This is a genomic window from Terrabacter sp. Soil810, assembly GCF_001429645.1.
Lineage (GTDB): Bacteria > Actinomycetota > Actinomycetes > Actinomycetales > Dermatophilaceae > Terrabacter.
The window spans coordinates 115,343-228,240 of record NZ_LMSW01000003.1; the positions used below are offsets into that span (position 1 = coordinate 115,343).

The window sequence follows — 112,898 nt, forward strand, 5'->3', positions numbered from 1 at the left end:
ACGCGCCGTGAGGGTGCTCGTGGCGCTGGGCGGCAACGCCATGACCGGACCGGACGGCAGCGCCGCGCCCCAGGCCCAGCGCGAGGCCATCGCCACCGCGAGCCACCACCTCGCCGAGCTCGTCGCCGCCGGGCACGAGGTCGTCATCACCCACGGCAACGGACCCCAGGTCGGCAACCTCCTCGTCAAGAACGAGCTCGCCGCGAGCGTCGTGCCGCCGGTGCCGCTCGACTGGTGCGGCGCGCAGACGCAGGGGACGATCGGCTTCACGCTGCTCGACACCCTCGAGGCCGCCCTCGCGCAGCGCGGCGTCGAGCGCCCTGTCGCCGCCATCATCACCCGAACGCTCGTCGACGCCGACGACCCCGGCTTCACGCACCCGACGAAGCCGATCGGGCGTTTCCTCCCCCGTGAGCAGGCGCAGACGCTCATCGACCACGGCGAGCGCTGGGAGGACCGCGGCGAGAAGGGCTGGCGGCGCGTCGTCGCGTCACCCGAGCCGGTCGAGGTCCTCGAGACGCACACGCTCCACACGCTCCTCGCCGCCGGATACGTCGTCGTCACGGCCGGCGGCGGGGGCATCCCCGTCGTGCGTGGCGCCGACGGCAGCGTCCACGGCGTCGAGGCGGTCATCGACAAGGACCTCACCGCGGCCCTGCTGGCGCGCGCCGTCGACGCCGACGTCCTCGTCATCGCGACCGACGTCGCCCACGCCGTCGCCGCCTGGGGCACGCCCCGTGCCCACGACATCGGCCGGGTCACCCTCGGCGAGATGGAGGCGTATGCCGCCGAGGGCCACTTCGCGTCGGGCTCGATGGGCCCGAAGGTCGAGGCCGCCCTTCGCTTCGTCCGCTCCGGCGGCTCCCGATCGATCATCACGGCCCTCGACCAGCTCTCCGCCGCCATCGACGGCCATGTCGGAACCGTCATCGAAAACCCTGAAAGAGAAAGGTGATTCACGTGCCCGAAGCCATTGAGGTGCGCAAGGTCCCCATCCACTCGGTCGCCGACGCGTCGGAGCTCGCGAAGCTCATCGACGACGGCGTCATGGAGGCGAGCCGCGTCGTCGCCATCATCGGCAAGACCGAGGGCAACGGCGGTGTCAACGACTACACGCGGATCATCGCCGACCGCGCCTTCCGCGAGGTCCTCGTCGAGAAGGGCGCGCCCGCCGACCAGGTCAAGCAGGTCCCGATCGTGTGGTCCGGTGGCACCGACGGCATCATCAGCCCGCACGCCACGATCTTCGCCACGGTGCCGGCCGAGAAGGCCGAGCAGTCCGACGAGCCGCGGCTCACGGTCGGCTTCGCGATGAGCGAGCCGATCAAGCCCGAGGAGATCGGCTACGTCGCCATGGTGCAGAAGGTCGCCGACGCCGTGAAGGTCGCCATGGAGCGGGCCGGCATCACCGACCCGGCCGACGTGCACTACGTGCAGACCAAGACGCCGCTGCTGACGATCCACACCATCCGCGACGCGAAGTCGCGCGGGCACCAGGTCTGGACCGAGCACACGCACGAGTCGATGGACCTCTCCAACGGCACGACCGGCCTCGGCATCGCCGTCGCCCTCGGCGAGATCGAGATGCCGACGGACGCCGACATCATGCACGACCGCTCGCTCTTCTCGTCGGTGGCGTCGTGCAGCTCGGGTGTCGAGCTCGACCAGGCGCAGGTCGTCGTCGTCGGCAACACGACGGGCATCGGCGGCCGCTACCGCATCGGCCACTCGGTCATGGAGGACGCGCTCGACGCCGACGGCGTGTGGGGCGCGATCAAGGACGCCGGACTGGACCTGCCGGAGCGTCCGCACAGCAGCGACATCCAGGGCCGGCTCGTCAACGTCTTCCTCAAGTGCGAGGTGAGCCAGGACGGCACCGTGCACGGTCGGCGCAACGCGATGCTCGACGACTCCGACGTGCACTGGCACCGCCAGATCAAGTCCGCGGTGGGTGGCGTGACGGCATCGGTGACGGGCGACCCGGCGGTCTTCGTGTCCGTGTCGGCAGCGCACCAGGGCCCCGACGGCGGCGGGCCCGTCGCCGCGATCGTCGACCTCGGCGAGGGCGAGCCCACCGGCTACCGCTGGACCCGCTGACCGCTCGGGTCCACCAACCCTTCACCGTCGAAAGGCCACGTGTGGCCCCCCTCGGTCGGTCGAGAGGCCAGTTCTCGGTGACGAGGGCTGGCCTCTCGTCATGGTGGAGCCGGCCCGACGTGGCCTCTCGACGGTGGCGGGATGTCCTTGCCGACCGGCGTCTGCGCCACTACCTTGTGTCGCATGGTACCGGGCGACGAACGCATCCTGACGCACCTCCGTCGCGGTGCGGTCGAGTACTGCGTGCTCGCGATGGTCGCCGACGAGCCCACCTACGGGCTCGACATCGCGCGCCGGCTCGCCCGCGACGGCATCCTCATGACCGGCGAGGGCACCCTCTACCCCCTGCTGTCGCGGCTGCGGACCGCCGGGTTCGTCGAGACGAGGTGGGAGGAGTCGACCGAGGGCCCGCCCCGCCGCTACTACGCGATCACCGCCTCGGGACGGGGGACGCTCGACGCCTTCCGCCGCACGTGGGCACCATTCCGCGACGCCGTGGACGCGGCCGTCGACCCGCAGACAGGGAGCAGACCGTGAACCAGACCCACCCCCGCGTCGACGCCTATCTCCAGCGCCTCGACACCCTCCTCGAGGGCGCGCCGCCGGCGACCCGGACCGAGGTCGTCGCCGGCGTGCGCGAGCACCTCCACGACAGCCTCCCGGCCGACGCCGACGACGAGCAGGTGCGCAGCGCGCTCGCCGGGCTGGGCACGCCCGAGCAGATCGCCGACGAGGCGTATGCCGTGGGGCCGGGCTCCCGCACCGGCGCAGCGACGCTCGCCCAGGACCGGCGTTGGCTGCCGGTGGTCGTCATGGTGCTCGGCCTCCTCGTCCTGCTCCTGCTGACGTTCTTCGCCGTCACGGGCCCCCACCCGGTCGAGCTGCTCTTCGCCCTCTTCTACCCGCCGCTGTGGCCGGTGCTCGCCGTCCTCGTCGTGATCGCCCGCGGATGGACGACGCGCGAGAAGGTCGTGCTCATCGGCGTCTTCCCGGCGGCCTGCGCCCTGGTCGCGATCGTCGCCGCGGTCGCCTGGAGCGTCAACGAGGCGGTCGGGGCAGCGGCTTCGGTCACGGCCCTGCTCCTGTCCGTGGTGGTCGCCGCCACCGTGGTCGTCGTCCTCGGTCGGAGAGGGCTGCGCCGCGCCCGCTGAGCCGCCCACCACACAGCCCACCCCCGACCAGACCGCCCACTCCGCTCCACGGAGAGGGCGCGGGGCTCTCGCTGCGGCACACGGCATACGCCCCCTGAGACGACGGCCACGCCCCGGAGTGGGGCGTGGCCGTCGGCCTGACGTCGACTCAGTGCGCGAAGTGGCGCGTCCCGGTGAAGTACATCGTGACCCCGGCGGCCTTGGCCGCCTCGATGATCTCCTCGTCGCGGATCGAGCCGCCGGGTGCGACGACGGCGCGGACGCCGGCGTCGAGCAGGATCTGCAGGCCGTCGGCGAACGGGAAGAACGCATCCGACGCGGCGACCGAGCCGCGGGCTCGCTCCTCCCCCGCGCGACGCACGGCGAGGTAGCACGAGTCGACGCGGTTGACCTGGCCCATGCCGACGCCGACGGCGGCGCCGTCCTTGGCGAGCAGGATCGCGTTGGACTTCACGGCGCGGATCGCGCGCCAGGCGAACTGCAGGTCGGCCAGGGTCGCGTCGTCCGCGGCGTCGCCGGAGACGAGCCGCCAGTTCGCGGCGTCGTCGCCCCCGGTCACGGCGTCACCCTCGCCGCGCACGACGGCGTCGACCTTGTCGACGGTCTGCACGAGCAGGCCACCGCTGATGGCACGCGTCTCGATCGGGTCCGCCGCCTCGGCCATGCCGGCGGGCAGGCGCAGGACGCGGAGGTTCTTCTTGGCCGTGAGGATCTCGAGGGCCTCCGGCTCGTAGTCGGGGGCGATGACGACCTCGGTGAAGACCGGCTTGGCCGCCGCCGCCATGGCCGCCGTGACGGTCCGGTTGGCCGCGATGATGCCGCCGTAGGCGCTCACCGGGTCGGTGGCGTGGGCGCGCTCGTAGGCCTCCTCGATGGTCCCGCCGACGGCGATGCCGCACGGGTTGGCGTGCTTGATGATCGCGACGGTCGGCTGGTCGCCGTGGTCGTGCGCGGCACGCACGGCGGCGTCGGTGTCGACGTAGTTGTTGTAGGACATCTCCTTGCCGTGCAGCTGCTCCGCACTGGCCACGCCCGGGCGCCAGTGGCGGTAGAGGGCCGCGCTCTGGTGCGGGTTCTCGCCGTAGCGCAGGGCCGCCGCGCGGTCGAAGGTCGCGCCCGTCCACGCCGGGAAGCCGGTGCCGTCGCTCGTGTCGGCGACGACGTTGCCCATCCAGTTCGCGACCGCGTTGTCGTAGCTCGCCGTGTGGACGAACGCCTCGGCCGCGAGGCGGCGACGCTCGGTCAGCGTGAAGCCGCCGGCCCCGAGGGCCTCGGTGACGTGGGCGTATGCCGCCGGGCTCGTCACGATGGCGACGCTCGCGTGGTTCTTGGCGGAGGCACGCACCATCGACGGGCCGCCGATGTCGATCTGCTCGACGCACTCGTCCTCGCTCGCGCCGGACGCGACGGTCTCGCGGAAGGGGTAGAGGTTGACGACGACGAGGTCGAAGGCCTCGACGCCGAGGTCGGCGAGCTGCCGGACGTGGTCGGGGTTCCGCGTGTCGGCGAGGATGCCGGCGTGCACCTTCGGGTGCAGTGTCTTGACCCGGCCGTCGAGGCACTCGGGGAAGCCGGTGATCTCCTCGACCTGCGTGACGGGCACCCCTGCGGCGGCGATGGTCTTCGCCGTCGAGCCCGTCGAGACGATGGCGACACCGGCGGCGTCGAGGGCGCGGGCCAGCTCGTCGAGGCCTGACTTGTCGTAGACGGAGACGAGGGCCCGCTTGATCGGGCGGCGGCCGTCGGTGAGGTCGGACGCGTGGGACAGAGCGGCGGTCATGGGTGCACTCCTGGTTCGGTGACATCGGTCGCGGCGTGCCCGGGTCGTGTCGTCAGGGGACCCGATGGCTTCCGTTCTCGCGAGGCACCCAGGCGGTCGATGCTCCCGACGTCACTCCCCGGTGGTGTCCCACCCGCGCCAGTCGTGTGCGACCAGCGTAGCGGTCAGTCCTGCCCGATCCGAACTCGTCGCCCCTCGACCACGAAGCCCTCGCGGGCGAGCCGGCTCACGACGTCGACGAGCAGGTCGCGCTCCTGGACCTTGATCCGCTCGTGCAGGCTCTCCTCGGTGTCGTCGTCCTCCACGGCGACGACCCGCTGCTCGATGATCGGCCCGGTGTCGACGCCGGCATCGACGACGTGGCACGTCGTGCCGGTCACCTTGACGCCGTAGGCGAGGGCGTCGCGCACGCCGTGCGCCCCGGGGAAGCTCGGCAGCAGGGCGGGGTGGGTGTTGACGACGGGCTGGGCGCCCAGCGTCGCCGGACCGAGGATCCGCATGAAGCCGGCCGTGACGACGAAGCGCGGGTCCGCGGCAGCCACCTGCTCGGCCAGGGCGACGTCCCACGCCGCGCGGTCCGCGAAGTCCGCAGGTCGCACGACGAACGTCGGTATGCCGCCCCGTTCGGCCCGGTCGAGCCCGGTGCACGGCCGGTCGGCCCCCACCGCGGCGATGCGGACGCCGTAGACCGGGTCGGCCGCCGCGTCGAGCAGCGCCTGGAGCAACGTGCCGGACCCGGACACCAGCACGACGACCGGCACCTGACGATCGGTCGGCTCGGACGTGCTGGCGAGGGCGTCGGTCGTCACGAGCCGGAGTTTAGCGCCGCCGCCCGATGCGGGCCCGGCCCCATCCATGGGCGAGGATGGACCGCATGACCGAGCCCCAGCTGGAGCAGGAGATCGCGTTCGCCCGCGAGAAGGCCAAGCGCACCCTGCCCGTCGCGCTCCTCGTGCTGCTCGGTCTGGTCGCCATGTACCTCCCGCTGCCGAAGCGCTTCGTCGCCTTCCTGCCGCTCGTGCTCGCGGTCGTCCTCACCGTGCGCCTGCTCCGCTTCCTGTCGATGCGGACCGGCAAGGAGAAGATCTGGCCGGTCATCACCCTCGTCATCTCCGGGATGCTGCTGTCGAGCCTGGCCCTCCAGGTCGCGTTCTACGACTCCGTCAGCGCCTACGAGAAGTGTGTCGCCGGGGCCCAGACCAGCATCGCCGAGGGCGACTGCGCGAAGCTGCGCGACGCCGGGATGGTCGGCGTCGTCGTGCGCTGACCCGGTGACACGGACCGAGGGTCGAGCGGCGTCCGAGGACCTCAGTCCTCGTCGGTGACCGGAGTCTCCTGGTCCTGGTCCTGGTCCTGGTCCTGGTCCTGGTCCTGGTCCTGGTCCTGGTCCTGGTCCTCGTCGGGCGTCGGGTCGAGGGCCTCGCCCTCCCGGCGACGCTCGAGCAGCACGAGCACGCCGGTCAGGAGCAGCGCGCCACCGACGACCTCGGCGGTCAGGGCCGCGGCGAACGACCAGAGGTGCGGTCCGACGGCCGAGAGCCGGTCGACACCGACCGCGCCGTTGCCGAGCGCCGTGAGGGCGATGACGACCACGACCGCGATGAGGGCCGCGACGGCCGTCGCCGAGAGCCGGGCCCGCACGTTGCCGAAGAACTCAAGCTCGGCGTCGACCCGGCGACCGAGCCAGACGCCGACGAGCACGGGGGCCAGCACGACGGCATACATCATCGCCGGGTAGTCGCTGCCCTCGGGCAGCGCGCCGAGGACGGGCACGAGCGGCAGCAGGCCGGGCTGGGCGGCGCCGGCGGAGACCGTCGAGCCGAGCGCGACCTGGAAGCCCGGGCCGGCGAGGAACGACAGCGCCCACGTGGCCGCGTTGCCGAGGAGGGCGAGCTGGGCGAGCGCGATGATGACGACCGCGCCGACGTTGGCGCCGTACTGGTCCTGGATGTCGGCGACGGCCGACCACGACACGACGAGCCGCAGGACGACGACGACGAGACCGAGGGCGAGCAGCATCCCCGCCCCGCGCCAGCCGGTGCGCCACACCGTCGGCAGCCACGTCGGGCCGCGCCGGAACCACGTGCGCACGAACGCCGGCGCCGTCTCGTCGTCGGGGCGGAGCATGACGAAGCCGAGCGCCGCGAGGGGCACGAGCAGGGACCCGACGACCGCGGCGACCCCGGGTGTCGCGGGGCCCCCGAGGGTGAAGAGCGCGAAGACCGACGACACGAGCCCGTAGCCGATGACGAAGCCCGGCACGACGCCCCACTGGGCGACCCGGCTCCAGTCGGCCGCACCGACGCGCAGCCGCTCGGTCGCGGCGAGACGGCGGGCCCAGCGGTAGGCGATGTGGACGAAGACGAGCAGGAGCAGCAGCGGCGTCATCGAGATGGCCACGTTGCCGGCACCGACGGACTGGCCGTGGCCGAGGAACCAGATGGCGCTGGCGACCGACACCGCCGAGAACCACCCGACGGAGCTCTCGGGCGCGGCCACCCAGCCGATGAGCGCCGGCAGCACGACGACCGACCACGTGCCGACGGCAGCGAGCGCGCCGGCGCGCAGGGCGGCCGGCATCGCCGTCGAGGGGCTGGTCGACGAGGTCGCCGGCGTGGTCGTCGACGTCGTGGTCGTGCTCGACGGTGCCAGTGGTCTCACTCCTGCGCTGCGGGTCGAAGGGGTCGCCCCCATGGTCACAAGATCCCCGCCACGGAGCGAGCGCCCACGCCGATGGGACCTCAGGGCGTATGCCGTCCGGCCCGGGGCTGCCGCGGGGTTGGCCGGGGCACGCTGGGGCGCCGCGCTCGGGGACGGACCCGGTGACACGGCATACACCCTCGGTGGGTCATAGCGAAGCGGACGGCCACCCGGAGGTGACCGTCCGCTCGGAACTGCTTGTGGCGCAGACTACTTCGCGATGCCCTGCATGATCTCGCGCATGAGGTCGGCGGTCTCGGACGGCGTCTTGCCGACCTTGACGCCGGCGGCCTCGAGGGCCTCCTTCTTGGCCTGCGCGGTGCCGGAGGAGCCCGAGACGATGGCGCCGGCGTGGCCCATCGTCTTGCCCTCGGGGGCGGTGAAGCCGGCGACGTAGCCGACGACGGGCTTCGTCACGTGCTCCTTGATGTAGGCGGCCGCGCGCTCCTCGGCGTCGCCACCGATCTCGCCGATCATGACGATGGCGTCGGTGTCGGGGTCGTTCTGGAACGCCTCGAGGCAGTCGATGTGGGTCGTGCCGATGATCGGGTCGCCACCGATCCCGACGGCCGAGCTGAAGCCGAAGTCACGCAGCTCGTACATCATCTGGTAGGTCAGCGTGCCCGACTTGGAGACGAGGCCGATGCGACCCGTGCCCGAGATGTCGGCCGGGATAATGCCGGCGTTGCTGACACCCGGCGTGATGAGTCCGGGGCAGTTCGGGCCGACGATGCGGGTCGTGCCCTTGTCCTTGGCGTAGTTGTAGAGCTCGGCGGTGTCCTTGACCGCGACGCCCTCGGTGATGACCACCGCGAGCGGGATCCCGGCGTCGATCGCCTCGACCGCGGCGGCCTTGGTGAACTGCGCGGGCACGAAGATCACGGACACGTTGGCGCCGGTGGCCTCGATGGCCTCCTTGACCGTGCCGTAGACGGGGACGGAGACGCCGCCCTCGAAGTCGACCGTGGTGCCGGCCTTGCGCGGGTTGACGCCGCCGACGATGTCGGTGCCCGACTTGAGCATGCGCTGCGTGTGCTTCATGCCCTCGGACCCGGTCATGCCCTGGACGATGACCTTCGAGTCGGCGTTGAGGAAGATAGCCATGGTTCGTCGTTCTCTCTTCTTGGCTCGGGGTCAGTTGGCGGCGGGACCGGCGGCGAGCTCGGCGGCGCGGCGCGCGGCGCCGTCCATCGTCGGCTCGATCGTCACCAGCGGGTGGTTGCGCTCCTGGAGGATGCGGCGACCCTCTTCGACGTTGTTGCCGTCGAGGCGCACGACGAGCGGTCGGTCCTCCTCGTCGCCGAGCGCGTCGAGCGCGCCCACGATGCCGTTGGCGACGGCGTCGCAGGAGGTGATGCCACCGAAGACGTTGACGAAGACGCTCTTGACCTGCGGGTCCGACAGGATGATGTGCAAGCCGTTGGCCATGACCTCGGCGCTGGCGCCGCCACCGATGTCGAGGAAGTTGGCCGGCTTCTGGCCGCCGAACTCCTCGCCGGCGTACGCGACGACGTCGAGGGTGCTCATGACGAGCCCCGCGCCGTTGCCGATGATGCCGACGGACCCGTCGAGCTTGACGTAGTTGAGGTCCTTCTCCTTGGCCGCTGCCTCGAGCGGGTCCGCGTGGGCCGTGTCCTCGAGCGCCTCGTGGTCGGCGTGGCGGAAGCCGGCGTTCTCGTCGAGCGTCACCTTGCCGTCGAGGGCGATGATCTCGCCGTCCTCGGTCTTGACGAGGGGGTTGACCTCGACGAGCGTGGCGTCCTCCTCGCGGTAGACCGTCCACAGCTTCTGGATGACGTCGGTGATGGCGGCCTTGTCGGCCTCGTCGAAGCCCGCGGCGTCGACGATCTCCTGCGCCTTCGCGGCGTCGATGCCCGTGTTGGGGTCGACCGCGACGCGAGCGAGGGCCTCGGGGCGCTCGACGGCGAGCTGCTCGATCTCCATGCCGCCCTCCTTGGAGCACATGGCGAGGTAGGTGCGGTTCGCACGGTCGAGCAGCACCGAGAAGTAGTACTCCTCGGCGATGCGGGCGCCCTGGGCGATCATCACGGTGCCCACGGTGTGGCCCTTGATGTCCATCCCGAGAATCGCCTCGGCGGCGGCCTGCGCCTCGTCGGGGCTCTTGGTGACCTTGACGCCACCGGCCTTGCCGCGGCCGCCGGTCTTCACCTGCGCCTTGACGACGGTGACACCGCCCGACTTCGGCCCGATCTGCTCAGCGGCCGCTCGGGCCTCCTCCGGGGTGGTGGCGATGGCGCCGGCCAGCACGGGCACCCCGTGCTTCTCGAACATGTCGCGGGCTTGGTACTCGAAGAGATCCACGGGTGGGGTCCGTCCTCGTCGTCGATTCGTATCGTCGTCGATCGCGTCGCTGCGGCGTCCCGGGGCTCTCGTGCTCGCGCTCTCGCGCTCGGACGGGCCCTGCGCCGAGGCGCAACCGAATCAGGCTGTCCCTCGGACTCTAGTGGCTCTGACCTGTGGCGACGCCATCGGGTCCGCCCGACCGGACGAAGATCACATCCGGCCGGGCGGAGCCCGACGCCTCCCACCGCTCACCCCATGTCGTATGCCGCGTGGCGCGGCGCAGCGCGCCTCCGGCCCCTCGTCGGGGTGGCACCTCCCGGCACGGCCCATCGGCGCCACCACGCGTGGAGGCCGAACCCGAGCCAGATCGTCGCCACCACGACGAGCGCGAGACCCAGCCACGCGCCGGGAGCGACCTCCCCGGCCCCCTCGCTGTCGGGGCCGAGGACGGGGTACAGCGTGACCGCCAGCCCGAGGAGCAGGGGCAGCACCCGGATCACCACCGACCGGCCGTGGAGCGCGAGCGCCACGGCCGTCCCGACGGCACCGGGCACGAGGAGCGACCCCGGGCCGGCGAACAGGACGAGCCCGGCGACCGGCGCCAGACGCCACCACCGCGACCTCTGCGCCCGGCGCGCGCCGGTCACCAGACCGATCCCGCCCCAGAGGACGGCGCTCATCGCGAGGATGGCCGAGGTCCCGACCCAGGTGAACTCGGGGCTCGTCGAGAGCAGGCGCATGAAGATGCGGGCCAGTCCGCCCCACGCCAGTCCGACGAGTACCCCACGACCAGCGGCCCGCAGCATCACCACTCCACCGGCAGGCAGGCCAGGCGAGCTCCGGCGAGGCCGGTCGCGGGGTCGGTCGGCGCAGCGTGCACGACGACGGAGTGGGCGCCTGGTTGGACGGGGAAGCGCACGGCCGTGCTGGAGTCGCCCGCCCCCGTCGCGTCGACCGTGAAGTCGAGCCAGACCTCCGTCTGCGCCGAGACCACGACGGGGACGTGGCCCGCGTGCGCGTCGGCGTTGTAGTGGCCGAGAGCGGCGGCCGGCGCGTCGGTGCCGCACGCACCGTTGTGCACGTGAGCCCCGAACGTCCGGCCGGCAGCAGACGCGTCGATCCCCCGCACGTGCAGGACGGCCGTCGTACCGTCCGGACGCTCCACGAGCTGCAGCCGGGCGGTTGCGTGGTCGAACGGTCCTGCCGCCGCCGTGTCGTAGTCCCGCAGCCCGTCGGCGAACCGCAGGACGGCCGCCCCCGCGACCGCCGTGGCGGCGAGCGCCACCGTTGCCGACAGACCGACCACGGCTGCCGCTCCCCCACGAAGTCCCTTGCGTTCCATGGCTTCTGCCCCTTCCAGAGTCGAGTGAACCTACACTTGGGAGACGCTCGCCATCGGGGGCGCGGGCGACACGGTCCGCCAAAAAAGATTCGTTGAATCTGCTTGTCACCCAGACGCATTCATCGCTCGTCTGTCCTAGTGATGGACGGGCTGACGGCAGGGGTCTCGGCCACGCGAGATCAGGTCCCTGACTTCGAGAGACAGGCCGCCGCACTCTTCAACGCGGAGGCTCCCTCGTTGCTGCACCTCGCGCGGTTCTACGTGGAGGACAAGACGGCAGCGGAGGATCTCGTGCAGGAGGCGTTCATCCGGCTCAGCCGCAACATGGCGCGGGTGCGGGACCCTGCTCGAGGCGCCGCGTACCTCCGGTCGATCGTCATCAACCTGGCGCGCGACCACAACCGCCGGGGGCTCGTGTCGCTGCACCACCGCCCACCCCCGGCGGACGACGAGCCGTCGGCCGAGGAGGCGGTCCTGGGCCGCAGCGCCCGCCAGGAGGTCGTCGACGCACTCCGCGGCCTGCCCGGGCGGCAGCGCGAGTGCCTCACGCTCCGCTACTACTACGACATGTCGCCGGCGGACATCGCCGACGGGCTGGGGATGTCGGTCAACTCCGTCAAGACGCACCTGCAGCGCGGCCTGCGCGCCCTGTCCCTCGCCCTCAGGGAGAACCCATGAGCGACCTCGAGCACCTCATCGAGGAGGCCCTGCGCCCGATCGGCTCCGGACCGCCGCCGCCGTCACGCGACCTCTTCGCGCGCGTGCTCGACTCGGTCGCCGACGACCGCGCCCGACGACGTCGTGCACGTCGCACCGTGGCCCTCTGGGTCGCGGCCGTGGCGCTCGTCGCCACCCTCGTCCTCACCCTGACCCCGCAGTCGAACGGAGACCTGCTCATGCCCTGGTGGATCCTCGAGCTCGCGACGAACCTCGTCCTCGTCGCCACGGCCGTCTGGCTCGGCCCGTTCATCAAGCGGTTCGGCCGGGCCTATGCGGCCGACGTCTTCCACGACAACCCGATGACCGGCAAGAGCTACATCGTGCTCACCGACATCGTCTACTACCTGATCTTCACCGCGTACATCTGCTTCACGGTGACGTTCGCCCCCACCCCGGAGTGGGACAACGACATCAGCGCCCTCGTGACGCCGCAGCAGCTCCAGTCGGAGGTCTTCCGCATCGGTGGGATCCTCCTCGTCATCGGCATCCTGCACGGCCTCAACATCGTGCTCATGCCCGTCCTCGGCCGGCTCTTCTCGCTCAACCGACGGGTGACCAACACCCACGGGACGGCGCCTGGGCCGCCGGCCTGAGCTCAGGCGGCGTGGACGTGCTCGCGGACCCAGCCGACGATCTCCATCGTCGTGGCACCCGGGGTGAAGACCTTGGCCACCCCGAGCTTCTCGAGCTCGGTGATGTCGTCCTCGGGGATGATGCCGCCGCCGAAGACGACGATGTCGCTGGCGTCGCGCTCGGCGAGGAGCTCGACGACGCGGGCGAAGAGCGTCATGTGGGCCCCCGAGAGGACCGAGAGCCCGACGACGTCGGCATCCTCCTGGATGGCCGCCTCGACGATCTGCTCGGGCGTCTGGTGCAACCCGGTGTAGATGACCTCCATGCCGGCGTCGCGCAGCGCCCGCGCGACCACCTTGGCGCCGCGGTCGTGCCCGTCGAGGCCCGGCTTGGCCACGACCACACGGATGACGTCGGTCGACAGGGGGCCGGTGCCGGCTGCGCCTGCGGTCTCGTCGTCGGTCACGGCAACGGCGTCGGCGCCCAGGGACTCGCTCATGCCGGGCACTCTAGCCAGCCCGGTGAGACGCGACGCGCAATAGTGATCCATCGCCCACCCGTCGGGGTACGTTCGACGCGTGGCAGTGGCAGCACGTGCGGCGATGACGCCGCGACAGTCCGGCACCCCGAGGGGTCGCGCGAAGGGCCCTCGAGGCTTCCTCGCGGCCGTCGGGGAGGTGGCCGGTGCGCTGCTGACGCCCACCGGGATCGCCGGTGCGGCCCTCGAGGCGTCGTGGATGGGCCTGCACCTCGGGCTCTACCCGCTCGGGCTGCTCGGATCGCGCGCCAGCGACCGCCGCCAGGGCTACCGCCTCGGGCACCTCCCGCCGAGCCAGCGTGGGCTCGCGATCCAGAACGTCGAGGCCGCCGAGACCCCGATCCTGCTCGTGCACGGCATGGTCGACAACCGTTCGATCTTCACCGTCCTCCGACGGGGTCTCGTCCGGCGCGGCTTCGGGCGCATCGAGACGATCAACTACTCGATCTTCACGGGCGACGTGCGGTCCGCTGCGGCCGCCCTCGGCGCCGAGGTCGAGCGCATCGTCGAGGAGACCGGCTACGAGCGGATCCACGTCATCGGCCACTCGATGGGCGGCCTCATCGCGCGCTACTACGTGACCCGCCTCGGTGGCGACCAGCACGTGCACACGCTCGTGACCCTCGGCACGCCCCACCAGGGCAGCTACCTCGCCTACACGTGGAACAACGGACTGACCCGTCAGCTGCGACCCGGCAGCGCCCTGATGGACGAGCTCGCCGGACCGGTCAAGGAGTGCCAGACCCGGTTCCTCGTCTACTGGTCCGACCTCGACCAGGTCGTCGTCCCCCAGCGCAACGCCGCCCTGCACCACGACGACCTCAACGTCCACAACATCGCCTTGCGCGGGGTCGGCCACACGAGCCTGCCCATCACGAGCAGCGTCGTGCACGGCATCTCGACGGCCCTGGCCCACCTCGACACCTCGGGCGCGACGGTCACCCCCGGCGTCAGCGCGCTGGGCAGCCGGCGCACTAGCACGTCGACGGCCCGCCGTGGTGGCACCGCGGGGCGTGTCGCCCCCACCCGCTGACCGTGCCACACCCGGGTCACGCCGTTCTGACAATGTGCGCAGATCGGCCTGTGCAAATCCTCCTTCAGGCCCTCTGGATGCCCTAGTGTCGACCGGAGTCGCGACCCTCCACCGCGACGCCGGGACGTCCAGAAACGTGGCGTGATTTTGGATAACGAAATGGTCACGTTAGGCTGGCGGCTCGCAATCTGTGATCGATAGGTATCTCTTTCGTGCCCAAAACCAGCTACACCGGCCGGCACAGGCCGGCAGCCAAGCCTTCGCGGGGTCGACAGTTCGTCGTCCCCGTTGCTCTGCTCTCCTCGACCGTCGCCGGTGGCCTCGTCATCCGCGACGCCGGCGCGAGCGCGCTCAGTCCCGAAGCGGCTGCCATGAAGAACGTCTCCAACTCGGTCGCCGGTCTCGGGCTCGCCGCAGACCCGGACGCCGTGGCCGCGGCCGCCGCCAACCGGTCCGGCGCACGCTCGTCCCGCGACATGGCCCGCGACGCCAAGACGCTCATCATCAGCGCGACCACGTCCGCCGAGGAGACCGCGGCCCAGGCCCGGGCCGCAGCGGAGAAGGCGGCTGCCGACAAGGCGGCCGCGGCCAAGGCGAAGGCCGCGGCCGCCGCCAAGGCCAAGGCAGCGGCCCGCGAGCGCGCCATCGCCAAGGCGCACCGCTGGGTCTCCCCCGTCTCCGGCTACACGCTCACGTCCGGCTTCGGCTTCCGCTGGGGCAAGATGCACCCCGCCCAGGACCTCGCGTGCCCCACGGGCAGCGCGGTCCACGCCCTCTCGAGCGGCACCGTCGTCTTCGCCGGCTGGTCCAACGAGGGCTACGGCAACATGGTCAAGATCCGCTACTGGGACGGCACCGTCTCGTGGATGGCGCACAACAGCCGCCTGCTCGTCTCCGTCGGTGAAGAGGTCTCGCCCGGCCAGCTCGTCGCCTACAGCGGCAGCACCGGCAACTCGACCGGCCCCCACGTGCACCTCGAGATCCACCCCGACGACGGCGCCGCCGTCGCCCCTCGCACCTGGCTCGCCAAGCGCGGCGTCTACCTCTGACCGAGGTCCCCTCGCGACACGAGGCCCGTCCCTCCCGGGACGGGCGTCGTCGCATCTGCGGGTCCGACCAGCGTGGTCGAGCCGTCGGCCTTGGTGCGCGTATGCCGTTGCGCCACAAGGGCGCTCACGCGGGCACGCCACCGCGCCACACGGCATACGCCATCGGCGGGCAGACAGGGAGGCCGACCGGGAGCGACCGGACGGCGCCGCGTCAGAGCTTGACGAGGGGGGCGTAGCGCAGCAGCAGGCGCTTCGTGCCGGTGTCGGCGCCGAAGTCGACGTGGGCCATCGACTTGTCGCCGTCGCCCTCGACCCGCACGACCGTGCCGAGACCGAAGGAGTCGTGGCTGACCCGGTCGCCCGACTGGAGGGCGATGACGGGTCGCTTGCCGGCGCTGCGGACGCCGGGCCGGGCCGCGAGCGTGGCCACTGCCGGCCGGTCGGAGCCGCGGGCACCGCTGAACGACGGGCCGAGCCGCTGCCAGTCGAGCAGGTCGCCCGGGATCTCGTCGAGGAAGCGCGACGGAGGGTTGTACTGCGGCGCACCCCAGGCCGACCGGACGGCCGCGCGCGAGAGGTAGAGACGCTCGCGGGCCCGGGTGATGCCGACGTAGGCGAGGCGGCGCTCCTCCTCGAGCTCCTTGGGATCACCGAGGGCGCGCAGGTGCGGGAAGGTGCCGTCCTCCATGCCGGTGAGGAAGACGACGGGGAACTCGAGTCCCTTGGCCGTGTGGAGCGTCATCAGGGTGACGACGCCCTGCGCCTTGGCCTCGGGCTCGTCGGGGATCTCGTCGGCGTCGGCGACGAGCGAGACCTGCTCGAGGAACTCCTCGAGCGCCCCCGCCGGGCCGACGTCCTCGGGCTCGACACCGGGCGCCAGCTCGCCGCCGGACTCCTGGAGCTCGGTGGCGCGGCGGTCGTCGTACTCCTGCGCAACCGCGACGAGCTCGGCGAGGTTCTCGACGCGGGTCTCGTCCTGCGGGTCGTGGCTCGCGCGGAGCTCGGCGAGGTAGCCGCTCTCCTCGAGCGTCATCTCGAGCAGGGCCGCGATGCTGTCGTCGGCCTCGTATGAGGTCCGGAGCTTCTCGAGCAGTGCCGTGAAGCCGTGGATCGCCGCGACCGACCGGGTGGCGATGCCCGGGGCGTCCTCGGCGCGACCGAGCGCCGCGACGAACGGGATGCGCTCGCGCTCCGCGAGGGCCGCGACGCACGCCTCGGCACGGTCGCCGATGCCCCGCTTGGGGGTGTTGAGGATGCGGCGGAGGTTGACCGTGTCGGTCGGGTTGGAGACGACCCGCAGGTAGGCCAGCGCGTCCTTGACCTCGCGCCGCTCGTAGAAGCGCGTGCCGCCGACCACCTTGTAGGGCAGGCCGACCCGCACGAGCACCTCCTCGATGGCGCGGCTCTGGGCGTTGGTGCGGTAGAAGACGGCGACGTCGCCGGGCTTGACCCCGTGGTCGGCGAGGTCGTCGATCTCCTTGGCGACGAAGGCGGCCTCGTCGTGCTCGTTGTCGCCGACGTAGCCGGTGATCATCGCCCCGTCGCCGGAGTCGGTCCAGAGGTTCTTGGCCCGACGCCCCTCGTTGCGGGCGATGACGGCGTTGGCGGCCCGGAGGATGCGCGAGGTCGAGCGGTAGTTCTGCTCGAGCAGGATGGTGCGCGCGTCGGGGTAGTCGTTCTCGAACTCGAGGATGTTGCGGATCGTCGCGCCGCGGAAGGCGTAGATCGACTGGTCGGAGTCGCCGACGACGCACAGCTCGGCCGGCGGCACGGCGTAGGCGCCCTCGGGGCCCCTGACCTCGCCGACGAGCTCCTTGATGAGCTGGTACTGCGCCTGGTTGGTGTCCTGGTACTCGTCGACGAGCACGTGGCGGAAGCGGCGGCGGTAGTACTCGGCGACGTCGGGGAAGGCCTGCAGGACGTTGACCGTCATCATGATGATGTCGTCGAAGTCGAGGGCGTTGGCCTGGCGCAGCCGCCGTTGGTACTGGGTGTAGGCGTCGGAGACGGTGCGCTCGTAGTGGTTGCCCTCGGTGACCTGCGAGGCGTAGGTCTCCTCGTCGATGAGCTCGTTCTTGAGGTTGCTGACCTGGGCCGAGAAGCCGCGCGGCGGGTAGCGCTTCGGGTCGAGGTCGAGGTCGCGCAGCACGAGGCTCATGAGTCGCTGGCTGTCGGCGGCGTCGTAGATCGAGAAGGTCGACTTCATGCCGACCTTGGCTGCCTCGCGGCGCAGGATGCGCACGCACGCCGAGTGGAAGGTCATGACCCACATGGCCCGGGCCCGGGGGCCGACGAGCGCCTCGACGCGCTCGCGCATCTCGGCCGCGGCCTTGTTGGTGAAGGTGATGGCGAGGATCTGGCCCGGCTGCGCGCCGCGTTCGCCGAGCAGCCACGCGATGCGGTGGGTCAGCACGCGGGTCTTGCCGGAACCGGCGCCGGCGACGATGAGCAGGGGCGTGCCCTCGTGGACGACCGCCTCGCGCTGCTCGGGGTTGAGGCCCTCGAGCAGGACCGCGGGGTCGAGGTCGGCGCGACCCTGCTGGGCGGTCTCGACGCCGCCGCGGGCTGCGGCCTCGGCCCACGTGGGGACGCCCTGCTCGGTGACGTCTGCGCCACGCCCGGGGCGCCCGGACCCGCCGGAGGGCGCGCCCTGACCGTGCTCGAAACCGGGGATGGGGAGGTCGTCGAAGAGCGTGCTCATGATCGACCAAGCCTACGTCGAACCACCCACAGCACCCGACCACGACGCACAGCCCCGCGCGCCGGGAGAGGATGGCGGCGTGAGCGACTTCCAGATCCGTGAGGCGTCGGCTGCCGACGTCCCCGACCTCATCCGCCTCGTCCGGGGGCTCGCCGCCTACGAGAAGGAGCCGGAGTCGGCGACGGCGACGCCCGAGCAGTTCCGCGAGGCGCTCTTCCCCGACCGGGGCGACCCCACGGCATACGCCCTCGTGGGGGTGCGGGAGGGCGCGGTCGTCGCCATGGCGATCTGGTTCCGGAGCTTCTCGACGTGGACCGGCCGGGCCGGCATCTGGCTCGAGGACCTCTTCGTCGACCCCGAGCAGCGCGGCCACGGCCTCGGCAAGGCGTTGCTGGCCCGGCTCGCCGCGACGTGCGTCGAGCGCGGCTGGACCCGGCTCGAGTGGTCGGTGCTCGACTGGAACACACCCTCGATCGACTTCTACCGCGCCCACGGCGCCCGCTCCCTCGACGACTGGACGACCTTCCGCCTCGACGGCGACGCGCTCTCGCGACTGGCGGGCCCGTAGGTGACGCGCCCTCCGCGGCGGATGGGTCCGGCCGACGTCCTCTGGCTCAACATGGACCGCCCGACCAACCTCATGGTCATCGTGTCGGTCGTCCTGCTCGAGTCGGTGCCGGACTGGGACCGCGTGCTCGACGTGGTCCGGGAGCGGATCATCGAGCCCTACCCCGTCTTCAGCCAGCGTGCGCGACTCCCTCGGGGCCTCACCGGGCACCGGTGGGAGGACGACCCGGACTTCGACCTCGAACGCCACGTGCGCCGGGCGACACTCTCGGGGGCGGCGACCACCGCTGCCGCGGACGCCGAGCTGCAGGCCTACGTCGAGGACCACCTGCCGCGCCCCTTCGACCGCTCGCGGCCGCTCTGGGAGGTCCACCTCGTCGACGGCCACGGGTCCGGTGCCGCCCTCGTCTTCCGCATCCACCACGCCCTCGCCGACGGCATCGCCCTGACCCGGGTGCTGCTCGGACTGACCGAGGACGCCGACGGGCTCCCCGGAGACCTCGTCGGGCCCCAGGCCACCACCGACCTCGCGACCTCGCCCCTCGCGACGGCCGCCTCGTCCGACGCCGTCGCCTCGGGCCTCCGACTCGCTGGGAACGCCACGCGCGCGGGATGGGATCGCCTGCGCTCCAAGGGCGCCCGAGCCGCGCTGACGGAGGCCGCGGGACTCACCCTGCGCACCGGCCAGGTCGTCTCCGACCTCCTGCTGACCACGAACCCGACCAGTGCCGTCGGAGGCGTCCCCGGCCACCGCAAGCGTCTCGTGTGGACCGAACCGCTGCCGCTCCCGGGGCTCAAGCAGGCGGGGCGGCTCGTCGGGGCGACGCTCAACGACGTGCTCCTGAGTGCCGTGGCCGGCGCCCTGCACGACTACCAGGACGAGCGGGGCCGCGAGCCCGTCGACCTCGTGACCATGGTCCCGGTCAACGTCCGCCCCCTCGACCAGCCGCTGCCCCAAGAGCTCGGCAACCGCTTCGCCCTCGTGTTCCTGCGCTTCCCGAGCCGCGACGCGACGCCCCTCGGGCGCCTCGCGCTGTCGAAGGCGCGGATGGACTGGCTCAAGGCGTCGCCCGAGGCAGCCCTCACCTTCGCCCTCATCTCCGTCATCGGCCGTGTCCCCGCGGCGGTGGAGCGCCGGGTCGTGGACTTCTTCGCGGACAAGGCGATCGGCGTGACGACCAACGTCGCCGGCCCGCGGGACGTCCGCTACCTCGCCGGAGTCGCGGTCACCGGCGTGCTCGGCTGGGTGCCCGGCTCCGGCCGGCACACGCTCGGCTTCTGCATCGTCACCTACGACGACGCCGTGCGGATCGGCATCATGGCCGACGAGTCCGTCGTCCCCGACCCCGAGTCGCTGCTCGCGGCGCTCGAGGACGAGGTGGCGCTCCTCGTGCGCATCGGTGATGCCGGGTCCGGTGGGCCGACCGCCCCGAGACGGAGACGACCACGGTCGTAGGGTGGCGAGCATGAACCGAGCGACCAGCGTCTTCGTCTCCGAGCCCGGCGACCGCAGCGTCCTGCAGGTCCGCGACCACGACCTCCCCGACCCCGCCGAGGGCGAGGTCCAGGTCGAGGTGGCCGCCGCCGGCGTCAACTTCATCGACGTCTACAAGCGCCAGGGCGTCTACCCCGTGACGACGCCGTTCGTCCTCGGGGAGGAGGGCGCCGGCACCGTCACCGCCGTCGGCGCGGGCGTCACCGACGTCTCCGTCGGTGACCGGGTCGCGTGGTGCCAGTCGAGCGGCAGCGAGTCCACGCTCGTCAACAAGCCTGCGCACCTCGTCGTCCCCGTCCCCGACGGCGTCGACCTCGAGGTCGCGGCGGCCGCCATGCTCCAGGGGCTCACCGCCCACTACCTCGTCACGAGCACGTATGCCGTGGGGCCGGGTGACGTCGCCCTCGTGCACGCCGCGGCCGGTGGCGTCGGGCAGCTCCTCGTGCAGATGGTCACCGCCCGGGGTGGAGTCGTCGTCGCCACGGCCGGTTCCGACGAGAAGCTCGAGATCGCCAAGACGCTGGGCGCCCAGCACCTCGTCAACTACTCGGCGGTCGACGACCTGGCGGGCGCGGTCCGGGACGCCGCCGGACGCGGCGTCGACGTCGCCTATGACGGCGTCGGGAGGTCGACGTTCGACGCGTCCCTCGCCTCGCTGCGGCCGCGCGGCATGATGGTCCTCTTCGGCGGCGCGAGCGGCCAGGTGCCACCCTTCGACATCCAGCGACTCAACAGCAGCGGGTCACTCTTCCTCACGCGGCCGACGCTCGCGCACTACGTCGCCGAGCGCGCGGAGTACGAGTGGCGCGCCGGCGAGGTGCTCGGGGCCGTGGCGGACGGGTCGCTCGCGATCGACATCGGCGGACGCTACCCGCTGACCGAGGCGGCGTCGGCCTACGAGGCGCTCGAGGGGCGCCGCACGACGGGCAAGCTCATCCTGGTGCCCGGCGCATGAGCCGCACGCTCTTCCGGCACGACCGCATCTGGACCGGCGCCAGCGAGAACCCTTGGACCGAGGCGCTGCTCGTCGAGGACGGCCGCATCGTGGCGACGGGTGCCGAGGCCGTGGAGACGGCGTCCGGGGCCGAGACCGTGCACCTGCCGGGCGCCCTCGTCATGCCGGGACTGCACGACGCCCACATCCACACCGAGTGGCTCTCGCGAGACCTGTCGTCCGTCGACCTGCGCGAGGCGCGGTCGCTCGAGGAGACGCTCGAGCTGGTGCGTGCGCACGCCGAGGGGCTCCCCGATGGCGAGGCGCTGCACAGCGGTCGGTGGAACCACAACCGCTGGGCCGTCCCCGAGCAGCCCGACCGGCATGCCCTCGACACCGTCTCGGGCGACCGGGTGGCCGCACTGTCGAGCGTCGACGGCCACACCATCTGGGCCAACTCCCTTGCGCTGCAACAGGCCGGGATCACCCGCGACACTCCCGACCCGGTCGGCGGCGAGATCGTGCGCGACGCCTCGGGCGAGCCGACGGGCATCCTCCGCGAGTCGGCCCAGCAGCTGCTCGACGTCATCCCGCGCGAGGAGTCACCGCTGCGGCCCTGGCTCGAGCGCTGCCAGGACTGGCTGCTCTCCGTCGGCCTCACGAGCATCACCGACATCGACGGCGAGGACGCTCGCGCGGCCTACGCCGAGCTGCACGCCGACGGAGCGCTCCGGCTGCGCGTCACGAAGTGCACGCGCGACCCCGACCTCGAGCTCGCGATCTCGGAGGGACGCCGCTCGGGACAGGGTGACGACGTCTTCCGTGTCGGCCCGGTCAAGTTCTTCAGCGACGGCGCCCTCGGCTCGCACACGGCCCACATGACCGAGCCGTTCATCGGACACGAGGGCTGCGGCATCGCCGCGATGCCCTACGACGTGCTCCTCGAGCGCACCATGCTGGCGGCCCGCAACGGCCTCGACGTCGTGACCCACGCCATCGGCGACGAGGCCAACCGGCTCGTCCTCGGCACCTTCGAGGCCGTCCGCGCGGAGGGCCTCGACACGCTGCTGCGCATCGAGCACGCCCAGCACGTGCTGCCGGTCGACGTCCCCCGCTTCCGGGCCCTCGACGTCGTCGCCTCGATGCAGCCGACCCACTGCACGGCCGATCTCGACCTCGCCGACGAGATCATCGGCCCGCGCCGGCTCGCGTCGTACGCGTGGCGCACCTTCCTCGACGCCGGCGTGCGCGTGGCGTTCGGCTCGGACGCGCCGGTCGAGGACCCGAACCCCTTCTACGGCCTCCACGCCGCGGTCACGCGGCAGCGGGCCGACGGCCAGCCGCTGGGCGGTTGGCGCCCGGAGGAGCGGGTCACGCTCACCGAGGCCGTGCACGCCTTCACGGTCGCCGCGCACGAGTCGGTCGGACGCACCGACGTGGGGCGCCTCGTGCCCGGCCAGCTCGCCGACCTCGTCGCGGTCGACCGCGACCTGTGGGCGCTCGAGGAGTCGTCACCGTCCGACATCCGCGACACCGTGGTGCTCCAGACCTGGGTCGGCGGCGAGATCGCCTACCAGCGCTCCTGACGACACGGCATACGCCCGGCTCCTTCCGAGGGCCACCAGGGGGCCGACCGACGACCGTTGGTCTCCGACACCCCGCGACACGCCGGCACGACACGCGGCTGGCGCGGTCAGGCACGACCAACGGTCGTCGGTCGGCGGCGTCGGCGTCGGCGGCCGACCGCTCGATCAGCCGGGGACGACGGCGAGCAGGAGCGTGGCGAACCACGTGAGCCCGCCGACGACGAGCAGGAAGACACCGATCACCGCCATGTTGCCGGCGCCGTCGGCGCGCGACATCCGGCCCCGACGCCGACCGGCCACGACGAGCGCAAGCCCGACGACGACCCAGACAAGACCGATCAGCAGACCGGCGAGAACGCCTGCGTTCCAGCGCATCTCAGCGTCTCCGGGCCCGGTCGAAGACGTTCACCAGAGGACGGCGACGAGCACGTTGACCACCGCGGCACCACCGGCGATGTCGAGCAGGTTGCCGGTGTCCTGCCCCTTGCGACCGCGCGCGGCACCGATCTCTGCGGCGACGAGGACGACGAGCGCGATGACGAGCTTGACCGCGATCTTCGTGTTGTCGACCGTGTGGTCGTCGTCCTTGATCGCCGACGCGATGCCGACGAGGGCGAGACCCGTGACGAGCTGTGCCCGGGCGCCCCAGACGATCGGCGCGATGACGGTGCGGCCGCTGCGGACGGCGATCCAGCCTCCTACGACCGCGGCCATGCCGAGCAGGTGGAGGGCGACGAGGAGGTTGTAGACGAGGTCCATGGCCGACATCCTACGGAGCGTCGTACTTCACGCGACCCGGCCCCTCCCCCTCACGACCCGGGCGGGACCGCGAGCTCCTGGAGGGCGGCCAGGCGCCGCCATGACGACGTCAGCGGGTAGTCGCCGATCCGGTCGAACGGCACCCAGCGCGCGTCGGACGTCGTGCCGCCGACGTCGTGGATGACGACCGCCCCGGGCTCGGGACACGTTGCGGCATAGACGATCCGGACCGCATGGAAGTCCTCGAGCCCTCCGGACGGGGCACGCCCCACCCAGTGCTGCGACTGGACCGTGAGCAGCTCGCCGAGCTCGATGCGCTGGCCCGTCTCCTCCCACACCTCGCGATGGACGCCGTCGACGGGCGACTCGCCGTCGTCGAGGCCGCCGCCGGGGAGCCCCCAGTCCCCCGGCACGTGGGTCCGGGCGTTGAACTGCGTCAGGAGCACCCCGCGCTCGCTCGTCACCACCGCGTAGGCAGCGACCCGCTGGAAGGGGTCGCCCACCTCGTCGTCGCCGACGCCGGCGTCGCGACGCACCGCCTCGGCCCGAGGGCGTATGCCGTCCAGCTCGCGCACGCGGTAGCCGAGCTCGAGCGCCCCGTCGGCCACCACGGTCGCGAAGACCGGCGTCTCGACGAGCCAGCCCGCGGCGCCGAGGACGACGTCCGGGTGCTCGCCGTGCCCCAGCCGCGACTCGGCCACACGGGAGCCGTCCGGCCGGACGGCGACGACACGGAGCCCACCGGGCACGTTCGTCCTCATCGCCGAACCAGCCCGACGGCCCGTTCGTACTCCGCCACGGTGAGCGCCGCGACACGCGACCACTCCTGGTCGGGCGGGTGCTCGACGTTGAACCGGCGGAGCCGGGCGACCTCCCCGGGGTCCGCGGCAAGGCGTGCAATCGCGTCGGTCATCTCCGAGTCGCTCGACACGACAAGGCCGTTCACACCATCGGTGACGAACTCCCCGACGCCGGAGCCAGACCGGCCGATGACCGGGAGCCCAACGGTCCGGGCCTCGAGGGCTGCGATCCCGAACGACTCGAGGCGGGCAGGTGACAGGTAGACGTCGGCGACGGCATACCGCCCGCGCAGCTCGTCGCGCGACACGCGTCCCGGGAGGGACACCCAGTCGAGGCCGCGCTCGCGCACGAGGGTCTCCACCTTGCGCCGGTCGGGCCCCTCGCCCAGCACCGTCAGCGAGACCGACCCCGGCCCGGCCCTGCGCTCGGCCTCGGCGACGAGCCCGACGAGAGCAGCCGGCCTCTTGCGGGCCGCGAGCCGCATGGCGGTCACGAGCCGCAGCGGCCCGGGCTCGCGCACGAGAGGACCGACGGCCCAGCGCGCGACGTCGATGCCGTTGGGTAGCACGCCCACGGATGCGTCCGGCCCGACGAGCCGACGCAGCGGTTCGGCGGCGACGTCGGAGACGGCCGACATCGCGACGCCCAGCGACGCCCAGCGCCGGACGAAGCGGGCCGCGTCGAACACCGGCGCCATCCCGGCGAGCATGCAGTGCCACGTCATCGCGGTCGGCAGACCGAGGCCCACCGTGACCCGCGTGGCGTCCCACGCGAACGGCGAGACGACACCGGTCTGTACGTGGGCGACGTCGAAGCCACCGGCGGTCAGCCGTCGACGCAGCTCGGCCGGGGCGAACGGGTTGATCGGCAGCTCCCACGGCATCCGGGCCGCCATCCGGTGCACGGGCACGCCGTCGACGACCGTGACCGCACCGTGCATCTCACCGTTGGCGCCTCGGGTGGCGGTGAACACCTCGACCTCGTGGCCGGCCGCCTGCAGGTGCTGCGCGAGGTCGTGCGTCTGGACCTCGATCCCGCCCAGTCGGGGCAGGTAACAGTCGGAGAGGAGCGCCACCTTCACGGAAGACACTGTGCCATGGGCCAAGATGGGTGACTGTGCCGCACACCCTCCTCGCCTTCCACGCGCACCCCGACGACGAGGCCCTGCTGACCGCGGGGACGATGGCGCGCGCCGCCGCCGAGGGCCACCGGGTCGTCGTCGTCGTCGCGACGGACGGTGAGCTCGGTCTCGCCGCCACGGAGTTCACGGGCGACGGAGCCCTCGCAGCGACCCGCATGGACGAGCTCCGGGCGAGCGCGAAGGCCCTCGGCGTCGCCCGCGTCGAGCACCTCGGCTACGCCGACAGCGGCCTCGGTCCCGAGGTGGCCCCCGACCCGCCCGGCACGACGCGCTTCGTCCGCGCCGACGTCGAGGAGGCCGCCCGGCGACTCGCCGCGATCCTGCGCGAGGAGCACGTCGACGTGCTCCTCCACTACGAGCCCAACGGCGGCTACGGGCACCCTGACCACAAGCAGGTCCATCTCGTCGGCAGCCGTGCCGCAGAGCTCGCGGGCACGCCGAAGGTGCTCGAGGCGACGGTCCCGCGGGACACCATCTGCCGGGCCATCGACCTGGCCGCCAAGGTGTACCGCTTCCCGCCCGAGTTCGACCGCTCGAGCTTCGACCGCGCGTTCTCGGCCCGCAGCGAGATCACCCACCGCATCAGCGTCCGCCGCCACATCGCCGCCAAGCGCGCCTCGATGCGCGCCCATGCCTCGCAGGCCAGCGCCGACGGCGGCGCCGACCGCACCCTGGCAGCCTTCCTGCGGATCCCCCGCCCGCTGTACGACCTCGTCTTCGGCCGGGAGTGGTTCGTCGACCGGTCGGCCCGACCGGGGGACCCCATCCGTCGCGACGTCTTCGACGGGCTCGACTGACGCGACACGTGGCCTCTCGACGGTGGGAGGCGGCGCGACGTCTTCGACGGTGGGAGGCGGCGACACGTGGCCTCTCGACGGTGGGAGGCGGCGACACGTGGCCTCTCGAGGGTGTGACGCCCGTCCCCAACGCGTTCCGCGCCCTCACGAGCGGCGGATCATGGAGGGGTGACCTGGTGGCGCGGCCGCTCACCTGCGGTCTTCTTCGTCACGTCGGCCATGCTGCTGGCCGGCGGTGGGATCGCCGCCGTGGTCGGGTCCGACGAGGTGGCACGGGCCCTGTGGGTCGCCGCCACCGTGCTCGGGCTCGCACTCTCCCTGGTCTGGACGGTGCGCTCGGTCGCCGAGCGACGCCCCACGGTCGACGTCATCGCCGTCCTGGCGCTGGCGGGCGCGCTCTGGGTGGGTGAGGAGTTCGCGGGCGCCATGGTCACCCTCATGCTCGCGAGCGGTCGCCTGCTCGAGGCCCGTGCTGCGGCGCGCGCGGACCGGGAGCTGCGCCTGCTCGTCGAGCGGACGCCGCGGACAGCCCGGCGGCGCACCGGCGACCGCGTGGACGGCATACCGGTGGAGGAGGTCGTCCCGGGTGACGTGCTCGTCGTCGGCACGGGCGAGGTCGTGCCGGTCGACGCTCGACTGCTCTCGAGTGGCACGTTCGACGAGTCGGCCCTGACGGGCGAGCCGATGCCTGTCGAGCGCCCGAACGGCGACGACGTCCGCAGCGGGGTGGTCGCCGTCGGTCCTCCGGTCGACGTCGTGGCCACGTCGTCGGCCTCGGACTCGACCTACGCCAACGTCGTCCGGCTCGTCGAGCAGGCGCAGGCGACGTCGGCCCCCTTCGTGCGCACGGCCGACCGTTTCGCCGTCCTCTTCGTCCCGCTGACGCTGGCGCTTGCCGGGGCCGCTTGGGCCGTCTCCGGCTCCCCGCTGCGCGCCGTCGCCGTCCTCGTCGTCGCGACCCCGTGCCCGCTCCTGCTCGCCGCCCCGGTGGCGATCATGTCGGGCCTGTCCCGTGCATCGCGCATCGGCGTCGTCGTCAAGGGTGGCGCGGCGCTGGAGGCCCTCGCGGCCGGCGAGGTCGTGCTCTTCGACAAGACGGGCACGCTCACCCACGGCCGGCCGGAGCTGGCATCCGTCGTCGTCGCCCCCGGCGCCCCGCCCGCCCCGGAGGTCCTGCGCCTCGCGGCCTCCCTCGACCAGGTCTCCCCCCACCCGCTCGCGAGCGCCCTCGTCGGGGCCGCCCGCGGCCGCGGGCTCGACCTCGTGCTCCCCACGGACGTCCAGGAGGTGCACGGCTACGGCCTCGAGGGCGTCGTCGGTGGGACACGGGTCCGGCTCGGCAAGGCTCGGTGGATCGTCGGCGACAGCGACCCGGCGTGGCTGCGGCAGGTGCGCCGCCGGGCCGCCCTCGACGGGTGCCTCACGGTCTTCGTCGCCGTCGACGGCACTCCGGCCGGCGCCTTCCTGCTCGAGGACCCGGTGCGCGCGGACGCACCGCGCATGGTGTCGGCCCTTCGCGAGGTGGGGATCCGCCGGACCGTCCTGCTCACCGGCGACCGCGCCGACATCGCCGAGACCGTCGGCCGGATCGTCGGAGTCGACGCCGTCCTCGCCGACCGCGACCCTGCCGACAAGCTGGCCGCCATCCGCGACGAGTCGGCAGCGGCGCGGACCGTCATGGTCGGCGACGGCGTCAACGACGCACCCGCCCTGGCCGCAGCCGGAGTGGGCGTCGCCCTCGCCGCCCGTGGCGCCACCGCGTCGTCCGAGGCCGCCGACGTCGTGCTGACGGTGGACCGGGTCGACGCCGTCGCCGACGCGATCCTCATCGCCCGGCGGTCCCACCGGATCGCGATGGAGGCGGTGGTCGTCGGGATGGGTCTCTCGCTCGTGGCGATGGTCGCGGCCGCGGCCGGCCTCCTTCCGCCGGCAGCGGGTGCCGTGCTCCAGGAGGGCATCGACGTGCTCGCGATCGGCATCGCCCTGCGCGCGCTGCTCCCGAGCCGCCTGCACACCGTGCCGATGTCGGCCGAGGACGTGGCGACGGCCCGCCGTCTGCGCGTCGGGCACGACGCCGCGATCGCGGCCGTCGAGCAGGTCCGCGCCGTCGCCGACGGGCTGCACACGCGTGACTGCGACCTCCGCCCGGCGCGCGCGCTCCTCGACCGCCTGGAGGTCGAGCTGATCCCGCACGAGCGCGCCGACGAGGCGGAGCTCATGCCACTCGTGGCCCGGGCGCTCGGCGGGCCGGCGACGACGACCATGCGTCGGACGCACGCCGAGATCGAGCACCAGGTCTCGCGGCTGCGGCGCCTGCTCGACGAGCTCGAGCCCGGGGCCGTCGCACCTGAGGACGTCACCGAGCTGCGCCGGCTGCTCTACGGCCTCTATGCCGTGTGCCGCCTGCACAACAGCCAGGAGGAGGAGGGTGCCTTCGCGCTCGTCCCCGCGGGTCCGGTCACGACCGCTCCTGCCCGCCGCGGCGGTCGGCACCGTGCGCCGCGCTGATGCCTCGCGAGCACGGTGGGCGTATGCCGTGTGGCTGGGACGCGCGCCCACCCGTCAGCCCGCTCCCCGCCATACTGGTCGTGCCGCGCCGCGCGGCGGCAGGCGTGGAGCGGAGGCTCGGATGACGGCGGGACTGGAGCACACGTGGGTGGCCCACTACGCCGAAGGGGTTCCTGCCGAGATCGACCCACCCGTCTCCTCGCTCGTCGACCTGCTCGCCGACGCCGTGGCGACGTACGCCGACCGACCGGCGCTGGAGTTCTTCGGCGCCGAGCTGACCTACACCGAGCTCGGGCGCCGAGTCGACCTGGCGGCCGAGGGTCTGCGGCGACTCGGGGTCGACGCGGGCGACCGGGTGGCACTCGTGCTGCCGAACTGCCCCGAGCACATCGTCGCGTTCTACGGGGTGCTCCGGCTCGGCGCCGTCGTCGTCGAGCACAACCCGCTCTACACCCCGACGGAGATGGCCCACCAGTTCGCCGACCACGGCGCGACCGTCGCGATCGCCTGGGACCGGATGGCTGCGTCCATCACCTCGCTCCCCGGTGTCACGCACGTCGTCGCCGTCGACATCACGGCGTCCATGCCCTGGACGAAGCGCATCGCCCTGCGACTGCCCGTCGCCCGGGCCCGGGCCCTGCGCGCCCAGCTCACCGGGCCGGCGCCGGGCACCACAGCGTGGTCCGACCTCGTCGGCCACGGCCCCGTCGACCCCTCGACTCCGCTGCCGTCCGTGGGCGACCTCGCCGCGATCCAGTACACGAGCGGCACGACCGGTGTCCCCAAGGGCGCGATGCTCAGTCATCGCAACCTCATGGCCAACGCCGCCCAGGGCCGCGCGTGGGTGCCCGGCCTGACGCCGGGGCAGGAGGTGGTCTACGCCGTGCTGCCGATGTTCCACGCCTACGGCCTCACGCTGTGCCTGACCTTCGCGATGAGCATGGGTGCACGCCTCGTCCTCTTCCCGCGGTTCGACGTCGAGCTCGTGCTCGAAGCAGCGAAGAGACACCCACCGACGTTCCTGCCCGCCGTGCCGCCGATCTACGAGCGCCTCGCGACCGCCGCACGCGAGCGCGGGATCGACCTGACGGCAACGCGGTTCGCGATCTCCGGCGCCATGGCGCTACCGCGGGAGACGCTCGAGCTCTGGGAGGACGTGACGGGCGGCCTGCTCGTCGAGGGCTACGGCCTCACCGAGACGTCGCCCGTGGCGATCGGCAACCCCATCGGCAGCGAGCGTCGGCCGGGCGCGGTCGGCGTTCCCTTCCCGAGCACCGACATCCGCGTCGTCGACCCCGAGGACCCGACCCGGGACCGCGCCCCCGGCGAGCGGGGCGAGCTGCTCATCCGCGGACCGCAGGTCTTCGGCGGCTACTGGGGCAGGCCCGACGAGACCGCCGCCGCCCTGCTCGACGGTGGCTGGTTCCGCACCGGCGACATCGTCGTCGTCGACCCCGAGGGCTTCGTCTCGATCGTCGACCGCATCAAGGAGATCATCATCACCGGCGGCTTCAACGTCATGCCGTCGGAGGTCGAGGCCGTGCTGCGCACCGTGCCGGGCATCACCGACGCCGCGGTCGTCGGCCTGCCCAGGCACGACGGCAGCGAGGACGTCGTGGCGGCGGTGACGACCGAGCCGGGGGTCGAGCTCGACGTCGAGGCCGTCCGGGCCCGCTGCCGGTCGGACCTCGCCGCCTACAAGGTGCCGCGACGTGTCGTCGTCGTCGACGAGCTGCCGCGCTCGCAGATCGGCAAGGTCCTGCGCAAGCAGGTGCGCGACTCCCTCATCGAGAGCTGACGCGCCGCCGCCTCGACGCCGGACGGCATACGAAAAGCCTTCAGGCAGAAGGTGTCTCGAAGACGATCGCCATGGGCGTCTGCTCGGACCCCTGGCCGAGCGGGTTGTCCGCGAACATCGCCTCGTAACGCTCCTTGGGACCCGGCGCGTCCTTGCCGAGGACGTTGCGACCGATGTCGTTGGCGTCCATGACGACCGTGCCACCGAACGTGTCTCGGTAGGCCTCGGGCACCCGCGCACGGATCGCCGCCGAGAGGTGCGCGGCGACGTCGTCGGGATCCTTGGGACCGAGCTTCGCCGACACGTTGGCCGGGTAGACGGAGTACTCGGTGGGGCCGTCGATGGCACGGATGTCGCCGCCGACGAGGTCGTAGAAGAGGCCTCGCCTGCCGAGCACCTTGCCGACCGCACCGCCGGCCGAGGCGAAGAGCACGCGCGGCAGGCCGGCCTCCTCGATGGCGAGCTGCATCGTGAAGGGTGACCCGAGACCGATGCCGGCGGGGGTGCGCGTGACGTAACGGCTCAGCAGCCGCGCCGGGCGACCGACCTTGATGTCCCAGATGAAGTAGGACCGGCCCTGCGTGATGGCGACGATCTTCTCGGAGATGAAGAAGTACCAGCGGCCCCCCGTCGCGGCGGCATGGTCGGGGACCGCCGTGGGCAGGCCTGCGAAGAAGCGCTCGATGTAGCCGAGCGTCCTGGCCTCGAGGTCGTCCTCGCGGGAGTAGAGGTCGGTGCGCAACGGGTAGCGGCGCACGGCCGTGCCGTCGGCGGTCACGAGGTCGAGCTGCTTGCGGGCGTTCGGCTCGTAGTCGGTCTTGACGTGCGGGGTCTGCCCGGCGTGCTCGGGCTCGCGCTCGTCGAAGAACTCCTGGAGCCACAGCTCGAGGTTGAGCATGCGCCAGACCGTCATCGAGTCGATCGAGTTCGTGCCCTTGATCCAGCCCTCGAAGGCGTGCAGCACGGCCGTCTGGTCGAAGTAGGGCCGGTTGGCGAACGACTCGGAGAGGAACTCTCCGTAGATGTGGTTCTTGAGGCGCATGAACCACTCGCCCTGCGGGGTCGTCGCGCCGACCTTGTCGCGGCGGTCGACGACGGAGGCGGGCAGCAGCCCACGCATCGCGTCACGGAGCACCCGCTTGCCGACGCCGTCCTTGACGAGGGCGTCGTCGCTCAGACCGAAGACGAAGCGCACGAGGTCACGGTCGACGAACGGCATGCGCACGGCGACGCCGAAGCGGCGGGCGTTCTTGTCGGTGTAGCGAAGACGCGCCGGCAGCGAGCCGGCGAAGACGTCGTCTGCGAGTCGGGCCCGGAGGTCGGCCCGCTCGACGTCGTAGCCCTCGGAGGCGTGGGTGCGCGCGAAGTCGGCGTCGAGCAGCGACGTCACCGGCACGTCCTTGCGACCGTGCAGCCGGTCGCCGATGAGCGGTCGCCCACGTCGGTAGAGCACGTCGATCGAGTGGCCGAGCTCGGTCGCGGCGCTCGCCACACTGTGGCTGCGCAGCCCGCGAAGGTGGATGAGGTGGTGTGGGCCGAAGCCCGCCAGCGTCTCGTCGCCGCCATGACCGTCGAGCACGACCGTGTCGCGCTGAGCCGCGTCCCGCAGCACGCGGTACTGCGTGTAGGCGCCGGTCGAGACGAGCGGCTCCTCCTGGGTGCGCACGAGGTCGCGCAGGTCCTTCTTGAACTCCGTCGGTGTCGGCTCGATGCGGTGCTCCTGCACGCGGTCGCCGAGGACAGCCACAACGGCGTCGATGTGTGCGCGCTCGTCGTTGCGCGAGCCCGGGTAGATCGCGGACCACGTGTCCTGCGCCTCATGGGCCGACCGACCCGGCTCGTGCTCGACGACGTCGAGGAGTGCCGCGATGGCAGCCGAGTCGAGCCCGCCGGACAGGGAGGTGCCGACGCGCCCCGACGAGGTCGCGCGACGGCGTACGGCCGCGGTCAGGAGCGTGCGGAACTCGTCGGCGACCGCCGGGGAGTAGGCCCGGGGCGAGCGCGAGAGGGCCGTCAGCTCCTCCCGCAGCCTCGTATAGGGACGTCGCTCGAGATCGCCCGGCACGTCGGCGCCGAGAGTCACGACCTCGCCTGCGCCGACGCGCTCGATGCCGGCGAAGAAGGTCGACCGGCCGTCGTCGTGCACGCGGAAGCGTAGGTAGCGGTAGATGGTCCGGTCGTCCGGCTGCCGCTCGTGCAGGCCGCTGTCGAGGATGCCGCCGATCTCGCTCGCGACGAGCCAGCCCTCACCGGCCCGTGCCACGTAGAGGGGGCGCACGCCGAAGTGGTCGCGCGCGAGCGTCATCCGCCGCGTGTCGCGGTCCCAGACCGCGAGGGCGAACGCACCGTCGAGCCGGTCGAGGCCGTCGGTGCCCCATTCGGTGAAGGCGGCCAGGACGACCTCGGCGTCGCTGCCAACCCCGAAGTCGTGGCCGAGGGTCTCCAGGTCGGCGCGCAGCTCGGCGCGGTTGTAGAGCTCGCCGTCGAGGGCGAGCGTGAACCGCCCACCGCGGGCCACGGCGAGCCGGGCGACTCCGTCGGTCTCGGAGTCCCCGACGGCCCGGAGCGGACGCGCCTGCCGGACCCCGAGGCCTGCGTCACCGTCCCGTGCGGTCGCCGCGGCGCCCGAGCCCGGGTGCGTGGCAAGCAGTCGGTCGAGCAGGGCCTCGTCGGCGTGGACACCAAGGTGTCCGGCGATTCCGCACATGAGTTCCACCCTAGTTGGACCCGCGGGGAGACCCGACCCCGCTCCGGTCGGCGGACCCCACCCCGACCCACCTGACCAACCGTCGCCGCCGGTGAACCGATCGACGGCCGACCGTCGTCCTCGCAAGGGGGTTCTCTCTCCCGTCCACCCAGCCAGGAGTCCGACATGCACGCGATCTCTCGTACCGCAGCCTTCCTCGCCGGTGCCGTCATCGGCGTCTCAGCCCTTGCCGCCACCTCGAGCGCCTCGGCCGACGCCGGCGGCGTCCCGCGCAGCGACATCCTCCGGGCCCCGCTCCAGGGCAGCCAGCTCACCGACCCGCCGCTCTTCGGGCTCGTCCGGGGTGGCGCACCATGGGTCATCTCGGAGGGCACGGCCCGCCTGCGCGCCGACGGCGACCTCTCGGTGGACGTCGAGGGACTCATCATCCCGACCCGGGGTGACAACCCGCTCGCGACCCTGTCGGCCACCGTCGTGTGCAACGGCAAGGACCTGCGCATGACGGATCCAGTGCCCTTCAGCAGCGCGGGTGACGCCGTCATCGAGACCCATGTGACCCTCCCGACACGGTGCCTGGCCCCCGCCGTCCTGCTCAACCCGCTGAGCAACGGCGGGACGTACATCGCTGCCACCGGCCGCTGACCGTCGAGAGGCCACTACGGCCCGCCCCACTTCAGTCGAAAGGTCACCCCTCGCGGCGAGACGTGACCTTTCGACGGTGCCGAGGCGGCCAGACGTGGCCCCTCGACGGTTGAGCGTGGGTCAGGCGGTCACTCCCACTCGATGGTGCCCGGCGGCTTGCTCGTGACGTCGAGGACGACGCGGTTGACCTCTTCGACCTCGTTGGTGATGCGGGTCGAGATCGTCGCGAGCACGTCGTAGGGCACCCGGGCCCAGTCGGCGGTCATGGCGTCCTCGGACGCGACGGGCCGCAGCACGACGGGGTGACCGTAGGTGCGGCCGTCGCCCTGGACACCGACCGAGCGGACGTCGGCGAGCAGCACCACGGGGCACTGCCAGATGTCGCGGTCGAGGGCCGCCCTCGTCAGCTCCTCGCGGGCGATCGCGTCGGCGCGACGCAGGATCGCGAGGCGCTCGGCGTCGACGGCACCGATGATGCGGATGCCGAGGCCGGGACCCGGGAACGGCTGGCGCCACACGATGACCTCGGGCACGCCGAGCTCGAGACCGACCTGGCGCACCTCGTCCTTGAAGAGGGTGCGCAGCGGCTCGATGAGGGAGAACTGGAGGTCGTCGGGCAGGCCACCGACGTTGTGGTGGCTCTTGATGTTGGCCGCGCCCTCGCCGCCGCCGGACTCGACGACGTCGGGGTAGAGCGTGCCCTGCACGAGCCACTTGACGGGGTGCTCCTCGTCGCCGCGGTCGTGGACGACGTCACGGGCCGCCTGCTCGAAGACGCGGATGAACTGCTCGCCGATGATCTTGCGCTTGGACTCGGGGTCGGTGACGCCGGCGAGCGCGTCGAGGAAGCGCTCGCGTGCGTCGACGACGACGAGGTCGACACCGGTGGCCTGCACGAAGTCCTGCTCGACCTGCTCGGCCTCACCCTCGCGGAGCAGTCCGTGGTCGACGAACACACAGGTCAGCTGGTCGCCGACCGCCTTCTGCACCAAGGCGGCTGCAACGGACGAGTCGACGCCGCCGGAGAGGGCGCAGAGGACGCGGTCCTCGCCCACCTGCTCGCGGATCGTCGTCACGAGGTCGTCGACGACGTGCCCGGGGGTCCAGTCCGGCGTGATGCCCGCGCCCTTCCAGAGGAAGTTCTCGAGGACGCGCTGGCCCTGCTCGGAGTGGAGCACCTCGGGGTGCCACTGGACGCCGTACAGGCGTCGGTCGTCGTCCTCGAAGGCCGCGACCGGCGTGCCGGCCGTCGTGGCCGTGACGGCGAAGCCCTCAGGCGCTGCGCTGACGGAGTCGCCGTGCGACATCCAGACGGTCTGGCTGGGAGGCTGGCCGTCGAAGAGGGTCGACGCGACGTCGCTGATGGCGGCGTCGGTCTTGCCGTACTCGCGGGCGCCGGTGCGGGCGACGGTGCCACCGAGGGCCTGCGCCATCGACTGGAAGCCGTAGCACATGCCGAAGACGGGGACGCCCGCCTCGAGCAGCGCCGGGTCGAGCCGCGGGGCGCCGTCCTCGTAGACGGAGCTGGGCCCACCGGACAGGATGATCGCGGCCGGCTCCTTGGCGAGCAAGTCGGCCACGGCCATCGAGTGGGGCACGACCTCGCTGTAGACCTGCGCCTCACGCACCCGCCGGGCGATCAGCTGGGCGTACTGGGCGCCGAAGTCGACGACGAGGACGGGGTGGCTCTGCAGGTCGGTCGGCTGCGCGTCGGTCACGCGCCAAGCCTAACGGCCCTGCGAGGGCCCCTCCGACGCCGTCCCGTCGCCGGCGACGTAGGCGCGGGAGAGCAGCGCCTCCGTCTGGACGGTGTTGCGCCGCTCGGCGATCCACGGGAGGACGGGCACGAAGCCGGCCAGGAGGTTCTTGACGATCCGCACCGGACCCCATGCGGCCTTGAGGCCCAGGTTGGCGACGGACACGGCATACGCGAAGTAGATGAGCCCGTGGATCGGGCTCCAGTACTCCGTGAGGACGTTGGTCTGCTTGAAGACGTACTTCATGACCATCTCGAGGATGAGCACGAACAGGGCGATGCCCGCGACGGTCGCGAGGACGCGGTAGATCGCCAGCGCCGACCGGATCTGCTGCGGCTTGGCCAGGGTCTGGGGGTACGTGCTCACGTCGTGGCGCCTTCTCTCGGTGCAGCGACGGGCTCGTCCGCCTGCTGCTCTGCTCGGAACATCTTCCACCACATCCAGATCGCGAAGATCCCGAAGACCCACCACTGGACGGCGTACGCCGCGTTGCGCAGGTTGAGCGGGGCGTCGAGCGGGGGTGGTGGCACACGGGTGAGGCCGGCGGCGGCGAGCGGGGTGCCGTCGGCGGGCCCTGCGGACTCGGCCGAGGCCAGGACGACGACGTTGTAGAGGTCACCGGGCCACTCGTTGACGAGGGAGGCGAGGTCGACCGAGCGCACCTGCGGCGCGGCCAGCGGGGCACCGTCGCGGGGCGACTCCCCCGGCCCGAGGGTGCCCGTCACCGTGACCACGCCGGTCGGCGGCGCCGGGACGGCCGCCGGCGTGCCGTCGACGAAGCCGCGCAGCACCGGCACCGTGCCACCCTCGGTCTCGAGCGGTGTCACGACCCAGGAGCCCACCCGACCGTCGAGCCGACGGTCGACGACGAGCAGGCTGCGCCCGGCGGCATACGTCCCCGTGACGGTGACGGCCCGGTTGGAGTAGTCGCCCTTGAAGTCGCTGTGCGGCGCGGTCACCTGCTGGAGCGGCGCGCGCTCGAGTGTCGACGCAGCGGCCACGGCGTCCTTGCGGCCCGAGTCGCGCGCCACGCCCAGCTGCCACATCCCGAGCAGGACGCAGGCGGCGACGACCACGGCGAGGGCGGCGAGCAGGCCGACCCAGCGAGGGGTGAGCAGGCGCCGGAACACGACCCAAGGGTAGGTCACCGTCCCGGCACCGACCTGACCCGGGGCGGCCATCCGTGCCAGACTCCTGCGCCATGTCCACGTTGCGCCGACACCGAGCACGTATGCCGGGTCGCATCGTCGTCGTCCTGGCCTCCCTCGCCGTGTCGTCCCTCCTCGCCTCGTGCGGCGCGATGGACATCCCGCCGCCCCGCCGCACCGTGACGGTCACGGTCGACGCGCCGAGCACGGCGCCGGCCGAGACGCCCGAGCCCACGCAGACCGAGGTCCCGACCAGTGCGCCGACGGCCACCCCGGTGCCGACGGCCTTGGCCGCCGGCCGGCTGCGCGGCGCCCCGAGGTCGTTCGCGGAGGCCCAGGGGCGCATCGACGCCGCCCCACCGGCGGCATCGGTGACCGACCGCTTCCGGAGCCCGAGCGGCAACATCGTGTGCCGGCGGAGCACCGACGCAGGAACGGCCGCGTGCGAGGTCGCGAAGGGGCGCGTCGACCCGCCCCTGCCGTCGATCTGCCCGGCCGGCGGCCCCCAGGACATCGGTCGCATCGAGCTCGGCCCGGGCGGAGCCCTGCCCGTCTGCAACTCCGACACGATCCGCACCGGCGGCGAGCCGGAGCTCGGCTACGGCAAGCGCACGCAGCCCTCGGGCACCACGGCGTGCCTGAGCGAGAGCTTCGGCGTGACGTGCATCGACACGGCGAGCCGCCACGGCTTCTTCCTCGCGCGGGACACCTTCGTCACCTTCTGACCCCAGAGGGCTCAACCGGGCGCAGATGCGGACAAACGCAGGCCGACCCGACGAAGCGGGAGAACCGTCAGATCTCGAATTGGTAACGACGATGGATCGAAACGGCCACAACCCTCCCCGGCAGTCTTGACTGCGAAAGTCGCGCTTCGGGGGCGAAGCGGAAGATCAGCGGCGGGCACGACATCCCACAGGAAACTCACACTTCAGGGACGGTCCTCGTGAGGCAATCACAGCACACCGGGCGTCGCAGGCTCATCGGCCTGCTCGCCACGGGAGCTCTCGTCACCGGCGCCATCGCGGCGTCTCCGGTGCAGGCAGCTCCCAACGTCGGCACGACCAAGGCCGGCGACGCGGCATCGGGCAAGGCCCGCAACGACAACCTGCGCCCGCCCCAGGCGGTGAAGCAGGACGCGATGCGCCAGAAGGCGCTCGAGAAGCGGCTCAAGGGCGACCCGAGCGCCCAGGGCAAGGTCGCCAAGGTGGGCAAGGGACAGTACGTCCAGCTCGAGCGCGAGGGAACCGACAAGATCTTCGTCGTCATCGTCGAGTTCGGCGACCAGCAGTACCCCGGGGGAACGGGTTCGTACCCGCCCGGCACGTTCACCGGCCCCCCGAAGGACGGCAGCGCCACCGACGTGACCGGTCCGCGCCACAACGAGATCCCCGCGCCCAACCGCGCCGTCGACAACTCGACCCTCTGGCAGACCGACTACAACCGTGCCCACTACCAGGACATGTACTTCAACCGGATGGCGAAGTACTACGAGACGCAGTCCTCGGGCCGCTACTCGGTCGAGGGCGACGTCACCGAGTGGGTCAAGGTCCCGTTCAACGAGGCGCTCTACGGCCGCAACTACTGCGGCAGCATCGTCTGCAACACGTCGACGGCACTCGTGCGTGACGCCCTCGCGGTCTGGGTCAAGAGCCAGCTCGACGCCGGCAAGAAGATGCCCGAGATCCAGGCGTACCTCAAGACGTTCGACCAGCAGGACCGCTACGACATCGACGGCGACGGCAACTTCAACGAGCCCGACGGCGTCATCGACCACTTCCAGATCGTCCACGCAGGTGGCGACGAGGCGTCGGGCGACCCCAACCAGGGCACCGACGCCATCTGGAGCCACCGCTCCTTCGCCGCCGTCCAGGGCGGCGGCCCTCTCGGGGCCGGCGTCAACGTCGGCAGCAACAAGGGCCTCGTCTCGAGCGCCCTCGTGCCCGACAACCCCACGGGAATCTGGGTCGGCGACTACACCATGCAGCCCGAGAACGGCGGCCTCGGCGTCTTCGCGCACGAGTTCGGCCACGACCTCGGCCTGCCCGACCTCTACGACACCTCCGGCAACACCGGTGGCGCCGAGAACAACACCGCCTTCTGGACCCTCATGAGCTCCGGTGCCAACATCGGCGACGGCGGCCCCGACGGCATCGGCGACGACCCGACCGACCTGGGCGCCTACGAGCTCTTCCAGCTCGGCTGGCTCCAGCCGCAGGGCAAGCAGGGGCCGTTCTACGACGTCGCGTACGCCGGCAAGCGCTCCTCGCACACCATCGGCTCCAACGTGCCGGCGACGAAGCAGGCCCAGGCCCTCTTCACCGTCCTGCCGGACAAGATGGTCCCGCTCGAGCTCGGCGACCCCTACGAGGGCACGAAGATGTACTACAGCGGCGCCGCCGACGACCTCGACACGACGATGACGAAGTCGGTGACCCTGCCGGCCGGCACGGTCGGACTCGCGGCCAAGGCGCGCTACAACATCGAGGAGGACTGGGACTACACGTACCTCCGCGTCTCGGCCGACAACGGCGCCACGTGGACCAACGTCGCGACGAGCCTGTCGCGGACGACCGACCCGAACGGCAACAACCTCGGGCAGGGCATCACCGGCGTCAAGGCGTCGTGGACGGACCTCACGGCCGACCTCACGCCCTGGGCCGGCAAGACGGTGCAGCTGCAGTTCCGCTACAAGGCGGACGGCGCGCAGGTCGGGCAGCCCGGTGTGGACACCCCGCCGCCGGGCTTCCAGGTCGACGCGATCGCCGTCACGGGTCAGCCCCTCGACGGCGCCGAGTCCGACGCCGGCTGGACGTTCAGCCCGGCTGACGGCAGCGGCTTCCGGGCCACAGCCGGCTCGGTCGAGCGGGCCTTCTTCAACGCGTACATCGCCGAGAACCGTCAGTACGACGGCTACGACACCTCGCTGAAGACGGCCTACAACTTCGGGTTCCCGACGAAGCCGGACATGGTCGAGAGCTACCCGTACCAGAACGGGCTGCTCATCAACTACTGGGACGGCTCGCAGAACGACAACAACGTCGGCGAGCACCCGGGGTCCGGTCTCGTCCTCCCGGTCGACGCGCACCCGGAGTTCACCCACTGGGCGGACAACACGCTGATGCGCAACCGGATCCTGTCCTACGACTCGACCTTCGGACTCGAGAAGACCGACGCGATCACGCTGCACAACCCCGCCACCGGCGTCGCCGGTACGGTTGCCTCGAAGCCGGCCCAGCCGGTCTTCGACGACACGAAGACGTGGTGGGTGAACGCCGACCAGCACGGTGCGACCGGTGCCCACCCGGGCCGTTACCAGCCCGGCTGGTACGGCGTCGACGTGCCGAAGACCGGCACGACGATCCGCGTCGTGGGCTCGTCGAAGCAGGGCAGCTCGCTCAACGTCCTCGTCGCCCCGAAGTGACCGGACGGCACGACACGCACCACACGCACGACACGTACGACACGTACGACGCAGCGCCTTCCGGAGCCGTCCGGCACCGGCGCTGACGAGGAGGGCCCCGCCGACCCGTGGTCGGCGGGGCCCTTCGCTGCACCTAGGATTGGGGCACGACCTGAACCCGATGTGACCGAGCCCGTACACCCGACGACCGAGGGGCCGCCGTGGCGCAACTGTTGCTCCTGCACCTGCTCGCCGCCGCCCTCGCGCCGTGGCTGGCGAAGGTCCTGCGCACGAAGGTCTTCCCGGTCCTGGCCGTCGCTCCGGCCGTCTCGTTCGGCTGGCTCCTCTCCGTCTCGGACGACGTTCGCGCCGGGAACCTTCCGACACAACGGATCTCGTGGGTACCCGGTCTCGGCATCGACCTCGACTTCCGCGTCACGACACTCTCGTGGGTGCTCGGTCTGCTCGTCACCGGCGTCGGCGCGCTCGTCCTGCTCTACTGCACGTGGTACTTCACCGACAGCGACCCGACGCTGTGGCGCTTCACGTCGGTGTTCACGGCGTTCGCCGGCGCCATGCTCGGCCTCGTCCTGACCGACAACCTCCTCGTCCTCTACGTCTTCTGGGAGCTGACGACGGTCTTCTCCTACCTGCTCATCGGGCACAACCCGGCGAGCTCGACGAACCGCCGCGCGGCGATGCAGGCGCTCATCGTCACGACGTTCGGTGGCCTGGCGATGCTCGTCGGCATCATCACCCTCGGGGTCCACCACACGTACTCCATCTCCGCGCTGCTCGCCGATCCGCCACCGCTCGACACCCTGACCGTGGTCGCGGTCGTGCTGCTGCTCGTCGGCGCCCTGTCGAAGTCGGCGCTCGTGCCCTTCCACTTCTGGCTGCCGGGTGCCATGGCCGCCCCGACGCCGGTCAGCGCCTACCTCCATGCGGCCGCGATGGTGAAGGCCGGCATCTACCTCGTCGCACTGCTCGCCCCGGCGTTCGCGGGCGCTCCGGCCTGGTACGCCCTGACGGTGGGCCTCGGACTCCTCACGATGCTCGTGGGCGGGTGGCGCGCCCTGCGCCAGCACGACATCAAGCTGCTCCTCGCGTACGGCACCGTCAGCCAGCTCGGCTTCATCGTCGCCATCGCCGGCCTCGGGACCAAGGCGTCGGCGCTCTCGGCGCTGGCCCTCGTCATCGCGCACGCGCTCTTCAAGTCGACGCTCTTCCTCACCGTCGGCGTCGTCGACAAGTGCACCGGCACCCGCGACCTGCGCGAGCTGTCCGGCGTCGGTCGACGCCTGCTCCCGGTCGCGGTGCCGGCGACCCTCGCCGGTCTCTCGATGGCCGGGATCGTGCCGCTCGCGGGGTTCGTGTCCAAGGAGAGCGCCCTCGAGTCGCTGTGGGAGGACGTCCAGACCTCGGCGCCCCTGCCCGCGCCGTGGAGCTGGCTCGCGATCACGGCAGTCGTGGCCGGCTCGGCCCTCACGGTCGCCTACACGGCGCGCTTCCTCTGGGGCGCCTTCGCCACCAAGCCCGGCGTCGCCCCCACGCCGGTCAAGGCAGCCCACCCCGGCTTCGTGCTCGCCCCGCTGCTGCTGGGCGTGGCCTGCCTGCTCGTCGGCCTGCTGTCGCCGCTCGAGTCCCCGTGGCTGCTGCCGTACGCCGAGACCTTCCCCCTCGGTGGCGAGCCGCAGACCCTGGCCCTCTGGCACGGGGTCACCGTGCCGCTGGTGCTGTCGCTCGTGTCGGTCGCCGTCGGGCTCGTCCTCTTCGTCCAGCGTGACCTCGTCGCCCGCGTCCAGTCCGGGGTGCCGTCGCTCGTCGACGGCGAGCGCGGGTTCGCCCGCACGCTGCGGTGGGTCGACCGCGGGGCGGTCGAGACGACTGCCGTCACGCAGCGCGGCTCGCTCCCGATCTACCTCGCGGGCATCCTCATCGTCTTCGTCGCCCTCCCGGGCCTCGCCGCCGTCACGCGCGGCACGATCCCGGAGGTGCGGCTCTGGGACAACCCCGGGCAGGCGGTCGTGGGCGTCGTCGTCGTCGCGGCGGCGGTCCTCGTGCTCGTCACCCGACGCCGGCTCACGGCAGTCATGCTCGTCGGCGCGACGGGCTACGGCGTCTCGCTGCTCTTCATCCTGCACGGCGCGCCCGACCTCGCGATCACCCAGATGCTCGTCGAGACGGTGTCGCTCGTCGTCTTCGTCCTCGCGCTGCGTCGGCTGCCGACGAAGTTCACCCGTCACCCGCACTCGCCGTCGCGCACCTGGCGCCTCGTCCTCGGCGTCGCCGTCGGTGCGTCCGTCGGGGCCATCGCCCTCGTCGCCTCGGGCGGCCGCACGGCCGAGCCGGTGTCGGCCGGGTTCCCCACGGAGGCCTACGCCTTCGGCCACGGCAAGAACATCGTCAACGTCACGCTCGTCGACATCCGCGCCTGGGACACCCTCGGTGAGGTGTCGGTGCTCGTGGCCGCAGCCACGGGCATCGCGAGCCTCATCTTCGTCCGCACCCGCAACACCCGGCTCTCGCGCGCGACCTCGAAGTCGCTGCCGTCGAGCAGTCCCGGCCGTGGCACCTGGCTGCACGGTGGCCGGACGATGCGCAAGGAGAAGCGCTCGGTCATCTTCGAGGTCGTGACGCGGCTCGTGTTCCACATCATGCTCGCCGCCTCGCTCTTCCTCCTCTTCGCCGGTCACAACCAACCCGGCGGCGGCTTCGCCGGCGGGCTCGTCGCCGGTCTCGCGCTGGTCGTGCGCTACCTCGCCGGTGGCCGCTACGAGCTCGACGAGGCGGCGCCCTTCGACGCGGGCCTCCTCGTCGGCCTCGGCCTCCTCGTCGCCGTCGGCTCGGCGCTCGCACCGCTCGCCTTCGGGGGGACGATCCTCGAGACGACGGCCATCGACTTCACCCTGCCGCCGTGGGGCGAGGTGCACCTCGTGACGTCGCTCGTCTTCGACATCGGCGTCTACCTCATCGTCGTCGGCATGATGCTCGACATCGTCCGCAGCCTCGGCACCGGCATCGACCGGCAGATCGCCGAGGAGGAGGCCGACGCCTCCGACGCGGCCGGCGAGCCGGAGGTGGCCCGCCCATGACGGCCACGGCCCCCACCCTCATCGAGTCGACGCTGCAGCCGAACATCACCCTCGTGCTGGTCACCGTGGGCCTGGTCGCCGCCGGCACCGCCCTGGCCCTCGACCGCAGCCTCGTGCGCGTCCTGCTCGGCATGGTGCTCATCGGCAACGGCATCGCGGTGCTCTACCTCGTCATCAGCGGCCGCGCCGGACGCGCCCCGTTCGTCGGTGAGGACCCGGCAGCGATCAGCGACCCACTCCCCCAGGCCATGGTGCTCACTGCCATCGTCATCTCGCTCGCGACCATCGGCTTCCTGCTCGCCCTGTCCTACCGGCTCTGGCAGATCTCCGGCACCGACGACGTCCCCGACGACACCGAGGACGCGCACATCCAGCGCCTCGCCCTCGAGGACCAGACGTCCTCGACGTACGACCCGTCCGAGGAGTCGACGACGACGTCCGACGAGCTCGCGGCAGACGACGGGAGCCCACGACGCCCATGAGCCCGACCGACTTCCCGGTGCCCGACCTCGTGCCGATGCCGGTGCTGCTCCCGCTCCTCGGGGCGGCTCTGACACTCGCCTTCCGCCGGTCGCCCCGTCTGCAGCGCGGCGTCAGCATCGCCGTGCTCGCCGCGGTGGTCGCCGTCGCGGGCGTCCTCGTCTGGCAGACGGACGTCAACGGTCCTCAGGTGCTGTGGCTCGGGGCCTGGCAGGAGCCCCTCGGCATCTCCCTCGTCGCCGACCGCCTCAGCGCCCTCATGCTGCTCGTGTCCGGCATCGTCACGCTGCTCGTCCTGGTCTTCGCGATCGGCCAGGGCCAGGCCGACAGCGACGACGAGACCGAGAGCGAGACGCCGCTCACGATCTTCCACCCGACCTACCTCGTGCTGTCGGCCGGCGTCGCCAACGCCTTCCTCGCCGGCGACCTCTTCAACCTCTTCGTCGGTTTCGAGATCCTCCTCTTCAGCTCCTACGTCCTCATCACGCTCGGCGGGTCGGCTGCACGCATCCATGCCGGCACGACGTACGTCGTCGTCAGCCTGCTCAGCTCGGCGCTCTTCCTCGTCGCCATCGCCGCCGCGTATGCCGCCACGGGCACCGTCAACCTCGCCCAGCTGGCGATCCGGATCGGGGACCTCGCGCCCGGAGTCGCGCTCGTCCTGCAGCTCTCGCTGCTCACCGCCTTCGCGATCAAGGCCGCCGTCTTCCCGATGTCGGCGTGGCTGCCCGACAGCTACCCGACCGCCCCGGCGCCGGTGACGGCGGTCTTCGCCGGACTGCTGACGAAGGTCGGGGTCTACGCGATCATCCGCACCCAGACGCTGCTCTTCCCCGACTCGCCCCTGCAGGGCCTGCTCATGTGGGCCGCCCTGCTGACGATGGTGATCGGCATCCTCGGCGCCGTCTCGCAGTCCGGCCTCAAGAGGATCCTGTCGTTCACGCTCGTCAGCCACATCGGCTACATGATCTTCGGCATCGCGCTCGCCACGCCCGAGGGCACCGCCGGCGCCATCTTCTACGTCGCCCACCACATCACGATCCAGACCGCGCTCTTCCTCATCACCGGCCTCGTCGAACGCCTCGCGGGCACGACGTCGCTCGACCGGCTCGGTGGGCTCGCCGTCGCCTCCCCCGTGCTCGCGACCCTCTTCTTCGTCTCGGCGATGAACCTCTCGGGCATCCCGCCGCTCTCGGGCTTCCTCGCCAAGGTCGGGCTGCTCGACGCCGGCATCGAGCTCGGCACCCCGCTGGCGTGGCTGCTCGTCGTCGGCGGCATCGTGACGAGCCTGCTCACGCTCTATGCCCTGACCAAGGTGTGGAGCCAGGCCTTCTGGCGCACCCTGGCCGACGCCCCACGCTCGACCGGGTCGGCAGACGCACCCCGTGACCACACCCGCGACGGCGAACCGGACACCGACCCCGCCACCGAGTCGGCCGGCGCCCTGCTGCTCGACACGCGCCCCCGGGCGCTGCCCCGCACGATGCTCGGCGCCACGGCCGCGATGACGCTCGTCGGGCTGCTCATCACCGTCGTCGCCGGACCGCTCTTCGCCTACACCCAGCGTGCGGCCACCGACCTCATGAGCCGCGACCCCTACGTCACGAGCGTCCTGCCCGTGGAGGTGCGCCGATGACCGACCTCCGCATGGCGACCGCCCCGCGCGGACCCGAGACACCCCGACGTCGGCGCCGGGTGCTCCAGCCCCGCGCCGTCGCGACGATCGCCCTCGCGTGGGTGCTGCTCTGGGACCGCCTGTCATGGGGCAACGTCGTCAACGGCGTCCTCGTCGGGCTCCTCGTCACCTACGCCTTCCCGCTGCCGTCGATCGAGTTCCACGGGCGTCTGCGACCGCACCGCGTGCTGCTCCTCATCGGCCAGTTCCTCGTCGACCTCGTCGGCGCGTCGTGGCAGGTCATGCGGCTCGCCTTCGGCCGGCGCAGCCCGCGCAACGCCGTCATCGAGGTGCAGCTGCGCTCGCGCTCCGACTTCTACCTCACCCTGACCGCCGAGCTCGTGGCGCTCCTGCCCGGATCGGTCGTCATCGACGCGCGGCGCTCTACGTCGGTCCTCTACCTGCACCTGCTCGACGTCGAGCGCGAGGGCGCCATCGAGGCGCAGCGTGCCCACGTCCTCGCCGTCGAGCGGCGCGTCGTGCGCGCCCTCGGTTCGCGCCAGGAGATCGCCGCCCTCGAGACCGACGGGCCGTGGCCCACGGCTTCGGGTGACACCGGCGACGCCCCCGATGCCCCCGACGCCTCCGACGCCCCCGACGCCCCCGACGCCCCCGAACACCCGGAGCCGACCGATCCCACCGACGGGAAGGACCGCCCGTGACCATCGTCCTCGGCATCTCGCTCGCCATGCTCGGCGCCGCGGCGGCGCTCGTCCTCGTCCGTCTGTTCCGCGGCCCGAGCAACCTCGACCGCATCGTCGCCGCCGAGATCCTCCTCGTCGTCGTCATCGCCGGGGTCGCGCTCGAGTCGGCGCGCCAGCGCACGACGACCTACCTCCCCCTGCTCATGATCCTCGGGCTCGTGGGCTTCGTCGGCGGAGTGGCCGTCACCCGCTTCCTCTCCCGGGACTCCGACGAGCCGGACGAGCCGGAGGGCGTCGTGCGCGAGCACCCCGAGCCGCGAGAGGAGCGTGAGCAGTCATGACGTGGTCATCGGTGCTCGATGTCGCCGGGGCCGTGTGCCTCCTGCTCGGGTCGTTCCTCTGCCTCGCCGGCGCCGTCGGCCTGATCCGCTTCCCCGACACGCTGTCGCGGCTGCACGCGGCCACGAAGCCGCAGACCCTCGGGCTCATCCTCATCCTGACCGGTCTCGCCCTGACCCTGCGCACGTGGGCCGCCGTCACGACCCTCGTCCTGCTCGCGGCGACCCAGTTCTTCACCTCGCCCGTCTCGGCGCACCTCGTCGGGCGTGCGGCCTACCGCAACCGCTGCGTCGACACCGACACCCTCGAGGTCGACGAGCTCTCCGACGCGCTCGACCGCTCCGGCTGGGACCCGACGCGCTGACGCCGGCCCAGCGGCATACGCCCTCGGTTTGACCTCAAGCCTGCTTGAGTTCCTACGGTCGGGCGGTGAGCCCGACGGAAAATGGCATGAGGCACACCCTCGCCGAACGTAAAATGAACCAAGTGATCTCGCTGCCCCATGCCGACCCAGGCACTCCAGACCTGACCAGCCCGACGGCATACCTCCGGTGGGTCGGCAAGGGCCAGTGGCGCACCCTCGTGGTCGCCATCGCCTTCGGCATCGTGTGGCTCGTCAGCCAGGCCCTCTTCCCCGCCGCGATGGGCAAGGCCATCGACGATGGCATCATCGGCGGCGACGCCGGGTCGCTCGTCCTCTGGTGCGGCATCCTCTTGGGCCTCGTGACCATCAGCGCCCTGTCTGGTGCCATGCGGCACAAGTACGCCGTGGCCAACTGGATGCAGGGCGCCTTCCGCTCGGCCCAGCTCATCGGCCACAAGGCCGCGGACACCGGTGAGGCCCTGACGCGCTCAGTCCCGACCGGCGACGTGGTCGCGACCGTCAGCTCCGACGCGATGCGCATCGGCGGGCTCTACGACGTGTCAGCGCGATTCGCCGGTGCGGTCGTGTCCTACGTCGTCGTCGCGCTCATCCTCCTCGGCGCCTCGACGCCGCTCGGCCTCGTCGTGCTCATCGGGGTGCCGGTGCTCGTCGCGTGCCTCACCTTTATCGTCCGCCCGCTCCAGGCCCGCCAGCTCGCCCAGCGCGAGGAGTCCGGCAAGCTCATCGGGCTCGGCGCCGACACCGTCGCCGGCCTGCGCGTGCTGCGCGGCATCGGCGGCGAGCACACGTTCCTGCGCAGGTATGCCGTCCAGTCGCAGTCCGTGCGCCAGGTGGGCAACCGGGTGGCCGGCTACCAGGCGGCCCTCGACGCGGCCCAGGTGCTCCTCCCGGGCCTCTTCGTCCTCGTCGTCGTGTGGCTGGGCGCGCGCTTCGCCATCGACGGCGAGATCACGGCGGGCCAGCTCGTCGCGTTCTACGGCTACACGGCCTTCCTCGTCATCCCCCTGCGCACGGCGACGGAGATGGTCGACCGGGCCACGCGGGCCCACATCGGCGCCCGCAAGCTGACGAAGATCCTGCGTGTCGAGCCCGACGACGTCGAGACGCCGGACGCCCAGCCGCTGCCGAGCGGACCCGCCCGCCTCTACGACCCCCGCAGTGGCGTCACCATCGAGCCGGGCCGGTTCACCGTCGTGGTGTCGGCACGTCCTGAGGAGTCCGCGGCCCTCGCCGACCGGCTCGGCCGCTTCGGCGCCGCCGAGACCGACGTGCGGCTCGACGGCACGCGCCTGGCCGACGCCTCCCTGGCCGAGGTGCGGCGGCGCGTCGTCGTCTCGGAGACCGACCCGCGCCTCTTCACCGGCACGCTGCGCGACGAGCTCGACCCGTGGGGCGACCACGACGACGCCTCCATCCTCGATGCCCTCTCCGTCGCGAGCGGCGACGACGTGCTCGAGGCCCTGCCGGGTGGCCTCGACAACGAGGTCGAGGAGCGCGGCCGCGCCTTCTCCGGCGGCCAGCGCCAGCGCCTCGCGCTGACCCGCGCGCTGCTGACCGGCGCCGACACCCTCGTGCTCGTCGAGCCGACGAGCGCCGTCGACGCCCACACCGAGGCCCGCATCGCCGGGCGCCTCACCGCGGCTCGGGCCGGCCGCACGACGGTCGTCATGTCCGCGAGCCCGCTCATCCTCGACCAGGCCGACCACGTCGTCTTCCTGCGCGGGGGCACGGTCGCCGCGACCGGCACCCACAGTCGGCTCATGGCCGACGAACCCGACTACCGACGCACCGTCGTCCGAGGAGAGGAGGACTGATGTCGCTGACACCAGCGCCGACCACGCGCACCCTTCCCGTGGCCGACATGGTCTCGGTCAAGGACCACACCCGTGGGCTGCTCCGCCGGCACCGGGGCAGCCTGCTCATGGTCATCGGCCTGCACGCCGTCGCCGCCTGCGCGGCGCTCGTGGCCCCCCGCGTCATCGGCCTGCTCGTCGACGAGATCAGCCACGGGCGGTCGCTCGACGTCGTCAACCGGCTCGCGCTGTGGATCGCGGGTGCCGTGGTCGTGCAGACGGTCGTCACGTGGTTCGCCCGCCGGGCCTCGTTCGTCATGGGCGAGACGATCTTCGCCGAGCTGCGCGAGCAGTTCATGGGTCGGGTCGTCGAGCTTCCCCTGTCGACCGTCGAGCGCGCCGGCACCGGCGACCTCGTCTCGCGGACGACGAACGACGTCGAGGCCCTCTCGCACGTCATCCGCTTCGGCATCCCGTCGATCTTCGTCGGCGCCGTCACGACGGCGATCACCGTCGTCGCCGCCTTCCTCACCGGCTGGCAGGTGGCGCTGGCGATCGTCGTCGGCGTGCCGATCCTCGTGATCTCCACGCGGCGCTACCTGCGGTACGCGCCCGACGGCTACCTGCGCGAGCGGGCGACGTACGCCGTCCTCAACGGCGTCGTCACCGAGTCGGCCGACGGTGCCCGGACCGTCGACGCCCTCGGCCTGCGGGGCCGCCGCCGACGCCGAATGGACGACGCCCTGCACGACTGCTACGACGCCGAGCTCTACACGCTGAAGCTGCGCATGCGGTGGTTCCCGTCCGTCGAGTTCGCCTTCTTCGCGCCTGTCGCGGTGACCCTGCTCTGGGGCGGCTTCCTCATCTCCAAGGACGTCGCGACGGCCGGGACGGTCACGGCCGTGGCGCTCTACGTCCAGCAGATGGCCGGTCCGCTCGACGAGCTCATCTCGTGGCTCGACGAGATCCAGGTCGGTGCGACGTCGCTCGCCCGCGTCATCGGGATCGCCGACGTCCCGGCCGACCGCGCCGCGACCGGCGAGGTGCCCGAGGACGACCACCTCGAGGTCGAGGACGTCCACTACTCCTACCGCGCGGGCCGCGACGTGCTGCGCGGCGTCTCGCTCGACCTCCGACCCGGTGAGCGGCTCGCCATCGTCGGGCCGTCCGGCGCCGGCAAGTCGACGCTCGGGCGGCTCATGGCCGGCATCGACGGTCCCCGCGAGGGACGCGTCGACGTCGGCGGCGTTCGCCTCGTCGACCTCGAGCTCGCCCAGCTGCGCGGTCAGGTCGCCCTCGTGACGCAGGAGCACCACGTCTTCGTCGGGTCGCTCGAGGACAACCTGCGCCTCGCCCGGCCGGAGGCCTCGCGCGAGCAGCTGCTCGACGCACTGGCCGCCGTCGACGCGCGCGGCTGGGCGCTCGAGCTGCCCGAGGGTCTCGACACCGTCGTCGGCTCGGGTGGGCACCGCCTCACCGAGCCGCAGGCCCAGCAGCTCGCCCTGGCGCGGCTCGTCCTCGCCGACCCGCACACGCTGGTGCTCGACGAGGCGACCTCGCTGCTCGACCCGCGCGCGGCCCGGCACCTCGAGCGCTCGCTCGCCGCGGTCGTCGAGGGGCGCACGGTCGTCGCCATCGCGCACCGCCTCATGACGGCGCACGACGCCGACCGCGTCTGCGTCGTCGAGGACGGTCGGATCAGCGAGATCGGCTCGCACGAGGAGCTGCTTGAGGCCGACGGCGCGTATGCCGCACTGTGGCGCTCGTGGCGCGACGAGCCCCAGCCCGCCCGCTGACCGCCGCCCCGGCTCCAGCCGGGACACCTGTGACGACGGGGCCACTCGACCCACCGGCCGAGTGGCTCCGTCGTCACGCCGCTCGACACGGTTTCCGAGGATCTCGGCTAATTAATGACAGATGCCGTAACCCCCTTGTGGCTGGGTCGTTGTCAGCGCGGTGCCGGGCTGTTTCTCGACCGGTTGCTAGCCCGCACCGCCGGGTGGGGCCGTCTCTGAGGGGTGACGGCCTCACCCTCCCTCATCTCCGACGCCCTGCGGGGCTCCACGCGCGCCCTCAGGCGTCGACGAGGCGGTAGGCCTCGCCCTGTGCGGGGCGCCGGTCGGCCTCACCGCGCGCCGGCCACAGGGACACGGCCCGCTCGGCCTGGGCCGTGATCGTCAGGCTCGGGTTGACCCCGAGGTTCGCCGAGACGGCCGACCCGTCGAGCACGTGCAGGCCGGGATAGCCCCACACCCGCTGGTACGGGTCGACGACCCCGCGCTCCGGCGAGTCGGAGATGACCGCGCCGCCGAGGAAGTGCGCCGTCATCGGGATGTCGAGGACCTCGCCGACCGACGACCCGGGCCAGGCCCGCTCCCCCGTCGTGCGCTCGAGGCGGGCCGCCATCGCACGCACCGCCTCGTTGCCCTCGGGGATGTAGGTCGGGTTGGGCTCGCCGTGGCCCTGCGTCGACGTCAGGTGCCACCCGAGGAGGCCACGCCGACGCCGCACCTTGATCGAGTTGTCGCTGCTCTGCATGACGAGCGCGATGACGGTGCGCTCGCTCCAGCGCCGGGTCGACAGGGACCGGGCGAAGACCCCTGGATGCCGCGTGACGGTCCCGGCGAACCGCACCCAGCGGGGTACGCGTCCACCACCGTCGACCTGCATCACCGCGAGCGCTCCCATGAGGTTGGAACCCTTGCCGTAGCGGCAGTTCTCGACGTGCGTCGTGTCGTTGACGTGGAAGCTCGACGTGATCGCGACCCCACGTGTCAGGTCGACACCCTCGGGCACACGGGCGGTCATCGCCCCACCCAGGGCCTCGGAGTTCGTGCGGGTCAGCTCGCCGAGCGCCTCGGACAGGCGCGGCAACCCCCGCCCCTCCGGCTCGGCCTTCATCGCCTGGAGCAGCTGGGCCGTGCCCCACGCCCCTGCAGCCACGACGACCTGACCGGCCGTCACGGTGTGCTCGCCGGCCCGCCGCCGACCCCACGAGCCGCTGCGGACGGTCGTGACGGCATACCCCTGGTCCGGCGCAGCCGGGTCGAGCGGCCGCACACGAGTCACCGTGCGCAGCGGCTCGATGGTGACCCCGCGCCGCTCGGCGAGCGCGAGGTAGTTCTTGACGAGGGTGTTCTTGGCGCCGACGCGGCAGCCGACCATGCAGTTGCCGCACTCGGTGCACCCGGTGCGAGACGGTCCCTTTCCGCCGAAGTACGGATCGGGGACCCGCTTGCCGGGCTCGCCGAAGAAGACCCCGACCGGCGTCTTGCGGAAGGTGTCGCCGACGCCGAGGTCGGTGGCCGTGTCACGCATCAGCTGCTCGACCGGGCCGTCGCACGGGTTGACGGTCACTCCGAGCATGCGCTGCGCGGTCGCGTAGTGCGGCGCGAGCTCGGCCTGCCAGTCGGTGATGTGACCCCACTGGCGGTCGCGGAAGAACGGCGTCGGCGGCACGTAGAGCGTGTTGGCGTAGTTGAGCGACCCACCACCGACGCCGGCGCCCGCGAGGACGAGGCAGTCGGGCAGCCGGTGGATGCGTTGGACGCCGAAGAGCCCGAGCTTCGGCGCCCAGAGGTAGCGGCGCACGTCCCAGCTCGTGCGGGCGAAGTCGTCGTCCTCGAAGCGGCGGCCCGCCTCGTAGACGTGGACGCGGTAGCCCTTCTCGGCGAGGCGCAGCGCGGCGACGGAGCCGCCGAAGCCGGACCCGATGACGACGACGTCGTGGTCGAACTCCATGCCCTCACCCTAGGCAGCGGACGAGCCCGAGGCTACTGCGAGTAACCAGCGCCACAGGCGCTCACGCCCCGGGTATGCCGTCCAGCGCCTTTCGCATGGCCCGCGAGACCTCGGGCAGGAGCGTCATCGAGAACGTCTTCGTCATGTGACCGTGGTCGAAGTAGGTGATGAGACCGCCGAGCACCGCCGGGCACGAGCCGTCGCGGCACAGCAGGTCGGTGACCTCGAGGCGGGTCACGTCGCGGCCGGCTCGACCGGCCGCCGCGTCGGCCAGCGGGTCGGGCTCGAGACCGGAGGTGCCCGCGAACTTCACGTTGGTCGCGCAGCGGCCCACGTCGTCGAGGTAGCGCGACACGCAGTCGGGCACGCTCTCGGCCGAGCCGGGGGTGTCGCGGATGGCGAGGACGCGGGAGCCCGCCTCGATGAACGTGTCCATGACGCGGTTGTACGCGGCCTCGGCCGCCGTCGTCTTCTGGGCCGCGGGCACCCCGGCGAGCGGCTGCAACGTGCGGTCGGACATGACGACGAGGTCGTAGCCACCCTTGGTGATCCGGTCGCGGGCCCAGGTGTTGAGCGCGACGCAGTTGTCCTCGAGGGCCTTCGTGCCGAACTGCACCGGGACGTCGACGGAGTAGCACTCCGACGCGATGTAGGTGTCGACGCGCCAGCCCCTCGCCTTCGCCGTCTGGAGGATCGGCGGCGCCCACTGGCCGGCGTGCGAGTTGCCGTAGAGCGCGACCTTGACCGGCGCGTTCTTCGGACCGTAGCTGCACACCTTGCGACGGGTGAAGGGACGGTTGTTCCAGCAGTCGTCGGCGTAGACCTGCGGCTTGTCCTTGGCCGCCTGGATCGGGTTGCTCAGCATCGCCATCTCGCGGCCGGCGCACGAGGCGGTGCGGTAGTAGTCGGCGCCGACGCACGGCGCGCTCGAGTCGATGACGACCGACTCGGCCGCGTCGGTCGCGCGCTGCGCCTGCCAGAGGGCCAGCCCGGCCAGGGACAGCGAGATGCCGAGGCACGCCGCGAGGAGCACGAAGGACCGCTTCGTGCTGCGCGCGATCCGCGGCGTGAAGCGCATGAGGTCCTCGATCCAGCGCTTCGAGGCTGCCGAGAGACCGAGGACGACGACGATGATGACGAGCTTCTGCCACCAGGAGACGGAGTCGACGTCGAGCACGAACGGTGCGATGACGATCGCGGGCCAGTGCCAGAGGTAGACCGAGTAGGACACGTCACCGAGCCACTGGACCGGGCGACCCGACCAGAGGCGGTGGGGACCTGCCCGGAGGTCGTCGGAGCGGGCGGCGATGACGGCCGCGGCACCGAGCGTCGGCAGCAGGGCGGCGACCCCGGGGAACGGCGTGGCACCGGTGAAGGTGAGCGACGCCCAGAGGATGGCGGCGAGGCCGCCCCAGACGAGAGCGGCCCGGACCGCCGTGGCGCGGAAGCGCAGCCCGGCGTGGACGGCGGCGGCCAGCGCGGCACCGACGCCGAGCTCCCAGACGCGCGTCGTCGAGACGAAGTACGCCTGGGCGGCGTCCTCGCCGGTGAACCAGGCCGAGTAGGCAAGGGACGCCAGGCTGACGGCGCCGATCACGATGAGCGGCGGGAAGCGGAACGAGCGCCCGAGCCGACGGGTGACGAGGAAGGCGAGGCCGATGAGCACCGGCCACACGATGTAGAACTGCTCCTCGACCGACAGCGACCAGTAGTGCTGGGTCGGCGAGTGCAGCTGGTCCGTCGCGAGGTAGTCGGTCGACGTCAGGGCCAGCAGCCAGTTCTCGACGTAGAGGGCCGAGGCGATGACCTCCTGCGCCACGCGCGCGTGCACCGTCTGCGGCAGCCAGACGAGGCTCGCCCCGAGGGTGGCGACCAGAACGACGGTGGCGGCCGGGATGAGTCGGCGGACGCGCCGCGCCCAGAAGGAGAAGAGGTCCTTGGCGTTGCGGATCGGCCGCTGGAGAAGGTGCAGCGTGATGAGGAAGCCGGAGATGACGAAGAAGACGTCGACGCCGACGTAGCCGCCGGTGAGGCGGGCCGGCCAGAAGTGGTAGAGCACGACGAGCGTGACCGCGATCGCACGAAGGGCCTGGATGTCCTTGCGCGGGCCGGCCTTGGCGGGCCTGACGGGGGTCTCCTGCGGGTGGGTCGCGACGTCCGTGGGGTCGCCGACGACCACTGCACTCGTTCCGTCGGGTGCTGCCAAGGGATCTGCTCCGAACTACTGGTACTCGTGCACGGCGCACCGGGCCACGCGAATCGACCCCGACAAACTAACGCACGAACCTGCCGAAGACCGATTCGCCACGGTCGTCGGGCGTCCCCTGAGCACAGCCTCCACTCAGGCACTGGCCCATAGGATGGGCCGTCCCTCCTCGACCGGAAGAGAACCTGCGTGCCCTCCGCCGCTCCCCAGCTGACCGTCATCTGCAACGTCCACAACGACGCCGGACGGCTCCCACGGGCCGTCGGGTCCGCCCTCGCCGCGTGGGACGGGCCGGACGTCGAGGTCCTCGTCGTCGACGACGGCTCGACCGACGACACCGGGGCGGTGGCCGACCGGCTGGCCGCCCAGGACGATCGCGTACGCGTGGTGCACCGAGGCGTGAACGACGGCGCCCCGGGCGCGCCACGCAACCTCGGCCTCGACGCGGCCCGCGGGGACTGGGTGGCCTTCGTCGACAGCGACGACACGTACGTCCCCGGCTCGCTGCGCCGGCTCGTCGAGGCCGCGGTCGCCCGCGACGCCGACGTCGCGGCCGGAGCGGTCGCCCGCTACAACGAGCGCACCGACCGGGTCACGCCGCTCCCTGCGACCGACTACACCGCAGGTCCTGTCGAGCCGCTGGCGCCCGGCTCACCGCTCTGGCAGGACACCATCGCGGTCGCGAAGGTCATGCGCCGACGCCTCCTCGACGAGCACGCGATCCGCTTTCCGGAGCGCATCCTCTACGAGGACCAGCCCTTCACCGTGGCGCTGTGGTCGACCGCGCGACGGATCGCGACGCTCGACGAGGTCGTTTACCACTGGTTCGTCAACAACGTCGCGGGGCAGGAGTCGATCACGGCGAGGCGCCACGAGATCGCGAACTTCCACGACCGCCTCGCGGCCAACCGGGCCATCGACCTCCAGCTCGCCGGACGCCCGGACCTCACTGCTGCCAAGCTCGACAAGTTCGTGCGCCACGACCTGGCGCTCTACGGCAAGGACCTCGACGCCCGCGACGACGACTACCGCGCCGCCTTCCTCACGGCGGCGCGCGACTACCTGGCCGACCAGCCCGCGGACCTGCGGGGGTCCCTGGCCCAGCCCTACCGCCTCGTCGTGCGCGAGCTCGTCGACGGCAGCGCCGAGAGCTCGGTCGCCGCCTGCCTCTTCGCCTACCGTCGGCGTCACGTGGAGCGCCCGCTCGTGCACCGCGCAGAGCGGTGGTGGTGGCCCTACCGGCCCGACGAGGAGATGTCGGACGACCACGACCTGACGACGGTCGTCGCCAAGGAGCACGCCAAGCGACGTGCTATCTGGACGACGACCTGCCGAGAGGTCGCGGTCGCGCCGGGCGCGATGCGACTGGTCGGCACGGTCGTCGACGGCGACGACGGGATCGGCGCGCGCGCGCGCCTCGTCCTCATGCTCGTCGACCGGGACCAGGGCGTCGTCCTCTCCTCGACCACCGCACGCATACGCCCGGAGGGAGCCTTCGACGCGACCCTCGAGCTGCCGTCACCCGATCCGGCGGCCCCGCCCGCGAAGGCGTGGGACGTCAAGGTCGACGTCGGGGGCGCACTGCGCGGCCGACTCCCGGGTCGGACCCGGCGCGCCCGTCCCGTCGAGGTCCCCGCCTCCGTCGCGCTTCCCGCCCTCGACGGTCTCGAGCCCTACCGCACGCGCAACGGCAACCTGTCGCTCCGGCCCGCCACGGAGGCGGACGACGACGGTGCGGGCCCGGCCGGCGACGCCGACTGAGCCCGCACGACGTCAGCGGCCCGCGGCCGCGGTCTGGGCCTGGTCCTGGGTCTGGGTCTGGGTCTGGGCCTTCTTCGCCCGCCCGGGCTCACCCTGGCGGGTCTTGTCCAGATCCTCGATGGCCGCGGTGACGCGGGCGCAGCACTGGCCGTCACGCATCGGGAAGGTCGCGTCGATGCGGCCCTGGAACTCGGGGCGGGCGGCATAGCCGTTCTCGGCGATGTCGACGACGGCCCCCACGGCCGCGTCGACGTCCTCGACGACCGGTCCGAAGCCGTCACGGGGGTACTGGAAGTAGCCCGCACGACCGACGTGGCCGCCTGCCATGACGCGCTCGGCGTCGAACTGGAAGTAGACGACCGGACGGTCCATGTAGGCCGCGTTGAACGCCATCGACGAGTAGTCGGTGACGAGCACGGCGGACCGGGCGAAGTACTCCTGCACGTCGGCACCGTCGAACGACAGGCGCAGCACGGAGTCGGGCAGGTCCATCTTGGCGAGGACGGGCTGGATGTTCGGGTGCGGCAGGAAGGCCACGGTGCGCCCGGTGCGGGCGGCGAGCTCGGTCAGCTCCGGACTGCGCAGGAACGCCGTCCACGCCTTGGCGTACTCGGTCTCGAAGAAGTGCGAGTCGATGACGCGGCGCTGGCTGCCGGGCTTGAGCGGGGGCACGAGCCAGTTGCGCCACGTCGGCGCGACGAGGATGAGGTCGCACGCGTCACCCTGGATGCGCTGCGCCTTGGCGTGCAGCCGGTCGAAGCGCGGCAGCCCGGTCAGGGCCACCTCCTTGGCCGTGAAGACGTAGGGCGAGCCGTCGCCCGCGATCGACTCGTACTCCCCCGGCGTCGACGTCACGAAGAGGTCCATCTGCTTGGGGTTGAGCCAGCGCGACAGGTCGTCCTTGATGACACCGTGCTGGAGGAAGGTGAACTTCCAGCGTGGGTCGATGTGCTTGAGGATGGCCGGCGGCTTCTGGACGGGCGCGTCGATGTGCGAGGAAATGAGGTGCGCGGCGTTGATCATCAGCAGCTTCCAGCGCAGCGTGCCGTGCGCCACGAGACGCGACCCGTAGCCCTCGGCCTTGAGCCGCTTCCAGTCCGGGGTGTCCTTCTCGAGGACGAACCACGCGTTGACGTCGGCCCGGTTGTCGCGCAGCCAGCGGAAGAGGATCTCACCGGAGTCGTTGGCGTCGTGGATGCGGTCCATGAGCACCCAGGCGCCGTCGAACTGCTTGCCCACCTGCGCGCGGGACGCGAGCACGCGCACCGGGTCGACCTTGAGGCGGTCGATGGCCTCGCGACGACGGCGCCCCGGACGACGGAACCGGTTGGCGATGGCGCGGGCTCCGAGGGCTCGCGTGCGCACGCCCTCCCACCCGCCGAGCAGCTCGACGCGGGAGCCGTCGAGACGCAGCTCGAGGGTGCCGCGCGCGTCGACCCAGAGGATGCGCTCCCACATGAGGGTGTCGCCGAAGAACTCGATGGCGCGGGTCTTCGCGTAGCGCGGCGCCTTGAGCTCGCCGCGCGAGTAGACCGACTCCTCGGGGGCCTCGCCGATGTAGCGGTAGAGCACCCGGACCATGCGCTTGGTGCGGTCGTACTTGTCCGTCACGGCGTAGGAGGTGTGCCAGTCCTGGCCCCGGAGGCCGTGCAGCAGGATGTCGCGCCAGTGCGGCTGGAGCTTGCGGATCGTGAACGAGTCGACGACGTCGGGCGAGAGCAGCTCGGCGATCTCGCCGAGGGTCTCGCGGAAGGTCGCGGCGAGATCCCCGCTGATGGCGGACGCCGAGTTGGCCATCGCGTCCTCGGACGAGAAGTACCACGACAGCTCGTAGAGGATGACGTGCTGGACCCACATCGGTACGGCGCCGTGACGCTGCCGCGCCTCGCGGAGCAGGCCGAGGTAGCCGTCGCGCGGCACGGTCGAGTAGCGACCCACGGCGGAGATGCCGGTCTGCAGCGTCGAGCTCTGGTCGGCACGCTTGCGGTAGTAGTAGCGCGCCGACCCGATGAAGCCGGTCTGGCGGCTGGGCGCGGCGAGCAGGTAGCGCACGGCGAAGTCGCCGTCCTCGAAGTTCGGCCGCAGGCCGGCGTTGAAGCGCAGGTCGCCGATGACGTCGCGGCGCATCAGCGAGGTCGTCGAGCTGCCCGGGATGTAGGAGGTTGCGACGTCGAGGTCGACGAGGCGGTCCTCGGCGTACATCTTCGAGCGCGGGTGCTTGCCGAGTTCACCGGTGCCCTCGTGGCGCAGCACGACGTTGGCCGAGAGGAACTGGACCTCGGGGTTGTCGGCGGCGAAGGCAGCCATCGAGGCGAAGAACTTCGCGTTGACCGTGTCGTCGGGGTCGATGAAGGTGACCCACTCGCCGGTGGCGCGCTCGAGGCCGGCGTTGCGGGCCGCGGCCTGTCCGGCGTTCTCCTGGTGCAGGACGACGACCTCGCAGCGCGCCCGGGTGGCCCACTCCTCGAGGACGGCACGCGAGTCGTCGGTCGAGCCGTCGTCGACGAGCACGACCTGCAGCCGCGTCAGGTCGAAGGTCTGCGCCTCGATCGCGGCGATGTACTCGTCGAGGTAGCGCGAGACGTTGTAGACCGCCGAGACGACTGAGAAGAGTGGCCTGCCCGGACTCCGCAGGGTCACGTGCTCGGGAGTCGCCTCGGTCATGTCTGGTGCCTTTCCCGCACGGGGCAGCCACGTGGCTCCCGTGCTCTGGTGGATCTGGTCTCGCGGTGGACGTCCCCTGACACCATCCCGACCGCGCCACCCCGCTCAGGGGCGATTGCCGCACAAATACTATCTGTCCCGAACCTGAGCCGTCGGGGGCGCCGTCGGCCGCACCCCCAGGAGCGCCGCCCGCCTGCTCAGTTGCCGAGGTAGGGCGACACGACGACCTCGACGCGCTGGAACTCCTTGACGTCGGAGTAGCCGGTCGTGGCCATCGCCCGCTTGAGGGCGCCGATGACGTTGGTGGCCCCGTCGGCCTGGCGTCCCGGCCCGAAGAGGATCTCCTCGAGGGAGGCCTGCGTGCCGAGGGCGATGCGCTCGCCACGCGGCAGCTGCTGGTGGTGGGCCTCCGGGCCCCAGTGGTAGCCGCCACCGGGGGCGTCGGTGGCGCGGGCGAGCGCCGCCCCGAGCATCACGGCGTCGGCGCCGCACGCGACCGCCTTGACGATGTCGCCGGACGTGCCGACCCCACCGTCGGCGATGACGTGCACGTAGCGGCCGCCGGACTCGTCGAGGTAGTCGCGCCGCGCGGCTGCGACGTCGGCGACGGCCGAGGCCATCGGGGCGTGGATGCCGAGGGCCGTGCGGGTCGTGTGCGCCGCGCCGCCGCCGAAGCCGACGAGGACGCCGGCCGCGCCGGTGCGCATGAGGTGCAGGGCCGCCGTGTAGGACGCGGCGCCGCCGACGATGACGGGCACGTCGAGCTCGTAGATGAAGCGCTTGAGGTTGAGCGGCTCGGCGCGACCGGAGACGTGCTCGGCCGAGACCGTCGTGCCGCGGATGACGAAGAGGTCGACGCCGGCGTCGACGACGGTCTTCCAGTGCTGCTGGGTGCGCTGCGGCGAGAGGGCACCGGCGACGGTGACCCCGGCCTCACGCAGCTGGCGCAGCCGCTCGGTGATGAGCTCGGGCTTGATCGGCTCGGCGTAGATCTGCTGCATCCGCGCCGTGGCGGCCTCGGGCTCGATCTCGGCGATCTCGCGCAGCGCCGCGGTCGGGTCCTCGTAGCGGGTCCAGAGGCCCTCGAGGTCGAGCACCGGCAGCGCGCCGAGCTTGCCCAGGACGATGGCGCTCTCGGGCGAGACCACGGAGTCCATCGGCGCGGCCATGACCGGGATGTCGAAGTGGTAGGCGTCGATCTGCCACGACACCGAGACCTCCTCGGGGTCGCGCGTGCGCCGGGAGGGCACGACGGCGATGTCGTCGAAGGAGTAGGCGCGCCGTCCGCGCTTGCCTCGGCCAATCTCGATCTCGGTCACCGGCCGATCCTACCGACCTGGCCACCCACGGACGTATGCCGTCCCGCGGGCTCGGCGGGACGGCATACGTCATCGTGTGGTCGGTGGGGCGGCGGCCCGGCGGCGGTCAGCCGATCGAGTAGTTGGGCGCCTCGACGATGCCCTGGATGTCGTGCGGGTGGCTCTCCTTGAGCGACGCCGACGTGATGCGCACGAACTGGCCCTTGTCCTGCAGCTCGGGGATGGTGCGGGCGCCGACGTAGAACATCGACTGGCGCAGGCCGCCGAGCATCTGGTGGGCGACGGCCGCGAGCGGGCCGCGGTAGGCGACGCGCCCCTCGATGCCCTCGGGCACGATCTTGTCGTCCGAGTCGACCTCGGCCTGGAAGTAGCGGTCCTTGGAGTAGGACTTCTTGCCGCGCGAGCTCATCGCCCCGAGCGAGCCCATGCCGCGGTAGCTCTTGAACTGCTTGCCGTTGACGAAGATCAGCTCACCCGGGCTCTCCTCGCAGCCGGCGAGGAGGGAGCCGACCATGACGGAGTCGGCGCCCGCGACGATCGCCTTGGCGATGTCGCCGGAGTACTGCAGACCACCGTCGGCGATGACCGGGACGCCGGCCGCCTTGCAGGCCTGTGCCGCCGCGTGGACGGCCGTGACCTGCGGGGCACCGACACCCGTGACGATGCGGGTCGTGCAGATGGAGCCCGGCCCGACACCGACCTTGACGGCGTCGGCGCCGGCGTCGACGAACGCCTGGGCGCCCTCGCGCGTCGCGACGTTCCCGCCGATGACCTGGACGTGACGCGTCGCCGGGTCGGTCTTGAGCCGCTGGACCATCTCGATGAGCAGGCGCACGTGGCCGTGGGCGGTGTCGGCGACGAGCACGTCGACGCCGGCCTCGATGAGGGTCGTCGCGCGCTCCCACGCGTCGCCGAAGTAGCCGATCGCCGCGCCCACCATGAGGCGACCGTCGGCGTCGTTGCTCGCGTCGGGGAACTGCTCACCCTTGACGAAGTCCTTGACGGTGATGAGACCCGCGAGGTGGCCCTCGGCGTCGACGATCGGCAGGCGCTCGCGCTTGTGCTGACGCAGCAGCGCCGTCGCGTCGTCGCGGCCGATGCCGACGGGACCGGTGATCAGCGGCATCGGCGTCATGACGTCGCTGACGAGCGTCGTGGCCCACTCGGCGACCGGCGTGAAGCGCAGGTCGCGGTTGGTCACCATGCCGATGAGCTTCTTGTCGTCGCCGATGACCGGCAGGCCCGAGACGCGGTACTCGCCGCAGATCGTGTCGAGCTCCTCGAGGGTGCGGTCCGGACCGATGGTGATCGGGTTGGAGATCATCCCGGTCTGGGTCCGCTTGACGAGGTCGACCTGGTAGGCCTGGTCCTGGATCGAGAGGTTGCGGTGCAGGACCCCGAGACCGCCCTGGCGGGCCATCGCGATCGCCATGCGCGCCTCGGTGACGGTGTCCATGGCCGCGGAGATGAGCGGCGACCGGATCGACAGCTCGCGCGTGAGGCGCGTCGTCGTGTCGATGTCGCTGGGGGCGAGGTCGCTGTAGCCCGGCAGGAGCAGGACGTCGTCGTACGTCAGCCCCATCGTGGCGAAAGCAGCGGGCACGTCAGACGATCCGAGGCTCATTGCCCGATTCTACGGGCTGCCGGGGGCGCGGCCGAACGCGCCTCAGGGCGTGGGCACCACGGGATCGGTGAGGTCGTCGACGAGGCCCGACGCGCTCGAGGTGGCGTCGTCGACAGCGCTCCCGACCGAGTCGGTGAGGCCGTCCGTGCCACTCGAGTCAGTGTTGTCGATGCTGCCGCTGGGGTCGCTGCTGCCGCTCGTGCCGTCGGAGGTGGAGGATCCCGAGCTCCCGGAGCCGTCCGAGCTCCCTGAGCTGTCCGTGCTGTCCGTGCTGTCCGTGCTGCCCGTCGGACGGGGCTTGGCGGGACCGGTGGTCCGCGCCCTCGACGTCGGGGTCGTCGGGACGAGCGTCGTCTGGGGGACGAGGGCGTCAGACGTCGCCGTCGGGGTGGAGGTCGGCGTCGGCGTGGGCGTCACGGTGGGCTTCTTGCCACCCTTGGTGCCCACCACGGGCCCCTTGCCGTTGTTCGGAGCCGGCGGGGTCCCGGTCTGGCTGCCGCCGGCCACCGTGCCGCCCTGGTCGGAGGTCGTCCCGCCGGACCCCACCGTGCCTCCGGTACCGCCCGGGCCGTTGCCCGCCTGCCCGTTGCCCGCCTGCCCGTTGCCCGCCTGCCCGTTGCCTGCCGGACCGTTGGCGCCGGGGCCACCGCCCTGAGCACCGGCCACGGCTCCGGGCATCCCGTGGGTGCCTGCCGCAGCCGCCCGCATCTGGGCGGCGACGACCCCGGCGGGCAGCAGCACGATGCTGCCGTCGTCGGCGCGAGCGAGCACGAGACCCTTGGCGTAGGTGGTGCCGGACGTCTGGGGCAGGCCGAGCCGGGAGAGCAGGGCGCTCGGGGCGTCGCTCCGGGCGCTCTCGTCCATCTTCTGGACGATGCGCGCGCGGTCGGCCTGGCTCGGACCGTTGGAGGGAAGCGTGACGGCCGCCGCGACGCCGGCGCCGGAGGCTGCCACCGCGAGGGCTGCGAACGCCCCGAGGTAGCGGTGCTTGTTGGCGATGCGCCGACGTCCGGAGCGCGACGGGAGCGGGGTGTCGGCGTGCGCGGCGAGGGCGCCGAGCAGGCCGGCGACGGGCTCGGACCCGGCGTGGACACGTCCGCCGAGCCGGTCGAGCAGGAGGTCGTCGGCGATGAGGTCGCTCATGGGGGACAGGTCGTTCATGCGACGTCACCCTCCCCGGCCTGGGCGATCATCGCGCGGAGCTTGGTCAGGGCCCGGTGCTGCGCGACGCGGATGGCGCCCGCGGACATGCCCAGGGCGGCGGCCGTCTCGTCGGTGCTCATCCCGACCGCCACGCGGAGCGTCAGGATCTCGCGCTGCTGGGTCGGGAGCTGCTGCATGAGGGCCATCGCGGTCGCGGCGTCGTCGCGCATGACGGCGACGGACTCGGGCGAGGGACCGTCGTCAGGGCCGTCGGGGACGTCGGCAACGGGTGCAGGCCCGCGCATCGCGGCACGCTGGGCGTCGGCGAGCTTGCGGGAGGTGATCGTGTAGACGAACGCCTCGAAGGGCAGCCCGCGCTCCTGGTAGGTCGGCAGGGCGGTCATGACGGCCATGCACACCTCCTGAGCGACGTCCTGGGCTGTGTCCTCGGCGCCGAAACGGCCCAGGCGGACGCGGGAGTACCGCAGGGCCATGTCCCTGACGCGCGCCAGCAGCACGTCGCGTGCGTTGTCGTCACGCACGGCGAGCGCCGCAAGCTCACGAAGCGATGGAGCGTCCATCCGCTCCATCGCACCAACGCCACCCGGCGTTACGCCGGTGTGCGTGGACCATCCAAGACCCATGTGAGCTGTCGTCCCCCCGAACTGTCGTCTGTGCTGGCGACGCCTTCGTCCGCGCCGCCGTCGGTGCGCTCCCCAGAGCGGGGCCCATGGTAGTGCCGGCGGGCCCCTCCGGACGAGTACGGACGGTCGGATCCGCCTCCTCGGACGAGCATGCCATCCAGATGGCAATTCTTGAACAAGTCCTTAAGATTCCGCTCTTTATCCGTGATCGCATGCCCGGTTAGCGTCGATTCCGCGGCTCCGCGACCCACCACACGCACCGAGCGGGCCGGTACGACACGGCGGACACAACCGCCCCACCGAGAGACGAGTTCATGGCCGAGATCACCCGCCTGCCCGGACCGGTTGCCGACCTGTGGGACTGGCAGCTGGACGGTGCCTGCCGCGGCGTCAGCCCCGAGGTCTTCTTCCACCCCGAGGGCGAGCGCGGCCCGCGCCGCCGCAACCGTGACGCCCAGGCCAAGGCCGTCTGCGCCGCCTGCCCCGTCGTGGCCCAGTGCCGCTCGCACGCCCTCGAGGTCCGCGAGCCCTACGGCGTCTGGGGCGGGCTGACCGAGGCCGAGCGCGAGGTCCTCTACGACGGCATCCAGGAGGCCTCCTGACCACCTGACGGTCGCCGGCACACGCCGTCGGCGACCACGCAGCCGCTCGACCGGCCCGCGAGATACGACGGGGTCGCGGAGGTCGAGACGCAGCGAGGGCCGCTCCCCGTCGGGGAGCGGCCCTCGCTGTCGTGTCAGGCGCCGACGCGGGGCCCGTCAGGGCCCGTGGTCGTATGCCGTGTGGCGCGGTGCGTCAGTGACCGTGGCCGTGGCCGTGACCGCCGGCCGCGGGCTCCTCGTTCTCGGGCTTCTCGACGACGAGCGTGTCGGTCGTGAGGATCATCGACGCGATGGACTCGGCGTTGCGCAGCGCGGAACGGGTGACCTTGACCGGGTCGATGACGCCGGCGGCGATGAGGTCGCCGTACTCGCCCGTGGCCGCGTTGAGGCCCTGGCCGAGCGGGAGCTCGGCGACCTTGGAGGTGACGACGTAGCCCTGGAGGCCGGCGTTCTCGGCGATCCAGCGCAGGGGCTCGGCGACGGCCTTGCGCACGATGGACGCACCCGTGGCCTCGTCACCGGTCAGCTCGAGGGCGTCGATGGCGGAGGCCGCGTGGATGAGGGCCGTGCCGCCACCGGCGACGATGCCCTCCTCGATGGCCGCGCGGGTCGCCGAGATGGCGTCCTCGATGCGGTGCTTCTTCTCCTTGAGCTCCACCTCGGTGTGGGCGCCGACCTTGATGACGCAGACGCCACCGGCGAGCTTGGCGAGGCGCTCCTGGAGCTTCTCGCGGTCCCAGTCGGAGTCGGTGCGCTCGATCTCGGCCTTGATCTGGTGGACGCGGCCGGAGACCTCGCCCTCCTCGCCGTTGCCGTCGATGATCGTCGTGTTGTCCTTGGTGAGGACGACGCGGCGGGCCTGGCCGAGGACGGTCAGGTCGGCCTGGTCGAGGCTGAGGCCGACCTCGGGCGCGATGACCTGGCCACCGGTGAGGATGGCGAGGTCCTGGAGCATGGCCTTGCGGCGGTCGCCGAAGCCGGGGGCCTTGACGGCCGCGACGTTGAACGTGCCGCGGATCTTGTTGACGACGAGCGTCGAGAGGGCCTCGCCGTCGACGTCCTCGGCGATGATGAGCAGCGGCTTGCCCGACTGCACGACCTTCTCGAGGATCGGGAGCACCTCGGCGACCGAGGAGATCTTGCCCTGGTTGATGAGCACGTAGGCGTCCTCGAGGACGGTCTCCATGCGCTCGGTGTCGGTGACGAAGTAGGCCGAGAGGTAGCCCTTGTCGAACTGCATGCCCTCGGTGAACTCGAGCTCGGTCGCCGTCGTCGAGGACTCCTCGACGGTGATGACGCCGTCCTTGCCGACCTTGTCGAACGCCTCGCCGATGAGGCCACCGAGGGTGGCGTCCTGGGCGGAGAGCGTCGCGACGGAGGCGATCTCGTCCTTGCCGTCGACCTCGCGGGCGTTCTCGAGGAGGCGGTCGTTGACCGCGGTGACGGCCTTGTCCATGCCGCGCTTGAGCGCGGCCGGGGCGGCGCCGGCGGCGACGTTGCGCAGGCCCTCCTTCACCATGGCCTGGGCGAGCACCGTCGCGGTCGTCGTGCCGTCACCGGCGACGTCGTTGGTCTTGGTCGCGACCTCCTTGGCGAGCTGGGCGCCGAGGTTCTCGTAGGCGTCCTCGAGCTCGATCTCGCGGGCGATGGTCACGCCGTCGTTCGTGATCGTGGGGGCGCCCCACTTCTTGTCGATGACGACGTTGCGGCCCTTCGGGCCGAGCGTCACCTTGACGGCGTTGGCGAGCGCGTCAACGCCGCGCTCGAGCGACTTGCGGGCGGAGTCGTCGAACTCCAGCTGCTTGGCCATGGTGTTCCTTTGGCTCGGGTTGCTTTGCGGTTGCTGTGCTTACGTGAAACGAGACGCACCCCGGGGAGACCCCAGTGGGGCTCACCGGGGTGCGTTCACGGCATACGGCTGGGTCAGCCGACGATGGCGAGGACGTCACGCGCGGAGAGGATCAGGAACTCCTCGCCGCCGTACTTGACCTCGGTGCCGCCGTACTTGCTGTAGATGACCTTGTCGCCGACCTTGACGTCGAGCGGGACGCGCTCGGTGCCGGTGTCGTTGAAGCGGCCGGGGCCGACAGCGAGGACCTCGCCCTCCTGGGGCTTCTCCTTGGCCGTGTCCGGGATGACGAGGCCGGACGCAGTGGTCTGCTCGGCCTCGAGGGACTTGACGACGATGCGGTCTTCGAGCGGCTTGATGGAAACCGACACGGTGGTGACCTTCCCTTCGGGACAGTCGGAAACTGACTACGGACTGTGGGCTCTTCGAGGCTGGCCGCCGTCGCGGGGGTCGACCTCCCTCGATGAGGGTGCTGGCACTTTCAGGTCGAGAGTGCCAACAGGATGAATCTAGGTTTGCCGTTAGCACTCGGTCAAGTCGAGTGCCAGATTCGGCGGCGCGTCGTGGTCCGCCGGGCGCTGGCAGGATGAGCCCATGGACGCCGCCATGGTCGATCGCCTCTCCGCGGGTGAGGGCTGGGCGCTGCTCCAGTCGCTGCCTCCCTACGACGAGGGCGGCTCGCTGCACCTGCAGGATCGGCTGCGTGAGGCGGGCTTCGCCGCCGACCTCGTCGCGGCGGCGATGACCCAGTCGCGGCTGCGCTCACGCGGGGTCGAGAAGTTCGGCGACTTCGCCGCCGGCATGCTCTTCACCCCCGACGGCCTCGAGCAGTCGACGCGCCTGGCGATCGCCGCGCGCCACGCGCACCGGTACGCCGCCGCCGGGGTCCGCGACGTCTACGACCTCGGGTGCGGGCTGGGGTCCGACGCGATGGCCTTCGCCGGCCTCGACCTGACGGTCCACGCCGTCGACGCCGACGACACGACCGCCCGCATCGCCGCCGTCAACCTGCGCCACTGGCCGTCCGCCCGGGTCACGCACGGGCTCGCCGAGGACGTGCGCCTCCCGGAGGGCGAGGGACGACGCCACCTCGGGCTGTGGCTCGACCCGGCCCGCCGCGTCACCGGAGTGGCCGACATCAGCGGCCGCACGAAGCGCGTCTTCTCGCTCGACGCCATCTCGCCGTCGTGGTCGCAGGTGCTGGAGTTCGCCGGGCAGGTGCCGGCGACGGGCGCCAAGCTCTCCCCCGGCTTCCCGCACGGGTCGGTCCCCCGGGGCGCCGAGGCGCAGTGGACGTCGTGGCACGGTGAGGTGCTCGAGTGCGCGGTCTGGTGGGGACCGCTCGTCGCGAGCGCCGGACGCACCGCTGCCGTGTGCACCGAGACCTCCACCTCCGTGGTCACCGAGGCCGACGCGGCCGACGGCGCACGGCGCCCGGGGCTCGGGTCGGTCACCGACATCGGCGAATGGCTCTACGAGCCCGACCGCGCCGTCATCCGGGCCGGACTCACGGGCGCGCTCGTCGCGGCCGTCGACGGCGCCGAGCTCGCCACCGGAGTCGGCTACGTCTCGAGCGGCGTGGCTCGCGAGCTGGCCTGGGCCCGGCGCTTCCGGGTCGTCGAGGCGATGCCCCTGTCGACCAAGCGCCTCGCCCGCTGGCTGCGCGACCACGGTCACGACCGCGTGACGATCAAGAAGCGCGGCGTGACCCTCGATGCCGACCTGCTGCGGCGACAGCTGAAGATGACCGGCCGGGGCAAGGGTGGCTCCGAGGCGACGCTCGTCCTGACCCGGGTCGGCGGCGGCCAGGTTGCCCTCGTCGTCACGCCTGCCTGACGCAGCCGTCCCGGGCTCCCTGTCGCCCACCCCATGGTCTGCCTGATGGTGCTGCGGATGGTGGGGTGATCGCCCCACCAACCGCAGCACCATCAGCAGGTCCACACCGAGGGCCGACCGGCTCAGGTCGCGGCGGCGGCGTACAGCTCGTGCAGGGCGCTCCACGTGATGCCCCAGTCCGGCGCCGGCGTGCCGTCGACGTGGGCGTCGAGGGCGCGGACGTAGGTGTCCCAGCCCGCGGCATACCCCGCGACCTGGCCGTCCGTGAGCCGCGCGTGCCGCAGGACGAGGCGCGACCCCTCGCCGTCGGCGCTCACCTCGACTGTGACGACGGTCGGCGCCTCGCGGATCGGCCACTCCCAGACGAGCCGGTGGGGTGGCTCGCACCTGACGACGCGACAGCGCGGGACGTCGCCGTCGTCGAAGTGGATGGCGAACTCGCCTCCGGGGCGTAGGTCCCCGGCAACGGGCGCGAACCAGCGGGCCAGACGGTCCGGGTCGGTGCACGCCTGCCAGAGGTCCTCGGGTGATGTCGCATAGTGCCGGTCGAAGACGATCGCGAGGGCGCCCGGGTCGTCACCGTCCCGCTCGATCCGCCCCAGCACCTGCGTCAGCTGCTCGCTCATCCCTGCTCCTGCCGTCGGGCCCGCACGCCGCGGGCGATCTCGGTGTCGAGGGCGTCGAGACGCTGCCCCCAGAACGAGCGGACCTCGCGGCACCACTGCTCGACCTCGTCGAGCGCACCCGGCGCGAGCCGGTAGACGCGCCGCTGGGCGACGGCCTCCGCCTCGACGACACCGGCCTCGCGCAGCACCCGCAGGTGCCGCGAGATGCCGGGGCGCGCCGCGTCGAAGAGTGCCGCGACCTCGCCCGCGGTCAGCTCCTCACGGGCGAGGTGCTCGACGATGGACCGCCTGGTCGGGTCGGTCAGCGCTTCCCAGGTGCCGCTCATGCGTTGAGGGTAACGCTTGAGTTACGTAACTCACAAGGTACGTCCTTGTCCCGCAACACACCGAGCAGGTCACAACCCACCGCGATCCGTCCCGGGTGTGTTGTGACCTGCTCGGTGAGTTGCGGGGTGGGGTGGGTCAGAGGGTGGCGTCGGGCTGGGCACCGACCCAGCGCACGGCGGCAGCACCGGCGGCGTTGGCCGCCTCGACGGCGGCCTGGCGGTCGGCACCGCCGGCCAGGGCCGCCGCGAGGGCTCCGCAGAACGCGTCCCCGGCACCGACCGTGTCACCGAGGTCGCGCCTCGCCACGGGTATGCCGTCGACGCCGTCCGTCCCCCACCGCGCCCCCGCTGCCCCGAAGGTCACGAGCAGCGACTGCGGCACGAGGTCGGAGTCCGCGAGAGCGCGCATCTCCGACTCGTTGACGACCACCGGGTCGGCCAGGGCGATGACGTCGGCCGGCAGCCCGGCATACGGCGCCAGGTTGAGCACGACCCGGGCACCCGCCGAGTGGGCCGCGCGAGCGGACTCGGCCACGGTGTCGAGGTGCACCTCGAGCGAGCACAGCAGCACGTCGCCGGGGCCGAGACGTCCGGCCTGCGCCACGAGGGAGCGGTCCCGCTCGCCGTTGGCGCCGGCCACGACGATGATCGAGTTCTCGCCCTGCTCGTCGACGGTGATGAAGGCCGTGCCGGTCGGCGCACCCTCACTCGTCGACACGGCGGAGGTGTCGACCCCCAGGGCCGCGAGCCGGTCGAGGTAGGCACGACCCGGACCGTCGTCGCCGACGCGGGCGAGCATCGCGACGTCGGCGCCGACGCGGGCTGCCGCCGCAGCCTGGTTGCCGCCCTTGCCCCCGGCGAAGGTGCCGCCCGCCTCCCCGAGCAGGGTCTCCCCCGGCAGGGGGTGACGCTCGACGAGGGTCACCACGTCGACGTTGAGCGAGCCGAGCACCGCGACACGCCCCATCAGCGCTGCCCCGCCCGGCCGAGGATCGTGTCGGCCCAGAGCCGGGTGTAGCGGGGGCCGTCGACCTCCAGGGCGACGTCGACGCGCACCGGGGCCTCGCCGTGCGGGTCGTGGGCCATGTCGCCGCTCCAGTCGCGCCGGTCGACGATCGTGCGGCCGCGCGACCACGTGCCGGCCAGCTCGACCCGCAGCGGCAGGGGCTCGGTGCGGACGCCGTCCCGGTCGATGACGACGCACACCGCGCCGGCGTCACCGATGGTCGACGCCGGACGGTCGAAGCGCGCGTTCTGGAATCTGATCAGGCTGCCCGCCAGCTCGGCCGGGCCGCGGCCTCCGACGGCGACGAGCTCGTCGGCCAGCTCGGCCGGCACGACGGGCTGGTAGAAGACGTCGAGACCGTACATCGTCACCGGGATGCCGAGGTCGGCCGCCGCGTCGAGCGTGATGGCGGCAGCCTCGGGGTCGTGGAAGACGTTGAACTCGGCCGACGCCGTCGCGTTGCCGACATTGGCGGCGCCACCCATGAAGATGATCTCCGAGATGCCTTGTGCCACATCGGGATAGGTGCGCAGGAGCAGCGCGATGTTCGTCAGCGGCGCGAGGGGCACCAGCGTGACCGGTCGGCCCTCGGCGGCCGCCTCACGGCAGACGTCGCGCAGGAGCTCGACGGCATGCCGCGGGTCGACCGTCGCTGCCGCGGCCGGCCAGCCGAGGTCGCCCATGCCGTCGTCGCCGTGCACGTGCCGCGCGTCGACCGGCGTCTCGAGCAGCGGTCGCTCGGCTCCACGCGCCACCGGGATGTCGCTGCGCCCCGCGGTCTCGAGGACGCGCAGCGTGTTGCGCACGACGTCGTCGACGGGGGCGTTGCCCCCGACGCACGAGACGGCTCGCAGGTCGAGCGCCGGGTGCAGGGCGGCGAGGAGGAGGGCGCAGGCGTCGTCGACCCCGGTGTCGACGTCGAGCATGATCGGGATGGGTTCGGTCGTCACAGCGGCAACGTACCGGTTCGGGCCGTCCCCGACCGTCCCGGCGGGGACGAGGACCACCAGCCGCCGGGGATAGGCTCGAACGATGCGCCCGAGCCACAGCCGACGCCTCCTTCAGTCCACCGCCGGATGGGCCGTTCTCGCGGCGGCCGTGACCGCTGTCGCGGCCGCCTGCTCGTCGGCGCCGCCGGCCGCCGCCCCGCCGGCCTCCGGCACGTCCACGCCCCGCTCGACCTCGGCGACGACCGTCCCCACGACGGTCCCCACGACGAGCGCGGGCCCCTCGACGAGCGCTCCCGTCCCCACGACCAGCGAACCGTCGGCGCCCGCCTCCTGCGCGCCCCGCATCGTCGCGGGCATGGACGACGACGAGCGCGCGGGCCAGCTGCTCATGGTCGGTCTCGACAACGGCGCGAGCCGCTCGAGCCTCGACGCCCTCGTCGCGCGCCGCCACCTCGGCGGGGTCATCCTGCTCGGCGGCTGGGACGGCGGCACCGAGCGCGTCCGTGCGACGACCCGGCACCTCGCCGGGCTCGCGTCCGAGGAGGACACCGCCGGCCTCGGCCTGCTCGTCGCGGCCGACCAGGAGGGCGGAGCCGTGCAGCAGCTGCGCGGCGACGGCTTCAGCCGTATGCCGTCCGCCCGCGTCCAGGACCAGGGCTCGGCGAAGGGCCTCACCGCCGACGCGACGCGCTGGGCCGGCCAGCTGCGCCGGGCGGGCATCAACGTCAACCTCGCACCCGTCGCCGACACGGTGCCGACGTCGATCGGTCGCGCCAACGGTCCGATCGGCCAGTACGACCGACAGTTCTCGAGCGACCCAGAGCGCGTGTCACGCATGGTCGGCGCCTTCATCGCCGGGATGCGCGCGGGAGGCGTCGCCTCCACCGTCAAGCACTTCCCGGGCCTCGGACGCATCACGGGCAACACCGACGTCACGGCCCGTGGCATCACCGACCGCACGACGACGGTCGACGACCCCTACCTCGAGCCGTTCCGCACCGGCATCCAGGACGGCGTCGAGCTCGTCATGGTGGGCTCCGCCATCTACAGCCGGATCGACCCGGGCACCAACGCGGTCTTCTCCCGTCCGATCGTCACCGACCTGCTCCGCGACCGGCTCTCCTACGACGGGGTCGTCATCACCGACGACGTAGGCGCCGCGAAGGCCGTGGCCGACGTGCCGGTCGGCGAGCGCGCCACCCGCTTCATCGAGGCCGGCGGCGACATCACCCTGACCGCCCGCCCGAGCACCGTCCCAGTCATGCACGACGCCATCACGACGAAGATGCACGCGAGCCCGGCCTTCGCCAAGCAGGTCCAGACCGCCGCCACCCGCGTCGTCGACCTCAAGCTCCAGATGGGCCTCGCCCGCTGCCCGTAGCCCCAGACCGCGACACCCCCAGACCGCGGCCCGACCCAGTCACCAGCCCCACCGAACCCCACCCCCCAGGCGCGAGCCGACGACCGAGGGTGGGTGCAGATTCGCTGCAGCCCGGTCACACCCAGCCAGGACGAGAGGGCGCCGGGCGGGCCCAGGAGGAGCGCGCCGGGTGCGCAGTACGACAGGCCGGGAGGTGGGCGGCCGTTCGTCCGCGCGGCATCGAAGGCGGCACCGTGCCCATGCAAGGCCACGTGCCCGCATACGCCGCCTTCGCTCCACGCCGCGCGGGCGAGCGGGTGCCCGCCGACCCCACGCCACGAGCGCCGTCGCGCGCCCGACGAGAGCCAGCCCCGCGGGCCGTGACGAGAACTAAGCCTGAACGAGCGTGACCGGCATCGAGGAGTCGGTAGGAAGCCCGAGGTCGCTCGGCTCGCGCCCCTTCGCCACCATCTGCGCCCCGAGCGCCGCGACCATGGCCCCGTTGTCGGTGCACAGCCCGGGACGCGGCACGCGCAGGGTGACGCCGGCCTTGGCACAGCGCTCCTCCGCGAGCGCCCGCAGGCGGGAGTTGGCCGCGACGCCGCCGCCGATGAGCAGGTGGTCGACCTCGTGCTCCTTGCAGGCGAGCAGGGCCTTGCGCGTGAGGACGTCGACGACGGCCTCCTGGAAGCTGGCCGCGACGTCGGCGACGGGCACGGTCTCGCCGGCACGCTGACGGGTCTCGACCCACCGCGCGACGGCCGTCTTGAGCCCCGAGAACGAGAAGTCGAAGCGGTGCCGCTCCATGTCGCGACCGGTCGTGAGCCCGCGAGGGAAGTCGATGGCGATCCGGTTGCCTTCTCGCGCAGCGCGATCCACGTGCGGACCACCCGGGAAGGGCAGACCGAGCACGCGCGCGACCTTGTCGAAGGCCTCCCCCGCGGCGTCGTCCATCGTCGAGCCGAGCGAGCGCACGTCGTGGGTGACGTCGGGGACGAGGAGCAGCGAGGAGTGACCACCCGAGACGAGCATCGCCATCGTCGGCTCGGGCAGCGGACCGTGCTCGACGATGTCGACGGCGACGTGCGAGGCGAGGTGGTTGACGCCGTAGATCGGCTTGCCGAGCGCGAGGGCGAGGGCCTTGGCCGAGGCGACCCCGACGAGGAGGGCGCCGGCCAGTCCGGGACCCGAGGTCACCGAGATGGCGTCGAGGTCGCGCAGCTGCACGCCGGCCTCGCGGCAGGCCCGCTCGATCGTCGGCACCATGGCCTCGAGGTGGGCTCGGCTCGCGACCTCGGGGACGACACCGCCGAAGCGGGCGTGCTCCTCGACGCTGCTCGCGACCGTGTCGACGAGCAGCGTCTGCCCGCGGACGATGCCGACACCCGTCTCGTCGCAGGACGTCTCGATGCCGAGGACGAGGGGCTCGTCGCTCATGCGTCTCCCTTCGTGACGAGAAGGCGCATGACGAGCGCGTCCACGTCGCCTGGTTGGTAGTAGCGGCGGCGCACCGAGATGACCTCGAAGCCGGCCCGGTCGTAGAGGCGCCGTGCCGCGTCGTTGTCGGCGCGCACCTCGAGCAGCACCGCGTCGACCCCGCGCAGCGTCGCCCGACGGACGAGCTCGGCGAGCAGGACGCGGCCCGTGCCGTGGCCCTGGTGGTCGGGGGCGGTCGCGATCGTCATGACGTCGGCGACGTCTCCTGCGACGTCGAGACCGGCATACCCGGCGATGGCGCCGTCGGCCGTCGTCGCGACGACGTAGTCGCGACGGGGGCGACCGGCGAGCTCGCTCCACCACGTGGCCGCGGACCACGCGTCGTCGGCGAAGAGCTGCTCCTCGAGCTCGGCGAGGCGGGCGAGGTCGGTCCACTCGAGGTCGCGCAGCACGACCCCCTCACCGCGGCGCACCTGCGGCTCCGTCACGGTCACCCGAGGGTCGACTTCGTCGAGGGAGGCGCTGGAGCGGCGTCGGGTCGGCGCAGGTAGAGCGGCTCGAGACCGTCGAAGCCGTGGCCGGGGTCGATCCACTGGAGCTCGGTGGCGGCCGGGTGCGCCGCCGCGGCGAGGCGGCGGACGGCGAGGTCGGCGAGCGCTCCCCCGCTGACGTCGAGGGGCTCCACGGCCCGCGGGAGGGCCTCGGCGTAGAGGCCGGGCCCGCGCCCGGCCGTGGGCAGGGCGCGCGCCTCGGTGGGGAGGTCGGACGCCCGCGACACCGCGGGCTCAGTGACGCGGTCGGCGCGAGCGTCCCCGAGGACGTACGCGGCGGCATACACCTCCTTGCGGCGGGCGTCCGTCGCGACGAGCAGGTCGCCGCGCCGCCCACCGAGCCACGCCTCGTGGGCGATCGCGTCGAGGCTCGTCAGGCCGCGCACCGGCAGACCGAGCGCGAAGGCGAACGTCCGGCCGGTGACGATGCCGACGCGGAGGCCGGTGAAGGGGCCGGGGCCGATGCCGACGACGACGTCGGTGACGTCTCCCGGCTCGGCGCCGACCTGGGCCAGGGCATCGCGGACGTTGGGCGCGAGGTGCTCGGCGTGCGCACGGGCGTCGAGCGTCGTGGCCTCCGCGACGACCGAGGCGCCGTCGTGCAGGCCGACGGTGATGGCGGTCGTGGAGGTGTCGATCGCGAGCAGGAGCACGTCGGTCAGGCTATCCGAGCACGCACGCGGACCCGCACCCGTGCCGCCCTCGCGTGCCGTCCGGACGCGTCGAGCGGGGGCGGTCAGCGCGCCGGCGCGACCGCGTCGAGGACGTCGTCCCAGCGGTCGCCCACGCCGACGAGGCGCGCCGTGCGCACGTCGTCGCCCGTGATCGTCAGCTCGAGCCGCGACTCGCTCAGCTGCTCGGCGAGCCCGGCGCCCCACTCGACGACGGTGACGCTCGCGTCGAGGTCGGCATCGAGGTCGAGGTCGTCGAGCTCGATGGCGCTGCCGAGGCGGTAGGCGTCGACGTGGACGAGCAGCGGGCCGCCGACGAGCGACGGGTGCACTCGTGCGATGACGAAGGTCGGCGACGTGATGGGGCCACGCACACCGAGCCCCTCGGCGATGCCCTGCGTCAGCGTCGTCTTGCCGGCACCGAGGTCGCCGGTGAGGACGAGCACGTCGCCGCCGCGCAGCCGGGCGCCGAGATGGCGGCCGAAGTCCTGGGTGTCCTCGGTCGTGGCCCAGCGCACCTCGCGCTCCACGTGCTCACGCCCCCTTGGTGCGCGCCTGCTTGACGCGGCCGGACCGGACGAGCTCGGCCGCCTCCTTCTCGAGGCGGCGCTGGCGGCGGTTCTTGGCGACGTCGGTGACGATGCGGCGCACGCGCGGCTGCGAGGCGACCTCGATCTGCTCGGCTCGTGCCCGCGCCGACTGGTCGACGAGCTGTACGAGGTGCGCGTTCAGCAGGTCGGGGTGCTCGAGCATGATGACGTGCCCGGCGTCGTTGACGACGATGTGCTCGGCGCCGGGGATGCCCTCGACGATGAGCTCGCTGTGTGACGGCGGCGTCAGGATGTCGTCGCGCCCGTTGAAGACGAGGACGACGGCGTGCCGGAACTCGAGGAGCGCGGGCCGCTTGTCGAAGCCGTCGAACGTCTGGAGGTAGTCGTTGACGACGTCGAGCGGCGTGCCGAGCAGGATGTCGCTCGTGTAGCGCACGACCGAGCGCGGCACCGGCGAGGCGAACGAGTTCTGCTCGACCATGAAGTGCTCGATGTCGCGCCCCACCCGTCGGATCCGGGTGAAGAGCTCGGGGCGGTGGCTCAGCGGGCCGAGCACGCCCGGTCCGATTCGCTCGAGCAGGAGCCGGCCGAAGGTCGCGGTGCGTCCGCCGTTGGCGAGCATGATGCCCCCGGGACTCGTCGCGACGAACGCGGCTCCGACGACCCGCTCGAGGACGAGCTGTGGCTCTGCCTCACCGAGCCCGAGCATCGTCATGCCACCCATCGAGTGGCCGACGAGCACGAGGTCGCCCTCGGGCACGAGCTCGGTGATGACCGTGTGGAGGTCCTGACCGAGCCGGTCGATGGTGTAGCTGTCCTTCTCGCCGCGACCCGACCGGCCGTGGCCGCGCTGGTCCCAGCTGACGACGCGGTAGCCGGCCTCCTTGAGGGCGCGGCGCTGGTAGACCCAGCAGCGCAGGCTGAGGCAGTAGCCGTGCGTCAGCACGACGGTGGGCAGCTCGTCGGGGCGCCCGTGCCTCGTGGTGCCGTCCGCTGCGGCGCGGGCCGCGGCGGCGGAGGGGAGGTCGATCTCGACGTGGAGCGGGACGCCGTCGTCGGTGAGCACGACGCGCTCCTCGTCGGGCGTGATGTCGAGCAGCTCGGGCGTCTCCAGCGCCGCCATCGCGGCCCGGTGCTTGCCGGCGCGGTCGGCGGCGATGCCCGCGGCCACACCTGCGGCGACGCCGAGCGTGGCGGCGGCGATCCCGATGACCGGGTTGCGGCGCGAGCTCATGCGGTGCCCTCGGGCGCGCCGACGTAGAGCCTCGGCACGCGGGCCCCGAGCCGTGTCACGATCTCGTAGCTGATGGTGTCGGTCGCGTCGGCCCAGTCCTGGGCCGTGGGCTCACCGGGGGCGCCGCCGAAGAGCGTCACGACGTCACCGGCCCGGGCCCGCGAGCCCGGTCCGAGGTCGACGACGAACTGGTCCATGCAGACGCGTCCGGCGATGGTGGTGCGCTGACCGTCGACGAGCAGTGGCCCGACGTTGGTCGCGTTGCGGGGCACGCCGTCGGCATAGCCGGCCGGCACGAGCCCGACGACCGTGTCGACATCCGGGACGTAGGCGTGTCCGTAGCTGATGCCCTGTCCTGCCGGCAGCGCCTTGACGAGGGCGAGGCGCGCGCGCAGTGTCATGACCGGGCGCAGGCCGAAGTCGTCGTCGACCTGTGGCACGGGGGTGAGGCCGTAGATCGCGATGCCGGGCCGCACGAGGTCGGCGTGCGCCGAGGGGTGCACGAGGGTCGCCGCCGAGTTGGCGAGGTGGCGCACCTCGGGGCGCAGACCGGCCCGCTCGGCCTCGGTGACGGCCTCGAAGAAGCGCTCCTGCTGGGCGAGCACCGTGGGGTGCTCGGGCGAGTCGGCGTGGGCGAAGTGGGTCCAGAGGCCGACGACGCGCACGGAGCCGTCGGCCTCGGCGCGATGCGCGTGCTGCACGAGGGTGGTCCAGTCGCGGCCGTAGGCTCCGCCGCGCCCGAGACCCGTGTCGACCTTGAGGTGGACCCGCGCCGTGCGTCCGATCCGGGACGCCGCCGCTGCGATCTCGTCGATGACCCACGGCGCCGAGGCCGAGAGGTCGATGTCGCGCTCGACGGCGCCGCCGAAGTCGGAGCCGGGCACGCTGAGCCAGGTCAGCAGTCGCGTCGTGATGCCGGCGTCGCGCAGCGCGAACGCCTCGACCAGCTGGGCCGCCCCGAGCCACGTCGCGCCTCCGCGCACCGCGGCTCGCGCGACGGGAAGCAGGCCGTGGCCGTAGGCGTCGGCCTTGACGACGGCCATGAGCTCCGACGTCGGGGCCAGCGCGCCGAGCGTGCGCACGTTGGCCGCGAGCGCCGTGAGGTCGATCTCGGCCCACACGGTCAGGCCGTGGGTCTCCGGTGCGGTCGGGCTCCCGGCGGTGGGCGTCGTGGTCCGCTCGGCGTCGGAGGCGTCGATCTGGCTCATCGGTTCAGTCTCGCAGTTCGTCTGGGTGGTCCGGGTGCGGGGCTCCGCGTGCGGGACGCGGGGGCCAGGCTCACCCGGGCGCGGACCGTCCCCGGGCCAGCAGGTCGCGCACCGTCGGTCGTATGCCGTGGGCCACCGCGAGTGCGCGCAGCGGGCCGCCGCCCGAGACCCGGTCGGCGGTGACGCCGTGCACGAGCGTCCCGAGGGAGGCCGCGTCGTGCGGCGAGAGGCCGGCTGCGAGCAGGGCGCCGATGACGCCCGAGAGCACGTCGCCGGCCCCCGCCGTGGCGAGCCAGGGCGGGGCGTCGGCCTGGGAGCGCACCGGCTCGTCCTCGGTGACGACGAGCGTCGTCGCGCCCTTGAGCAGCACGGTGGCGCCGGTCAGGGCGACGAGGCGGCGGGCGTGACCGAGCGGGTCGGCTCTGACCTCGTCGGCGGTGACCTCGGCGGGACCGTCGACGCTGCTTGCGCCACCGTGCACGCTCGCGGAGCCACCGGAGTCGGACGAACCTGCGTCATCCGTCCCCGATGACTGCCTCTCGAGGCGGGTCAGGAGCCGGGCCAGCTCGCCGGCGTGCGGCGTCAGGACCGTGGGCGCGTCACGTCGGCCGTCGACGAGGGCCAGTCCCCCGGCATCGACGACCACCGGCAGGTCGCTCGCCAGGGCGGCACGTGCCGCGTCGAGCTGGGACCGGCCGGCATCGTCGTCGGTCTCGGTGTCGAGACCCGGACCCACGACCCACGCCTGCACGCGTCCGTCGCCCACGACGGCCTCGGGCACGGCCTGGTGGACGAGGCCGACCGGGGTCGGCGTGCCGACGTAGCGGAGCATCCCGACGCCGGCCTCAGCGGCGGCGGTCGTGCACAGCACCGCCGCACCGGGGTAGGCCTCACTGCCGGCGATGACGCCCAGGACGCCGCGGGAGTACTTGTCGTCACCCTGACCGGGCACGGGCCACAGGTCGGACACGTCGTCCCACGTCAGCCGCTCGACGGCCGCGGGCACGTCGTCGACGTCGACCCCGATGTCGACGACGGTGAGCCGGCCGGTCGCGCCCTCACCGGCCGGGAGCAGGTGCACGGGCTTGGGGGTGCCGAACGTGACGGTCTCGTCGGCCCACACGGCGTCGTCCTCGCCGGACTCCCCGGCAGGGTCGAGGCCGCTCGCGAGGTCGACAGCCAGCACCCACGCGTCGTCGTCGACGGCGTCCACGAGGCGCGCGGCCTCGGGCCGCAGACCCGGCCGGCCGCCGATGCCGACGATGCCGTCGAGCACGAGGTCGGCCTCCGCGACGACGTCTGCCGCAGCACGCTGGTCGTCGGAGGCCACGTGGACCATGACCCCCGCTGACTCGGCAGCCGCGAGAGCAGCAGCGTGCACGCCGGAGCGGCCCGACGACGGCACGAGCACCACGGCGCAGGCGAAGCCCGACTCGGCGAGGTGGGCCACCGCATACAACGTGTCGCCGCCGTTGTCACCGGCGCCGACGAGACCCACGACGGTGGTGCCCTCGATGTCGGCGAGGCGGGCCACGGCGACCTCGGCGAGGCCGAGGGCGGCCCGCGACATGAGCTCGCCCTCGGGCAGCTCGGCCATGGCGGCGGCCTCGGCGGAGCGGACCGCCTCGACGGAGTGGGCGCGGATCATCAGCCCTCCGCGATGACGACGGCCGACGCGACACCCGCGTCGTGCGACAGGGACAGGTGGAAGGAGTCGACACCGAGGGCGTTGGCCCGCGCGAGGACGGTGCCCCCGATCTCGAGCGAGGGTCGGCCGTCGTCGTTGGTCACGACCCGGGCGTCGGTCCAGTGCAGGCCGACGGGAGCGCCCAGCGACTTGGCGAGCGCCTCCTTGGCCGCGAAGCGCGCCGCGAGCGAGGCGATGCCGAGGTGGCGCTCCTCGACGGTGAAGAGCCGTTCGCGTAGCGCCGGGGTGCGCTCGAGGGTGGACCCGAAACGCTCGATGTCGACGACGTCGATCCCGACCCCGACGATCACGTCACTCGACCGTGACCGACTTGGCGAGGTTGCGCGGCTGGTCGACGTCGAGGCCCTTGGCCGTCGACAGCCACAGCGCGAAGACCTGGAGCGGGACCACGGTGAGCAGCGGCGCGAGCAGCGGAGAGGTCGCGGGCACCCGGATGACCTCGTCGGCGAACGGCTCGACGGAGTCGTCACCCTCCTCGGCGATGACGAGGGTGCGGGCGCCGCGGGCGCGGATCTCCTGGATGTTGCTGACGACCTTGCCGTGCAGGCCGTGCTCGCTCGTCGGCGACGGCACGATGACGAAGACGGGCTGGCCGGGCTCGATGAGCGCGATGGGGCCGTGCTTGAGCTCGCCAGCGGCGAACCCCTCGGCGTGGATGTAGGCGAGCTCCTTGAGCTTGAGCGCACCCTCCATGGCGATCGGGTAGCCGACGTGGCGGCCGAGGAAGAGGACCGCGCGGGTGTCGGCCATGAACTTGGCGATCTCCCTGACCCGGCCCATCTGGCCGAGCAGCGTCTCGATCTTGGCGGGGACGCCGCTCAGCTCCTTCATGACCGACTGCGCGTCGTCGGCGAACGAGCCGCCGCGCAGCTGCGCGAGGTAGAGGCCGAGGACGTAGCAGGCGGTGATCTGCGCGAGGAACGCCTTGGTCGAGGCGACCGCGATCTCAGGACCGGCGTGCGTGTAGAGCACGGCGTCGGACTCGCGCGGGATGGTCGAGCCGTGCGTGTTGCAGACCGAGACCGTGATGGCACCGAGCTCGCGGGCGTGCTTGACGGCCATCAGGGTGTCCATCGTCTCGCCCGACTGGCTGATCGAGACGACGAGCGTGCGCTCGTTGACGATCGGGTCGCAGTAGCGGAACTCGTGCGCGAGGGCGACCTCGACGGGGATGCGCGTCCAGTGCTCGATGGCGTACTTCGCGACCATGCCGGCATACGCGGCGGTGCCGCACGCGACGATCGTGATGCGGTCGACGGACCGGAGCTGCTCCTCGGAGATGCTCATGTCGTCGAGGACGAGGCGCCCCTCGGCGTCGGTGCGCCCGAGCAGCGTGTCGGCGACGGCGTGCGGCTGGTCGTTGATCTCCTTCTCCATGAAGGTCGCGTAGCCGCCCTTCTCGGCGGCCGCGGCGTCCCACGTGACCTCGTACGCCTTGCCCTCGGCGGGCGAGCCGTCGAAGTTGATGACGGACGCACCATCGGGAGTGATCGTGACGATCTGGTCCTGGGCGAGCTCGAGGGCGTGGCGCGTGTGGCCGATGAAGGCCGCGACGTCGGAGCCGAGGTAGTTCGCGTCGTCGCCGAGACCGACGACGAGCGGGCTGTTGCGGCGGGCCCCGACGACGACGCCGGGCTGGTCGGCGTGGATCGCGAGGAGCGTGAAGGCGCCCTCGAGGTCGGCGACGACGGCGCGCATGGCGTCGGTCAGGTCGTGCTCGCGCTCGTAGGCGGCGGCCACGAGGTGGGCGACGACCTCGGTGTCGGTCTCGCTCGTGAACTGGATGCCGTCGGCCAGCAGGCCCTTCTTCAGCGCGTGGAAGTTCTCGATGATGCCGTTGTGGATGAGGGCGAGCTTGCCGTCCTTGCCACCCCGGTGCGGGTGGGCGTTCTCGTCGGTCGGGCCGCCGTGGGTGGCCCAACGGGTGTGGCCGATCCCGGTCGTCGAGGACGGCATCGGGTGGGCCTCGAGCTCGGCCGTGAGGTTGGCCAGCTTGCCCGACTTCTTGCGCGTCTCGACGTGGTCGGCGTCGAGCAGGGCCACGCCTGCCGAGTCGTAGCCGCGGTACTCCAGACGGGCCAGGCCCTCCATCACGACGTCGAGCGCCGTCCCGTCGTCGGTCCGCCCGACGTATCCCACGATTCCGCACATGGGGTCCAGCCTAGGGGACCGTCCGAGGGGCCAATGCCACCCCCGCCCCCGGCGTCCGCAAGAATGTGGCTCGTGTCGGAGCCATCCAGCGGTACCGGCGGTGACGGCGGCGAGGGCGCCAACGGGACCGCGATCCCGTCGCCGTACGTCGAGTTCGACCGGGCCGCGTGGTCACGGTTGCGCGAGAACCACCCGCTCAACCTCGACGACGCCGACCTCGCGCGCCTGCGCGGCCTCGGCGACCGCGTCGACCTCAACGAGGTCGAGGAGGTCTACCTCCCCCTCTCGCGCCTGCTCAACTTCTACGTGGGGGCCACCCGCCAGCTGCACCAGGTGACGAGCGACTTCCTCGGTGAGCGCCCGGCCAAGACGCCCTTCGTCATCGGCGTGGCGGGCTCGGTGGCGGTCGGCAAGTCGACGACGGCCCGCATCCTGCGCGAGATGCTCGCGCGCTGGCCCGACACCCCGCGCGTCGCCCTCGTCACGACCGACGGCTTCCTCTTCCCCAACGCGGAGCTCGAGCGCCGAGGCATCCTGCAGCGCAAGGGCTTCCCCGAGTCCTACGACCGCCGGGCGCTGCTCCGCTTCGTCGCCGAGATCAAGTCGGGCCGGGCCGAGGTCACGGCGCCGGTGTACTCGCACCTGACCTACGACATCGTCCCCGGCGAGCGCATCGTCGTGCGCCAGCCCGACGTGCTCATCGTCGAGGGCCTCAACGTGCTCCAGGCGCCCGAGGTGCACCCGGTGCGCGGCACCGGCCTGGCCATCAGCGACTTCTTCGACTTCTCGGTGTACGTCGACGCGTGGGTCGACGACGTGCGCAAGTGGTACGTCGAGCGCTTCCTGCGCCTGCGCGAGACGGCGTTCTCCGATCCCGACTCGTACTTCCACCGCTACGCCGTGCTCTCCGACGACGAGGCCGTCGCGACCGCGAACCGGATCTGGCGCGAGATCAACGGCCCGAACCTCGTCGAGAACATCCTGCCCACGCGGTCACGGGCGAGCCTCGTGCTGTCCAAGGGCGACAACCACGAGGTCCGCCGGGTGCGCCTGCGCAAGATCTGAGCGTCCCGGTCGGCCGAGCACGTATGCCGGGTGGCGGGCGCCTGCTGGGAGCCCGCCGCCCGGCATACGGCGTGGGTCAGGTCAGTACCAGTGCGGCGAGCGCGCCTGCCACGTCGACCAGGCGTTGCACGGGTTGCCGTAGGACATCTCGATGTACCAGAGGCCCCACTTGATCTGGGTCAGCGGGTTGGTGCGGTAGTCGGCACCGAACTGCGCCATCTTGCGGGCCGGGAGGGACTGCGGGATGCCGTAGGCCCCGGAGCTGGCGTTCTCGGCGTACCAGCGCCAGTCGCTCTCGCCGGTCCACAGGTTGACGAGGCAGTTGTACTGCGCGTCGCTCGTCCAGCCGTGGTCGGCCATGAGGACGCGGGCCGCGGCCTGCGGGTCGTCCTTGGCGTTGTCGATGGCGCGCTGGCGCTCCTTCGCACGCTCGGCCTTGGCGGCCTCCTCGCGGGCCAGCTCGGCCTGCTTGGCGGCTTCCTTCTTCTTCTTGGCCTCGAGCTCCTTGGCGGTGCGCAGGCCGGTGGCCGCGATGGCGGTGCGGCGCTCGTTGCGCGAGACCGAGGCGGCGGCGCGGTAGGTCGTGTCGACCGTCGAGGCGCGGGCCAGCTCGTCGGTCTGGGCGACGACCCCGCTGCCGACGACGAACGCGGCCGCGTCGGCGCCGATGAGGTTGGTGGCCTTGGCGTAGGCGAAGCCTGAGGCTCCGAGGCCGAGCGCGAGCGCGCCGGCGAGGATCGGCCGGCCGACGTGGCGCTGGCGCGCGGTCGGCTTGGCGTGGCGGCTGCTGCGCGTCGCGTGCGGCAGGGACGCCGCCGGGCGCCGGGGACCGGCGCCGTCGGCGTGGTCGGTAGAGGCAGCGCTGACGGGGATGGCGCGTGTGGGGTCGAAGGCCCGACGGGCTCCCTGGGTCGCACCCGCAGCGGGCTGGCTCACCGGTCGCGGGCTCCGGGGGACGGCCGGAGCCGTCTCGGGGTCGACGCGGTCGGACCGCGCCGAGGGGGTGGCGGGGTTCGGGCGCGGAGCGGTCGAGGGAGCCGGAGCGTTGCGGTGCCGGCCTTCATACCGTGCCATGAACAGACGTCACGCCTTCCTGGGTCGAGGGGGTGTGCCCGGCGCGTGCGTCTGCGGGCGCTGGCCCGTCGACGGCTGCGCCCGACGTGTGGAGGTGACCCGGGGGGATCGCGCTCACACCCCGAGGTGAGCGTTACCGTTCCGAGATCTTTCAACCTCACACGGTGCCAGCCGACTGCACCCGGGAGCAAGTCGGCATCCACCGTGGAGGGTGTTTCAGGGGGCCGGAGCGAGTGGCCCAGCGCACAGCGTCCCCGAGCCGCGTGCTCGGGGAGCGCCGTGCGTCGTGTGACTCAGGTCACATCTCGAGACCTTCGAGCATGTCGGTGACGAGTGCCGCGATCGGGCTGCGCTCGCTGCGCGTCAGGGTGACGTGCGCGAAGAGCGGGTGACCCTTGAGCTTCTCGATGACCGCCGCCACACCGTCGTGGCGCCCCACCCGGAGGTTGTCGCGCTGGGCGACGTCGTGCGTGAGCACGACCTTGCTGTTCTGGCCGATGCGCGAGAGGACCGTGAGGAGCACGTTGCGCTCGAGCGACTGGGCCTCGTCGACGATGACGAACGCGTCGTGGAGCGAGCGCCCGCGGATGTGGGTCAGCGGCAGCACCTCGAGCAGGCCGCGGTCCATGATCTCCTCGACGACCTCGGTCGAGACGAGGGCCCCGAGCGTGTCGAAGACCGCCTGGCCCCACGGGTTCATCTTCTCCTGCTCGGTGCCGGGCAGGTAGCCGAGCTCCTGGCCGCCGACGGCGAAGAGCGGGCGGAAGACGAGCACCTTGCGCTGGGCGCGACGCTCCATGACGGACTCGAGGCCCGCGCAGAGCGCGAGCGCCGACTTGCCCGTGCCGGCGCGCCCACCGAGGCTGACGATGCCGACGTCGGGGTCGAGCAGCAGGTCGAGGGCGATCCGCTGCTCGGCGCTGCGGCCATGCAGGCCGAAGGCGTCACGGTCGCCGCGCACGAGACGGATCTGCTTGTCGGCACCGACCCGCCCCAGACCGCTTCCCCGCGGCGAGAGCAGGACGAGACCGGTGTGGCACGGCAGCTCGGCGGCGCCGGCGTGCTCGATACGGCCGCGGTCGTAGAGCTGGTCGAGCTCCTCGCTGCTGACCTCGAGCTCCTGCAGCCCGGTCCAGCCCGAGTCGACGCCCTGCTCGTGGCGGTACTCCTCCGCCTCGAGGCCGCACGCCGAGGCCTTGACGCGCATCGGGAGGTCCTTGGACACGATGGTGACGTCGGCGCCCTCGTTGGCGAGGTTGCGGGCCACCGCGAGGATCCGCGTGTCGTTGTCGCCGAGACGGAAGCCCGCCGGCAGCGACGAGGGGTCGGTGTGGTTCAGCTCGACGCGCAGCGTGCCGCCCTCGGCGCCCACGGCCACCGGCTTGTCGAGACGGCCCTCGCTGACGCGGAGGTCGTCGAGCAGGCGCAGGGCCTGGCGGGCGAAGTAGCCGAGCTCCGGATGGTGCCGCTTGCCCTCGAGCTCGGTCACCACGACGACCGGGAGCACGACCTCGTGCTCGGCGAAGCGGAGCATGGCCCGGGGGTCGGACAGGAGCACCGACGTGTCGAGGACGTACGTCTTGTGCTCGGGCTCGCGTTCGCGGGCCGTCGTGCGCGTGGTGGCGCGAGTCGTGGCGCGTGTGGAGGCCGCGGCCGGCTTGGTGGTCGTGCTGGCGGGGTCCGACGTGACCTGACGGGTCGTACGAGCCATGTGCCACTCCCTACGCGGCGCGCGTCGCGCGCCTAATCGCTCCCGAGTTGCCGGGCGGTGACCACCAGAGGGTGGCGCACTGCCCGACCCTCCGTCCTGAGCGATCGCTCCATGGGTGGGCCTCCTGGCAACGTCCGACGGGTGTCGGCCGTTGTGACGACGGTACGACTCGGAGGCGACGGCGACGAGGATTGAGCGACGTCGAGTCGTCGTGTCGCCCGAGAGTTCACACGGGCGTAACACGCCCGTCGCCGCCGGCCCGGGAGCGGACCCGGGGCCGCCGGCGGCGCAGGCGGCACGAGCGAGGGCGCTCGGGACTCGGGGCTCAGGCCCAGGGCGAGCGGCCCATGACGCGGACGTACTCGCGCTTCCAGCGCCAGCGGACCGCGGCGATGGCCATCCCGATGACGCCGAGGCCGCCGAAGATCGCGAGGATCAGGTAGGCGACGCCCATGGCGCCCTCGGCCCCCTGGTCGGCGCCCTTCTTGACCATGAGGAAGAAGATGACGCCGACGACGGTGAAGGCGAGGAAGAACAGGCCCATGAGGATCGGCTCACGGATCTTGAGGGTCAGCAGCCCGCGCTCCTGGCTGACGTAGGAGAACGGCTCCTTCGGCGGCGTCGGGCCGGCAGGGTCGGCCGAGTCGGCCGGGTCGGTCTGGGGGGGCGTCGGCGTGCTCATGCGCTGACCGTCTCGGCGTAGAGGGCGGTCACGGCGTCCTGCAGGCCGTCGGCGTCGACGACCCCGCCCGTGCCGGTGCCCGGCCCGGCGACGTCGGTGAGCGCCTCGAAGTCGGTGCCGGAACGGCGGATCGCGAGGTTGGTGCTGCCCTCGAGGGTCTGCACCTCGAGGAAGACGCCGGCCTCGGCGTTCGCGGCGAAACGCTCGCGCACGAGTCCGGTGACGAGGGCGCCGGTGTTGCCGTCGCGCTCGCCGAGGCGGATGAACCACGACGCGAGCTGACGTGGCTGCATCAGGGCGATGACGGTGTCGGACTCGACGAGGATGGCGAAGTCGGCCTGGCTGACGTTCTCGCCCACCAGCCCGATGCGGGTCCACCGCGTGGCCGCGCCCACGGCGTACTCGACGAGGGCGGCGTTGGAGCGCGACTCGGGGGTGCCGTCGTCGGTGACGGTGAGCCACCCGCGCGAGGCGAGGCTGGAGGCGCCGGCGAGCAGGGCGGCGTCGTCCGCGGTGCGGGGGTCGAGCATGAGCAGGCGGCGCGAGCGCTCACCGGCCGGGGTCTCGTGGCGGGCCATGAGGTAGGCGAGCTCGCCGGCGCCCAGCCCGAAGACGTCCTCGGGGAGCTCGAAACCCTCGAGCGGGGTGCCCTTCATCGGGTCAGCCATGGTTCTCCTCGGTCGTGGTCCGTGTGGTCGTGGGGTCTGGGTCGTGCTGCGGGTGCGTGGGCCGTGTCGTGACGTCAACGATGCCGGGTGCCTCGTGGTTTCGCCTCCCGGGGTCTCCCCCGCCGGTCAGAACGGCCACGCCTTGTCGGCGATGTCGCCGATGGCGTCACCGGCGTCCGAGGCGAAGTCGCCGACAGCGTCGACCGCGTCACCGGTGAAGTCGCTGATGGTGTCCCAGTTGTCGTACACGAGCTGGCCGACGGCCATGCCGCCTGCGGCGATGCCGCAGACGACGTCGACCGGGGGCGGGGTCATCAGGGCCGCGGCACCGAGACCGGTCATCACCGAGTCGTAGCCGGCGCGGCCGTAGTTGCCCTCGGAGATGTCGTTGGCGACCGTGAAGCCACCGAAGGCGACGCCGATGGGTCCGAGCGCCTTGCCGACGGTGCCGAGCGTGCGGGCGAGCGCACCACCCTCGGCCAGGGAGGGCATGAAGCGCGAGAGGGTGCTCCAGTTCTTGGGGTTCAGGGCGTCGCCGAACTCGGCGAGACGACCCGTGCCCCAGGCGTTCTTGAGGTTGGCGAACAGGCCCGTCGCCCGGTCCCAGCTGCCGAGGTTGGACAGGAAGTTCTTGATCTTCATCCCGGTGCCGAGGAGGCCGACCGCGGTGCCGAGGCCCTTGATCGGGGTCCACAGCGACTTGAGCAGGTCGTAGCCCGGGATCCCGCCGTTGCCGCCGGATCCGCCGGATCCGCCCGAGCCGCCGGGTCCACCACCGGAGCCGGACCCGCCCTCACCGCTCGTCGAGTCCTGCGCCCCCGCGTTGCGCCGCAGTGCCTCGGCGAGCTTGCCCAGGTCGGTACCGAACTGCGTCAGCTGCGCCTCCACCGGCGGCCAGCGGTCCATCAGGTGGTCGAGGTCGGCGCCGCCCCACTGGCCCTTGAGGGCGTGGACGGCGCGGCTCGCCTCACCCTTGAGGGTGTCGCACTCACGGGCGTGCCCGGTGATGCGCTCGGCGGACGCCCGTAGGGCCACCGGGTCGGCACCCTTCTTGTAGATCGCCATCTCTGGTACTCCCCTGATGTCGTCGCCGTCTTCGTCGTGCCCGGCCCGTCCGGCTCGGCGCCCGCCCGTGCGTGCTCCGGCGTCTCGGCCCAACGGCAACCTACGCAACCGGGCCAAGCCGGACAATGGGGAGCACTCCCCACCGCTTAGCGGCGTGTCGTGGCCGGCCGTCCCCGAGGTTGGTGGAGCGCCCGGTCAGCCGCCGAAGCGACGGTGCCGGCCGGCATACGCCCGGAGAGCGCGCAGGAAGTCGACGTGACGGAAGTCGGGCCAGTAGGCCTCGCAGAAGTAGAACTCCGACGTCGCGCTCTGCCACAGCAGGAAACCGCCGAGCCGCTGCTCGCCCGAGGTGCGGATGACGAGGTCGGGGTCGGGCTGGCCCTTGGTGTAGAGGTGCTCGGCGATGTCCTCGACGGTGAGCTCGGCGGCGATCTGCTCGATGGTCTCGCCGTCAGCAGCCCGCGCGAGCAGCAGGTCGCGCACGGCGTCGGCGATCTCGCGGCGCCCGCCGTAGCCGACTGCGACGTTGACGGTCATCCCGTCGACGTCCTTCGTGCGCTCGGCCGAGGCGCTGAGACTCGCAGCGGTCTCGGGTGGCAGCAGGTCGAGGGCGCCGACGATCTTGAGGTGCCAGTGCCCGGACTCGGCGAGGTCGGAGACGGCCGTCTCGATGATCTTGAGGAGCGGTGCCAGCTCCTCCTCGGCGCGGCGCAGGTTGTCGGTCGAGAGGAGCCAGAGCGTGACGTACTCGACGCCCGCCTCACGGCACCATTCGAGCAGCTCCTCGATCTTGTCGGCCCCGGCCTGGTGGCCGCTCGCCGTCCCGGCTCCGCGGGCCCGCGCCCAGCGCCGGTTGCCGTCGAGCATGACGGCGACGTGCCGTGGGAGCGCCTCCCTGGGGAGGTCCTTGAGGACTCGGCGCTCGTACGCGCCGTAGACCACATCGCGCCACCCCACGGGGGCCTCCTCGTCGACTCGCTCGTGTCATCGCCGGTCACGGTCTGGGCAGCCCCGGGCGGGCCGCGGTCCCACCGTACCGCTCGTCCATCGGCGTGCAGAGGCGGTCGGCGGGAGTCGGCGCGAGGCTTTAGTGACGAGGTCGTGAGGGTGTCGTGAAGGCCGCCACGAACCCGCGGTCCACCGGAAACCGTGAACCTACGTTTCCGTAACTTACGGTCGCGTAGGTTACAGTGGGGCGATGAGCCGCACCCCCGAGCCCACCGCCGACCACGGCACCGAGGACGCGTCGAGCACCCCCGTCGCCGACCTCGTCGCGATCGTCAAGCCCCGCCTGCGCGGCTGGCTGCACCTCGCCATGTTCCCCGTCGCCCTCATCGGCGGCCTGGTCCTCGTGCTCGTCTCCGACCCCGGGTCCGTGCGCACCGCCTCGATCGTCTTCACCATCAGCGCCGCCCTGCTCTTCGGCGTCTCCGCCGTCTACCACCGCGGCACGTGGGGTCCGAAGATGTCAGGCCTGCTCAAGCGGTTCGACCACTCGAACATCTACCTCATCATCGCGGGCACCTACACGCCGTTCGCCGTGACGCTGCTGCCGGCCGACCAGGCCCGGCTGCTCCTGCTCGTCATCTGGGGCGGCGCCATCGCCGGGGTCCTGTTCCGCGTTTTCTGGGTCGGCGCCCCGCGCTGGCTCTACACGGCGCTCTACCTCGCGCTCGGCTGGGCCGCGATCTTCTACGTCGTGCCGTTCTGGCGCGAGGGTGGGCCGCTCATCGGCTCGCTCATCGGCCTCGGCGGCCTGATGTACACCGCGGGCGGCATCGTCTACGGCACGAAGCGACCCAACCCGTGGCCGCGGTGGTTCGGCTTCCACGAGGTGTTCCACGCGTTCACCCTCGGCGGCTTCCTCACGCACTTCGTCGCCGTGACGCTCGCCGTCATCGGCTACCAGGCCGCCACCTGAGCCTCTCCCCGTCGGGCTGGTGGCCCGCTGGACGACCGAAACGCCCCGGCATCGTGCCGGGGCGTTCGTCGTGTCCGAGGGCGTATGCCGCCCGCTGGGTCTCAGGGACGCGGCGCCTCGCCGGTCGGGCGGGGGTCGTCACCCGGGTGGGGGTCGTCACCCGGGTGGGGGTCGTCACCCGGGTGGGGGTCGTCACCCAGGTGGGGGGCGTCACCCGCGTGGGGGTCGTCCCCCCGCTCGTCCGCCGCCGGGTCCGCGTCCGCGTCCGGGTCCGGGTCCGGCCCGGCAGACGTGGCGCGGTCGCCCTTCGTGCCGACGATGTCGGCATCCGCGGCGAACTCCTCCGCGCGGTCCCGGTCGCGGTAGGCCATCCGGCGCAGACGGCTGTTCATGTTGCGCACGAGGAACCACAGCGCGACCGCGAGCACGAAGAAGGCGATGAAGCCCCAGATGCCCGGGCCGATCGGGAGGTTGCCGCCGCCGCTCATCGGACGTCCGCCGTGGCGCTGTCGGACTCGGCGTCCTCGTCGGCGTGCGTCTCCGAGCTGTCACCGTGGGCGCGACCGGACTCCGGCTCGGCCTCCTCGGGCTCGGGCTCGCCGGTGACACGGCCGTCGTGGGCGAGCTCGAGGTCGGGTCGCGTGGCGAGGGCGTCGGCCTCCGCGGGGCTTCCGAGGCCGGCGAAGAGGTCGTCCTCGCCGTCGGCGATCTCGACGTAGGACAGCGCGGCCTCGAACTCCTCGACGCCCCAGACCCGCTTCTGGATCTCGAGCGGCACCTGGAACCAGAAGCCGTCGGGGTCGACCTGCGTCGCGTGCGCCATGAGCGCGCGGTCACGGGTCTCGAAGTGCTCGCCACACGCGATCGTCGTGGTGGGGCGTCCGGAACGCCGCGGCTTCCAGTTGGCCAGCCACTCGGCATACGGGCTCTCGAGCCCCTCGGCGAGCATGGCGTCGTGGATCGCCTCGAGGCGGTCCTTGCTCCAGCCGCCGTTGTAGTAGATCTTGAGCGGCTGCCAGGGCTCCCCGGCGTGCGGGTAGCGGGTCGGGTCGCCGGCCGCCTCGAAGGCCGCCATCGACACCGTGTGGCACATGATGTGGTCGGGGTGGGGGTAGCCACCCTTCTCGTCGTACGTCGTCATGACGTGCGGACGCCACGCTCGGATGACCCGCACGAGCGCCTCGGTGGTCACGTCGATGTCCTCGAGCGCGAAGCAGCCGTCGGGCAGCGGCGGCAGCGGGTCGCCCTCTGGCAGACCGGAGTCGACGAAGCCGAGCCATGTGTGCTCGCAGCCGAGCACGTCCTGGGCGGCCTTCATCTCGTCGCGGCGCACCTGGGCGATGTCGCGCAGGATGTGCGGGTCGTCCTTGAGCTTCTCGTTGAGGATGTCGCCGCGCTCGCCGCCCGTGCAGGACACGACCATGACGGAGGTGCCGTCGGCGACGTACCTCGCCGTCGTCGCGGCACCCTTGCTCGACTCGTCGTCGGGGTGCGCGTGCACCGCCATCAAACGCATGCCCTCGGCCACGTGGCTCCCTGTTCGTCGTCAGTCGTCGGTGGTGGGACGCGGGTGGCTGGTCTTGCCGAAGCCCCTCGGCGCCCGGGTCCCTGCGGCTCTCGCCGTGCCATGGGAGACACTGGACCCGTCCGCCATCCTCTCACTCCCCCGCACCTGACGATGCGCGGGCTCGAACCGCCAGGACTCCGTATGCCGTCCCGCACGACCCTGCCCCGCCCCGCCCCCGGCCAGCTGAAGTGGTGGGTCGTCGGCACGGTCGGCATCCTCGCCGGCGTGGGCCTCGCCATCTGGTTCGGGCTGTCGTCGACGCTCGGCCAGCCCTCGTGGCAGACCCTCGGTTACAAGGTCGTCAGCGACCAGCAGGTGCGGGTCGACTTCCAGGTCTACCGACCCGGCGGCACGGCCCTGACGTGCACGGTCGAGGCGCTCTCCCGCGACTTCGCCCCCGTGGGGACGAGCACGGTGCAGGTGCCGGCGAGCGTCGACGAGACGACGAACGAGTCCGTGACCCTGCGCACGACGTCACGAGCGGTGACCGGTCAGGTCAAGACCTGCTCCTGAGCGGGGGCACCCGAGCGCCGAATGCGGCGTGAACTGCACGTTTGCCGTTCATTTTGTTATCCTTGTTGCTTCATCAAGGGTCCGGACCCGTCGCCGACCGGCATCACGAGTCGACGACACCACGGTTCGGGCCCTTATTTTTGTGAAGGCGCCCACGCGAGCACCGCGTGGGCGCTGTTCATCCAAGGAGTGACACACAGTGACCGAGACTGCCGCTGGCTTCCTGACCCAGGAGGCCCATGACCGCCTCAAGGCGGAGCTCGACCAGCTGACGGGCGAAGGTCGCATCGAGATCGCGCACAAGATCGAGGAAGCCCGCGAGGAGGGCGACCTCAAGGAGAACGGCGGCTACCACGCCGCCCGCGAGGAGCAGGGCAAGATGGAAGCCCGCATCCGCCAGCTCACCGAGCTGCTCCAGAACGCGACGATCGGCGAGACGCCCCCCGACGACGGTGTCGTCGAGCCCGGCATGCTCGTGACCGTCGAGATCTTCGGCGACGAGGAGACCTTCCTGCTCGGCAACCGCGAGATCGCCGACGGCTCCGACCTGCAGGTCTTCTCCGAGAAGTCCGCCATGGGCGCCGCCATCAACGGCAAGAGCGTCGGCGACAGCACGAGCTACGTGGCCCCCAACGGCAAGACCATCGGGGTCAAGGTCATCGCCGCGAAGCCCTACACGGGCTGAGCACCGCAGACGCCTGACGAACGGCCGGTCCCCCTGGGGACCGGCCCGTTCCCCTATTCACCGTCGAGAGGCCACGTCCGGCCCCCTGCCCACCGTCGAGAGGCCACGTCCGGCCCCGCAGCTAACGACGGGGTCGTCGCGGCCTGGCGAACTGCGGTGGCGCCAGGAACTGCGGGCCGGAGCCCAAGACGTCCAGGACGTGCGGGTTGACCCCGAGGTGGCCCGCGAGCTCGCGCAGCTTCGCCGCCCGGCAGTGCGTGTCGAAGACGTCCTCAGCGGCGATCTCGACGACGACCCAGTCACCGTGCTCGATTCCCTCCCTCCTGACGCCGTCGTGACGGCGGTCCAGCGGGCGCGTGTGGAACTCGACTCCTTGGTACTCGCCGACGACCCTCTGCTCGCGCCAGACGAGGTCCCCGCACCCCAACCACTCCCCCGTGCGACTCAAGACGTCCGCGTTCAGCGACGGCTCCGGAAGGCCGGCCCGCAGCACCATGAGCCGAGCCCGCGTCTCCATCGGAGACCACGACCCGACCCGGATGCGCGGGATCGCGTACGTGAGCGTGACCTTGCCGCGCGGTCTCACACGGCACTCGACAGCATGGCGAAGTGGCTCCGTGCCTCCCACGATGTTGACCACCGCGTCCCCAGCGACGATGAGGTCGTCGAGCCCGACGGGCTTGCCGGGCCCGACGTACTCGCCGAGGTCTACCCATGTGTCAGCGGGAGCGACGACCGGTAGGCCGACCACGTCGACGACCTCGCGGCTCTCGAGCCCACGGTGGCCTTGGACCTCGGCCCTCCTGATGCGGTTGGCGGAGGTCGGCGTGACGATGTGGACCCGGCAGTCCTCCTCGACGGCATACGGGAGCGGGATGCCGAGCAGCTGCGCGGCGGTCACGTGGGAGAACGCGAACTCCGTGGGTGCCGCCGCCGCGAACGCGCGAGCCTGTTCGACGATCGACGTGGGGAGGTCGACGGATCGGACCCCACGCGTCGGGGTCCAGAGATCCCGGGCACGCAGTCGCTTGCGTGTCACTCCCCTGGCGAGGGCCTCTGATGCGAGGAAGGGGCGACGGGTCAGATCGAGAGGCAGGGGTGCTGCGTCCATGAACGGACGATCTGCCGTGTGGCCGCTCGTGGCCAGAGGTCGCGCTGGTCCTGTGCACACCGCGGCTTCGGTCGCAGGGGGTGTGGATGAGCGTCCGGGTGGCAGTCGAACGTGGCCTCACGACGGTTGGGAGGGGCCAGACGTGGCCTCTCGACGGTTAGGAGGGGGCCAGACGTGGCCTCTCGACGGTTGGGAGGGGGCCAGACGTGGCCTCTCGACGGTTGGGAGGGGGCCAGACGTGGCCTCTCGACGGTTAGGAGGGGGCCAGACGTGGCCTCTCGACGGTTAGGGGTGGAGGGTCTGGGTGGCGACGGTGCGGGCGAGGCCGAGGTGCTCGGGGTCGTCGGCCAACAGGCCGGCCGCGAAGAGGAGGTATGCCGTGTCGACCGTCGTGCGCGCCGCGCGCGGCACCTTCCAGCCACCGGCGTGGTCGGCGAGGACGGCCCCGAGCACGTGGTCGCGGCCGGCCTCGTCGGTGTGGCGCAGCACTCCCCCGGACCCGACGAGGGCCGTGACGTTGGCGAGCGGCCGCGGCGACTCCGTCGGCTGGGCCGGGCGCGCATGCCGACGCACAGCGACGAGTGCCGCGAGCCGCGCCAGCTCGAGGTCGAGGGCGCGCTCGGCGTCGTCGACCGGGAGCGAGCCGGGCTCCTCGTGGACGCGGGCGGCATATGCGGTCAGGGCCGCCGGGTCGGCGACGGTGTCGAGGAGGTGCTCGACCACGGCGGCCTCCACGACGTGCTCGGCGTTCCACCGCATGCCGAGGTCGCCCTCGACGGTGCGGGCGTGCCAGAGGGGCGCCACGACGTCCTTGCGCAGGCCGGCGTCCTCGCCCTCGGGCGTCAGGCACGAGTAGACGTCGGTGGTGGCGCCGCCGATGTCGACGACGAGGACGTCACCCCCGTCGGCCACGGAGGCGAGCACCTCGACGCCGCGCAGGACGACGTCGGGCGTGGCCGCCTCGACCATCGCGGCGAACGCCGGGTCACGCGAGAGCCCCTTGCCGCCGATGACGTGGCGCAGGAACGCGTCCCGGATGGCCGCACGCGCCGACTCGGGCGCGATGACGCCGATCTGCGGGAGGACGTTGTCGGCGAGCACCGTCGGCCGGCCGGTCGTCGCCAGCACGGCCGCCGCCTCGTCGCGGACGTCGACGTTGCCGGCGACGACGACCGGGACCGCGTGCGCCCCGTGGCCGCCGATGGCACCCTTCGCGAGCCGGGCTGCGTTGTGCAGCAGGACGTTCCCGTTGCCGCCGTCGGTGCCGCCGACGAGCAGGATCATGTCGGGCCGGGACCCACGGATGCCCGCGACGTCCGCCGTCGTCAGCTCACCCGCGGCGACGTGGACGACCTTGGCCCCGGCGGAGAGGCCGACCCGGTGACCGGCCTGGGCCGTGACGGTGCGCTCGTAGCCGACGACGGCGAGCCGCAGCCCGCCTCCCGCGCTCGAGCAGGCCCGCACGATGGCGTCGCCCGGGACGCCCAGCGCCTCCCGCAGCGTCCGGTAGCCGTCGAGGATGTCGCCCCGGCCCTGGGTGCCGGTCGTCGGGGTCGACGCCGTGCCGAGCACCCTGCCGTCGTCGGCGAGCAGGGCGCCCTTGGTGAACGTCGACCCGAAGTCGACGGCGAGGATCGTCATGCGCGGTGGTCGTCGAGCCGGTCAGCCGTGGATGTCGAGCGCCTCGCGCAGGTCGGCGATGAGGTCGTCGACGTCCTCGATGCCGACCGACAGGCGGATGAGGTCGGACGGCACCTCGAGCTCCGTGCCTGCGACGCTCGCGTGGGTCATGCGACCGGGGTGCTCGATGAGCGACTCGACGCCGCCGAGCGACTCGCCGAGCGTCCACAGGCTGACGGCCGCGCACGCCTTGACGGCGGCGTCCTCACCGCGACGCATCCGGAAGCTGACCATGCCGCCGAAGCGCTTCATCTGGCGCGCGGCGACGTCGTGGTTGGCGTGCCCCGGCAGCCCCGGGTAGAGCACCTGCGAGACGCCGTCGTGGCCCTCGAGGAACTCGACGACCTTCTCCGCGTTGTCGCAGTGGCGCTCCATCCGGATGGCGAGGGTCTTGAGACCGCGCAGCGTCAGCCACGAGTCGAACGGTCCGGCGACACCGCCGATGCTGTTCTGGTGGAAGGCGATCCGCTCCTCGGCGTCCTCGTAGCCGGGCACCCGGATCTCAGTGGCCGTCACGACCGCGCCGCCGACGACGTCGCTGTGGCCGCCGGAGTACTTCGTCGTCGAGTGCGTCACGACGTCGGCGCCGAGCGCGAGCGGGCTCTGGAGGTAGGCCGTCGCGAACGTGTTGTCGACGACGAGCACCGCGCCCGCATCGTGGGCGATCCCCGCGATGGCCTCGATGTCGGCGATGCCGAGCAGCGGGTTGGTCGGGGTCTCGACCCAGACCATCTTCGTCTGCCCCGGGCGGATCGCCGCGCGGACGGCCTCGACGTCGCCCATGTTCGCGATGGAGTGCTCGATGCCCTGGGGCTTCGCGACCTTGTTGAAGTAGCGATACGTGCCGCCGTAGGCGTCGTTCGGGACGACGACGTGGTCTCCGGGGACGAGCAGCGCACGGGCCACGGTGTCCTGGCCGGCCAGCCCAGAGGCGAAGGCGAAGCCGCGGCTGCCGCCCTCGAGCGCGGCGATGCACTCCTCGAGCGCCGTCCGCGTCGGGTTGGCCGACCGGCTGTACTCGTAGCCGTTGCGGAAGCCGCCGATGCCGTCCTGCTTGTAGGTCGACACCTGGTAGATCGGGGGCACCACCGCTCCGGTGAGCTCGTCGGCCTCCTGGCCGGCGTGGATGGCGCGTGTGGAGAAGCCGTGCTCGTCAGACATGCGGCCGAGCCTATGCCCTGCGTCCGGGCCTCCGTCGCGGCCCGAGGTGCGCCCAGCACCCCGACGGCCGGTTGCGTCGGACGTCACACGGACGTCTGGGATGCTGCCGTGGTGGCACCCGACTTCGACTACAGCAACCGCAGCGAGCGACCGCGCGGTCCGGTGCTGTCGGCGCTCTCGACGGCCTTCCCCGGCGTCCGGTCGGTCCAGGAGCAGGTGCTGCCGTATGCCGTGTGGTGGGAGTCGCACAACCGCGTGGCCGCAGCGGGTGGCGGGCCCCTGTGGGTCGCCCTTGGTGACTCGATGACGCAGGGCATCGGTGCGAGCGCGCCCGACCTGGGCTGGGTCGGGCAGCTGAGCGGGCGACTCGCGACCCGCGGGTGGGACCACCGCCTCGTCAACCTCGGCGTCAACGGTGCGCGGGTCGAGGACGTGCTCGACCGGCAGCTGCCCGCCCTCGAGGCTCTGGAGCCGGAGGGGTCGCCTGCAGCCCTCGTCACCGTCGTCATCGGCTCGAACGACGTCGTCGTGGGGCGCCATCGCCGCGGTCTCGTCGAACGCTTCACCGCGATGCTCGACCGGCTCCCCGAGGGAGCCGTCGTCTCGAACCTGCCCAACCCGCAGCGCGAGGCACGGGCCGTCGACGCCATGCTGCACGAGCGGGCCGCCGCCGGGCGACTCGTCCTCGTCGACATGCGCCGCGACGGACCCCGCTCGTGGCGAGGGCGGCTCGCCTCGGACAAGTTCCACCCGAACGACCGCGGCTACGCCGACATGGCGTCCGTCGTGGAGCGCGCGATCGACCGGGCGGACCTCATCGCCTGAGCCCGGCCCACGGCATACGCCCTCGGGTCGCGCTGCGGCGCAGCGTCCTTCAGTCGAGGGGGTCGAGGATCCGGTGCAGGAACTGACGCGCCCGCTCGGTGCGGGGACGGGTCAGGACCTCGTCCGGTGTCCCGCGCTCGACGACGACCCCGCCGTCCACGAAGAGCACCTGGTCCGCGACCTGCTGGGCGAAGCGGATCTCGTGGGTGACCACGACCATCGTCCACCCTTGTGCGGCAAGGTCCTTCATGACCACGAGCACCTCGCCGACGAGCTCGGGGTCGAGCGCCGAGGTCGGCTCGTCGAAGAGCATCAGCTGGGGCCGGATGGCGAGCGCCCGGGCGATGCCGACGCGCTGCTGCTGGCCACCGGAGAGCTGGTAGGGGTAGGCACCGGCCTTCTCCTCCAGACCGACGAGGCGGAGCAGCTCGTGCGCCTCCGCCTCGGACTCGGAGCGATCCCGGCGTCGGGCGAGCACCGGACCGGCGGTGACGTTCTCGAGCACCGTCAGGTGCGGGAAGAGGTGGTGGGACTGGAAGACCATCCCGCTCTGGGCCCGGAGGGTCGCGACCTCGCGCCTCGTCAGCGGTCGCTGCGCGAAGTCGACCTCGACGTCACCGATGCGGACGACGCCTGCGTCCGCCACCTCGAGCGCGTTGAGCGAGCGCAGGACGGTCGTCTTGCCCGAGCCGGACGGGCCGACGAGGACGGTGACGCTGCCCGGCGCGACCTCGAAGTCGATCGACCGGAGCACCTCGTGGTCGCCGAACGACTTCGCAAGGCCGGACACCGAGACGAGCGGGTCGGGTTGTGGTGCAGTGGATCTCGAGGAGATCGCAGAGCTCGCGCGGGTGCTGCGCAGGGGGGTGTGGGACTCGGTCATGCGGCGACGTACCTGTTCTGTCGTTCCTCGAGGCGGGACTGGACGGCGGAGAGGACGAGGCAGACGACCCAGTAGTAGACGGCGGCGACGCCGTACAGCGCGAAGAACTGGTAGGTCGGCGCCGCGGCCTCCTGCGCCACGCGCAGCAGCTCGGTGACCTGGATGGTCGAGGCGAGCGAGGTGTCCTTGACGAGGGAGATGAGCGTGTTGGACAGGGGCGGGATGGCGGTGCGGGCAGCCTGCGGCAGGACGACCCTGCGCAGCGTCGTGACGTAGCCCATCCCGACCGTCGAGGCCGCCTCCCACTGGCCCTTGGGGACCGAGAGGATCGCCGAGCGGATCACCTCGGCGGCGTAGCCACCGACGTTGAGCGTGAAGGCGAGGACGGCCGCCGGGAAGGGGTCGAAGCGCACCCCCAGGGCGGGCAGGCCGTAGTAGATGATGAAGAGCTGGAGCAGCAGCGGCGTGCCGCGGACGAGGGACACGTAGACCCGCGCCACGGACGACACCGCGCGCACCGACGACAGCCTCATGAGGGCGACGCCGAGAGCGAGGACCAGCCCGAGGACGAAGCTGATGATCGTCAGCGGGATCGTCGTGGTCACCGTGGCCCGCAGCAGCGGGCCCAGCGCGTCGAGGATCAGCTGGGTCGTCTGCTCGTTCACGACGCCGAGGCGCCGGCAGGCTGCTTCGAGACGTCGGCCGAGAAGTACTTCTGCGAGATCTTCGCGAGGGTGCCGTCGGCCTCGAGGTCGGCGAGGGCCCGGTCGATGGCGGCGACGAGGTCGGAGTCCTTGCGGGTCGCGACGACCTGCTCGGAGACGTCCCCGGTCCTGGCCGCGATCTTGACCGTCTGGTCACCGGTCGACTTCTGGTAGTCGAGCACCGCAAGGCTGTCGTTGACGGTCGCGTCGACGCGCGACTGCTTGAGCAGCGTGATGGCCTGGGTGAAGCCCTCGACCGACTCGACCTGGGCGCCGGCGTCCTTGGCGACCGCGGCCCAGTTGCTCGTCAGGCTCTGCGCGGACTTCTTGCCCTCGAGGCTCGCCAGCGAGGTGATCGACGTGTCGTTCGCGCGGGTGGCGATGACGCCCTCGGACCACGTGTAGGTGCTGCTGAGGCCGTAGAGGCCGGCGCGCTCAGGGTTCTTCGTGACCTGGTTGACGACGACGTCGTAGCGCTCGGCGGCGAGGCCGGCGAAGATCGCGTCCCAGGGCGTCTCGACGTACTCGACCTTGACGCCGAGCTTGTCGGCGACGGCCTTCGCGACCTCGACGTCGTAGCCGGTCAGGGCGTTCGTCCTGGGATCGTGGAACGAGAACGGCGAGTACGTGCCCTCCGTGGCGACGCGCAGGACGCCTGCCTGCTTGACGGACTCGAGGTCGGAGCCGCCACCCGAGCCGGTGCTGCAGGCAGTGAGGACGACGGCGACGAGCGTGGTGAGCAGGGCGGTGAGGGTGAACCTCGAACGCATGGTAGGCACTTCCTGTGGATCGGCGGGATGGCGTCGGACGGCCGACAACCTATAAGTCCACCTTGGGATGGACATAATCAGTTGTCGGGGGTCCACCGCCTGCCAACCGGCAGGACGTCGTCTGCATTCCCTCTTCGGCGTGTCGCCCGCGTCACCCACCCGTGCACGAGGCCCTGACCGGGTCGTCAGGAGCACGTCAGTCGTCGAGCGATGCCACGTAGTCCTCGAGCCCCGCGCGCTCGGTGCCCAGCGTCTTGACGTCGCGGCCGAGCGCGGCCGTCGCCTGGCGCGCCGTCAGCGTGTACGTCTGCCCCGCGGAGGTCACGTTGACCGTGTCGAGGTTGGTCACGGTGCCGAGCAGCAGCGTGGCCGGGGCACGCAGGTCGGTCGTGCCGAAGGGCTTCCCGGTGTCGGAGAGCGTGATCGTCACGGCATACGGCGGCCGCGTCGTCCAGAGCGCGAGGAGTAGGTGCCACGCGGCCCGAAGCCGGCCGCGTCCACGAGCGCGACGACCTTCGAGCTGTCGCCGACGTAGGCCGTCCGGCCGGCCCACAGCGCCTGCGCCCGGTCCGCGACCGCGACCGTCGCGGACGCTCCCCGCGGCTGGTCGGCCGGCTCCGACGTGGTGCACCCCGCGAGGCCGAGGACGCTGACGGCCAAGGAGCAGAGGACGGTCCGGACCATGAGGGGTCTCCTGTCTGCGGCACCGACCACCGGCGCGCCGCAGTGTACGGACGCCGGACACACTCCCCCCGTTCCGGACACCCGAGGCGTGCCCCGCAACACACCGAGAAGGTGCCAAACCACCGGGATCGGACACCGGTGTGTTGTGACCTGCTCGGTGTGTTGTCGAGCAGGCGTCGCGTGCGCTTCTCCCGACGCCATGGGTTCACCCCGGCGCGCGGCTCAGAGGTGCTTGGCCCACTCCCGCGTCCACCCCGTCACGGCGAACCCCATCCGCTCGTTGATGGCGATCATGTGGGTGTTGGTGTCGGCGTTCCACGTCCGCACCGTCGTGGCGTCGGGGCGCTCCCGTTGCAGGGCACGGAGGTTGGCCAGCTTGACGGCCAGGCCCAGTGCCCGGCCCCGGTGCTCGCGCAGGACGAGGGTGTCCGACTGGACGGCAAGGTCGGGCTGCCCCGGGCGCACCACGATGTCGGTGAAGGCCACGAGCCGTCCCGTGGGCACGTGCCGCGCGACGGACTCGACGCCCCAGACGGGGCTCGGGGTGTTCCACAGCTGCCGCACCCGCTCTGCGTCCCAGTCCTCCTCGTCGAGGTCGATCTCCCCTGACGGGGCGTCGGTGCTCATCCGTCGCGCGAGGACGGCGCGATCCTCGAGCCAGTCCTCGGGGAGCCCGTCGACCGACGTCTCGATGACGTATGCCGTCGGGTCGGGTCGCGGGTCGAATGCGTCGAGCGTGGCCTCGTCCACGGGCAGCGCGACGTCCTGACGGAGGTCGACCAGCGTCTGGCGGTAGCCGTTCGCGAGGGCGAATCCCGTTGCGGCGTCGCCGTGCTCGGCCGGAGACCCACTGTGGTCGTGGATGCGGTCGCACCCGTCGTCACGCAGCGTCTGCTCGCAGTGGCCGAGCAGGAGCGAGCCGATCCCGCGCCGCTGGTGTTCGGGGTGGACGGAGAGCCAGAGGCCGGCCGTCCCGAGGTTCTCACGGGTGCGTCGGATCGTCTGGGCGGCCGCGAGCACGACGTCCGAGCCGGCCTCGGAGACGAGGAACGTGCGCCGTACCTCGTGCCGGCGGTCCGCGACGTCGACGATCTCCTCGATCGAGGTCCGCTGGGCCGCGTCGCCCCAGACAGCCCGGTTGGCGGCATGGTGCACCTGGAGCCAGGCCTCGCTGCGCCGGTCACCGACGGCTAGCTCGATCTCCTTGACCCGCGGTCTCATTCGGCCGGCCCGGTGACCTTCTGCCACTCGCGGCTGTAGCCGTCGACGACGTAGCCCAGCCGCCGGTTGACGGCGAGCATGTGCGCGTTCGACGCGGAGTTCCACGTGCGGATCGACGAGACCTCGGGGATCTCGTCCATCAGGCGGAGCGCATTGGCCGCCTTGAGCCGCAGGCCGAGCCCGTGGCCGCGGTGCTCCCTCAGCACGAGGGTGTCCTGCTGGTAGCCGAGGTCAGGGCTTCCTGCGGACACCCCGATCGTCGTGAAGGCGACGAGACGGCCCGAGGGCGTGTGGCGCGCGGCCGACTCGACGATCCGCCGCCCGGAGGCGAGCGTGCGGGCGTGCGTCTCCCGCAGGCGGTCGGCGTCCCAGGCCTCCTCCTCGAGGGCGAGGTCGTCCGCGGGGGCATCGGTGCTCATCCGCTGCTGGAGGACCGCCCGGTCGTCGAGCCACTCCTCGGGCATCGCGTCGACGAAGGTCTCGACGGCGTAGTCGTCGGTGACGGCCAGGAGCGCCGAGAGGGCGTCGTGGTCGGCGGGCAGCGACATGGCGCTGCGAAGCATCGTCTGCCCGACGGCGTAGCCGTGTCGAGCCGCAAACGTCTCCGCGAGGTCGACACCGCCCTCGGCCCACTCCGTCTCGCCCATCAGCGTGCCGCGGCCGTGCTCGCGGGCGATCGCCTCCCCCTCGCTCAGGAGGGCCTCACCGACGCCTCGCCCCCGGTGGTCCGGCAGGACCGACAGCCAGAACAGGGCCAGGTCGAGGTTGTCGGTCGTCGGCATCCGAGCCTCGAACGCACCGACGAGACGGTCTCCGACCCACGCCGCACGGGCGACCCGGGTGCCCGACGGCGAGCGGTGGAAGCCCCGGATCTCGTCCAGGGTCCAGGCGCTGCCCGTGGGACCGAACAGCTCGCGCTGGACGGCTGCGTGGACGCCGATCCAGTCGCGGGCCGCATCCTCCTGGGCACGGTCGAGCAGGTCGATGGGGCGGATCTCCAGGTCGTCGCTCACGCGCACGAGTCTGTCGAGCCCGGGGGCGCGGAGCCAGCGATTTGTCCGGACCGCGCCACCCGGCATACGCACGCGGTCGCGGGCGTTACAGGGACGTAAGACCCTCCCCGCACGAAGGATGTGACACTGGAATGGTGTTCGGATTCGGTAGGAAGTCCCAGATGCCCAGCCGCGACGAGGCCCTCCCGGGTCGCGCGGAACGCCCGTATGCCGTGAACCCCACGCACGTCGTGCTCGGCACCCCGCTCGAGGGTCCCTGGCCCGAGGGCTCCGAGGTGCTCTACGTCGCGATGGGCTGCTTCTGGGGGGTCGAGCGCATCTTCTGGAGGCAGGACGGCGTCGTCTCGACCGCCGCCGGCTACATGGGCGGCTACACGCCCAACCCGACGTACGAGGAGACGTGCACCGGTCGCACCGGGCACGCCGAGACGGTCCGCGTCGTCTACGACCCCGAGATGACCTCTCCCGAGCTGCTGCTCAAGGCGTTCTGGGAGAACCACGACCCGACGACGTCCAACCGCCAGGGCAACGACGTCGGAACCGCCTACCGTTCGGCGATCTACTGGACGACCGAGGGGCAGCGCCTCGCCGCCGAGGCGACGCGCGAGGCGTTCCAGAAGGTGCTGGACGACAACGGCTTCGGGCAGATCACGACCGAGATCCGCCCGGCCGAGGACGCCGGCCCGTTCTACCTCGCCGAGGACTACCACCAGGGCTACCTGCACAAGAACCCCGGCGGCTACTGCAACCACGGCCCCAACGGCATGACGTGCCCGGTCGGCATTGTCCGCCAGGACCAGTTGCCCGCCCAGCAAGACATCGCTCCGCCGGCCTGACCGCGACCACCGCCCGGCGAAACCGCACCACGGGAACGCGCCCACCCCCCGGTGGGCGCGTTCGTCGTGCAGGACGGTCCGGGCGGAGACGTATCCACACGGCCAGCTCGAGCCTCTGTCCCTGAGGTCGGACCATTCCGGGACCGACCATGACGACAAGGGGAGTTGCCATGGCAACGACGTCCAACGGGCCACGGCCCGACCAGGGGTCATCCGAGCAGCCCGCAGCCGCGAACGTCCCGAAGGCGGTGGCCGACGTCGGGCTCGACGTCCCGTCGCAGCCGTTCCTCGACCAGCAGCTCCACGGGCAGACGACGCGGACGACCAAGCGCTCGATGAGGACGAAGGACGACACGGGTCCCGCGAGCACGAACACGTCCGATCCCGTGGCCGAGACCACGGACCCGGCACACGTCCATGCCTCGGTCCAGGCCCTGGCCGCGCGCATCGAGCCCGAGGCGCCCGTGCCCCTGGCGACGCTGCCGGACGAGATCCGACAGTCCGTCACAGCGCTGCAGCCCGGGCGTCGCTCGACGCACGGATCCAAGTACTCGCTCGCCTACTTCCCGGGGCCGCAGGTGCGCCGGCCCTGCGGTGACCGTTTCGGCTATCTCACGACTGCCCGAACCCGCAGCGCCACGCGGTTGCCCTTCACCGCGGCCAACCGCGGTCTGCTCACCGCCCTGGGCACCGCCATGGCCGCCCCGGGGCGCGACGCCCCCATCGCCGACTCGACCATCGACGCCGGCATGACGTATGCCGGTCAGTTCATCGACCACGACATCACGCTCGACGTCTCGTCCTCGCTCGACATCTCGACCGATGCGAACACGATCCACAACATGCGCTCGCCGTCGCTCGACCTCGACAGCGTCTACGGTCGAGGGCCCGCCCTCGACCCCTTCCTCTACGACATGCCCGGCCCGGGCGCGAACCCCAGCGCCATCAAGATGCAGCTCGGCACCAACCTGCCCAGCGGCCCCGGCGGGCCCGGTGGTCCCGGTGGGTCGGTGGGGATGGTGCAGCACGCGGACCGTGACGTGCCACGCCTGCTCGGGTCGGCCCACACGGCGATCATCGGCGACCCCCGCAACGACGAGAACCTCGTCGTCGTGCAGCTGCACCACACGATGCTGCGCTTCCACAACGCCGTCGTCGACGCAGTGCTGGCGAGCGGCTTCAGCGGGGACGTCTTCGTCGAGGCGAAGCGCATCGTCACGCACCACTACCAGTGGGCCGTCGTCCACGACTTCCTCCGGGCCGTCTGCGGGCCGACGGCGGTCACGAGCGCGATGACGTCGGTCTCGGCGCCACCCAACAGCGCCTTCCGGATGCCTGTGGAGTTCTCCGTCGCGGCCTACCGCTTCGGGCACAGCATGATCCGGGACACCTACTGGCTGAACTTCAACTTCCCGGCCGGCACGCTGGCCCAGGTCTTCCAGTTCAACCGCAACCCGCACCTGCCCGTCCGGAGCAACTGGGTCGTCGACCTCAACGCCTTCTTCCCGACCGGCATACCCGTGCCCGTCTTCAACAAGGCGCGCAAGATCGACACCGGCATCGCAGCGGGTCTCGAGCACCTGCCGGGCTTCACCGGGATGATGGAGATGCTCGCCGTGCGCAACCTGCTGCGCGGCCTGGCACTCGGCCTGCCGAGCGGTCAGGGCGTGGCCCGGGCCTTCGGGATCACGCCGCTCACGGCCGCACAGCTCACGGCGGGTCTCCCGGCCCCCGAGCAGGCGGCCCTCTCCGCCGCAGGTGGAGTCCTGCTCACGAGGACGCCCCTCTGGTACTACGTGCTCCGCGAGGCAGCCGTGCTCAAGGGCGGGAACCGTCTCGGCCCCGTCGGCGCGCGCATCGTCGCCGAGACGTTCGCCCGGATGCTCAAGAGGGACCCTGACTCGTTCGTGAACCAGCTCGGCGGCTTCGTGCCGATCCTCCCGGGGGCGTCCGCGGGGGCGTTCACGTTCGCCGACCTCGTCACCTTCACCCGGATGAACCTGCCCTGAGCGACACGGCGACCTGGAGCGGCTTGCCCAGGGCGCCCGCCGCGCGAACCCTCGGCCCAGGGTGTCGAGGAGCCGCCACAGGTCCCGAAATCATCGGATATCCCTCCGACTCGGTGATGTCGGGACCTGTGCGGCTCCTGACCGAAGAGCCGACCCAGCCGTGCCGCCCCCGGCCACGCGGCGGCGATGGCAGGATGCCGCCATGGCCGACAAGAGCTTCCACATCAGCCGCGAGACGACGATCGCCGCACCGCCGGAGCGGATCCACGCTCTCGTCAACGACTTCCACGAGTGGCAGGCGTGGTCCCCTTGGGAGGGGCTGGACCCCGCGATGGAGCGCGCCTACACCGGCCCCGCGGCCGGCGTCGGTGCCGTCTACGCCTGGCGCGGCAACAGCAAGGCGGGCGAGGGCCGCATGGAGATCCTCGAGTCGGAGCCCCAGCACGTCGCCGTCGACCTGCTCTTCGCCGCCCCGATGAAGGCGCACAACCGCGTCGACTTCACCATGACCCCCGACGGCGACGGCACCCGGGTCGAGTGGGCCATGACCGGGCCCCAGAACGTCGTCATGCGCCTCATGAGCAAGGTGTGGTCGATGGAGAAGCTCGTCGGTCCCGACTTCGAGAAGGGCCTCGCGCAGCTCAAGCGCACCGCCGAGAACGCATGAGCCCGTTGGTGATCCGGGACGCCGTCCGCGACGACGTGCCGGCGATCGTGGCCATGCTGGCCGACGACCCGCTCGGCGCCGCCCGCGAGGACCTCGGCGACCCACGGACGTACCACGCGGCATACGACCGGGTGGTGGCCGACCCCGGACAGCACCTCGTCGTCGCCGAGCGCGAGGGCACGGTCGTCGGCACGCTCCAGCTCAGCGTCATCCCGGGGCTGTCGCGACGGGGCGCCACCCGCTCCGTCATCGAGGGTGTTCGCGTGGCCCGCCCTGAACGCGGAACCGGCCTCGGCACCGAGCTCGTCACCTGGGCGGTCGAGGAGTCGCGCCGGCTCGGGTGCACCCTCGTGCAGCTGACGAGCGACGCGAGCCGCACCGACGCCCGCCGCTTCTACGAGCGGCTCGGCTTCGTGGCCTCGCACGTCGGCTTCAAGCTCCAGCTCGACGACTGACCCCGCGGGCGCTGCCCACGGGGTCGGTCGTCACGACACGGGGCCGCTCAGAAGATGCGGACCCGCTGGTCCTCCTCGAGCCACAGCGCGTCACCCGGCTTGACCGCGAAGGCCTCGTGGAACTCGCTGAGGTTGCGCACGGCGTTGCCCCGCACGTCCTGGGGCGAGTGCGGGTCGATGGCGAGCAGCCGGATGGCCTCGGCCTCGCGGGCCTTGCCCTTCCAGACCTGGGCCCAGCCGATGAAGAAGCGCTGCGGCCCGGTGAAGCCGTCGAGCTCGGTCATCCCGCTGCCCTCGGTGGCGATGCGATAAGCGGAGTAGCCGATCTGAAGGCCACCGAGGTCGCCGATGTTCTCGCCGACGGTCAGCCCGCCGTTGACCTTGTGGTCGTCGGACAGCCCCGCCGGCGTGTAGCCGCTGAACTGCTCGATGAGCCGCTGCGACAACGCGTCGAACCGCTCACGGTCGGCCTCGGTCCACCAGTCACGCAGGGCCCCGGTGCCGTCGTAGCGCGAGCCCTGGTCGTCGAAGCCGTGACCGAGCTCGTGGCCGATGACCGCGCCGATGCCGCCGTAGTTGACGGCGTCGTCGGCCTCGAGGTCGAAGAACGGCGGCTGGAGGATCGCCGCCGGGAAGACGATCTCGTTCATCGACGGCATGTAGTACGCGTTGACGTGCTGCGGGAGCATGAACCACTCGCTGCGGTCGATCGGGGCACCGATCTTCGCGAGGTTGCGGTCGACGTCGAAGGCCGTGCTGCGGCGCACGTTGCCGACGAGGTCGGCCGGGTCGATCTCGATCGCGGAGTAGTCGCGCCACACGTCGGGGTAGCCGATCTTGGGCGTGAACGCGTCGAGCTTGGCGACGGCCTGGGCGCGGGTGTCGGTGCCCATCCACTCGAGCGACGAGAAGGACCTCCGGAAGGCCTCGACGAGGTTGGCGACGAGCTCCTGCATGCGCTCCTTCGCCGCGGGCGGGAACCACCGCTCGGCGTAGAGCTGGCCGACGGCCTCACCGACGCACGACTCGACGACCGCGACGCCCCGCTTCCACCGCTCCTTGTTCTCCGGCTGCCCCGAGAGCGTGCGACCGAAGAAGTCGAAGTCCTCGTCGACGAACGACTGCGGCAGCACCGACGCAAACTCCGAGAGGACGTGCCACGTCAGCCACGAGCGCCAGTCGGCGACGTCGGTGGACTCGAGGGCCGCACCGAGGCCGGTGACGAAGCTCGGCTGGCGCACGACGACCTTGTCGAACGAGCCCGCAGGCGCCCCGAGGCCCGAAAGCCATGCGTCCCAAGGGAACTGGGGTGAGAGCGCCTTGGTCTCGTCGAGCGTGTGGGCGTTGTAGGTCTTGATCGCGTCCCGGTTGCTCACGGTGTCCCAGTGCGACGCCGCGAGGAGCGTCTCGAGCGCCATGATGCGCGTGGCCCTGGCGTCGGCGTCGGGGATGCCGGCGATGGCGAGCAGCCTCCCGATGTGCGCGACGTAGGCCGTGCGGGTGTCGGCGTACTTCTCCTCGCGGTAGTACGACTCGTCGGGCAGGCCGAGGCCGGCCTGCTCGAGGTAGACGACGTAGTCCTCCGGCGAGCGCTCGTCGGGCGACACGAAGTGCTGCAGGGCGCCGGCGACGCCGTCACGGGCGAGGCGACCGAGCGCCGCGCCGAGGGAGTCGACGTCGTCGACGGCCGCGACCTCCGAGAGCACCACCTGCAGGGGCGAGAGCCCCAGCTCCTCGATGCGGTCGGTGTCGGTGAAGCTGGCATAGAGGTCGCCGACCTGTCGCTTCGGAGTGCCCAGCGCGCTCCCCTCGTCGGCCGCCGCCTCCTCGATGAGGTCGCGCACCCGCGCCGTGGACTCCTCGCGCAGGATGTCGAAGGTGCCGAAGCGGGCCCGGTCGCCCGGGATCTCCGTCGTGTCGAGCCACGTGCCGTTGACGAACCGGAACAGGTCGTCCTGGGGTCTGGTGGACCGGTCGAACCCCTCGAGCGTGATGCCGGACTTCATGAGCACGTTGTCTCCCCTTTGCCAGTGCCGGACCTCACCGGCGAGCGTGCTGCCGAGCCTAGTCACGCCCGCCGACGCCGGGCGCGGCGACCGCCGCGAGCAGGTATGCCGTGTCGTGGCGTCGGCGGGTCGTGGCGTCGGCGGGTCGTGGCGTCGGCGGGTCGTGGCGTCGGCGGGTGGTGACTCGACGGGTGGGTCAGCGCCGCAGCCGGCCCGCGACGACGCCGGCGAGCCCGACGAGCAGCAGCATGCCGCCGAAGGCGCCGATCATCGACGGACCCACCATCCGGAAGCTGAGGTCGGCGTCGGTGAGGTTGGCGACGAGGAGGTAGGCCGCCACGAGCATCGTCAGCAGCCCCAGCATGATCGACCCGGGGCGCGGTCCCTTGCGGACCGTCACGAGGGCCGGGCGCGGGGCCGGCTGGGGCACGGCGGGCGCCGGCCACGACGGGTCGGGCACGGAGGTCGTCGGCGGCGGCAGGTGCGGAAGGCGGGCTCCCTCGAGGACGGCGTCGTCGGGCACCGGCGTCGAGGGCTCGACGCGGAAGGGGGTCGCCGTCGGCAGCGCCCGCGTCGAGGCGGCGGGGATCGTCGTGGTCTCCGTCGGGTCCGGCGTCGGCGCCGGGGCCGGGTCGGCCATCGGGTCGGCCATCGGGTCGGCCATCGGGTCGCGGTGCTCCGCTGTCGGGTCCGGGGTGTCGTTGCTCGTCATGTCGCTGCTCTCCGCTGCGTTGGTCGTCGGCTGGTTCGTCGGGTCGGCGCCCGGGTCGTTCCTCGGGTCCTGCGGGCCGGTGCTCATGACGCGCTCGCCGTCGTGATCTTGATCTGGCCGACGCCGAGCTCGGCGTCGACGACGATCTCGGGGGTCTTCGTCGCGTCTCCGAACGTGACCGTCTGCGTCCAGCCGGTGCCCTCGTGCTGGACCTGGTCCGGGCCGAGGCGCTGCATGCCGTCGCCGGCCACCGTCGGGCCCGTCGCGACGATCTCGCCGGCACGCGCCGTGGCGTTGACCTTCACGTTGACACCCTCGGGGACGACGAGGTCGAGCTCGCCGACGCCCATCGTGGTCGTCACGGTGTCCGTGCCGAGCGTGCTCTTCCAGTTCGCGTCGCGCAGGTCGACCGTCATCTGGCCGAGGCCGAGCTCGAAGGCGGGCGGCGGGGTCATCGACGTCACCGTGTGGGTGCGGTCACCCGCCTGCCAGGGGTGCGCGAGCCCCATGGGCGCGGCGGTCGTGGCCGCGGCCGCGATCATGCCGGTCACGGCGAAGAACGCGAGGCCTCCGGACCGACGGCCGGCGAGGCCGGCGACGAGGATGCCGAGCCCGAGCACGCCCAGGCCGGAGGCGATCCCGACGGCCACGGGGTTGCCGGACCATCCGGCTGCCTGCGCGACCGACGAGAGCACGACACCGGTGACGATGGCGAGGCCTAGGACGAGGAGCCCACCGGCGAAGCCGATCGACGGGGTCCGCTCCCGCACGGGCGTCGGGGCGGCCGGGCGGGGTGCGGCGAGGGTCGCGCCGGCGTTGGCGGCCGCGTTGCCCGTCGAGCCGTAGGCCGTAGCGGCCGCGGGGACCGGGGTCCCGCCGCCGGGCTGCGTGACAGCCTCACCGGTCACGGGGTCGACGGACGTCGTCGCGCCGGGGGCACCGGGGCCCTGGTTCCTCCAGGGCGCCTGGGCCATGAGCTCGCGGCCGCTGGCGGTCCGGGTCGCGAACCACGAGGCACCCACGATGAGGAGCACGAACCCGAAGAAGCGGAAGCCCCTCGAGTCGCCACCCCACCAGGGGCCGCCGCCGAGCACCGCCATCGCCGTGACGACGAGGAGGAAGATCGAGTGGCCCTCACCGTGCTTGAGCGCGCGCTCGACGTGGATCTCGCCGCGCTCGTCCGGCATGAGCAGCCACAGCACGAGGTAGAGGGCGACGCCCATCCCGAAGAAGATGGAGAAGAGGATGAAGCCCGCTCGGACGACGAGAGGGTCGACGCCGAGCCAGCGGGCCAGGCCCGTCGCGACGCCGGCGAACCAGCGACCGTCGCTCCGGCGCACGATCCCCGGGCGTCGCAGAGCGGTGTAGAAACCGTCCAGGCCGTGCCCCTGCGGAGGGGCGTCATTGCTTTTCGTCATGTCCCCACAGTGGCGCCCCGAACTCCCCGCAACCATGAGGGTCGACCCTGAGCGCACCCTGACGCGACCCCCAAAGAGGGCCGGGATGGTCGCCCTCGGCCGCGGAGTGGGTCAGGATGGAACGGTGCAGACGGCATACGAGAACGGAACGGGCCCCGCGCGCCCGGCCTGGCGGGCGACGCCACGGCCTCCGCTCGTGCGCCAGCGACAGGGCAAGGTCATCGCAGGGGTCGCCGCGGGCCTCGCCGAGCACCTCGGGGTGCCGGTCGTCGCCGTACGCGTGGTGCTCGTCCTGACGAGCATCCCCTTCGGCGCGGGGCTCGTCGTCTACGTCTTCCTCTGGGCGACGATGCGCGAGGTCGGTGATGTCGACCCGGCCGTTGCCTCAACCCCGACCCTCTCGCCGGCGCCGGGTGCCCCGGTCGCCGACCCGGCCACCGCAGGCGGTGCCACGACGCCGACGACCGCCAGCACGGTCCGCACCCAGCACCACGTCGACCTCGCCGCCATGCGCACCTGGCTGCGCAGCGGCAACCAGGCCGTCGTCATCACGCTGCTCGGCGTGGCCGCCCTGGCCGTCGCCGGCGCGCTCTGGCTCGGCGGCGCCGGTCTCGACGTGCATGCCGAGCTCATCCTGCCCGTCGTCGCCATCGTCATCGGCGCGATCTTCTTCTGGTCGCAGCTCGACGACACCGACGCCATCGGGGCCCGCCGGCCGGTCCGCTGGATCTGGCTCGTCGTCGGCCTGGGCCTGACCATCCTCGGCCTCGTCGGCCTGCTCGTGCGCGGCACGAAACTCACCGAGCTGTGGCAGGTTGCGGGCGCCGTGCTCGCCGCGCTCGTCGGCGTGGCCGTCCTGTCGGCGCCGTGGATCCTGCGGCTGTGGAGCAACCTGCGCCTCGAGCAGGCGGCCCGTATCCGCGCCACCGAGCGCGCCGACATCGCCGCCCACCTGCACGACTCGGTGCTCCAGACCCTCGCCCTCATCCAGCGCCAGTCCGGCGACGCCGCGACCGTCGCACGGCTCGCCCGGGCCCAGGAGCGACAGCTGCGCAGCTACCTCTACGACGAGGACGCGCGTGCCGGCACGCTGGGCGCCGCCCTCACCGCGGCGATGGGCGAGGTCGAGGACCTCCACGGCGTGCCCGTCCAGCTCGTCGTCACGGGCGACCGACCCATGGACGAGCACCTCGACGCGCTCGTCAAGGCCGTCCGCGAGGCCACGTGGAACGCCGTGCGCCACGCCAGCCCGCCGGTCAGCGCCTACGTCGAGGTCGGACCCGACGCCGTCGAGGCGTTCGTCCGCGACCACGGCGCGGGCTTCGACCTCGACACCGTGCCCGACGACCGCGCCGGGGTGCGCGAGTCGATCATCGGCCGGATGGAGCGTCACGGCGGCACGGCCCGCATCCGTCGGCGTGCCGACGGCACCGAGGTCGAGCTGCGCCTGCCCGTGCGCCAGCCGCACGAGCCCGAGGCGGCCGCGACCACTCCCGCCCCGCCCGGTGCCCCTGCCGCGCCCACCGCACCTGGCACCACACCCAGCACGACCACCGGCAGCACGCCGGACCCCGAGACGCAGGAGCAGGCTTCATGACCGACCCGCGGACCATCCGCATCGTCATCGTCGACGACCACCACATGTTCCGCACCGGTGTGCGTGCCGAGCTGACGACCCTCGCGGCGACGCCGCGGGCCGGGGCGTTCACGCTCGAGATCGCCGGTGAGGCCGGGGCGGTCGAGTCGGCGGTGAAGGTCATCACCGAACAGCGCCCCGACGTCGTGCTCCTCGACGTGCACCTCCCCGGCGGAGACGGTCACGGCGGCGCCGACGTCATCCGCGCCTGCGCCGGCGTCCAGTCGGGCGCCGACGTGCCCGTGCGCTTCCTCGCCCTGTCGGTGTCCGACGCCGCCGAGGACGTCATCGCCGTCATCCGCGCCGGAGCCCGCGGCTACGTCACCAAGACGATCAGCGCCGAGGAGCTGCTCACGGCGATCGGACGGGTGGCCGACGGCGACGCCGTCTTCAGCCCGCGCCTCGCCGGCTTCGTCCTCGACGCATTCGGGGCCACCGCGGGTGAGGTCGCCGAGATCGACGAGGAGCTCGACCGTCTCTCGGCTCGCGAGCGCGAGGTCATGCGCCTCATCGCGCGCGGCTACCAGTACAAGGAGGTCGCGAAGGAGC

Annotated in this window: 104 protein-coding genes (1 of these 104 cut by a window edge); 43 read left to right on the top strand and 61 right to left on the bottom strand. The window is 72.1% G+C overall.

Features of this window, described 5'->3' with window-relative positions:
* Positions 1 to 7: 7 nt before the first annotated feature.
* From ASG96_RS04535 to ASG96_RS04550, 4 genes are all read left to right on the top strand, one after another.
* Positions 8 to 955 (top strand): carbamate kinase, encoded by a 948-nt coding sequence (locus tag ASG96_RS04535; RefSeq protein WP_056760854.1) that lies wholly within the window; start codon positions 8 to 10, stop codon positions 953 to 955.
* 5 nt (positions 956 to 960) lie between these two features.
* Positions 961 to 2,097 (top strand): ring-opening amidohydrolase, encoded by a 1,137-nt coding sequence (locus tag ASG96_RS04540; RefSeq protein ID WP_057586920.1) that lies wholly within the window; start codon positions 961 to 963, stop codon positions 2,095 to 2,097.
* A gap of 183 nt (positions 2,098 to 2,280) precedes the next feature.
* Complete coding sequence (locus ASG96_RS04545) at positions 2,281 to 2,634, top strand: PadR family transcriptional regulator (RefSeq protein WP_056760849.1); 354 nt, start codon at positions 2,281 to 2,283, stop codon at positions 2,632 to 2,634.
* A complete protein-coding gene (locus ASG96_RS04550; RefSeq protein WP_057586922.1) occupies positions 2,631 to 3,248 on the top strand; it encodes a hypothetical protein in 618 nt (205 codons plus the stop codon). The genes ASG96_RS04545 and ASG96_RS04550 overlap by 4 nt, the downstream gene beginning before the upstream one ends.
* Before the next feature lie 148 nt (positions 3,249 to 3,396).
* Here ASG96_RS04550 and purH read toward each other — a convergent pair whose 3' ends face one another.
* Positions 3,397 to 5,028, bottom strand: a complete 1,632-nt coding sequence (purH, locus tag ASG96_RS04555) for a bifunctional phosphoribosylaminoimidazolecarboxamide formyltransferase/IMP cyclohydrolase (protein WP_057586924.1) — start codon at positions 5,026 to 5,028, stop codon at positions 3,397 to 3,399.
* 164 nt (positions 5,029 to 5,192) lie between these two features.
* Positions 5,193 to 5,837 carry a phosphoribosylglycinamide formyltransferase gene (gene purN, locus ASG96_RS04560; protein WP_369813560.1) on the bottom strand — a complete coding sequence of 215 codons (645 nt, stop codon included), beginning with the start codon at positions 5,835 to 5,837 and terminating at the stop codon, positions 5,193 to 5,195.
* A gap of 65 nt (positions 5,838 to 5,902) precedes the next feature.
* On the opposite strand from purN, the gene ASG96_RS04565 reads away from it, so the two are divergent.
* Positions 5,903 to 6,295, top strand: coding sequence for a hypothetical protein (locus tag ASG96_RS04565; protein WP_056760840.1), 393 nt, complete (start codon positions 5,903 to 5,905; stop codon positions 6,293 to 6,295).
* 41 nt (positions 6,296 to 6,336) lie between these two features.
* On the opposite strand, the gene ASG96_RS04570 is transcribed toward ASG96_RS04565, so the two are convergent.
* Positions 6,337 to 7,488 carry a DUF6350 family protein gene (locus tag ASG96_RS04570; RefSeq protein ID WP_235509063.1) on the bottom strand — a complete coding sequence of 384 codons (1,152 nt, stop codon included), beginning with the start codon at positions 7,486 to 7,488 and terminating at the stop codon, positions 6,337 to 6,339.
* On the opposite strand from ASG96_RS04570, the gene ASG96_RS24055 reads away from it, so the two are divergent.
* Positions 7,469 to 7,882 carry a hypothetical protein gene (locus tag ASG96_RS24055; RefSeq protein WP_235509064.1) on the top strand — a complete coding sequence of 138 codons (414 nt, stop codon included), beginning with the start codon at positions 7,469 to 7,471 and terminating at the stop codon, positions 7,880 to 7,882. The genes ASG96_RS04570 and ASG96_RS24055 overlap by 20 nt on opposite strands.
* 56 nt (positions 7,883 to 7,938) lie before the next feature.
* Here ASG96_RS24055 and sucD read toward each other — a convergent pair whose 3' ends face one another.
* The 4 genes from sucD to ASG96_RS04590 all read right to left on the bottom strand — a co-directional run bounded on the left by sucD (position 7,939) and on the right by ASG96_RS04590 (position 11,374).
* The gene (gene sucD / locus ASG96_RS04575) at positions 7,939 to 8,832 is read right to left on the bottom strand and encodes a succinate--CoA ligase subunit alpha (RefSeq protein WP_056760838.1); all 894 of its coding nucleotides are present in this window, start codon (positions 8,830 to 8,832) and stop codon (positions 7,939 to 7,941) included.
* A gap of 30 nt (positions 8,833 to 8,862) precedes the next feature.
* On the bottom strand, positions 8,863 to 10,050 hold the full coding sequence (gene sucC, locus ASG96_RS04580; protein WP_056760835.1) for an ADP-forming succinate--CoA ligase subunit beta: 1,188 nt from the start codon (positions 10,048 to 10,050) through the stop codon (positions 8,863 to 8,865).
* Positions 10,051 to 10,280: 230 nt separating this feature from the next.
* Complete coding sequence (locus ASG96_RS04585) at positions 10,281 to 10,838, bottom strand: hypothetical protein (RefSeq protein WP_057586926.1); 558 nt, start codon at positions 10,836 to 10,838, stop codon at positions 10,281 to 10,283.
* Positions 10,838 to 11,374 (bottom strand): superoxide dismutase family protein, encoded by a 537-nt coding sequence (locus tag ASG96_RS04590; protein WP_082591627.1) that lies wholly within the window; start codon positions 11,372 to 11,374, stop codon positions 10,838 to 10,840. Before ASG96_RS04590 ends, ASG96_RS04585 begins: the two co-directional genes overlap by 1 nt.
* Positions 11,375 to 11,515: 141 nt before the next feature.
* Here ASG96_RS04590 and ASG96_RS04595 point away from each other — a divergent pair, with 141 nt between their 5' ends.
* Together ASG96_RS04595 and ASG96_RS04600 are read left to right on the top strand one after the other, a co-directional pair.
* On the top strand, positions 11,516 to 12,052 hold the full coding sequence (locus tag ASG96_RS04595) for an RNA polymerase sigma factor (protein ID WP_082588934.1): 537 nt from the start codon (positions 11,516 to 11,518) through the stop codon (positions 12,050 to 12,052).
* A complete protein-coding gene (locus ASG96_RS04600; protein WP_057586930.1) occupies positions 12,049 to 12,687 on the top strand; it encodes a hypothetical protein in 639 nt (212 codons plus the stop codon). Before ASG96_RS04595 ends, ASG96_RS04600 begins: the two co-directional genes overlap by 4 nt.
* A 2-nt stretch (positions 12,688 to 12,689) precedes the next feature.
* On the opposite strand, the gene ASG96_RS04605 is transcribed toward ASG96_RS04600, so the two are convergent.
* The gene (locus ASG96_RS04605) at positions 12,690 to 13,166 is read right to left on the bottom strand and encodes a cobalamin B12-binding domain-containing protein (protein WP_369793640.1); all 477 of its coding nucleotides are present in this window, start codon (positions 13,164 to 13,166) and stop codon (positions 12,690 to 12,692) included.
* A 79-nt stretch (positions 13,167 to 13,245) separates the two neighbouring features.
* Here ASG96_RS04605 and ASG96_RS04610 point away from each other — a divergent pair, with 79 nt between their 5' ends.
* The gene (locus ASG96_RS04610; RefSeq protein WP_235509065.1) at positions 13,246 to 14,238 is read left to right on the top strand and encodes a triacylglycerol lipase; all 993 of its coding nucleotides are present in this window, start codon (positions 13,246 to 13,248) and stop codon (positions 14,236 to 14,238) included.
* A 212-nt stretch (positions 14,239 to 14,450) separates the two neighbouring features.
* Positions 14,451 to 15,287: a M23 family metallopeptidase gene (locus ASG96_RS04615; protein WP_056760823.1), complete on the top strand. Its 837-nt coding sequence runs from the start codon at positions 14,451 to 14,453 to the stop codon at positions 15,285 to 15,287.
* Positions 15,288 to 15,498: 211 nt separating this feature from the next.
* Here the strand turns inward: ASG96_RS04615 and pcrA are convergent, their stop codons facing one another.
* A complete protein-coding gene (pcrA, locus tag ASG96_RS04620) occupies positions 15,499 to 17,988 on the bottom strand; it encodes a DNA helicase PcrA (protein WP_056760820.1) in 2,490 nt (829 codons plus the stop codon).
* 79 nt (positions 17,989 to 18,067) lie between these two features.
* Between pcrA and ASG96_RS04625 the strand changes: the two genes are divergently transcribed.
* Genes ASG96_RS04625 through ASG96_RS04640 form a run of 4 tightly spaced genes read left to right on the top strand, consistent with a single transcriptional unit; the run spans position 18,068 to position 22,570 of the window.
* Positions 18,068 to 18,556 carry a GNAT family N-acetyltransferase gene (locus tag ASG96_RS04625; protein ID WP_056761158.1) on the top strand — a complete coding sequence of 163 codons (489 nt, stop codon included), beginning with the start codon at positions 18,068 to 18,070 and terminating at the stop codon, positions 18,554 to 18,556.
* The gene (locus ASG96_RS04630) at positions 18,557 to 20,011 is read left to right on the top strand and encodes a wax ester/triacylglycerol synthase family O-acyltransferase (RefSeq protein ID WP_157610647.1); all 1,455 of its coding nucleotides are present in this window, start codon (positions 18,557 to 18,559) and stop codon (positions 20,009 to 20,011) included. It begins immediately after the preceding gene.
* Between the two features lie 10 nt (positions 20,012 to 20,021).
* Complete coding sequence (locus tag ASG96_RS04635) at positions 20,022 to 21,005, top strand: quinone oxidoreductase (protein ID WP_057587071.1); 984 nt, start codon at positions 20,022 to 20,024, stop codon at positions 21,003 to 21,005.
* The gene (locus ASG96_RS04640; protein WP_057586937.1) at positions 21,002 to 22,570 is read left to right on the top strand and encodes an amidohydrolase; all 1,569 of its coding nucleotides are present in this window, start codon (positions 21,002 to 21,004) and stop codon (positions 22,568 to 22,570) included. The genes ASG96_RS04635 and ASG96_RS04640 overlap by 4 nt, the downstream gene beginning before the upstream one ends.
* 165 nt (positions 22,571 to 22,735) lie before the next feature.
* Here the strand turns inward: ASG96_RS04640 and ASG96_RS04645 are convergent, their stop codons facing one another.
* Genes ASG96_RS04645 through ASG96_RS04660 form a run of 4 tightly spaced genes read right to left on the bottom strand, consistent with a single transcriptional unit; the run spans position 22,736 to position 25,211 of the window.
* Positions 22,736 to 22,945: a hypothetical protein gene (locus ASG96_RS04645; RefSeq protein WP_056760803.1), complete on the bottom strand. Its 210-nt coding sequence runs from the start codon at positions 22,943 to 22,945 to the stop codon at positions 22,736 to 22,738.
* Between the two features lie 30 nt (positions 22,946 to 22,975).
* Complete coding sequence (locus ASG96_RS04650; protein ID WP_056760800.1) at positions 22,976 to 23,329, bottom strand: hypothetical protein; 354 nt, start codon at positions 23,327 to 23,329, stop codon at positions 22,976 to 22,978.
* A 50-nt stretch (positions 23,330 to 23,379) separates the two neighbouring features.
* A complete protein-coding gene (locus ASG96_RS04655) occupies positions 23,380 to 24,090 on the bottom strand; it encodes an NUDIX hydrolase (protein ID WP_056760797.1) in 711 nt (236 codons plus the stop codon).
* Complete coding sequence (locus ASG96_RS04660; RefSeq protein ID WP_057586940.1) at positions 24,087 to 25,211, bottom strand: glycosyltransferase family 4 protein; 1,125 nt, start codon at positions 25,209 to 25,211, stop codon at positions 24,087 to 24,089. Before ASG96_RS04660 ends, ASG96_RS04655 begins: the two co-directional genes overlap by 4 nt.
* A gap of 35 nt (positions 25,212 to 25,246) precedes the next feature.
* Between ASG96_RS04660 and ASG96_RS04665 the strand changes: the two genes are divergently transcribed.
* The 3 genes from ASG96_RS04665 to ASG96_RS04675 all read left to right on the top strand — a co-directional run bounded on the left by ASG96_RS04665 (position 25,247) and on the right by ASG96_RS04675 (position 30,374).
* Positions 25,247 to 26,068, top strand: a complete 822-nt coding sequence (locus ASG96_RS04665; RefSeq protein WP_057586942.1) for a PIG-L deacetylase family protein — start codon at positions 25,247 to 25,249, stop codon at positions 26,066 to 26,068.
* A gap of 168 nt (positions 26,069 to 26,236) precedes the next feature.
* Positions 26,237 to 28,576 (top strand): heavy metal translocating P-type ATPase, encoded by a 2,340-nt coding sequence (locus ASG96_RS04670; RefSeq protein ID WP_056760788.1) that lies wholly within the window; start codon positions 26,237 to 26,239, stop codon positions 28,574 to 28,576.
* A 121-nt stretch (positions 28,577 to 28,697) separates the two neighbouring features.
* A complete protein-coding gene (locus ASG96_RS04675) occupies positions 28,698 to 30,374 on the top strand; it encodes a long-chain-fatty-acid--CoA ligase (RefSeq protein WP_057586944.1) in 1,677 nt (558 codons plus the stop codon).
* Positions 30,375 to 30,414: 40 nt separating this feature from the next.
* Here the strand turns inward: ASG96_RS04675 and ASG96_RS04680 are convergent, their stop codons facing one another.
* Positions 30,415 to 33,081 (bottom strand): asparagine synthase-related protein, encoded by a 2,667-nt coding sequence (locus tag ASG96_RS04680; RefSeq protein ID WP_057586947.1) that lies wholly within the window; start codon positions 33,079 to 33,081, stop codon positions 30,415 to 30,417.
* Positions 33,082 to 33,246: 165 nt separating this feature from the next.
* Here ASG96_RS04680 and ASG96_RS04685 point away from each other — a divergent pair, with 165 nt between their 5' ends.
* Positions 33,247 to 33,723, top strand: coding sequence for a hypothetical protein (locus tag ASG96_RS04685; protein ID WP_056760779.1), 477 nt, complete (start codon positions 33,247 to 33,249; stop codon positions 33,721 to 33,723).
* Between the two features lie 128 nt (positions 33,724 to 33,851).
* Here ASG96_RS04685 and guaA read toward each other — a convergent pair whose 3' ends face one another.
* From guaA to ASG96_RS04700, 3 genes are read right to left on the bottom strand one after another with little or no spacing between them, the layout of a single operon-like run.
* Positions 33,852 to 35,441 carry a glutamine-hydrolyzing GMP synthase gene (gene guaA, locus ASG96_RS04690; RefSeq protein WP_057586948.1) on the bottom strand — a complete coding sequence of 530 codons (1,590 nt, stop codon included), beginning with the start codon at positions 35,439 to 35,441 and terminating at the stop codon, positions 33,852 to 33,854.
* 9 nt (positions 35,442 to 35,450) lie between these two features.
* Positions 35,451 to 35,846, bottom strand: coding sequence for a DUF3817 domain-containing protein (locus tag ASG96_RS04695; protein ID WP_056760771.1), 396 nt, complete (start codon positions 35,844 to 35,846; stop codon positions 35,451 to 35,453).
* Positions 35,843 to 36,610, bottom strand: a complete 768-nt coding sequence (locus tag ASG96_RS04700; RefSeq protein WP_235506846.1) for an SURF1 family protein — start codon at positions 36,608 to 36,610, stop codon at positions 35,843 to 35,845. Before ASG96_RS04700 ends, ASG96_RS04695 begins: the two co-directional genes overlap by 4 nt.
* 71 nt (positions 36,611 to 36,681) lie before the next feature.
* Here ASG96_RS04700 and ASG96_RS04705 point away from each other — a divergent pair, with 71 nt between their 5' ends.
* The 10 genes from ASG96_RS04705 (at position 36,682) to ASG96_RS04750 (ending at position 50,235) form a co-directional block, all read left to right on the top strand.
* Positions 36,682 to 37,353, top strand: a complete 672-nt coding sequence (locus ASG96_RS04705; protein ID WP_235509066.1) for a hypothetical protein — start codon at positions 36,682 to 36,684, stop codon at positions 37,351 to 37,353.
* Between the two features lie 218 nt (positions 37,354 to 37,571).
* Positions 37,572 to 40,049, top strand: coding sequence for an immune inhibitor A domain-containing protein (locus tag ASG96_RS04710; protein ID WP_057586952.1), 2,478 nt, complete (start codon positions 37,572 to 37,574; stop codon positions 40,047 to 40,049).
* Positions 40,050 to 40,249: 200 nt separating this feature from the next.
* On the top strand, positions 40,250 to 43,123 hold the full coding sequence (locus ASG96_RS04715) for a Na+/H+ antiporter subunit A (RefSeq protein ID WP_057586954.1): 2,874 nt from the start codon (positions 40,250 to 40,252) through the stop codon (positions 43,121 to 43,123).
* Positions 43,120 to 43,605 carry a Na(+)/H(+) antiporter subunit C gene (locus tag ASG96_RS04720; RefSeq protein WP_057586958.1) on the top strand — a complete coding sequence of 162 codons (486 nt, stop codon included), beginning with the start codon at positions 43,120 to 43,122 and terminating at the stop codon, positions 43,603 to 43,605. The genes ASG96_RS04715 and ASG96_RS04720 overlap by 4 nt, the downstream gene beginning before the upstream one ends.
* Positions 43,602 to 45,239: a Na+/H+ antiporter subunit D gene (locus tag ASG96_RS04725; RefSeq protein WP_057586960.1), complete on the top strand. Its 1,638-nt coding sequence runs from the start codon at positions 43,602 to 43,604 to the stop codon at positions 45,237 to 45,239. Before ASG96_RS04720 ends, ASG96_RS04725 begins: the two co-directional genes overlap by 4 nt.
* Entirely contained in the window at positions 45,236 to 45,940 is a 705-nt protein-coding gene (locus ASG96_RS04730; RefSeq protein ID WP_082591629.1) for a Na+/H+ antiporter subunit E, read from the top strand. Before ASG96_RS04725 ends, ASG96_RS04730 begins: the two co-directional genes overlap by 4 nt.
* On the top strand, positions 45,937 to 46,263 hold the full coding sequence (locus ASG96_RS04735; protein WP_057586962.1) for a monovalent cation/H+ antiporter complex subunit F: 327 nt from the start codon (positions 45,937 to 45,939) through the stop codon (positions 46,261 to 46,263). Before ASG96_RS04730 ends, ASG96_RS04735 begins: the two co-directional genes overlap by 4 nt.
* Positions 46,260 to 46,625 carry a monovalent cation/H(+) antiporter subunit G gene (gene mnhG / locus ASG96_RS04740; protein ID WP_056760750.1) on the top strand — a complete coding sequence of 122 codons (366 nt, stop codon included), beginning with the start codon at positions 46,260 to 46,262 and terminating at the stop codon, positions 46,623 to 46,625. Before ASG96_RS04735 ends, mnhG begins: the two co-directional genes overlap by 4 nt.
* 113 nt (positions 46,626 to 46,738) lie before the next feature.
* Positions 46,739 to 48,460, top strand: coding sequence for an ABC transporter ATP-binding protein (locus ASG96_RS04745; RefSeq protein WP_057586964.1), 1,722 nt, complete (start codon positions 46,739 to 46,741; stop codon positions 48,458 to 48,460).
* The gene (locus tag ASG96_RS04750; protein ID WP_056760743.1) at positions 48,460 to 50,235 is read left to right on the top strand and encodes an ABC transporter ATP-binding protein; all 1,776 of its coding nucleotides are present in this window, start codon (positions 48,460 to 48,462) and stop codon (positions 50,233 to 50,235) included. The genes ASG96_RS04745 and ASG96_RS04750 overlap by 1 nt, the downstream gene beginning before the upstream one ends.
* A 277-nt stretch (positions 50,236 to 50,512) precedes the next feature.
* Here ASG96_RS04750 and ASG96_RS04755 read toward each other — a convergent pair whose 3' ends face one another.
* A complete protein-coding gene (locus ASG96_RS04755) occupies positions 50,513 to 52,180 on the bottom strand; it encodes a GMC oxidoreductase (protein ID WP_057586966.1) in 1,668 nt (555 codons plus the stop codon).
* Between the two features lie 61 nt (positions 52,181 to 52,241).
* Complete coding sequence (locus tag ASG96_RS04760; RefSeq protein ID WP_157610648.1) at positions 52,242 to 54,386, bottom strand: acyltransferase family protein; 2,145 nt, start codon at positions 54,384 to 54,386, stop codon at positions 52,242 to 52,244.
* Positions 54,387 to 54,575: 189 nt separating this feature from the next.
* Between ASG96_RS04760 and ASG96_RS04765 the strand changes: the two genes are divergently transcribed.
* Complete coding sequence (locus ASG96_RS04765; RefSeq protein ID WP_057586968.1) at positions 54,576 to 56,147, top strand: glycosyltransferase family 2 protein; 1,572 nt, start codon at positions 54,576 to 54,578, stop codon at positions 56,145 to 56,147.
* 12 nt (positions 56,148 to 56,159) lie between these two features.
* Here ASG96_RS04765 and ASG96_RS04770 read toward each other — a convergent pair whose 3' ends face one another.
* The 5 genes from ASG96_RS04770 to shbA form a co-directional block, all read right to left on the bottom strand.
* A complete protein-coding gene (locus tag ASG96_RS04770; protein ID WP_057586969.1) occupies positions 56,160 to 58,811 on the bottom strand; it encodes a CDP-glycerol glycerophosphotransferase family protein in 2,652 nt (883 codons plus the stop codon).
* A gap of 197 nt (positions 58,812 to 59,008) precedes the next feature.
* Positions 59,009 to 60,130, bottom strand: a complete 1,122-nt coding sequence (locus ASG96_RS04775) for a GuaB3 family IMP dehydrogenase-related protein (protein WP_056760729.1) — start codon at positions 60,128 to 60,130, stop codon at positions 59,009 to 59,011.
* 106 nt (positions 60,131 to 60,236) lie between these two features.
* Positions 60,237 to 61,754, bottom strand: coding sequence for an IMP dehydrogenase (guaB, locus tag ASG96_RS04780; RefSeq protein ID WP_056760727.1), 1,518 nt, complete (start codon positions 61,752 to 61,754; stop codon positions 60,237 to 60,239).
* A gap of 42 nt (positions 61,755 to 61,796) precedes the next feature.
* A complete protein-coding gene (locus ASG96_RS04785; protein WP_056760724.1) occupies positions 61,797 to 62,915 on the bottom strand; it encodes a hypothetical protein in 1,119 nt (372 codons plus the stop codon).
* Positions 62,912 to 63,478 (bottom strand): RNA polymerase sigma factor ShbA, encoded by a 567-nt coding sequence (gene shbA, locus ASG96_RS04790; protein ID WP_056760721.1) that lies wholly within the window; start codon positions 63,476 to 63,478, stop codon positions 62,912 to 62,914. Before shbA ends, ASG96_RS04785 begins: the two co-directional genes overlap by 4 nt.
* 377 nt (positions 63,479 to 63,855) lie before the next feature.
* Here shbA and ASG96_RS04795 point away from each other — a divergent pair, with 377 nt between their 5' ends.
* Positions 63,856 to 64,143 carry a WhiB family transcriptional regulator gene (locus ASG96_RS04795; RefSeq protein ID WP_020144864.1) on the top strand — a complete coding sequence of 96 codons (288 nt, stop codon included), beginning with the start codon at positions 63,856 to 63,858 and terminating at the stop codon, positions 64,141 to 64,143.
* 193 nt (positions 64,144 to 64,336) lie between these two features.
* Here ASG96_RS04795 and groL read toward each other — a convergent pair whose 3' ends face one another.
* Together groL and groES are read right to left on the bottom strand one after the other, a co-directional pair.
* Positions 64,337 to 65,953, bottom strand: coding sequence for a chaperonin GroEL (gene groL / locus ASG96_RS04800; RefSeq protein ID WP_056760719.1), 1,617 nt, complete (start codon positions 65,951 to 65,953; stop codon positions 64,337 to 64,339).
* Positions 65,954 to 66,066: 113 nt separating this feature from the next.
* A complete protein-coding gene (gene groES, locus ASG96_RS04805; RefSeq protein WP_020144866.1) occupies positions 66,067 to 66,363 on the bottom strand; it encodes a co-chaperone GroES in 297 nt (98 codons plus the stop codon).
* Positions 66,364 to 66,586: 223 nt separating this feature from the next.
* Between groES and ASG96_RS04810 the strand changes: the two genes are divergently transcribed.
* Positions 66,587 to 67,828, top strand: a complete 1,242-nt coding sequence (locus ASG96_RS04810; protein ID WP_056760716.1) for a class I SAM-dependent methyltransferase — start codon at positions 66,587 to 66,589, stop codon at positions 67,826 to 67,828.
* Between the two features lie 122 nt (positions 67,829 to 67,950).
* On the opposite strand, the gene ASG96_RS04815 is transcribed toward ASG96_RS04810, so the two are convergent.
* The 5 genes from ASG96_RS04815 to ASG96_RS24060 form a co-directional block, all read right to left on the bottom strand.
* Positions 67,951 to 68,454 carry an SRPBCC family protein gene (locus ASG96_RS04815; protein ID WP_056760713.1) on the bottom strand — a complete coding sequence of 168 codons (504 nt, stop codon included), beginning with the start codon at positions 68,452 to 68,454 and terminating at the stop codon, positions 67,951 to 67,953.
* Positions 68,451 to 68,780: a metalloregulator ArsR/SmtB family transcription factor gene (locus ASG96_RS04820; protein WP_056760709.1), complete on the bottom strand. Its 330-nt coding sequence runs from the start codon at positions 68,778 to 68,780 to the stop codon at positions 68,451 to 68,453. Before ASG96_RS04820 ends, ASG96_RS04815 begins: the two co-directional genes overlap by 4 nt.
* Before the next feature lie 136 nt (positions 68,781 to 68,916).
* Positions 68,917 to 69,747 carry a PfkB family carbohydrate kinase gene (locus ASG96_RS04825; RefSeq protein WP_057586970.1) on the bottom strand — a complete coding sequence of 277 codons (831 nt, stop codon included), beginning with the start codon at positions 69,745 to 69,747 and terminating at the stop codon, positions 68,917 to 68,919.
* Entirely contained in the window at positions 69,747 to 70,736 is a 990-nt protein-coding gene (locus ASG96_RS04830) for a nucleoside hydrolase (RefSeq protein ID WP_057587072.1), read from the bottom strand. Before ASG96_RS04830 ends, ASG96_RS04825 begins: the two co-directional genes overlap by 1 nt.
* A gap of 111 nt (positions 70,737 to 70,847) precedes the next feature.
* Complete coding sequence (locus ASG96_RS24060) at positions 70,848 to 71,126, bottom strand: hypothetical protein (protein WP_235506842.1); 279 nt, start codon at positions 71,124 to 71,126, stop codon at positions 70,848 to 70,850.
* On the opposite strand from ASG96_RS24060, the gene ASG96_RS04835 reads away from it, so the two are divergent.
* Positions 71,092 to 72,117, top strand: coding sequence for a glycoside hydrolase family 3 N-terminal domain-containing protein (locus tag ASG96_RS04835; protein WP_235509067.1), 1,026 nt, complete (start codon positions 71,092 to 71,094; stop codon positions 72,115 to 72,117). The genes ASG96_RS24060 and ASG96_RS04835 overlap by 35 nt on opposite strands.
* A gap of 369 nt (positions 72,118 to 72,486) precedes the next feature.
* On the opposite strand, the gene tsaD is transcribed toward ASG96_RS04835, so the two are convergent.
* The 9 genes from tsaD to glmS form a co-directional block, all read right to left on the bottom strand.
* Positions 72,487 to 73,533 (bottom strand): tRNA (adenosine(37)-N6)-threonylcarbamoyltransferase complex transferase subunit TsaD, encoded by a 1,047-nt coding sequence (gene tsaD / locus ASG96_RS04840; RefSeq protein ID WP_057586974.1) that lies wholly within the window; start codon positions 73,531 to 73,533, stop codon positions 72,487 to 72,489.
* The gene (rimI, locus tag ASG96_RS04845) at positions 73,530 to 74,021 is read right to left on the bottom strand and encodes a ribosomal protein S18-alanine N-acetyltransferase (RefSeq protein ID WP_369793638.1); all 492 of its coding nucleotides are present in this window, start codon (positions 74,019 to 74,021) and stop codon (positions 73,530 to 73,532) included. The genes tsaD and rimI overlap by 4 nt, the downstream gene beginning before the upstream one ends.
* 2 nt (positions 74,022 to 74,023) lie before the next feature.
* Positions 74,024 to 74,737, bottom strand: coding sequence for a tRNA (adenosine(37)-N6)-threonylcarbamoyltransferase complex dimerization subunit type 1 TsaB (gene tsaB, locus ASG96_RS04850; RefSeq protein ID WP_056760692.1), 714 nt, complete (start codon positions 74,735 to 74,737; stop codon positions 74,024 to 74,026).
* 83 nt (positions 74,738 to 74,820) lie between these two features.
* The gene (gene tsaE, locus ASG96_RS04855) at positions 74,821 to 75,285 is read right to left on the bottom strand and encodes a tRNA (adenosine(37)-N6)-threonylcarbamoyltransferase complex ATPase subunit type 1 TsaE (protein WP_056760689.1); all 465 of its coding nucleotides are present in this window, start codon (positions 75,283 to 75,285) and stop codon (positions 74,821 to 74,823) included.
* 4 nt (positions 75,286 to 75,289) lie between these two features.
* Positions 75,290 to 76,540 carry an alpha/beta fold hydrolase gene (locus tag ASG96_RS04860; protein ID WP_056760685.1) on the bottom strand — a complete coding sequence of 417 codons (1,251 nt, stop codon included), beginning with the start codon at positions 76,538 to 76,540 and terminating at the stop codon, positions 75,290 to 75,292.
* Positions 76,537 to 77,748 (bottom strand): alanine racemase, encoded by a 1,212-nt coding sequence (gene alr, locus ASG96_RS04865; RefSeq protein ID WP_082591631.1) that lies wholly within the window; start codon positions 77,746 to 77,748, stop codon positions 76,537 to 76,539. The genes ASG96_RS04860 and alr overlap by 4 nt, the downstream gene beginning before the upstream one ends.
* 70 nt (positions 77,749 to 77,818) lie before the next feature.
* Positions 77,819 to 79,396 (bottom strand): bifunctional ADP-dependent NAD(P)H-hydrate dehydratase/NAD(P)H-hydrate epimerase, encoded by a 1,578-nt coding sequence (locus tag ASG96_RS04870; protein WP_057586976.1) that lies wholly within the window; start codon positions 79,394 to 79,396, stop codon positions 77,819 to 77,821.
* Complete coding sequence (locus ASG96_RS04875) at positions 79,396 to 79,746, bottom strand: holo-ACP synthase (RefSeq protein ID WP_056760678.1); 351 nt, start codon at positions 79,744 to 79,746, stop codon at positions 79,396 to 79,398. Before ASG96_RS04875 ends, ASG96_RS04870 begins: the two co-directional genes overlap by 1 nt.
* Position 79,747: 1 nt before the next feature.
* Entirely contained in the window at positions 79,748 to 81,607 is a 1,860-nt protein-coding gene (glmS, locus tag ASG96_RS04880) for a glutamine--fructose-6-phosphate transaminase (isomerizing) (protein WP_057586978.1), read from the bottom strand.
* A gap of 63 nt (positions 81,608 to 81,670) precedes the next feature.
* On the opposite strand from glmS, the gene coaA reads away from it, so the two are divergent.
* Positions 81,671 to 82,672 (top strand): type I pantothenate kinase, encoded by a 1,002-nt coding sequence (gene coaA / locus ASG96_RS04885; protein ID WP_082588927.1) that lies wholly within the window; start codon positions 81,671 to 81,673, stop codon positions 82,670 to 82,672.
* 81 nt (positions 82,673 to 82,753) lie between these two features.
* Here coaA and ASG96_RS04890 read toward each other — a convergent pair whose 3' ends face one another.
* From ASG96_RS04890 to ASG96_RS04915, 6 genes are all read right to left on the bottom strand, one after another.
* Positions 82,754 to 83,746, bottom strand: a complete 993-nt coding sequence (locus ASG96_RS04890; protein ID WP_057586979.1) for a hypothetical protein — start codon at positions 83,744 to 83,746, stop codon at positions 82,754 to 82,756.
* Between the two features lie 298 nt (positions 83,747 to 84,044).
* Positions 84,045 to 85,280, bottom strand: a complete 1,236-nt coding sequence (locus tag ASG96_RS04895) for a PhoH family protein (RefSeq protein WP_235506864.1) — start codon at positions 85,278 to 85,280, stop codon at positions 84,045 to 84,047.
* Between the two features lie 502 nt (positions 85,281 to 85,782).
* Positions 85,783 to 86,139, bottom strand: a complete 357-nt coding sequence (locus ASG96_RS04900) for a hypothetical protein (protein WP_057586981.1) — start codon at positions 86,137 to 86,139, stop codon at positions 85,783 to 85,785.
* Complete coding sequence (locus tag ASG96_RS04905) at positions 86,136 to 86,807, bottom strand: hypothetical protein (RefSeq protein ID WP_057586983.1); 672 nt, start codon at positions 86,805 to 86,807, stop codon at positions 86,136 to 86,138. Before ASG96_RS04905 ends, ASG96_RS04900 begins: the two co-directional genes overlap by 4 nt.
* A 126-nt stretch (positions 86,808 to 86,933) precedes the next feature.
* Complete coding sequence (locus ASG96_RS04910; protein ID WP_056760659.1) at positions 86,934 to 87,872, bottom strand: hypothetical protein; 939 nt, start codon at positions 87,870 to 87,872, stop codon at positions 86,934 to 86,936.
* A 195-nt stretch (positions 87,873 to 88,067) separates the two neighbouring features.
* A complete protein-coding gene (locus ASG96_RS04915) occupies positions 88,068 to 88,829 on the bottom strand; it encodes an isoprenyl transferase (protein WP_057586986.1) in 762 nt (253 codons plus the stop codon).
* A 241-nt stretch (positions 88,830 to 89,070) separates the two neighbouring features.
* On the opposite strand from ASG96_RS04915, the gene ASG96_RS04920 reads away from it, so the two are divergent.
* Entirely contained in the window at positions 89,071 to 89,793 is a 723-nt protein-coding gene (locus tag ASG96_RS04920) for a hemolysin III family protein (RefSeq protein ID WP_056760654.1), read from the top strand.
* Positions 89,794 to 89,894: 101 nt separating this feature from the next.
* Here the strand turns inward: ASG96_RS04920 and ASG96_RS04925 are convergent, their stop codons facing one another.
* Together ASG96_RS04925 and mca are read right to left on the bottom strand one after the other, a co-directional pair.
* Positions 89,895 to 90,281 (bottom strand): hypothetical protein, encoded by a 387-nt coding sequence (locus ASG96_RS04925; RefSeq protein ID WP_057586988.1) that lies wholly within the window; start codon positions 90,279 to 90,281, stop codon positions 89,895 to 89,897.
* Positions 90,278 to 91,321 carry a mycothiol conjugate amidase Mca gene (gene mca / locus ASG96_RS04930; RefSeq protein ID WP_235506839.1) on the bottom strand — a complete coding sequence of 348 codons (1,044 nt, stop codon included), beginning with the start codon at positions 91,319 to 91,321 and terminating at the stop codon, positions 90,278 to 90,280. The genes ASG96_RS04925 and mca overlap by 4 nt, the downstream gene beginning before the upstream one ends.
* A 180-nt stretch (positions 91,322 to 91,501) precedes the next feature.
* Between mca and ASG96_RS04935 the strand changes: the two genes are divergently transcribed.
* The gene (locus ASG96_RS04935; protein ID WP_057586989.1) at positions 91,502 to 91,873 is read left to right on the top strand and encodes a DUF4307 domain-containing protein; all 372 of its coding nucleotides are present in this window, start codon (positions 91,502 to 91,504) and stop codon (positions 91,871 to 91,873) included.
* Between the two features lie 199 nt (positions 91,874 to 92,072).
* Positions 92,073 to 92,558, top strand: a complete 486-nt coding sequence (greA, locus tag ASG96_RS04940; protein WP_056760646.1) for a transcription elongation factor GreA — start codon at positions 92,073 to 92,075, stop codon at positions 92,556 to 92,558.
* A 121-nt stretch (positions 92,559 to 92,679) separates the two neighbouring features.
* Here the strand turns inward: greA and ASG96_RS04945 are convergent, their stop codons facing one another.
* From ASG96_RS04945 to ASG96_RS04955, 3 genes are all read right to left on the bottom strand, one after another.
* Positions 92,680 to 93,669, bottom strand: coding sequence for a hypothetical protein (locus ASG96_RS04945; protein ID WP_057586992.1), 990 nt, complete (start codon positions 93,667 to 93,669; stop codon positions 92,680 to 92,682).
* A gap of 285 nt (positions 93,670 to 93,954) precedes the next feature.
* Positions 93,955 to 95,310: a glutamate mutase L gene (locus ASG96_RS04950; RefSeq protein ID WP_057586993.1), complete on the bottom strand. Its 1,356-nt coding sequence runs from the start codon at positions 95,308 to 95,310 to the stop codon at positions 93,955 to 93,957.
* Positions 95,311 to 95,331: 21 nt separating this feature from the next.
* Positions 95,332 to 96,510 (bottom strand): cystathionine gamma-synthase, encoded by a 1,179-nt coding sequence (locus tag ASG96_RS04955; protein WP_056760637.1) that lies wholly within the window; start codon positions 96,508 to 96,510, stop codon positions 95,332 to 95,334.
* Between the two features lie 111 nt (positions 96,511 to 96,621).
* On the opposite strand from ASG96_RS04955, the gene ASG96_RS04960 reads away from it, so the two are divergent.
* Positions 96,622 to 97,335, top strand: coding sequence for an SGNH/GDSL hydrolase family protein (locus ASG96_RS04960; protein WP_200962650.1), 714 nt, complete (start codon positions 96,622 to 96,624; stop codon positions 97,333 to 97,335).
* A 49-nt stretch (positions 97,336 to 97,384) separates the two neighbouring features.
* Here the strand turns inward: ASG96_RS04960 and ASG96_RS04965 are convergent, their stop codons facing one another.
* The 7 genes from ASG96_RS04965 to ASG96_RS04995 form a co-directional block, all read right to left on the bottom strand.
* The gene (locus ASG96_RS04965; protein WP_235509068.1) at positions 97,385 to 98,218 is read right to left on the bottom strand and encodes an amino acid ABC transporter ATP-binding protein; all 834 of its coding nucleotides are present in this window, start codon (positions 98,216 to 98,218) and stop codon (positions 97,385 to 97,387) included.
* Complete coding sequence (locus tag ASG96_RS04970; protein ID WP_057586995.1) at positions 98,215 to 98,883, bottom strand: amino acid ABC transporter permease; 669 nt, start codon at positions 98,881 to 98,883, stop codon at positions 98,215 to 98,217. The genes ASG96_RS04965 and ASG96_RS04970 overlap by 4 nt, the downstream gene beginning before the upstream one ends.
* Positions 98,880 to 99,692, bottom strand: coding sequence for an amino acid ABC transporter substrate-binding protein (locus ASG96_RS04975; RefSeq protein ID WP_056760628.1), 813 nt, complete (start codon positions 99,690 to 99,692; stop codon positions 98,880 to 98,882). The genes ASG96_RS04970 and ASG96_RS04975 overlap by 4 nt, the downstream gene beginning before the upstream one ends.
* A gap of 196 nt (positions 99,693 to 99,888) precedes the next feature.
* Positions 99,889 to 100,122: a hypothetical protein gene (locus tag ASG96_RS04980; RefSeq protein WP_057586997.1), complete on the bottom strand. Its 234-nt coding sequence runs from the start codon at positions 100,120 to 100,122 to the stop codon at positions 99,889 to 99,891.
* Complete coding sequence (locus ASG96_RS04985) at positions 100,119 to 100,376, bottom strand: hypothetical protein (RefSeq protein ID WP_057586999.1); 258 nt, start codon at positions 100,374 to 100,376, stop codon at positions 100,119 to 100,121. The genes ASG96_RS04980 and ASG96_RS04985 overlap by 4 nt, the downstream gene beginning before the upstream one ends.
* 222 nt (positions 100,377 to 100,598) lie before the next feature.
* Complete coding sequence (locus ASG96_RS04990; RefSeq protein ID WP_057587001.1) at positions 100,599 to 101,597, bottom strand: GNAT family N-acetyltransferase; 999 nt, start codon at positions 101,595 to 101,597, stop codon at positions 100,599 to 100,601.
* Positions 101,594 to 102,610, bottom strand: coding sequence for a GNAT family N-acetyltransferase (locus ASG96_RS04995; protein ID WP_162262016.1), 1,017 nt, complete (start codon positions 102,608 to 102,610; stop codon positions 101,594 to 101,596). The genes ASG96_RS04990 and ASG96_RS04995 overlap by 4 nt, the downstream gene beginning before the upstream one ends.
* 161 nt (positions 102,611 to 102,771) lie before the next feature.
* Between ASG96_RS04995 and msrA the strand changes: the two genes are divergently transcribed.
* The 4 genes from msrA to ASG96_RS05015 all read left to right on the top strand — a co-directional run bounded on the left by msrA (position 102,772) and on the right by ASG96_RS05015 (position 106,577).
* Positions 102,772 to 103,446 carry a peptide-methionine (S)-S-oxide reductase MsrA gene (msrA, locus tag ASG96_RS05000; RefSeq protein WP_235509069.1) on the top strand — a complete coding sequence of 225 codons (675 nt, stop codon included), beginning with the start codon at positions 102,772 to 102,774 and terminating at the stop codon, positions 103,444 to 103,446.
* 170 nt (positions 103,447 to 103,616) lie between these two features.
* The gene (locus ASG96_RS05005; protein ID WP_057587007.1) at positions 103,617 to 105,455 is read left to right on the top strand and encodes a heme peroxidase family protein; all 1,839 of its coding nucleotides are present in this window, start codon (positions 103,617 to 103,619) and stop codon (positions 105,453 to 105,455) included.
* A 202-nt stretch (positions 105,456 to 105,657) separates the two neighbouring features.
* A complete protein-coding gene (locus ASG96_RS05010; protein ID WP_057587010.1) occupies positions 105,658 to 106,122 on the top strand; it encodes an SRPBCC family protein in 465 nt (154 codons plus the stop codon).
* Positions 106,119 to 106,577 carry a GNAT family N-acetyltransferase gene (locus tag ASG96_RS05015; RefSeq protein WP_057587012.1) on the top strand — a complete coding sequence of 153 codons (459 nt, stop codon included), beginning with the start codon at positions 106,119 to 106,121 and terminating at the stop codon, positions 106,575 to 106,577. The genes ASG96_RS05010 and ASG96_RS05015 overlap by 4 nt, the downstream gene beginning before the upstream one ends.
* A 47-nt stretch (positions 106,578 to 106,624) precedes the next feature.
* Here the strand turns inward: ASG96_RS05015 and ASG96_RS05020 are convergent, their stop codons facing one another.
* The 3 genes from ASG96_RS05020 to ASG96_RS05030 form a co-directional block, all read right to left on the bottom strand.
* Positions 106,625 to 108,583 (bottom strand): M13 family metallopeptidase, encoded by a 1,959-nt coding sequence (locus tag ASG96_RS05020; RefSeq protein ID WP_057587014.1) that lies wholly within the window; start codon positions 108,581 to 108,583, stop codon positions 106,625 to 106,627.
* 196 nt (positions 108,584 to 108,779) lie between these two features.
* Positions 108,780 to 109,382, bottom strand: a complete 603-nt coding sequence (locus ASG96_RS05025; RefSeq protein WP_057587016.1) for a hypothetical protein — start codon at positions 109,380 to 109,382, stop codon at positions 108,780 to 108,782.
* Positions 109,379 to 110,713 (bottom strand): PspC domain-containing protein, encoded by a 1,335-nt coding sequence (locus ASG96_RS05030; RefSeq protein WP_162262017.1) that lies wholly within the window; start codon positions 110,711 to 110,713, stop codon positions 109,379 to 109,381. The genes ASG96_RS05025 and ASG96_RS05030 overlap by 4 nt, the downstream gene beginning before the upstream one ends.
* 124 nt (positions 110,714 to 110,837) lie before the next feature.
* Here ASG96_RS05030 and ASG96_RS05035 point away from each other — a divergent pair, with 124 nt between their 5' ends.
* Positions 110,838 to 112,310: an ATP-binding protein gene (locus ASG96_RS05035; RefSeq protein ID WP_235509070.1), complete on the top strand. Its 1,473-nt coding sequence runs from the start codon at positions 110,838 to 110,840 to the stop codon at positions 112,308 to 112,310.
* Positions 112,307 to 112,898, top strand: the 5' portion of a protein-coding gene (locus ASG96_RS05040) for a response regulator transcription factor (protein WP_056760588.1). Its footprint extends 113 nt past the window's final position; only the first 592 of its 705 coding nucleotides appear in the window; the start codon lies at positions 112,307 to 112,309; the stop codon falls past the right edge of the window. The genes ASG96_RS05035 and ASG96_RS05040 overlap by 4 nt, the downstream gene beginning before the upstream one ends.

What these genes read in the sequence shown, in the direction of transcription:
- ASG96_RS04545 (WP_056760849.1), top strand. Translation starts at nt 2,281, where the DNA reads ATGGTACCGGGCGACGAACGCATCCTGACGCACCTCCGTCGCGGTGCG.
- purH (WP_057586924.1), bottom strand. Translation starts at nt 5,028, where the DNA reads ATGACCGCCGCTCTGTCCCACGCGTCCGACCTCACCGACGGCCGCCGC.
- ASG96_RS04565 (WP_056760840.1), top strand. Translation starts at nt 5,903, where the DNA reads ATGACCGAGCCCCAGCTGGAGCAGGAGATCGCGTTCGCCCGCGAGAAG.
- ASG96_RS24055 (WP_235509064.1), top strand. Translation starts at nt 7,469, where the DNA reads ATGGCGCTGGCGACCGACACCGCCGAGAACCACCCGACGGAGCTCTCG.
- sucD (WP_056760838.1), bottom strand. Translation starts at nt 8,832, where the DNA reads ATGGCTATCTTCCTCAACGCCGACTCGAAGGTCATCGTCCAGGGCATG.
- ASG96_RS04585 (WP_057586926.1), bottom strand. Translation starts at nt 10,838, where the DNA reads ATGCTGCGGGCCGCTGGTCGTGGGGTACTCGTCGGACTGGCGTGGGGC.
- ASG96_RS04590 (WP_082591627.1), bottom strand. Translation starts at nt 11,374, where the DNA reads ATGGAACGCAAGGGACTTCGTGGGGGAGCGGCAGCCGTGGTCGGTCTG.
- ASG96_RS04595 (WP_082588934.1), top strand. Translation starts at nt 11,516, where the DNA reads ATGGACGGGCTGACGGCAGGGGTCTCGGCCACGCGAGATCAGGTCCCT.
- ASG96_RS04600 (WP_057586930.1), top strand. Translation starts at nt 12,049, where the DNA reads ATGAGCGACCTCGAGCACCTCATCGAGGAGGCCCTGCGCCCGATCGGC.
- ASG96_RS04605 (WP_369793640.1), bottom strand. Translation starts at nt 13,166, where the DNA reads ATGAGCGAGTCCCTGGGCGCCGACGCCGTTGCCGTGACCGACGACGAG.
- pcrA (WP_056760820.1), bottom strand. Translation starts at nt 17,988, where the DNA reads ATGAGCACGCTCTTCGACGACCTCCCCATCCCCGGTTTCGAGCACGGT.
- ASG96_RS04635 (WP_057587071.1), top strand. Translation starts at nt 20,022, where the DNA reads ATGAACCGAGCGACCAGCGTCTTCGTCTCCGAGCCCGGCGACCGCAGC.
- ASG96_RS04640 (WP_057586937.1), top strand. Translation starts at nt 21,002, where the DNA reads ATGAGCCGCACGCTCTTCCGGCACGACCGCATCTGGACCGGCGCCAGC.
- ASG96_RS04645 (WP_056760803.1), bottom strand. Translation starts at nt 22,945, where the DNA reads ATGCGCTGGAACGCAGGCGTTCTCGCCGGTCTGCTGATCGGTCTTGTC.
- ASG96_RS04650 (WP_056760800.1), bottom strand. Translation starts at nt 23,329, where the DNA reads ATGGACCTCGTCTACAACCTCCTCGTCGCCCTCCACCTGCTCGGCATG.
- ASG96_RS04655 (WP_056760797.1), bottom strand. Translation starts at nt 24,090, where the DNA reads ATGAGGACGAACGTGCCCGGTGGGCTCCGTGTCGTCGCCGTCCGGCCG.
- ASG96_RS04675 (WP_057586944.1), top strand. Translation starts at nt 28,698, where the DNA reads ATGACGGCGGGACTGGAGCACACGTGGGTGGCCCACTACGCCGAAGGG.
- ASG96_RS04680 (WP_057586947.1), bottom strand. Translation starts at nt 33,081, where the DNA reads ATGTGCGGAATCGCCGGACACCTTGGTGTCCACGCCGACGAGGCCCTG.
- ASG96_RS04685 (WP_056760779.1), top strand. Translation starts at nt 33,247, where the DNA reads ATGCACGCGATCTCTCGTACCGCAGCCTTCCTCGCCGGTGCCGTCATC.
- ASG96_RS04705 (WP_235509066.1), top strand. Translation starts at nt 36,682, where the DNA reads ATGTCCACGTTGCGCCGACACCGAGCACGTATGCCGGGTCGCATCGTC.
- ASG96_RS04720 (WP_057586958.1), top strand. Translation starts at nt 43,120, where the DNA reads ATGACGGCCACGGCCCCCACCCTCATCGAGTCGACGCTGCAGCCGAAC.
- ASG96_RS04725 (WP_057586960.1), top strand. Translation starts at nt 43,602, where the DNA reads ATGAGCCCGACCGACTTCCCGGTGCCCGACCTCGTGCCGATGCCGGTG.
- ASG96_RS04730 (WP_082591629.1), top strand. Translation starts at nt 45,236, where the DNA reads ATGACCGACCTCCGCATGGCGACCGCCCCGCGCGGACCCGAGACACCC.
- mnhG (WP_056760750.1), top strand. Translation starts at nt 46,260, where the DNA reads ATGACGTGGTCATCGGTGCTCGATGTCGCCGGGGCCGTGTGCCTCCTG.
- ASG96_RS04745 (WP_057586964.1), top strand. Translation starts at nt 46,739, where the DNA reads ATGAACCAAGTGATCTCGCTGCCCCATGCCGACCCAGGCACTCCAGAC.
- ASG96_RS04750 (WP_056760743.1), top strand. Translation starts at nt 48,460, where the DNA reads ATGTCGCTGACACCAGCGCCGACCACGCGCACCCTTCCCGTGGCCGAC.
- ASG96_RS04755 (WP_057586966.1), bottom strand. Translation starts at nt 52,180, where the DNA reads ATGGAGTTCGACCACGACGTCGTCGTCATCGGGTCCGGCTTCGGCGGC.
- ASG96_RS04770 (WP_057586969.1), bottom strand. Translation starts at nt 58,811, where the DNA reads ATGACCGAGGCGACTCCCGAGCACGTGACCCTGCGGAGTCCGGGCAGG.
- guaB (WP_056760727.1), bottom strand. Translation starts at nt 61,754, where the DNA reads ATGAGCCTCGGATCGTCTGACGTGCCCGCTGCTTTCGCCACGATGGGG.
- ASG96_RS04785 (WP_056760724.1), bottom strand. Translation starts at nt 62,915, where the DNA reads ATGAACGACCTGTCCCCCATGAGCGACCTCATCGCCGACGACCTCCTG.
- shbA (WP_056760721.1), bottom strand. Translation starts at nt 63,478, where the DNA reads ATGGACGCTCCATCGCTTCGTGAGCTTGCGGCGCTCGCCGTGCGTGAC.
- ASG96_RS04795 (WP_020144864.1), top strand. Translation starts at nt 63,856, where the DNA reads ATGGCCGAGATCACCCGCCTGCCCGGACCGGTTGCCGACCTGTGGGAC.
- groL (WP_056760719.1), bottom strand. Translation starts at nt 65,953, where the DNA reads ATGGCCAAGCAGCTGGAGTTCGACGACTCCGCCCGCAAGTCGCTCGAG.
- ASG96_RS04810 (WP_056760716.1), top strand. Translation starts at nt 66,587, where the DNA reads ATGGACGCCGCCATGGTCGATCGCCTCTCCGCGGGTGAGGGCTGGGCG.
- ASG96_RS04815 (WP_056760713.1), bottom strand. Translation starts at nt 68,454, where the DNA reads ATGAGCGAGCAGCTGACGCAGGTGCTGGGGCGGATCGAGCGGGACGGT.
- ASG96_RS04820 (WP_056760709.1), bottom strand. Translation starts at nt 68,780, where the DNA reads ATGAGCGGCACCTGGGAAGCGCTGACCGACCCGACCAGGCGGTCCATC.
- ASG96_RS04825 (WP_057586970.1), bottom strand. Translation starts at nt 69,747, where the DNA reads ATGGGGCGTGTCGCGGTGCTCGGCTCGCTCAACGTCGACGTGGTGACC.
- ASG96_RS04835 (WP_235509067.1), top strand. Translation starts at nt 71,092, where the DNA reads ATGGACGACGACGAGCGCGCGGGCCAGCTGCTCATGGTCGGTCTCGAC.
- ASG96_RS24060 (WP_235506842.1), bottom strand. Translation starts at nt 71,126, where the DNA reads ATGAGCAGCTGGCCCGCGCGCTCGTCGTCGTCCATGCCCGCGACGATG.
- tsaD (WP_057586974.1), bottom strand. Translation starts at nt 73,533, where the DNA reads ATGAGCGACGAGCCCCTCGTCCTCGGCATCGAGACGTCCTGCGACGAG.
- ASG96_RS04860 (WP_056760685.1), bottom strand. Translation starts at nt 76,540, where the DNA reads ATGAGCTCGCGCCGCAACCCGGTCATCGGGATCGCCGCCGCCACGCTC.
- alr (WP_082591631.1), bottom strand. Translation starts at nt 77,748, where the DNA reads ATGAGCCAGATCGACGCCTCCGACGCCGAGCGGACCACGACGCCCACC.
- ASG96_RS04870 (WP_057586976.1), bottom strand. Translation starts at nt 79,396, where the DNA reads ATGATCCGCGCCCACTCCGTCGAGGCGGTCCGCTCCGCCGAGGCCGCC.
- glmS (WP_057586978.1), bottom strand. Translation starts at nt 81,607, where the DNA reads ATGTGCGGAATCGTGGGATACGTCGGGCGGACCGACGACGGGACGGCG.
- coaA (WP_082588927.1), top strand. Translation starts at nt 81,671, where the DNA reads ATGTGGCTCGTGTCGGAGCCATCCAGCGGTACCGGCGGTGACGGCGGC.
- ASG96_RS04890 (WP_057586979.1), bottom strand. Translation starts at nt 83,746, where the DNA reads ATGGCACGGTATGAAGGCCGGCACCGCAACGCTCCGGCTCCCTCGACC.
- ASG96_RS04895 (WP_235506864.1), bottom strand. Translation starts at nt 85,280, where the DNA reads ATGCTCCGCTTCGCCGAGCACGAGGTCGTGCTCCCGGTCGTCGTGGTG.
- ASG96_RS04900 (WP_057586981.1), bottom strand. Translation starts at nt 86,139, where the DNA reads ATGAGCACGCCGACGCCCCCCCAGACCGACCCGGCCGACTCGGCCGAC.
- ASG96_RS04905 (WP_057586983.1), bottom strand. Translation starts at nt 86,807, where the DNA reads ATGGCTGACCCGATGAAGGGCACCCCGCTCGAGGGTTTCGAGCTCCCC.
- ASG96_RS04910 (WP_056760659.1), bottom strand. Translation starts at nt 87,872, where the DNA reads ATGGCGATCTACAAGAAGGGTGCCGACCCGGTGGCCCTACGGGCGTCC.
- ASG96_RS04920 (WP_056760654.1), top strand. Translation starts at nt 89,071, where the DNA reads ATGAGCCGCACCCCCGAGCCCACCGCCGACCACGGCACCGAGGACGCG.
- ASG96_RS04925 (WP_057586988.1), bottom strand. Translation starts at nt 90,281, where the DNA reads ATGAGCGGCGGCGGCAACCTCCCGATCGGCCCGGGCATCTGGGGCTTC.
- ASG96_RS04935 (WP_057586989.1), top strand. Translation starts at nt 91,502, where the DNA reads ATGCCGTCCCGCACGACCCTGCCCCGCCCCGCCCCCGGCCAGCTGAAG.
- ASG96_RS04945 (WP_057586992.1), bottom strand. Translation starts at nt 93,669, where the DNA reads ATGGACGCAGCACCCCTGCCTCTCGATCTGACCCGTCGCCCCTTCCTC.
- ASG96_RS04950 (WP_057586993.1), bottom strand. Translation starts at nt 95,310, where the DNA reads ATGACGATCCTCGCCGTCGACTTCGGGTCGACGTTCACCAAGGGCGCC.
- ASG96_RS04955 (WP_056760637.1), bottom strand. Translation starts at nt 96,510, where the DNA reads ATGTCTGACGAGCACGGCTTCTCCACACGCGCCATCCACGCCGGCCAG.
- ASG96_RS04965 (WP_235509068.1), bottom strand. Translation starts at nt 98,218, where the DNA reads ATGACCGAGTCCCACACCCCCCTGCGCAGCACCCGCGCGAGCTCTGCG.
- ASG96_RS04975 (WP_056760628.1), bottom strand. Translation starts at nt 99,692, where the DNA reads ATGCGTTCGAGGTTCACCCTCACCGCCCTGCTCACCACGCTCGTCGCC.
- ASG96_RS04985 (WP_057586999.1), bottom strand. Translation starts at nt 100,376, where the DNA reads ATGGTCCGGACCGTCCTCTGCTCCTTGGCCGTCAGCGTCCTCGGCCTC.
- ASG96_RS04990 (WP_057587001.1), bottom strand. Translation starts at nt 101,597, where the DNA reads ATGAGACCGCGGGTCAAGGAGATCGAGCTAGCCGTCGGTGACCGGCGC.
- msrA (WP_235509069.1), top strand. Translation starts at nt 102,772, where the DNA reads ATGCCCAGCCGCGACGAGGCCCTCCCGGGTCGCGCGGAACGCCCGTAT.
- ASG96_RS05005 (WP_057587007.1), top strand. Translation starts at nt 103,617, where the DNA reads ATGGCAACGACGTCCAACGGGCCACGGCCCGACCAGGGGTCATCCGAG.
- ASG96_RS05010 (WP_057587010.1), top strand. Translation starts at nt 105,658, where the DNA reads ATGGCCGACAAGAGCTTCCACATCAGCCGCGAGACGACGATCGCCGCA.
- ASG96_RS05015 (WP_057587012.1), top strand. Translation starts at nt 106,119, where the DNA reads ATGAGCCCGTTGGTGATCCGGGACGCCGTCCGCGACGACGTGCCGGCG.
- ASG96_RS05020 (WP_057587014.1), bottom strand. Translation starts at nt 108,583, where the DNA reads ATGAAGTCCGGCATCACGCTCGAGGGGTTCGACCGGTCCACCAGACCC.
- ASG96_RS05025 (WP_057587016.1), bottom strand. Translation starts at nt 109,382, where the DNA reads ATGAGCACCGGCCCGCAGGACCCGAGGAACGACCCGGGCGCCGACCCG.
- ASG96_RS05030 (WP_162262017.1), bottom strand. Translation starts at nt 110,713, where the DNA reads ATGACGAAAAGCAATGACGCCCCTCCGCAGGGGCACGGCCTGGACGGT.